Raw genomic sequence first — 115,343 nt, 5'->3', positions numbered from 1 at the left:
AAAACCGGGTTTTCCCACTCGGGATGAAGACTTAGATGACTCACGGCGTGAGCGTAGTGACATGTTAACTACCTTGCAAAAATGTAAACGAAGTGTGTTTGAAAGTTTCAGTTCTGCCCAATTTAGGCTATGATGTGCGCGCCCAAATACAGGATTGGTGAACAAGATAATAGACTATTATACCGATTTTGTTTAACTATTAAGAACAGCTCTCATGGATCTTACTTTTTAGCAAAAGAGTAAGTAAAAACAAAAGAGACAACAAATCGCTAATAAGTGAGGGGATGTATAAATAGCTTGTTAGCGGACACACATAACAAAGCCGTTCATCCGACTGGTTTTGTCAGAACTATAGGGAAATTTCATGCCTACAGAAAAACCTACTATCATTTATACCATTACTGATGAAGCGCCTGCACTAGCGACTTACTCGCTACTTCCGATTATTCAGTCGTTTACAGCTTCTTCAGGTATTGACGTTGATACCCGTGACATCTCTCTAGCTGGGCGTATTATTGCTAACTTCCCTGAGCATCTAACTGAAGAACAGCGCATTGGCGATGCACTTTCTGAGCTAGGTGACCTTGCTAAAACTCCAGAAGCAAATATCATCAAACTTCCTAACATCTCAGCTTCTATTCCTCAGCTTAAAGCGGCAATTAAAGAGCTACAAGATAAAGGCTACAACCTGCCAAACTACCCAGAAGAACCAAGCACATACGAAGAGAAAGCGATCAAAGCAACGTATGACAAAATTAAAGGTAGTGCAGTAAACCCTGTACTTCGTGAAGGTAACTCTGACCGTCGTGCGCCTCTATCTGTTAAAAACTACGCGAAGAAAAATCCACACTCGATGGGCGCGTGGTCTAAAGACTCGAAATCTCATGTTTCAAGCATGTCTGAAAAAGACTTCTTCGGTAGCGAAAAGTCTCATACCGTTGATGGTGCAACTGAAGTTAAGATCGAATTTGTTGGTCAAGACGGCAGCGTAAAAGAGCTTAAAGCGCCATTTGCACTACAAGATAAAGAGATCATTGACTCTTCAGTCATGAACAAGAAGGCGTTGGTTGAGTTCTTCGAACAAGAAATTGAATCGGCTAAACAGCAAGATGTTCTGCTTTCTCTACACATGAAAGCGACCATGATGAAAGTCTCTGACCCAGTGATTTTCGGTCACGCAGTGAAAGTTTACTACAAAGATGTATTCGCGAAGTACGGTGAACTCTTTGAAAAACTGGGCGTTGATGTAAATAACGGTATCGGCGACGTATACAGCAAGATCCAAGCACTTCCAGAAGCACAAAAAGCCGAAATCGAAGCGGCTCTTGAAGCGGTTTACGAAACTCAACCACCACTAGCAATGGTTGATTCAGACCGTGGTATTACCAACCTACACGTACCAAGTGACATTATTGTTGATGCATCTATGCCAGCAATGCTGCGTTCTTCTGGTCAAATGTGGGGTCCAGATGGTAAGCAGAAAGATGCGAAAGCGATGATCCCAGATCGTTGTTACGCAGGTATCTACCAAGCAGTTATCGACTTCTGTAAAGAACACGGCGCATTTGACCCAACAACAATGGGCAGTGTGCCTAACGTTGGTCTAATGGCGCAAAAAGCAGAAGAGTATGGTTCACACGACAAGACATTCATCCTTGATGCGGCTGGTACAGTACGTATTGTAGATGCTTCAGGTGCGGTTCTACTTGAGCAAGCAGTTGAAGAAGGCGATATCTTCCGTATGTGTCAGGTGAAAGACGCACCAATTCAAGACTGGGTTAAACTTGCCGTAACACGTGCTCGTGCAACGGGTGTTCCAGCAGTTTTCTGGTTAGATGAAAACCGTGCTCACGACGCGGAGCTTATCAAGAAAGTGAATGCTTACCTTCCAGAACACGATACGACTGGTTTAGATATCAAGATCCTTGCACCACTAGAAGCATGTATGTTCTCTCTAGAACGTATCAAAGAAGGACTAGATACTATTTCTGTAACAGGTAACGTACTACGTGATTACCTAACAGATTTGTTCCCAATCCTAGAGCTTGGTACATCTGCGAAGATGCTATCAATTGTTCCATTGATGAGTGGCGGTGGTTTATTTGAAACAGGCGCTGGTGGCTCTGCACCTAAGCATGTTCAGCAGGTTGAGAAAGAAAACCACCTACGTTGGGATTCTTTAGGCGAGTTCCTAGCACTAGCGGCATCTCTTGAGCACCTAAGCACAGTAACTGGTAACGCGAAAGCGCAAGTTCTGGCGGATGCGCTTGATAAAGCAACAGGTGAGTTCCTTGACAACAACAAGTCACCTTCACGTAAAGTAGGGGAGCTGGATAACCGTGGTTCACACTACTACCTAGCAACTTACTGGGCACAAGCTCTTGCTTCTCAGACTGAGGATGCAGACCTGGCAGCGGAATTCGCTCCAATCGCTGAAGAGCTAGCATCTAAAGAAGAGGCTATTGTTGCTGAATTGAATGGTGCGCAAGGTAATCCTGGTGATTTAGGTGGCTACTACCTACCTGTGTTTGACAAAGTTTCGACTCTGATGCGTCCAAGCTCAACGCTAAACGCGATTATCAAACGATAACACCAAGAACAAAGAAACCCGCCGAAAGGCGGGTTTTTTGTGTTTTCGTTCTAACTTTTTAGGCAGCGGATTATTTTGCTGGTTGGGCTTCCACTGGCGTTACCACACTTGCGTGATAGCCTTTTGGACCCTCTTCCACTTCAAAGGTAACTTGTTGGCCTGCTTTCAGAGTACGGTACCCATCCATCTGAATTGTTGAGTAGTGAGCGAATACATCTCCGTCTTCACCTTCCGGACAGATAAAACCAAATCCTTTGGCATTATTAAACCATTTCACTGTACCTGTAGCCATGCTATACATCCCTCATGCATTGTGTTACTGATGTTGTTTGAACGCCTACACGTGACCTCGTGTAAACAAAAAGTGAATTTTAATTCAGCCGCTGCCAAATTTTCAGTCACTATTTGACCAATTTAGCTAATGATTGAATACAGTCAATAGTAAAAAGGTATTAGGGTCTACATATTTACAAACAAATCACTTTTGAGATTTACATTTTTGTAACTAACGGTGGTGGATTTAATTGAGTATATGCACGACAAAATAATTTTCGGCTTCTTTTTAATCAATTAGATACACAAAGTTGCTCGGTAAGAGATCTTTTATTTGCAGCCACACAATTGGTGGATTAGTCTCTAAGTATGGGAAACGAAAATTTCACACTGTTTTTCCCTTAATGTAAGAACTAAATTCAAAACATCTGCTCTTTGAAGTGGTAAAATTAAAACAAAGTTATACATCAACACTGATTTATCATGAGCAAGCATTTTGAATGGGTGACTCCAGATTCCGATCTGTTGGAGTTAGAAAAAACAAAAATAAAACCGCCATCTATGTATAACGTTGTGTTGAACAACGATGATTACACCCCGATGGACTTTGTAATTGAGATCTTGGAACGTTTTTTCTCAATGAATGCAGACCAAGCAACGCAAGTGATGCTTAAAGTGCACTATGACGGTAAAGCCATTTGCGGAACGTTTACCGCAGAGGTTGCTGAAACTAAGGTAGCGCAAGTCACTATGTATTCTAGGGAGAACGAACATCCTTTGCTATGTACGATGGAACAGGCCTAGCGTTTTCTCGTGCTATTTGAGTTGTTGTTGAGGAGGTCCTTATGCTGAATAAAGAATTAGAGTCGAGCCTAAACAGCGCGTTTTCCCGCGCTCGTGATAAACGACATGAGTTCATGACTGTCGAGCACCTCCTGTTAGCATTGTTGGAAAACGATGCAGCGAGAGAGGCACTACAAGCCTGTCAAGCAGACATTGAAGCACTGCGCAATGAGCTTGATATTTTTATTGATCAAACAACACCTCTCATTCCTGAAAATGACGAATCTCGTGAAACTCAGCCGACTTTGAGTTTCCAGCGAGTACTACAGCGTGCGGTATTCCATGTTCAGTCCTCTGGACGCAGTGAAGTCACTGGCGCCAACGTCTTGGTGGCAATTTTCAGTGAACAAGAATCACACGCAGCTTACCTATTGAAAAAGAATGATATTAGTCGCTTAGATATCGTTAACTTTATTTCTCACGGTATCACTAAGGCTTCTAGCCAAGGTGATGATGCGTCTTCCTCTGACTCATTCAGCAGCGATAGCAATGTGGAAGAAGTGAATTCTGAAGAGCGACTAGAGAGTTTTGCAACGAACCTGAATCAACTCGCGCAACAAGGCCAAATTGACCCGTTGATTGGCCGCGAGAAAGAGCTAGAACGCACAATTCAAGTACTTTGCCGTCGCCGTAAAAACAACCCATTGTTGGTGGGTGAAGCGGGCGTAGGTAAAACCGCTATTGCCGAAGGTTTGGCGTGGAGAATTGTTGAAGGCCAGGTGCCTGAGATTATCAAAGACAGCGTTATTTACTCGCTAGATATTGGTTCATTGCTGGCAGGCACTAAGTATCGTGGTGACTTCGAGAAACGTTTCAAAGCTATTTTGAAGCAACTGGAGAAAGAAAGTGACGCGATCCTATTTATTGATGAAATTCACACCATCATTGGTGCTGGCGCAGCATCAGGTGGTCAAGTTGATGCGGCAAACCTTATCAAACCGTTGCTAAGTAGCGGTAAACTGCGTTGCATTGGTTCAACAACTTATCAGGAATACAACAATATTTTTGAGAAAGAGCGTGCATTGTCTCGTCGTTTCCAAAAAATTGATGTTGTTGAACCATCGGTTGATGACACAACCAAAATCTTGATGGGTCTAAAACCAAAATATGAAGCACACCACGAAGTTCGTTATACCAACAAGGCGCTTCGTGCGGCGGTAGAACTGTCCGCGAAATACATCAATGAGCGTCACTTACCCGATAAAGCCATTGACGTAATCGATGAAGCCGGTGCTCGTAGCCGTCTAGCGCCAGCCAGCCGTCGAAAGAAAACAGTGGGGGTTGCGGATATTGAGGCGATGGTTGCCAAAATGGCACGCATCCCTGAGAAATCCGTCTCGTCGTCTGACAAAGAAGTTCTTCAGAATCTTAGCAAGAAGATGAAGATGCTGGTATTCGGCCAAGACAATGCCATTGATGTACTCAGCGAAGCCATTAAGCTAACCCGTGCTGGATTGGGTGCTGATAATAAACCCGTTGGTTCGTTCTTATTTGCTGGCCCTACTGGTGTGGGTAAGACAGAGGTGACGGTTCAGTTGTCTAAATTGATGGGTATTGAGCTACTCCGATTTGATATGTCTGAATATGGCGAGCGTCATTCAGTGAGTCGACTTATCGGTGCGCCTCCTGGCTATGTTGGTTACGACCAAGGTGGTTTGTTGACCGATGCGGTAATCAAACACCCTCACGCGGTTGTGCTGCTCGATGAGATTGAGAAAGCTCACCCTGATATCTTTAACTTGTTACTTCAGGTTATGGATAACGGTACACTGACTGACAACAATGGTCGCAAGGCGGATTTCCGTAATGTCATCTTGGTCATGACCACAAACGCGGGTGTACAGGAAACCGTTAAGAAATCGATCGGCTTGATCCAGCAAGATCATAGCCACGATGCCATGGCTGAGATTAAGAAAGTCTTCACTCCTGAGTTTCGTAACCGTTTGGATAATATTATCTGGTTCAACAGCCTTGATGAGCATGTTATTCATCAGGTGGTTGATAAGTTCATTGTGGAGCTCCAGGCACAGCTTGATGTTCGTGGTGTTTCTCTGGAAGTATCCGACGATGCTCGCCATTGGTTAGCATTGAAAGGTTATGATAAAGCCATGGGTGCAAGACCAATGGGACGAGTTATTCAGGACCAGTTGAAGAAACCTCTGGCCAACGAATTGCTGTTCGGTTCCCTGATTGATGGTGGTACGGTGAAAGTCGAGCTCAAAGATGATGAACTGAAGTTTCAGTATCTGAGTGAGAAAGAAGCTGCTATACACTAGAACTGCGAACTAAATTGAAAAGCCAGATTATTCTATCTGGCTTTTTTATTACTAGATGTGACCTTAAATCAATCAAACCTGATCAAACCTGATCAAACGCGGCTTTGAGTGCTTGGTAAGATACTTCAACGTCCTCAGGGACATGCTGTTCGATTTGGAAACCAAGCGCAGGGTAAGATTTAATTCTCTCGAAATCACCAAGCATGGCTCTGATTGTCGTATCAATGTCTATCTCATCATTAAAGTAGTCATGAAACGCTATCTTGGGTGATGTCACCACAACACTCTCGAATTTAGTGGGCCACTGCTTCTTGAACGTCGCGTAGGTTCTTCTTTCCATATAAGGTTTTTGAACCAAAATAAGCCGATCGAATGTTAGTTGGCTATGTTCAAATAACTGGGCTGTGAACAAAATGTTTTCACCCGTGTTGGTTGCTTGGTTTTCGATCAGAATATCCTTACTAGGTACGCCCATATCTAGCGCAATTTGAGCAAACGTTTCTGCTTCAGTCTGTTCAAACACCCCTTCAGTTAACCTGCCGACGCCGCCCGAAAAAGCCAATTTTCCAGCCCAACCGTCAAGGTAAAGACCGGCTGCATACTCGGCGACCCGAATGTCGTTGCTACCAAGCACGAAAATACAATCCGATTTGATCAGGCTATCGTCTAGCTGCATATAGGCCCACAAGTTTTCAATATGCTGGTATAGCTTCATGATTGACCTATTCGACTAATTCAAGTGTATGCTGGTGGTGGAAACGATAGCCCAGATCCATAAGCAAATCGGCCAGAATGCGTTTGTCAGCAATATGTACAATCGGAGGTAAGTTCTCGTCAGAGCCCACACTGTTCAGTGCTGCTTGGTAAAACTCTGCTTTGCTAACGGTATTTGGCGTTGTCGCATTTACCACCACGCTTTTCTCCATAGTCGAAACAAAACTTACTGCGCCGATAGCATCGGTTAAATGCAGCATATTAGCTGGCGCGAGATCGCTGACTTGCTTCAATTTCGACGCGAATCGAGATGGATGACGATCTGGGCCCACTAAGCCACTACAACGAACAATGCCGTAAGGGATACCTGACTCCTTCACGTATTGCTCAGCTTGCAGCATAATTTTAGCGTTAGCTGAAAAAGCATCATTGTCGCTCGCTAACTCAAGTGCCGCGTCCTCTTCGGCCATCTCTTTCGCTTGATTTGGGTAGACGGTTGTTGAGCTCACCATAACGATACGTGTTGCTTTTGCATGTTGACACGCGTCTACCAGCTTTTTCCACTGCACTGCGTATTCGGCGCCTTGGCCTTTTCGAAAGCCTGGTGGAAAACAACCGATAACGATATCAGAATGTCTTTCGAGCAAAGGTTCTTTTACCAATGCCACGTCGTCGTCCAGATTAAGTTGGAATGCTCTAAGGTGCTCCCTTTCCAGTGCATTGACACCTTCTATCGACGTTTTGCTTACAAAAACTTTATGTCCGATCGTTTCAAGGTAGTGCGCAAGAGGGCGGCCAAGCCATCCTCCACCAACTATAGTTATCGTCTTCACACTTAACTCCCTGTTAATAGGTTGCGTATTTCTGCTCTCAGCATGCTGTGAATGGGTAAAGCGCTGAATGCAGGGTGCTGTATAACGTCTACATTAGCATGCCAAGTTAATTGTTTAAATTTTACTGGCACTCGGATGATTTCGCCGGACGCTAACAAGGGTTGAACCATATGGCTTGGCAGTACTCCCCAGCCAAAGCCTTTGGCAACTAAATCCATCAGAATGTAGTAGTTATCTGCGTACCACACATTTGGGCTATATGCTTTCTGGAAGCTGCTGGTTTTACTGGTTTTGGAGCGAATGAGTAATTGACGAAAGAGGGTCAGTGTCTCCAAGTTATCAGATGTGGATTGTGCAAGGGGATGCTTGCTTGAAACATAGACGTCGAATTGGATACTGCCCACGGACTCAAAGTCAATCCCAGTAGGTAAATCGACCTCTGAGAACAGCAAACCAGTAGAAGCCCGCTTCGATTCCACTAGTTCAATAATATCGACACTCGATGCAGACAATAATTCAAAGTTAACACCAGGATAGCGAGTGCTTACTTGACTGATTGCATCCGACAAGCGATTGAGAGGAATGCCCTCATCAATAGCGATACAAAGATCAGTATGCTCTTGTTTGAAAATTTGCTCTGCGCTCTGTTTTAAGCGGTTGTGCTGCTGCAACGTTGCTTGCGCGTAGGGTAACAGCTGTTTGCCTTCTTCGGTCAATACTGGGTAGCGCCCCTCTCGGTTGAAGAGAGGGAAACCGCTGTCTATTTCCAAATTGATGATGTGCTGGCTAATGGCCGATTGTACCTTATTGAGCGTACGCGCGGCGGCAGAAAATGAGCCTTGCTCAACAGTAGCGACAAAAGCTTGGAGTTGTTCGATGCTAAACATATCACTTTTACTGATGCTATCTAATTATTAAGCATCTTAAATATTGATGATAATAAGCGCAACGAAATCGGAAAAGTGAGAGTAATGATGACATCCAAAGAAAGAGTGTTTCACGCGGTATTATTTGAAGCGATTGCATTAGCGATTGTCATTCCTGTTTCGGCTATCGTGACAGGAAAAGGCGCTAGCGACATAGCGCTGGTTGGGGTTGGCCTGAGCCTGTTTACCGTGTTTTGGAACTACTACTACAACATGATGTTTGATCGCTTGTTTGGTCAAGATCGCGTGCAACGATCATTGCAAAAGAGGATCGCCCACACTTTAGGGTTTGAAGGCGGCCTGATCTTCATCACTGTGCCTGTGATTGCTTGGTTTTTGGGGATAAGTTTGATGAACGCGATGTTACTTGAAGCTGGGTTTTTAGCATTCTTCTTTTTTTACGCGCTCGCTTTTAACTGGTGGTTTGATAAATATCAGCCATATAAGCTGGTGTTGGGAATAGAAGACAAGCGGTAGTTCTGCCAGCGAGTAAGAAAGGCGTAAAAAAACATAGAGGAAAAGGTAAATAAAAATAAAGGGCCTATCTGGCCCTTTATTCTATTTTGTAGAGACAATTTAACTGGAAAGTACACGGAGTACTTTGTCTGCTTGCTCGGCAACCTCGATACCTTCGTCAGTTAGGTAGCCACCGTCTGGCAGAGTACATAGATTTTTGGCATACAGGCGCTGTACTGCGGCTTGCATTTCTTCAGAAGCGTCGTTGTGTACTTTGATTCCTGTGGCCGAACTGCTGATATCAAACTGGAGCAAAAGGTTAAGTTCTGCGAGGTGATCTGGAGTGTACTTCATTGCTAAATCCTTATTGGAACAGATATTCTCACCATAGTTCGCCCCTTGTTTTGCAGCAATTACCTTTGAATAGAAGTGTTAGCTGGGCCATGAATTTATTGAGAATAAAAACACTCGTAATACATGTTGGTAACATAACTTGTCATCAAGAATGGTGTAATAATCTTGCGTAAGGGCAGGGGCTGTTTTTAGTTAAAATAGTATTAATTGAAATGATTAAGGTTAAGTGGCGAATTAATAAGACTTATGAATAGTGTTCCGTAATTAAGTTACTGATAATTAGATTAAAATAAAATTTCTTTGATCTTTGCTTATTAATTTTAATATTGATTAAACTGTAGGTCATTGTGATAAAAATTGGAATTAAGAACTATTCTATCTAGCGCGCTATATAATGCTTGAAATTGATCACTTTTCGAGTAATTATCCGCGCCCAGTGTCCGTATGTTTCAAAATGTTTCCATAATGATGAACCTTAATCAATTCGATTCTTTGCTTCCCCCACAAATGGCTGAGCGTGCCGCAGAAGTAGGGGTGGGAAAAGCAACCAAAGATCCTGCTAAGTCTTTTTTATTGGCAATTTCTGCCGGCCTGCACATAGGCATTGCTTTTGTTTTTTATACCATCGTCACGACAGGTGCCGCTGATTTACCTTGGGGAATGACTCGTCTGATCGGTGGATTGGCCTTCAGTTTAGGCTTGATCCTTGTTGTTGTGACAGGTGGAGAGCTATTTACCAGTTCGGTGCTGACGTTGGTTGCTCGTGCGAGTGGTAAAATTACTTGGAAGATGTTGTTTAAAAACTGGGCCGTGGTCTATGGTGGCAACTTGGTTGGTGCCTCTCTACTGGTTGTATGTATGCTGCTGACGAAACAATATATGTTTGACCATGGCCAAGTAGGCTTAAACGCGATGGCTATCTCTCAGCACAAATTGCACCACACGTTTTTGTCAGCGGTTGCCCTAGGTGTTATGTGTAATGTGCTTGTGTGTATTGCGGTTTGGATGACATTCAGTGCTCGCACACTGACTGACAAAATAGCGGTGATGGTCTTGCCTGTTGCGATGTTTGTATCAGCAGGTTTCGAGCACTGTATTGCCAATATGTTCCAAGTGCCGTTGGCGATTGGGATAAAGAATTTCGCGCCCGCAGAGTTCTGGCAGATGACAGGGGCTAACATTGCCGATTACGCGGATCTCAATATGGTGGACTTCATTCTGAACAACTTAGTGCCAGTGACCTTAGGCAATATCATAGGTGGGGGCGTTTTTGTTGGGATGTGGTATTGGTTGATCTACTTGCGTGATTAATGAATATTCTTGGGAGAAGGCTATCTAGTACTTCTCCCTAATTTGATGCTTTAGTGGGTTAAACAAAGCTCTTCTGCCGTTACTAGTCCTTCTGGTTGATCTAACAGCCAGTTTCTCAGATCCTCGTCTTCTCTTTCACCGTTTTTTATTTGCTCAGTCCAGTGTAGTAGGTGCATGACATCATTCCTTATTGTTTGCCACTGACGCTCAACCTATCGAACTGAAATGACAAACATATTACGACTCTCGGCATAAAGTTTAGTTTTAGAAGCGAAATCAAGTGCGTGGTTTTTAAACAATAGATTATAGGCACTAAGTATGTATCACCACGGTTATCCACAGATTCTGTGGATAAGATCTTTGTGGCACGTTAGAGCTTATTATCTACTCCTCTTTTCTAGGAGCTATGAGTACTCTGCCGTGAGGATGGATGGCGGTTTTGATAGCCAAATTCAAAGAGATGCTGATCGACACTGACATCATGACGAAGATAGCTACCATGATCATCAGCTGATACTTAATGGCGATGATTGGGTTGGCACCACCTAATATTTGACCTGTCATCATACCGGGCAATGTGACTAGTCCACTTGTCGCCATAGATGCAAGATTTGGGGCGAGTGATTTCTGAATGGCTTCGCGCAAAAATGGTAGGGTTGCATACTTAGGGGATGCGCCGAGTGAAATGGCGGCCTCGTACTCCTGAACTCTCTCTTGCAAAGCGGTAAAAAAGTTTTGCAGTGCCACAATGTTCCCACCAATAGAGTTCCCAAGCAGCATCCCCGCCAAAGGAATGAGGTACTGGGCGCTATAAAGTGGCGTGGGTTTGACGACGACAAGGCAAATAACCGCTAGCATCGGGGCTAGGCCTATCAACAGACCAGCAGAAACGGGTACGAATAGTCGCCTTTTCGGCAGTTTCGCTTTATCGAGAATGGCGCTTGAGCCGATAGCCGTCATCACAAGCAGCCACGCAATATTGACTCCTACATTATTGAGTTCAAACAGGTACTCTAGATAAATGCCGATCAATATAAGTTGAATTGTCATTCGACTAATACTGACGAAAGTATCCTTTGCAATGCCAAGTTGATAGTACTGATTTATCAATAAAGGCACGAGAAGCGTGCTAAAGAAGACTCCGAGGATCGGCCAAGATATATCAACCACACTATTCATTATTGCTACTCCGTCTAGCGAGATATGGATTTTATCTCGCTTTCTAAATCACAGCTACTGGCCACTTTTGACAATGTGGTTTGCCTCGTTTAATACCGCATTTCTCGTATCATTTTGTTAACAAATCCAGTTGTTTTTACGCTGAAATCACGTTCTAAAGTGGAATTTTTTTCTCGGTAAATGGGCGTTAGTAAGTTGAAAATCAAACCAATTGTTAATTTTTTGTTGTTCTTTTTTGTGGGTTTTTGTTGTTCATATTTCTTAATATTTTCACATGCTCTGACATATGGTTTTTTAATCAAACACATCTCTGGATGAGCGCAAAAAAGTGTTGAATAACAAGGTATGAAAGGCAGGAAAATATTGAACCTTACAATTACTATGGTCTAACATTTTCAGTTAGAGATTGTAAAAAAATATTAGCTTTAGCAAAAAAGCTAACCTAGAACACTAAATACAAAATAGGCAAATGTATGAGTGATGTTAACAAAATCGAGGGCGGTGAAAAACGCTCTCTGGAGTGGAAGTCGTTCCTCTTCATTGCGGTTGTTCTCTTTCCGATTCTGAGTGTGGCTTTCGTTGGGGGCTACGGATTTATAGTTTGGATGCTGCAAGTATTCTTCTTTGGTCCACCGGGTGCGCATGGCATGTAAGCCAGTGAGCTCATTTCCACATTTTTGAAAAGATTTTAAGAGAGCAAACTATGAAATCATTGATCGTCAAACTGTGGCGTACTATGACGCGCCCTGCAGTCCATATCAGCCTTGGTGTGCTGACTTTGGGCGGCTTTATTGCCGGTGTTATCTTCTGGGGTGGTTTTAACACTGCATTAGAAGCAACAAACACGGAAAAATTCTGTATTAGCTGTCACACCATGCGTGACAACGTATACGTTGAACTACAAGAAACAGTGCACTGGAAAAACCACTCTGGTGTACGCGCGACTTGTCCTGACTGCCACGTTCCACACAACTGGACAGACAAAATTGCACGTAAGATGCAGGCTTCTAAAGAAGTATTTGCACAAGTTTTTGGTAACTACGACGAACCAGGTGTCTTTGAAGAGCGCCGAATTGAGTTAGCAAAACACGAATGGGATCGTTTCTCTGCCAATAAATCACTTGAATGTAAAAACTGTCACAACTACGCGTCGATGGATTTTGAGCAAATGTCTCCAACTGCTCGTATTCAAATGAAGCAAGCAGCAGAGAAAGATCAAAGCTGTGTTGACTGTCACAAAGGTATCGCGCACCAACTTCCAGCAGGTATGGATAGCATCGGTGGTATCGTGGGTGAGCTAGAGCAAATGACTTCAAGCACTGATTACTCTGCTGGTCAGGCACTAGTGAGTGTTCGTCACCTACCGGTTTACTTTGATGCTCAAGCAACTCAAGAAGCAGGCCTACTTAATCCTGCGTCTACAGTGACTGTTTTAGAAGAGCAGGGTGACATGGTTCACGTTGAGATTGACGGCTGGCGTAAAGCGAAAGGCTTTGGTCGTGTAATTCAAGAAGACTTCGGTATGAACATCGCGGTAGGTTCACTGCTTAAAGAAGCGGCATTAAGCGATGAAATCGTAACGGCTGGCGAGAAGAAAATCGACGAAATGACGGGTCTACCTTGGGAAAAAGTCGCAGCAAATGTTTGGATGAAGAAAGAAGCGATGCTTAATGACGTAACGCCTATCTGGGAAAAAGCGGAAGAAGCATACAAAACAAACTGTTCGGTTTGTCACACTCAGCCAGATGAAGCGCACTTTGACGCGAATACATGGCCAGGCATGTTCAACGGTATGCTTGCATTCGTAAACTTCGATACAGACAGTGAAGCACTTGTATTGAAGTACCTACAGAAGCACTCTTCAGATTTTGCTGAAGGTCACCACTAATAAGCGTCGGATGGAGTAATTGAAATGGCTATTACACGAAGAAGTTTTCTTAAAGGTGTAGCAACCACTAGTGCAGCGTCAGTAATCGGTCCAAGCTTATTGGCCTCAGCGTCTGCAAGCGCAGCTGAAACAACAGGAACCTGGAAAGTTTCAGGTTCTCACTGGGGCGCGTTCCGCGCCCACGTATACGCGGGTAAAGTTCAAGAGATCAAGCCGCTAGAGGCAGATACTAACCCGTCAGAGATGATTAACGGCATTAAGGGTATCATCTACAACCCTTCACGTGTTCGTTACCCAATGGTTCGCCTAGACTGGCTTAAAAAGCACAAATACAGCGCGGAAACACGTGGTGATAACCGCTTTATCCGTGTGACTTGGGATGAAGCTTTGGATCTGTTCTACCGCGAGCTAGAGCGTGTGCAAAAAGACTACGGCCCATGGGCACTGCACGCAGGCCAAACTGGTTGGCGTCAAACTGGTCAATTCCACAGCTGTACCAGCCACATGCAGCGCGCTGTGGGTATGCACGGTAATTTCATCACTAAAGTGGGTGACTACTCAACGGGTGCTGGCCAAACTATCTTGCCTTACGTACTTGGCTCAACAGAGGTTTACGCGCAAGGTACATCTTGGTCTGAGATCCTTAAGAACTCTGACAACATCGTTCTTTGGGCAAATGACCCAGTGAAGAACCTTCAGGTAGGTTGGAACTGTGAAACTCACCAGTCTTTCCCTTACCTAGAGCAGCTAAAAGAAAAAGTTGCGAAGGGCGAGATCAACGTGATCTCGGTTGACCCAGTGAAGAACAAAACACAGCGTTTCCTACAAAACGATCACATGTACATCAACCCGATGACAGACGTGGCGTTTATGCTGGCGATCGCACACGTGCTTTACAACGAAGACCTATACGATAAGAAGTTTATTGAAACTTACTGTCTTGGCTTTGCTGATTTTATTAAGTACGTTCAAGGTGAGTCGAAAGACAAAGTAGAGAAAACTCCAGAGTGGGCAGCGGAAATCTGTGGTGTTAGCGCAGACAAGATCCGTGAATTTGCTCGTATGCTTGTGAATGGCCGTACACAGATCCTGATGGGCTGGTGTATCCAACGTCAAGAACACGGTGAGCAGCCTTACTGGGCAGCAGCAGTTGTTGCCGCTATGGTTGGCCAAATTGGTCTGCCAGGTGGTGGTATCTCTTATGGTCACCACTACTCAGGTATCGGTGTTCCTTCGACTGGTTTTGCAGCGCCGGGTGGTTTCCCACGTAACCTTGACCAAGGTATGAAGCCAAAATGGGACAACAACGACTTTAACGGCTACAGCAAAACAATCCCTGTTGCACGTTGGGTAGACTGCTTGCTAGAACCGGGTAAAGAGATCCGTTACAACGGTTCTAAAGTGAAGCTTCCTGGTTACAAGATGATGGTTATCTCGGGTAACAACCCATGGAACCACCACCAAGATCGTAACCGCATGAAGAAAGCATTCAAGCAGCTACATACGGTTGTAACGATTGAATTTGCCTGGACAGCGAGCTGTCGTTTCTCTGATATCGTGCTACCAGCGTGTACTCAGTTTGAGCGTAACGATATCGACGTTTACGGTTCATACTCAGGTAAAGGCCTGCTTGCAATGCATCGCCTGGTGGATCCTTTGTTCCAGTCTAAGACTGACTTTGAGATCTTTACCGAGCTAACTCGCCGTTTCGGTCGTCATAAAGAGTACACTCGTGGCATGGATGAAATGCAATGGGTTCGTTCACTGTACGATGGTTGTCGTGATGCAAACAAAGGCAAATTCGACATGCCAGAATTCGATGAGTTCTGGGAGAAGAGTGTTCTAGACTTTGGTGAAGGTCAACCTTGGGTTCGTCATGCAGACTTCCGTAAAGACCCAGAGATCAACGCGCTAGGTACTCCGTCAGGCTTTATCGAGATTACGTCACGTAAGATTGGTCGTTACGGTTACGAGCACTGTCAAGAGCACCCAATGTGGTTCGAAAAGACAGAGCGTTCTCACGGTGGTCCGGGTTCAGATAAATACCCATTCTGGCTACAATCTTGTCACCCAGACAAGCGTCTGCACTCTCAAATGTGTGAGTCAGAAGAGTTCCGTGCGACTTATACAGTAGCGGGTCGTGAGCCTATCTACATCAACCCAATTGATGCCAAAGAAAAAGGCATTAAAGACGGTGATTTGGTACGCGTATACAACGACCGTGGTCAGCTTCTTGCTGGTGCTGTGCTGACAGATAGCTACCCACGTGGTGTTATCCGTATCGAAGAAGGTGCATGGTATGGCCCTCTAAATGAGAAAGAAGGTGCTATCTGTACTTACGGTGATCCAAATACACTGACAATGGATATCGGTACTTCTGAGCTGGCTCAGGCAACGTCTGCAAACACTTGTATTGTAGAGTTTGAGAAGTTCACAGGTAAGGTTCCGCCAGTGACATCATTTGGTGGTCCACTCGAAGTGGCATAACACTGACTCGATTTAAATTGATACCAGCCTTATGGCTGGTATTTTTTTGTCTGAATATCTGAACAATAGAATACGCTACCAAAGCGTCTGCCTGGCTCAGCCCACCATGATTTTTACCTGTTCCCTCTGGCTTATTAACTAAGACGGCGACAAAAGACTCACCTGTCAGAATGACATGCCCAAAGGCGTTAAGACGAGGCCGTTTAGCGAGCACAGTCTGCTAGTCTGGTTGATTTTTAAACTTGGTAGTGGTGACAGAACCACTTTTACCGCAGTTTGTAATTTAGCTTCGATAAGAATTGTTTATGTGATCAGAGTCGCCCTTTGATGAAGTGTTTGCGTGTTTAGTGTGCGATTTTTAGATTTATTGATAAATGTGCTGGTTAATTAAGCTTATGAATTAGAACTATTTGTATTGTTTTATTTGTTAATTATTTAGTTTGACACTATTTTGCTCCACCAGAGCGAGCAAGTGGTATTTAACGCTCTAAATAAATATTTATAGGAACAAATAAAATGAAAAAGACAGCAGTAGCAGTCGCTTTATCTCTTGTTGCAGGTTCAGCTGTAGCAGTTGAAGCGCTTTCTGGTGAACAGTTCACAGTCTCTGGTGAATTTGCTTTAGGTGGTTACACAGATTCAAACCGTGAAGGCCGTAATGCATACAACGGCGAAGTCACTGGTTTTGATATCTTTGCAAACTACGAAAATGGCAACATTGTTGGTAAGTTTGGCGGTGAGTTCGATCTAGAAGATGACTACGGCACTACTGATGCAACATTTACCATCACTGATACTTGGGTTGGTTACAAAACAAACCTAGGCACAGCGTCTGTTGGTTATGCAAATGATACAGCACTTGATGCTGTAGATGGCGCAGGCGACCTAACGATTGAATTCCTATCTTCTCCTTCAGATGCATCTGACGCTCGTCAGGTTGTAAAATTTGAAGGCGATAAAGAAGGCGTTAAATACGGTATCTCATACTACGGTGACCGTAACTACGACTCTCTAGACCGTCAGGGCGGTTTCAACGGCTACCTAGGTTATGAGAACGAAACCTTCTTGCTTAACGCGGGTTACGAAAACAACGACGAAAAAGAAGGCGAAACAGACGAGCTTTACCTAGTAAACGGTGTTCTTAAGTCTGGCGCTATGGCAATTGGTGCGACTTACGCTGAAGAAAAACTGGCTAATGGCACTAAAGTGGACCTTTACAACACATCGGTAGGTTACTCGATGGATGCACTTTACCTAGCGGCAGGTTACGCGAAAGTAGAAGACCGTCGTGAAGCAGTGAACCTTGGTGGTGCATACTCTTTCACAGAAAACTTCACGGCACTTGTGGATGTTGCTTACCACGTGTCTGACGAAGGCGAAGCACTAAAAGGCCGAGAGAAGGGTGACATTGAGTCATACTTCAAGCTTGAATACGCATTTTAAGTCGTAAGCAAAATTGTTCACGGCCTGCACGTGCGGGCCGTTTTTCATTAAAGCAGGATGCTTTGGCTTAATAATCCACTGCCTTTTTGCCCTTCGGAGTGAAGGGCCTTTTCATTTTTATTCCTCTCCTTCTGCCTAATCTTTGAACACACGTTTGTATGGGTCACATGGCTTAGTTAAAAAACGTGATAAGCCAGACTAAATGCGCTGTTGATGAAATAGACAATAGTAACCGCTGGTGCTCTAATTAAGTTAATTGGTTGCCATGAAAGGGATCCGGGTATGGCTCAAAAAATACAATTACCGAATAGTCGTATCATTCATATTCCTAATTTTGATGTTGCGGTAGAGCAAAGCGAGAATGAACTGAGTTTTTCTTACCAAGGCGTAAGCAATGACGTTTTAGGTGAGCGCTATCTGCTTTGCCAAACCATCTTCGATTTTGAACGAAGCGCTGTACTCTTGGGTGATGGCTTCCAAATGTTGGCCCAAACGACGGGTACTTTCTCTCACCCGGAAGATGTTGGTCGTTGCCCGGACAACAGCACCACTTACCGCATTTATCCCCCCTGTGATCCTAAGCGTTACTACAATTACTTAGTTATCGAAAGTTCGATGGGCTACAGTCTACTTGGTTTTACCTCGTGCCAGCGTTTTGCTGGTTACTTTGAGATCAAGCAGAAAGACGAGTGTATCTGGATCAATGCTTATCTCGATGGCGAAAACACGCACCCTCAAGATTGGTCGACAAATTCGTTTGAATCGATCGTGTTCTTGCAAGGGGCGTCTTTATCTCATTTATTTGATGAATACTGCCATTGTATTGAGTCCCATCACCCTAGGCGTAACGGGGTTACGCAGAATGCGCCGGTGGGGTGGTGTTCTTGGTACGCCTACTATGATCAGGTTAACGAACAGAATATTTTGGATAACTTGGCGTTGATGCAGACCGAGTTAACGGCACTCGACTACGTGTTGATTGATGATGGTTATCAGGCCTTTATGGGCGATTGGTTAACGCCGTCTGACAAGTTCCCTTCTGGTGTTAAAGCAGTGATCCAAACCATTCTAGACAGCGGTAAAAAGCCCGCTATTTGGTTGGCACCCTTTATTGCTCAGCCGGAATCAGAATTATTCCAGCGTCATCCTGACTGGTTTGTAAAGCATCAAGATGGCCGCTTGTTAAAAGCAGAAGAGGTGACGTACGGAGGATGGCGTTGCACCCCTTGGTACATATTGGACATGTCTAACCCAGCGGTGCAAGAACATATCTCTTCTGTTGTGAGAACAATGAGAGAGGAATGGGGGATAGAGCTGTTTAAGCTGGATGCCAATTACTGGGGGACATTGAAAGGAAAGCGTCTGCAAAGTGGCGTGACAGGTGTCCAAGCATATCGCATGGGAATGGAAGCGATTGCAGAGGGTGCCGGAGATGCGTGGATACTAGGCTGCAATGCGCCGATGTGGCCTTCTTTAGGGTTTGTTGATGCAATGCGTGTTTCTGATGATGTGGAGCGTAGTGAATCTCGTTTTAAACAGATAGCGCAAGAAACGTTTTATCGCAGTTGGCAGCATCGCAGGTTGTGGCAAATCGACCCAGACTGTGCAACCTTTGTCTCTCTGCCAAACCAAGCGACAGAGCGTCAGTACTATGAATTTCACCGCAATGTTTTATTAGCAAGCGGTGGTGTTTTATTGTCGGGAGATCCTTTACCAGAACTGACACCATTTGCCAAAAGTACGCTCGCTAAGCTGGTTCTAAGGCATAAACACAGCCAAGAAACAGCGCGTTTTACCGCGTTAAATTTGCATCATGCTTATTTGCGTGTCACCGAGCGAAATGTACTTCATTGCTTGTTCAACTATCATCAACCCGCCAGAGAGGTGACGCTGACTTCGGAACACCCTGTCTATTGGTATGATTATTGGAGCGGAGAAAGGTTGGCAGATGAACCAACCCAAGTGATCCAAGTTAGTCTAGCATCTGGGTTGTCTAGCCGAGCGATAATTACCTCGATATAGTGGCTCGTCTGATTTACCATACTCTGAGTGAATACATATGACGATCAGGTTTCAATGTCAGTAATACTCGGTATCGACCCCGGCTCTCGAATTACGGGATACGGAGTCATACGTCAAACAGGCCGCCATCTACAATATTTAGGCAGTGGCTGTATCCGAACTTCAGAAAAAGAACTCCCCGGTCGATTGAAACAGATCTATGCCGGCGTTTCAGAAATCATCACCCAGTTTCAACCAGACGTTTTCGCTATTGAACAAGTGTTTATGGCCAGAAACGCAGACTCCGCACTTAAGTTGGGTCAAGCGAGGGGAAGTGCGATTGTTGCCGCAGTGAACGCAGACTTGCCAGTTTATGAATATGCCGCTCGATTGATCAAGCAAGCCGTCGTTGGAACAGGTGCAGCGGACAAATCTCAGGTGCAGCATATGGTTCAGCACATGCTGAAACTGCCTGCCAAACCTCAAGCCGATGCAGCGGATGCGCTTGGTGTGGCTATTTGTCATGCCAACACCAATAAAACCTTGGCGGCTATGGCAGGTAAAGCAACCAGCGCCCGTCGCGGTCGTTATCGTTAAGCCTGCCCATATCTGTCAAAAATACTGCTATCAATAATAAAGAACTGGATGTCTATCCAGTTCTTTATTATTCTGTCGCAAACCTATTTCCAAAGAGAATTTACTGTGATTGGACGTTTGCGCGGCACTCTTATTGAAAAACAACCCCCTGAATTGCTCATTGAAGTCAACGGCATTGGCTACGAAGTACAAATGCCAATGAGCTGTTTCTACGAATTGCCTAATGTGGGTGAAGAAGCCATTGTTTACACCCACTTTGTTGTTCGAGAAGATGCACAGCTGTTGTACGGTTTCAACACAGTAAAAGAACGTGCGCTTTTCCGTGAAGTGATAAAAGCGAATGGTGTTGGGCCTAAATTGGGTCTAGGCATTCTCTCTGGTATGACAGCCACTCAGTTTGTGGCGTGCGTGGAACGTGAAGATGTATCAACCTTGGTAAAATTACCGGGTGTTGGTAAGAAAACCGCAGAGCGCTTAGTCGTTGAAATGAAAGATCGTCTAAAAGGGTGGGGAGCAGGCGATCTGTTTACTCCATTTACCGATGCCGCGCCAGCCGATAGTGCCCCGCAAGCTGAGCAGAACAATGCGGAAGAAGAAGCCATTAGTGCACTATTAGCATTGGGCTACAAACCAACTCAAGCTTCTAAAGTGGTCTCGCAAGTCATGACATCAGACATGAGTAGTGAAGAGCTGATCCGCGAAGCACTGAAATCAATGGTTTAATTAAAGGGTTATAAGCAATGATTGAAGCGGATCGCTTGATTGCGCCAGAAAATCCAGTTTACCGTGACGAAGATGTTATCGATCGCGCTATCCGACCGAAAAAGCTTGAAGATTACAAAGGCCAAGACCACGTTCGTGATCAGATGGAAATTTTCATCAAAGCTGCGCAGCTTCGTGAAGAGGCGTTGGATCACTTACTTATCTTTGGTCCTCCTGGCTTAGGTAAAACCACCTTGGCGAACATTGTGGCCAATGAAATGGACGTCAATATCCGCACCACGTCAGGCCCAGTACTAGAAAAAGCAGGTGACTTGGCGGCGTTATTAACCAACCTTGAAGAGAATGATGTTCTTTTCATTGATGAAATTCATCGCCTTAGCCCTGTGGTTGAAGAGGTTCTCTACCCAGCGATGGAAGACTACCAACTGGACATCATGATTGGTGAGGGGCCAGCTGCGCGTTCGATTAAGATCGATCTTCCACCTTTTACTTTGATCGGTGCGACGACCCGTGCGGGTTCATTAACGTCACCACTTCGTGACCGATTTGGTATTACGCAAAGACTGGAATACTACAAGATCCCCGATCTGCAAAACATTGTGCAGCGCAGTGCTGACTGCCTGGGTTTGTCTATGGACAGCGAAGGTGCACTGGAAGTAGCACGACGGGCTCGCGGAACACCACGTATAGCAAACCGATTACTGCGACGCGTGCGAGATTACGCCGAAGTGAAAGGCAACGGTCATATTTGTTCAGAGACAGCAGATAAAGCACTTAATATGCTTGATGTGGACGCCCTAGGCTTCGACTATATGGATAGAAAGCTATTGCTCGCAATTATGGAGAAGTTTGGTGGGGGACCTGTTGGTTTAGATAATATGGCAGCGGCCATTGGTGAAGAGAAGGATACCATTGAAGATGTCCTTGAGCCTTACCTAATTCAGCAAGGTTATTTACAAAGGACACCAAGAGGTCGAATTGCGACCGATAGAGCTTATCTTCATTTCGGAATTGAAAAATAAGATTTCAAGGCCAGCTTATCAAGCTGGCCTTATTTTTTCCTGACTGATCAAAATCACAATTCTGACAATTCATTAAGTAACCAATTTGTAGTATATGTTGCGTAATTGCGCTGCATAAATAGTTAAATAACTCTAATCTCTACGTGGCCTTAACAACTCCTCTTTATTTATGTTGATGTAGATCAAAATGTTGCTTTTTTAAGCAAAATTGACGCGTGTAATTTGATGTAAATCAACACAGACCTCTCCCATAAACCTTTTGAAACAATCTGTTTTTAGCAGTAATATTAGCGCCAGCTATATTAGCTGATGCTTAACAATTAACTAACCGTTACGGTACATTTTCGCAACAATATGTCGTCATTTGGCAACAATATTTAAGTTTGAATAACGCTTACTTATGCAGTGGAAATGTAGAGAGTGTCTTCAGCCGACACATAGGAGTAAACATGATTGACGTAGTTGATCTATCGCGGTTTCAGTTCGCACTGACAGCGATGTATCACTTCCTCTTCGTACCATTGACTCTAGGTATGGCTTTCTTACTAGCCATCATGGAATCTCTGTACGTAATGACGGATAAGCAAATCTACAAGGACATGACAAAGTTCTGGGGTAAGCTTTTTGGTATTAACTTTGCGCTTGGTGTGGCTACAGGCCTTACCATGGAGTTCCAGTTTGGTACAAACTGGTCGTACTATTCGCATTACGTAGGTGATATTTTCGGTGCACCTCTCGCGATCGAAGCCCTAGTTGCCTTTTTCTTAGAATCAACTTTTGTTGGTCTATTCTTTTTTGGTTGGGATCGTCTGACTAAGCGTCAACACCTTGTAGTAACTTGGCTTGTAGCGCTTGGCTCTAACTTCTCTGCACTTTGGATCCTAATCGCCAACGGTTGGATGCAAAACCCTGTGGGTGCTGAGTTCAACTTCGAAACCATGCGTATGGAAATGGTGAGCTTTGCTGAGGTCGTTCTAAACCCAGTTGCTCAGGTTAAATTCGTACACACGGTAGCATCGGGTTATACAACGGGTGCAATGTTTATTCTAGGCATCAGCTCATACTACCTACTGAAAGGTCGTGACGTTGCATTTGCGCGCCGTTCTTTCGCTATTGCAGCGTCTTTCGGTATGGCAGCAATCCTTTCTGTTATCGTCCTAGGTGATGAGTCTGGTTACGAGCTAGGTGAAGTTCAAAAAGTGAAACTGGCGGCAATCGAAGCTGAGTGGCACACAGAGCCAGCACCAGCGGCATTTACTGTGTTTGGTTTGCCGAACCAAGATGACATGCACACTGATTACGCAGTTAAAATCCCTTATGTAATGGGCATCATCGCGACGCGTTCATTTGACGAGCAAGTAACGGGCCTACGAGACCTTCGTGATGAGCACGTTGAACGTATCCGCACTGGTATGTACGCATACGAACTGCTAGAAAAACTTCGCGCAGGTGACAAGTCAGAAGCAAACATGGCTGCATTTGATGAAGTGAAAGGTGACCTAGGTTACGGCCTTCTACTTAAGCGCTACACAGACAACGTAGTAGATGCGACAGAAGATCAAATCCAAGCTGCAGCGGATGACTCTATCCCAACAGTATGGCCTCTATTCTGGTCGTTCCGCCTGATGGTTGCATGTGGCTTTATCATGCTATTCGTATTCGGTGCAGCGTTTGTTCAAACGTGTCGTCAGAAGATTGAACAAAAACAATGGATCCTGAAAGCAGCGCTATTGAGCATTCCACTACCTTGGATTGCGATTGAAGCTGGCTGGTTTGTTGCTGAGTTTGGTCGTCAGCCATGGGCAGTTGGTGAAATCCTGCCAGTTCACGTTGCGGCGTCAGCATTAACAGCTGGTGAGATCTGGACATCGCTATTCGCGATCATCGCGTTATATACAGCGTTCTTGATTGCAGAAGTTTACCTAATGGTGAAATTTGCTCGTAAGGGTCCTAGCAGTCTGAAGACTGGTCGTTACCACTTTGAGCAAAATGCTAACTCTGTAGAAGATAAAGTTAGCCGCCAAGTAGAAGCGTAAGGCAAGGAGACAGAATATGTTTGATTACGAAATCTTGCGACTTATCTGGTGGGTACTGATTGGTGTTCTGCTAATAGGCTTCGCAATTACTGATGGTTTCGATATGGGTGTGGGCGCGCTTGTACCTGTTATCGGTAAGAATGACAACGAGCGTCGAGTGATGATCAACACGATCGCACCGCACTGGGATGGTAACCAAGTTTGGCTTATCACGGCTGGTGGTGCTCTGTTTGCTGCTTGGCCTTTGGTTTATGCAACGTCATTCTCAGGCTTCTACCTAGCGATGATCGTGACGCTTGCTGCATTGTGGTTACGTCCGCTTGGTCTAGATTATCGTTCTAAGATTGAAGATAAAAAATGGCGTAATTCTTGGGATATCTGTATCTCAATCAGTGGCTTTGTTCCACCAATCATCTTTGGTGTTGCGTTTGGTAACTTGCTGCAAGGTGTTCCGTTCCAACTGAGTGACTTCCTGATGCCAACGTATCACGGTTCATTCTTCGGTTTGCTGAACCCATTTGCTCTACTGTGTGGTTTGGTTAGCTTGTTCATGATCCTGATGCAAGGTTCAACATGGCTACAAATGAAGACGACAGACGAAGTTCACACACGAGCACGTAACGTTGCTCAGCTAATGGGTCTGCTGACTGTGGCTGCGTTTGTTGCCGCTGGCTTTTGGATTCAAAGTATCGAAGGTTATGTTGTGACTAGCGTAATCGATGCTAACGCTGCGTCTAACCCGCTGAACAAAGAAGTAATTCGTGAAGCAGGTGCTTGGATGAACAACTTCGAGACTTATCCGATGATGTGGGCTGCACCAGTACTGGGTGTGGTAATGCCACTGCTTGCTGTGTTGGCGTCTCGCCTTGAAAAAGGTGGCATTGCATTCCTAGCGTCGAGCTTAGGTAATGCGGGTGTTATCCTAACTGCGGGCTTTGCGATGTTCCCATTCATCATGCCTTCAGATCTAATGCCAAACCACAGTCTAACGATGTGGGATGCAACGTCTTCAGAGCTAACATTGAATCTAATGACAGCCGTAGCGGCAGTCATGGTTCCTGTTATCCTAGGTTACACGTCTTGGACTTACTACAAGATGTTCGGCCGCTTGGATAACAAATACATCGAAGACAACAAAAACTCACTTTACTAAGGAGCAATTACTATGTGGTATTTCGCATGGATTCTAGGTGTACTACTTGCTTGTGCATTCGGTATCATCAACGCTCTTTGGTTAGAGCACTCAGAAATGATGGACCAAGACAGTGAGTAATCTCGCTGCGCAGGTAGCCAAGCTACATGCACCACTAGATAAGGCCCTGTTTAGGGTCTTGTCTCTCATTTTGGGTTTTTATCATGTGGCTTTGGTCATGTGGGATCCAGAAGTGTACTCCGAATCTATCGGCGGTTTTAACGCGATCATCTCACCATTAATGATCTGGGCGATATGCTCAAGTATGGTATTTGGGCTTAGCTTTAAACCACGTAACTGGTATTGGCAGGTTCTATTCAGCCCATACTTTTCATTAGCGATTCTGAGTTACTTAACGTTATTAAGATGGCTTTAACTCTTAGTACCTCCAAATGAGTAAAAATAGCGCCAACTCACTTAGTTGGCGCTATTTTTTTATCCAATTACTCATGTCACTTCATTAACTTTTGCCTAAACCGCAACGAGTTGAGTTATAGTAAAGCCCTTCAACGAGTTAAAAGGGGGACGCCGTGCAAGACAGCCAAATACATTTCGAGTGGCCAGTAACTGTGTATTATGAAGATACTGATGCTGGTGGGGTGGTTTACCATTCGAATTACCTGAAGTACTTCGAACGAGCCAGAACAGAGCTTCTTCGCAGTGTTGGCGTTTCTCAACATACTCTGTTGGAACAAAACATCGGTTTTGTAGTCCGACACATGGACATCGATTTTCTGCAAGGTGCCCGCTTAGATGACCACCTGACGGTCAAAACGGAAATTGCAGAAACGAAAAAGGCCTCGTTAACCTTCTGTCAGGAGATCGTAAATCCTGGGGGTAAAACATTGTGTAAGGCAATGGTTAAGGTAGCATGTATCGACAATGAGAAAATGAGGCCGATCGCGATCCCTCAATCAATAGTTATGGAGTTAACCCACAGTGACCGCTGATATTTCAATGCTTGACCTGTTTTTACAAGCAAGTCTACTCGTAAAAATGGTGATGTTGACCTTGCTAGGCATGTCGATTGCTTCTTGGGCCATGATCATCCAGCGCGGCAAAGTGTTGTCTAGTGCCGCAAAAGAAGCAGAGATATTTGAAGATAGATTTTGGTCAGGGACAGATCTTTCGATTCTTTATCAAAACGCAAAAAAGCGTAAAGACGAATTGGGTGGAACAGAAGAAATTTTCTACTCGGGTTTTACCGAATTTGCGCGTTTAAGAAAATCTAACTCAGAATCGCCTGACTTTATTATGGAAGGAACAGGGCGTGCGATGCGTGTTGCTGTTGCACGTGAAGTTGACGAGTTAGAAACCAGTCTACCATTTCTTGCTACCGTTGGTTCTATCAGCCCATATATCGGCCTATTTGGTACGGTTTGGGGGATCATGCACGCATTTATCGCGCTTGGTGAAGTAAAACAAGCGACCCTTGCTATGGTAGCTCCAGGTATTGCTGAGGCTTTGGTTGCAACAGCAATGGGCCTATTTGCAGCAATTCCAGCCGTTATGGCGTTTAACCGTTTAAGCAACAAAGTGGGCAAGTTAGAACATAACTACGCCACATTCTCTGAAGAGTTCCACAGTATTTTGCACCGTCAAGCCATGTCTGGGCGTGAAAGCGGCCATAAGGAATAAGCGCAATGGCGGGGTATCAACGTAAAAAGAGAAAGATGACGGCCGAGATCAACGTCGTACCGTATATCGACGTGATGTTGGTACTGTTGATCATCTTTATGGTGACTTCACCTTTTGTCACCCAAGGTGTCGACGTAGAGTTACCAAAAACCTCTACAGCGAAACCTGCGTCAGAAATGGCCGGTGATAGCGATGCCAGCTTTATCATTGTTGAAATCGATCGCGATGGAAACTTAGGGCTCAGCGTCAATGATGAGGAAGTGACTCGAGGTTTATCACTGCAAGACATTATTGTACGCGTGAAAGCAGAGCGCTCGATTAGCCCGGACTCTCCCGTAGCTGTTGGTGGCGATGCAGCGACGCCTTATGCCGAAGTCGTACTGGTTCTTGATGAGCTAAGTCGCGCAGGGATCCCTAAAGTGGGATTGCTGACAGATATCAAGGAATAACGTTTCTTAGTGTATGAAAGATAGTAAGCCTAGAAAAAAAAGCGACAGCAAGAAGCCGATAGTGATATCGGTTTCGCTTCACGCTTTACTGGTGGCTGCGTTGGTTTGGGGGGCAGATTTTACCATGTCTAAGCCTGAGCCTTCTGGTCAAATGGTTCAGGCCGTGGTTATCGATCCCGCTGTCGTTCGACAGCAAGCGCAGCAAATTCGTAGCCAACGACAAGAAGCGGCGAAAAAAGAGCAAGACAGGCTCGATAAGCTTCGCCGTGAAAGCGAACAGTTGGAGAAAAATCGCAAAGCGGAAGAAGAACGTATTCGTAAGCTGAAAGAGCAGCAAGCAAAAGAAGCGAAAGCCGCTCGTGAGGCTGAGAAGCAACGCGTTCAGAAAGAAAAAGAACGCAAAGCGGAAGAAGAGCGTGCTCGTAAAGAAAAGGAGCGAGCTGCTAAACTTGAAGCTGAGCGTAAAGCCAAGCAAGAAGAGATCAAAAAAGCGGAAAAAGAACGTATTGCGCGTGAAAAGGCCGCAAAAGAAGCCAAGGAAAAAGCTCGACTTGAACGAGAGGCCGCCGAGAAAGCCAAGAAAGCTGCGAGAGAAGCCAAAGAAAAAGCTCGCAAAGAGAAAGAACGTTTACAACGGCTAGAGCAAGAGCGTCAAGAGCAAGAAGATGCGCTCAATGACATATTTTCAGGGCTAGAAACTGAAGTAAACCAAAATAGCTCTGCGCGTAACCAATTCATCGCTGATGAGCTTGCTCGTATGTCATCCATCTATACTCAAAATATTCAGCGAAAGCTGATTAAGGATGATTACCTGTTGGGAAAGGAGTGCCGGGTTAACATCAAACTTATTCCAACAGGGTCTGATATGCTCGTTTCAGGCGTAACGATTATGGGTGGTGACTCAAGAGTATGCGCGGCAGCCAAAAGTGCAATCGCTAAGGTAGGGTCTTTCCCGAAATCTTCTGAATCCGCTGTAAACGAACAACTTAAAAACATCAACTTAACTGTTGCATTGGACTAAAAGGAATAAGCCGTGATTAAACGCTTTCTACTAGGAATGTTTGTACTGCTAAGCAGTATCACGAATGTAGCGAATGCTGCATTGGAGCTGGTGATTACCGATGGTATTGACTCAGCGCGCCCAATTGCCATTGTCCCATTTAAGTGGGAAGGTGCGAGCAAGTTACCCCATGATATGTCGGCTGTGATTGCCTCAGACCTACAAAGAAGTGGCAAATTCAGCCCAGTCCCAACCAGTAAGATGCCACAGACTCCCTACAGTGATAAAGAAATCGATTTTGATTCTTGGACTGGTCTAGGTGTCGATGCATTGCTGACGGGCAGTATCACACAACAACCAGATGGCACGTACCTGATTAATTATCAGTTAGTAGATGTGATTCGTGGACAGTTAACCCAAGGTCAAAGCAAAGCGCTTAATGCCGAAGGTGAGCTGGTTCTTTCACAAGATCATATCCTGTTCAATAAACGTGCGACAGTACCTGGTGAGCGGATGCGGGAATATGCCCACCGTATTTCCGACCTAGTTTATAAAGAGCTAACGGGTGAGCGTGGCGCGTTTCTAACCCGAATTGCATACGTCGTTGTCAATGAGAAAGACAAAACCTATCCGTACCAATTGCGTGTCGCGGATTATGATGGTTACAACGAACGTTTAGTTTTGCGTTCTAAACAGCCGCTGATGTCACCAGCGTGGTCTCCAGACGGCAAAAAGCTTGCTTACGTCAGCTTCCAAAATGGGCAAGCTGAAATTTTCATCATGGATATTTACACTGGCAAACGAGAGAAGGTGACGTCATACCCTCGTCACAATGGTGCGCCACGATTCTCTCCTGATGGTAATACGCTGGCTTTGGTGCTATCTAAGTCAGGTTCACTGCAAGTTTATACGTTGGATCTCACAACGCGTAAATTGACACAAATTACGCGCGGTAGATCGAACAATACAGAACCATTCTGGCATCCAAATGGTAAATCCTTGATCTTTACTTCGGATAGAGGTGGAAAACCACAGATTTATCAAGTAGATTTGGCGGGTGGTGCTCCAAACCGATTGACTTGGCAAGGGAGTCAAAACTTAGGCGGACAGATTACACCTGATGGCCGGTTCCTTGTTATGGTGAATCGTTCCAACTCTGGCTTTAACTTAGCGAAGCAAGATTTGGAGACAGGTTCAGTACAAGTACTGACGAAGACTCTACTTGATGAGTCACCAAGCATCGCCCCAAATGGTGGGATGGTTATTTATAGCTCTATCTACAATAAGACCAACGTTCTTTCGATGGTTTCAATTGATGGACGCTTTAAAGCTCGATTACCAGCAACAAATGGTCGAGTTCGTGCTCCTGCATGGTCACCGTTTTTGTAGCAAATAAGTTTCAATCACTAAGGAAAATATAAAAATGCAACTAAATAAAGTTCTTAAAGGGCTACTAATTGCACTACCAGTACTAGCAGTTACAGCGTGTAGTTCAAGTGACGACGCAGCTAACGCAACTGGCTCTGAAACTAACCAAACAACTTCTGGCACAGCTGGTGGTGTTGACACAACGGTTGTTTCTCCAATCGATCAAAATGGTCAGCTTTCTGAGCAAGAACTTAAAGAACAAGCTTTACGTGAATCTCAAACAATCTACTTTGCGTTCGATAACTCAACGATCGCAGCTGATTACGAAGAGATGCTAGAAGCACACGCAGCATACCTAAGCAAAAACCCATCTCTACGTGTAACTGTAGAAGGTCACGCTGATGAGCGCGGTACTCCTGAGTACAACATCGCACTAGGTGAGCGTCGTGCAACTGCAGTTGCTAAATACCTTCAAGCACTAGGTGTTCAAGCGGATCAAATCTCAATCGTGAGCTACGGTGAAGAGAAGCCTCTTCTACTAGGTCAGGCTGAAGATGTATACGCTAAGAACCGTCGTGCTGTTCTAGTATACTAATTAAGGAATATCCTTATGTTCAGTAACCTTAAGCGCGTTATTACGCTTACGTTACTGGCAAGTGCAGCGGGCTCCGTGCTCGCTGCACCAGCTCCAGTATCTGATCTAAGCGGCAGTAATGTGGCATCTACGCGTTCTAGTGAGAACGAAGTACAACGTTTAGAACGCTTGTTAGAGAACCGAAATCGCGTCCAGCTTCGTATGCAGCAGCAAGTGGACGAGATGGCCCTAGAAATCAGTGAACTACGTGGTCAGCTGGAAAAAAATAACTACGAAATGCAGCAAATGCTTAAGCGTCAACGTGAGTTGTTTATTGAATTAGATAAAGTGCGTGCCCAAGTGAGTTCTGGTGCAACACAAAGTCAAAACAACAGCAGTACCTCTCAAAAAGGTACTTATAGCACAAACGCCAATGAACAAACTGCATATCAAAATGCCGTTGATCTCATCTTAAAAAAGCGTGACTACAATGGTGCTATTGCTGCATTCCAAAAGTTCCAGAAAGATTACCCAGATTCGACCTTTACACCGAATTCACACTATTGGTTAGGACAGCTTTATTTTGCTAAGAAGCAAGACAAAGACGCCGCCAAGAGTTTTGTTGCCGTTGTGTCTCACAAAGACTCAAACAAACGGGCCGATGCCTTGGTTAAATTAGGCGATATTGCTAGTCGAAATAACAATGCGGCGCAAGCTGCGAAGTACTATCAGCAGGTGGTGAACGAATACCCAGATAGTGCATCGGCTAAGTTAGCTAAAAAGCATTTGAAATGATAAAAAGGAGCGCGATGCGCTCCTTTTTGCTATTGCTCTGTTGATCACTTGTTGCAGAATATCATTCAACTAATGTGGGGTTAAACTGGCATCTTGAATAGGGTTAGGGTTACAATACTCGGACTACTGGGAGTTGCGTAGAGCAAGAGCAATGAGCCATATACTAGATAAAATCGAAACTGTTTACCCATTTCCTCCAAAACCGACACCTCTGACAGACGACGAAAAGCAAACATATATTGCTGAAATCAAAAAGTTGTTAAAAGAGAAAGACGCGGTTTTGATCGCCCATTATTACACCGATCCAGAAATTCAAGCATTAGCTGAAGAGACTGGCGGTTTTGTCGGCGACTCACTTGAAATGGCGAAATTTGGTAACCGTCACCCGGCAAGTACGCTGATTATTGCAGGTGTTCGTTTCATGGGTGAATCAGCAAAGATTCTGACACCAGAAAAGCGTATTTTGATGCCAACTCTGGAAGCTGAGTGTTCACTTGATCTCGGTTGTCCGGCAGATAAATTTACGGAGTTCTGCGATGCACACCCAGATCATACCGTTGTCGTTTATGCGAACACTTCTGCTGCGGTAAAAGCCCGTGCAGATTGGGTGGTTACATCAAGCATTGCTCTTGAAATCGTAGAACACTTAGATTCTGAAGATAAGCCGATTATCTGGGGCCCAGACCGCCACCTAGGTTCGTACATTGCGAACAAAACAGGCGCAGATATGCTGTTGTGGCAAGGTGAATGTGTTGTGCATGATGAATTCTCATCAGACGCACTGCGTAAAATGAAGTCTGTTTACCCTGATGCTGCCATCCTTGTTCACCCAGAGTCTCCAGCGAGCGTAGTTGAACTTGCGGATGCAGTGGGTTCAACCAGCCAATTGATCAAAGCGGCAAAAGAGCTTCCTCAGCAGCAAATGATCGTGGCTACGGATAAAGGCATCTTCTTTAAGATGCAGCAGCTGGTGCCTGAAAAAGAGCTGATTGAAGCGCCTACTGCAGGAGCTGGGGCAACCTGTCGCAGTTGTGCGCATTGTCCTTGGATGGCAATGAATGGCCTTAAAGCGATTGAATCTGCGTTAAAAGAGGGTGGTAAAGAGCACGAAATCTTTGTTGATGAAGATGTTCGAGTGAAATCACTTATCCCTCTCAACCGCATGTTGGACTTTGCAGAGCAACTGAACATGCAGGTTAAAGGCAACGCTTAATCAAATATAGTGAAACCTGTCACAATCAAAAAACCAGCGAACAGTCGCTGGTTTTTTTCTGTCTGATTTATAATCTATATTCAGACACTTAAAAGAATTACAGTGGTACTTGTATGACCGTATGGTTGTTTTTCAAAAAGTGGTTTAGGTCAAATGTGTTTCAACTAAGTAACCGTAACCTGATCCTCTTGAGTATTTTTTATATTATTGCTTCTTGGGCCCTGTTTTATTGCGCAGGAGAAGAAGCATTAATCGCAGACATATCGACGTTTATCTACTACCTCATGGTGACTGCAAGCACTGTGGGCTACGGAGATTACTCTCCGCAAACAGATTTTGGAAAGTGGATCGTTGTATTGTTTGTTATACCCGGCGGTTTGAGCCTTTTTGCTGCCGTTTTAGGACGCATTGCGAGTGGCGCGATTGAATACTGGCGTGCGGGAGTGTTAGGAAAACGGAGAGTAAAAGTGGAAAATCATATACTAATTCTTGGCTGGAACGGGCAGCGTACCATTCATCTAATTCGTATGTTGCAACATGAAGAAGAAGGCAAAAGACCGATCGTGCTATGCAGCCGTTCAGATATTGAGAACCCGTTACCGGGCGAAATACAGTTCGTTAAGGTAACAAGTTATACGGACAGCCAACAAATGGCACTGGCCAATGTAGCGGATGCCAGTTGTATTGTCGTTGATAACTTAGAAGATGATATTACTCTGTCGGCCTCGTTGTATTGCGCTAACCTTAACCCTAACGCTCATTTGCTTGCCTATTTTAAAGATGAAGCGCTGGGCCATTTATTGAGTCAACATTGCCCTAAAGCTGAGTGTATTCCTGCGGTGGGCGCAGAAATGCTCGCCAAGGCTGCGGTTGACCCAGGCTCGAGTGCTTTACACCAGGAACTGTTGGCATCAACACGAGGCATGACGCAGTATTCAACGATTTACCCTAAAGACTTGCCTACAACGACTGTTGAAGCGGTATTCACGCATATCAAGAAAGCTTACCAAGCAACGTTGATCGCGATTGATTTTGGGCGTGGAATAGAGCTGAACCCCCAACTTGACCGAGAAATCCCTGCAGGGTGTAAGATTTTTTATATCGCAGATGAGCGCGTCGAAGCATTTGATTGGCGCGTTGTCGCGGCTAGATAGTTTGTTCCCTGTTTTAATATGCCCCATTTTTGTATCAATGGGGCATGGCTTTACCAGTTTTAGTTAGTGTGCATGCACATGGCCTTTCTTTTCAACGGCCATTTCCACATCTATTTTTCCTGCGTGTTTAAAAGTAAGGGTCATCGGGAATCGATCACCTGCTTTATACGCTTGTCGAGGATTAAAAATCATTAAGTGGTAGCCACCAGGCTTGAACATTTCAGCTTGTTGAGCTGCAATTTTGACGTTGTCGATTTGCTTCATTTTCATCATCCCATCAGACATTTCATGTGTATGAATTTCCACTCGGTCTGCAATAGGTGTTGTTGCTTCGATCAGGAAATCATCGACGTCAGAGTTATTCTTTAATTGGAAAAAGCCAGCGATCACAGTCGCGGTTGGCGGGGTCTCTCGGCTCCATGGGTGATCGACTTGAATGTCTCCTTTGTGGTAATCGTGAGCAATAGAAGCTGTACTAAACAGTGCGAATAGCGTTAGAGAGAATATTTGAAGGTACTTTTTCATTATTAATTTCCTAAATCTATAAACCATTTGGTGCGAATACACCAAGTATCCATCAGGCATTTTTCTTTGAGTTTTATGCCCAATGAGTGTGCTGTTATTTACATAAAAACAGACAGTGGCGGAGATTGTTTAGGAGCGATTAATAGGTATAAGTCTCTTCTACAGCCGATATGCTGATAACAAGAAATCGTTGGAGTATAACGAGCTAACCAAAGAGTGATGGTTGCCAGCAAGAATGCAGCGACAATGGCAGACAGTTTACAAACATCCAGCAGAGGGCAACTAAATTTGAGTGGCTCGTGAGCGCTATCAATAACACTTTCTGAATGGTTATTTGCGTTAATTAACTCATCAACATCGACCCACTTAAAACCTTCTGACGTACACAACAATACTTTTTCATTTTGCGCATCTGACAGCCAGCTTTGGCTATGTACCTGAGATGGATTGAGTACCATAGTGGCGAGAAGGTAAATTTGAAACAACAGAGCCGCAATGACATACAGCGCCATTACTTTTTGCATACTCTTGTTATTTCTTAAATTTCTCATCATTCGCGAGCACGGATTTAATAGGGACGCGAATACTAGCAAGGGTGAGGGGAAGATGTAACTCTACTTTTATAAAAAAGTGATGTAAGTGTGAAGTCGGGAAGGTTGAAGGGACAGCAGAATGGGGGAAGTAGCCGCCGAGTGACAGCGGCTATTTTTGTTATTCTGCGTCTGCTAGCGTTACACCGCGCATGGTTAGGCCGCATAGCATCATCGGGATAGAGTTGAAGATCTCTTCAAACTGTTCCAGCCCTTCAATACCTTGCTCTGCTAATGTCGCAATGGATGTTTCTGGGTCATAAAGCATACTCACAGAAAGTAGGACTCCACCTAGTAGTGCGCTGTCTTCACTATCTTCTGGCATGAGTGTTTCCCAATCATCACGAGCCAGCTGCCAGCCCTGAAGTAGCCCTTCACAAAAATCTCGAGTCGCTTCGCTTACAATCTCTTCTTCATCTAGTGTGCATTCAGAAGGCCACTGCCAGCGGTTTTCCAGCAGAGCAGGGCGGTACTCATTCCACATCGCAATAATATGTTCAATATACGTTTCTAGCTGCTCACCATCAGAAAAAGGCGCAACGTCTTCTCCGCCCCATAAGAAAGGCAGCCATTCTTGAGGAGCTAACACGTTTGGTGCTGCGGCCATTGCTGTAACAAAACCGCGTGTTTTTGCTTCGTTAATGAGTTTGTCTTGTAACTCTGGTTGAGAGAGAAGTTCTTGTAGAGTCAAAGTGATTACCGTCAATGTCGATGAGTTGTGAGGCGGCAATGGTAACAGGCGATGTGATTGAGAAAAAGGTTGTCGGGTTGAATTATTCACTATAATTTTGGTTAAACAATACAAATTCAGTTGGTTATGGATATCCGATACTCCCTTAAACGAAAGAGCAAGCTTGCACTGGCGTTTTACCTAGCGGTAGTCGTGACGCTTATTGGTACAGTCAGCTACTTAGTTGTTGAGCCTCCGACGCGTCAACAGCTAGAGGCAAATCTTGACTTAAGAACGGAGCTCATATCCGCTCACATTCAAGCGCCTGTAAACCACTCTTTGGGGATACTACAAAGCATTGTCAGTATTGGCAGTAGCGATGTAAAGGCAGAGAGCAAAGCTCATCATCTACACAATCTGTTTGCATTGACAGATGGTGTCGCAGTCAGCGGTGGACTGTGGCCTGCACCATTTTCGCAAGATCCTGAGGTTGCTTATGCTAGCTTATTCTTCAATCGTACCGAGGACGGGACAATTGAACGGGTTTATTCTTGGGATGATCCTGGCTCTGGCGGGTATGACCATGCGGATTGGTACCAATCTGTCATAAATGCCCCGATAGGAGAGGTTTCGTGGTCGCGCGTTTATGTTGATCCTTATACTCAGGTAAAAATGATCACGGCTTCTTCTCCTTACTACATCAATAATATCTTTTCTGGAGTGGCGACCGTCGACCTCTCGTTAGAGGGGCTGATTAACTTTATTCGTCTGCATGCTGACGAGTACGACTTAGGTATTTTCCTCACTGACGCGTATGGTGAGATCATTTTAGAACACCAATTTTCGCACTTGGATGGTGAATACATTGGGCAGAATACCTTTGGACACTTCAAATGGCGTGTTGACGTTGTGAATGCAAGACGGATTGTTGATGAGCAGGTCATCGACGTCGTAGCTAAGGTTGAAGCTGGAATCATCCCCATCATGCTTGTTTGTGTCATGCTAGGATATTTTCTGATCAGCCGTTACTTGATTGACCCCATCGTTTTGATTGCTCAAAAGGTTGCTGACTCCAAAGAAGGAGGCATCATCGATATCAATTACCATAGCAATGATGAAGTTAGACAGCTTATTGACACATTTAATCAAAAAACCGTTTATCTCGAAGCTGAGAAGAAGAAAGCACTGGCTTCCACACAGGCCAAAAGCGCGTTCCTAGCCACACTGTCCCATGAAATCCGTACGCCCATGAATGGTGTTTTGGGCACAGCGCAAATCCTTTTAAAAACCCCGCTGGATGAATCGCAACGCAAGCATTTACGGGCTCTTTATGAGTCTGGTGAGCATATGATGACGCTGCTCAATGAGATTTTAGACTTCTCAAAAATAGAGCAAGGGCGCGTAGAGTTAGACAATCAACCTTTCCCATTTGAGGCCATTATAGGAAGTATCCACAGTACGTACTTTTCTTTGTGTGCAGAGAAAGGACTAGAGTTCAAAGTGCTATCGGAAGTGCCTAAACATCGCTGGTATCGCGCAGACAAAGCACGTTTGCGTCAGATTTTATTTAACCTACTTAACAACGCGGTGAAGTTTACTTCGGTTGGGCAGGTTACGGTAAACGTTCGTGAAAAATACATCGACAACAACAATTTTCTTTGTATAGCCGTAACGGATACAGGTATTGGTATACCACAGCGTGCGCAAGAGAAGATCTTTAAACCTTTTGTTCAAGCTGAATCTTCAACGACAAGGCGCTACGGTGGTACAGGTTTAGGGCTATCTATTGTTAAGCAATTATGTGAGTCGATGGGGGGAGAGGTTCGTGTAGTCAGTACGCCAGGGGAAGGGAGTTGCTTTGAAGTTCTGGTAAGAGTAGAGCACAGTGAAACCCAGACTCCTGTAGCGACAGCGCGCTCAAAGCAAGTGTATACGGGCCTCAGAGCGTTAATTGTAGAAGACAACCGTACCAATGCCGCAATACTCAATGCGTTACTGGCCAACAAGGGGTTTACGTGTGACTGCTCAATCAATGGCGAGCAAGCTATTCAAGCCGTGATAAGCGGAGAGTATGATCTGATTTTTATGGATCACCACATGCCAGTCATGGACGGTGTTGAAGCTACAGAAGTGATTCGAACGTTAGGTACTAAGTGGTCCAGAATACTGATATTTGGCTGTACAGCCGATTTGTTTCAAGAAAGTCGACTGCATATGAAACATGCTGGCGTGGATCATATTATCGCTAAGCCTATTGATGATATCGAACTCGATGAAGCACTCTCTCTCTATTCAGACACGCTATACCAATATAAACCCGATTTGAAAAATCAAGATTTAGAAAAACGATTACACGCTTAGAGGTGTTCTTGGGTTTTGAATGCTAGCTAGCACGTGAATTTCGTGTATAAGTTACGTTATTGTTCCTATTTTGTAATTTAATTACACATATTGTATTGGTGCGGCCTACGTGCTACATGTTTTTGGAGATTAATTCTAATCTAATCACTAAGTCTGGTTGTTTATTTACCATTTTGTTTTTAATTCGAGATCAAAAACCATAGAAATGATGGTTTAATGGCTTTAAATTCTATCAATTTTGCAATTTGATAGTGTGTCATTCCATATATTTTTTATTTGTTGGTTTTTTATCGGGGTTCGAAAATGAAGTCACATGGCCCGTTTTGTATTCGTAGCGCTGCTGCGGATACGTTCGCGATGGTAATCTTCTGTTTTGTTTCGGGAATGGCCATTGAGGTATTTATCTCGGGAATGACGTTTGAGCAATCTCTGGCTTCCAGAACATTGTCTATCCCTGTGAACATTGCGATTGCTTGGCCTTACGGTTTATTCCGCGATTTTATGCTGCGCCAAGGAGCGAAGCTCTCCAGAACAAGTTTGATGAAAAACCTATCTGATCTGGTTGCTTACATGGCGTTCCAATCACCAGTCTACGCAGTCATTCTGTTTGTCGTTGGGGCATCTTCCGAACAAATTATTACAGCGGTAGCCACCAACGCGCTCATTTCTTGTGGTATGGGGGTTCTTTACGGCTACTTTTTGGATTTATGCCGAAAGCTGTTTCGTGTGCCAGGGTACTCTCAGCGGGTTTGAGTTGGTCGAATCACCGCCTAATTAGTTATATAGTGACCAAACGCGTTTATCCGACAGTATTTTTTGGTTAATGGGCTTGACCTAACCCTATAGAATCATTAAATTAGCGCCTCGTTGGTTAGCGATACCAACCACAATTTGATTCGGTGAGTTGTCCGAGTGGCTGAAGGAGCACGCCTGGAAAGTGTGTATACGGCAACGTATCGAGAGTTCGAATCTCTCACTCACCGCCACATTCTTGAAGAAAGACGTCCTAGGGCGTCTTTTTTTATGCCTGTAATATAATAAACTCAATAACTTATTGCCTATTTGATACTACTACTGGGCTTTTTTCTATCTTTGTTAATGGTCTGCGCCACTGACACCGTTAAGCTAATGGTGCTTGGAGTAACTTGAGCAACACTACTCGTTATATAATTACATATGACCTACGTTTTATCTTTTTACCAGAGCAAATGAAGATGACTCTTATCACCTTATTTAATGTAATAGAAATATTTTTCTCTATTTATTGTGACTAAACCTCGTTATTCATCAATCAATCTCTCACAGAGGCACTTGCCTGCGTTATTTCATGTTCTTTTTCCTGAGGAACAAGCACAATGTAAATAAATTGATCTATTTGTTAATAATTGTGACCCTTAAACAGAAAAAATTGATCTCTAAATTACGTCGTACTTTTAAATTCACATATTTATAACAATAAAGATCATGTAATTTATCATTAACGTGTCTAACTCACAGTTCATCATATCTACTCAAATATCTTATTGAAATTCACCTTAAGATCATTTCATCGATTCACCTTACCCCTACACATAACAAATAAAGGATTGATGAAGATGAAAAAGGTCTTACTAAAAGCGGCTGCTTTAACGCTAGCCCTTGCTGCTGCAGGCGCTCAAGCTAAAGATTATGAAATCGTAAATGTAGTCAAAGTGTCTGGTATCCCTTGGTTTAACCAAATGAATAAAGGGATCGAGCAAGCCGCTACAGATTTCGGCATTAATGCTCGTCAGCTTGGTCCTTCAACTCCAGATCCAGCACAACAAGTAAAAATTATTGAAGACTTAATCGCGAAAGGCGTAGATGCGATTACCGTTGTTCCCAATGACGTGACGGTATTAGAACCTGTATTTAAAAAAGCTCGAGATAAAGGGATTATCGTGTTAACTCATGAATCACCGGATGGACACGGTGCGGATTGGGACATCGAGACCATTGACAATCAAGCTTACGCTAAAGCGACTATGGATGAGCTTGCGAAAAATATGGACAAAAAAGGTGGTTACGCAGTTTACGTTGGCTCATTAACTGTTCCACTGCATAACAACTGGGCAAATCTAGCGATCGACTACCAAAAGAAAACCTACCCAGATATGTATGAAGTAACCAGCCGTATGCCAGTTGCAGAAAGCATCGATCAATCTTATGCAGCCACCAACGACCTGATGAAAGCACACTCTGATATGGCAGGTATCGTTTCTTACGGTTCATTAGGTGGCATCGGTGCAGGTGAAGCCATTAAGAAAAAACGCGCAAAAGACAAAATCAGCGTCGTGGGTATTATGATGCCAAGCCAAGCTGCTCCGTACTTAGCTCGTGGTGAGATTGATAAAGGCTTCTTGTGGAACCCAGCAGATGCGGGCTACGCCATGGTTGCCGTTGCTAAGCAAATGCTCGAAGGAAAGGATGTATCTCAAGGGGTCAATGTCCAAGGCCTAGGCGATGCAGAAATCGATACGCAAAACCGCGTGATCAAGTTTAACAAGATTCTAGAAGTGGATAAAACCAACGCACGTCAGCTTGGTTTCTAAGCTAAACAAACTCTGTTCGAAATTGGGCGGTGCAACGCCGCCCTACCATATTGGAAATGATCATGTCTGGAACTCCTTTTATTACCCTCAAGCAAGTATCCAAGCACTTTGGTTCCGTCAAGGCATTGGATGGGATAAACCTAACATTCAATCAGGGTGAGGTTCACTGCTTAGCCGGCAAAAATGGATGTGGGAAAAGCACATTATTTAAAGTGATATCTGGCGTTCACGCACCAGAGAAAGGTGCTGAAATCACATTAGCGGGCAAACGCTACTCTCGACTGAACCCACAGCAATCTATTGAACACGGCATTCAAGTTATCTATCAAGACTTATCCCTATTCCCAAACTTGACTGTCGCAGAGAATATTGCCATTCAGGATCACGTTGAATGGACTAAAGGGCTGGTGCAACAAAAGCGCATCCAAAGTATTGCAACTCAAGCAATGGCAAAAGTAGGTGTCAGATTACCACTGGATAAACGTGTAGAGCAGCTTTCAATTGCCGAATGTCAGCTGGTCGCCATTTGCCGAGCCATGGCATCGGATGCCAAATTAATGATCATGGATGAGCCAACCGCCTCACTCACTCGCACCGAAGTGAATCACCTTATCGAAGTGGTCGCAGACCTTAAATCCAAAGGCGTCACGGTGGTATTTGTGAGCCACAAGCTTGATGAAGTAATGGAGATCTCCGACCGAATCACTGTCATTCGTGATGGCCGCACCATCGGTACCTATCAAGCTGACGAAGTAGACAGTGACGAATTGGCTTTTCTAATGACCGGACAACGATTCGAATTCACTCCTCTTGCCGATTACAACCAGCAAGGTGCCGTCAAACTTGAAGTCGAAAAGCTGTCAAAACGTGGCCAGTTTGACGATATTTCATTTCAGGTTCGCGCGGGAGAGATCGTTTCCATCACTGGCTTACTTGGCGCAGGCCGAACCGAATTGTGCATGGCACTGTTCGGCATGACTCAACCAGACAGCGGCGTTATCCGCATAAACGCCCAACCAACTACATTTAAATCTAATCGCGACGCGATCTCTCAAGGCATCGGTTATGTCTCTGAAGACCGCATGTCGACTGGGTTGGTTATGGAACAAACGATTCAAGACAATATTACCGCCTCAGTAATGCACAGACTCAAGAAGCCCTCAGGTTTTCTTGATCATCTAAAGGCAAATAAGCTCGTCGATAGGTTGATTTCTTCATTATCCATCAAAGTCGCGGACCCAAAACTCCCTGTAACCAGTTTATCCGGTGGTAATGCGCAGCGTATCTCTATCGCAAAATGGATAGCCGCAGAGCCAGAAGTGCTCATCCTTGACTCTCCGACCGTAGGTGTCGACGTTGCCAACAAAGAAGCAATCTACATCATCGCAAAAGACCTTGCCGCAAAAGGAATGGCAATCATCATGGTCAGCGATGAAATCCCAGAAGTGTTCTACAACAGTCACCGCGTGATTGTGATGAAAGAAGGACGTTTTACTCATGACTTCCAACCCGCTCACTCTACCGAGCAACAAATCATGGAGGCAGTCAATGCTTAACCAGTTTCGTTGTTCCTTATCTTCATTCACCAAGCGTCATGAGTTCTACCTCTCATTGATGATTGTGTTGATTGTCGCAGTGCTGACTTTTACCTCTGAAGATTTCCTTACTCTTGGAAACATCTTTGATATGTCAGTCAGCTCTGCATTACTAGGCATCATGGCTTGTGGTTTGTTTGTCGTGCTTATCGCTGGCGGCATCGACATCTCATTTCCAGCGACCGCTGCGATTGCGCAGTACATCACCGCGACGTACATTTTGACGATTGGTGGTAACTTCATGATTGCGTTTGCCATTGCAATCGTCGTGGGTGTGTTACTTGGCATGATCAACGCCACACTGGTATACAAACTCAAGGTGCCAGCGATCATCATTACCATTTCAACATTGAACGTGTTCTTTGGCTTACTGATTTACTTTAGTAACGGCGAATGGTTGTACGGTTTTCCTGACTGGTTTATGGATGGTATTGAGCTGTTCACGTTTACTGGTAGCGACGGCTATGACTACGGTTTATCACTGCCAATTCTAACCTTAGTAGCAATGATTGCGGTCACCTCATTCCTGATGTCTAAGACCCGCTTAGGGCGTCAGATTTACGCGGTAGGCGGCAATGCAGACGCGGCTAGTCGTATTGGTATTAACCTGTTTGGTATTAATCTGTTCGTTTATGGCTACATGGGGGCACTTGCAGGCATTGCTTCAGTGGTTCAAACCCAAATTACCCAATCAGTCGCTCCAAACTCTCTCATGGGGTTTGAGCTTACGGTACTGGCTGCGGTTGTACTGGGTGGCACGAGTATGACAGGAGGCAAAGGTACGCTGTTTGGCGTTGTCCTTGGGGTGATATTGCTCGCCGTTGCTAAGAACGGTCTGACGTTGCTCGGTGTACCTTCATATTGGCACACGGTCGTAACTGGCTTAATCATTGTTTGCAGCATCAGTATGACGGCTATCAATGAGAAAAAACAAGCGCTACAAGAGGCATAAACCATGGAACAAGTGCTAAATAGTTTAAAGCTACCGACAGACAAGAACATTCGTTACTTACTGGTGATTTTAGTTGGCATCCTCGCTGTTATGGCGTTCTCAAGTGGGCAAGCGTTCTTCTCCACTGATAATTTACAATCGATGTCATCGCAAATGCCACTGCTCGGTCTACTCGCACTGGCAATGGCAGTATGCATGCTGACTGGTGGTATCAACCTGTCGATTATTGCAACAACCAACGCGTGTGGTTTGGTAATGGCAAGCATCATTACTCAAGCTCCTGATAGCTCAACAATGCTTGTATTGGCGCTCTTCGGCGGCCTCATTACCGCTACGGTTATCGGTTTGCTCAATGGTGCATTGATCGCGTACGTTGGCGTTTCACCAATACTCGCAACCTTAGGGACAATGACCCTGATTAACGGTCTGAACGTGCTGATCTCTGGCGGTAGTGTTATCTCTGGTTTCCCTGAAACCCTTTTGGTACTCGGCAACGGCTCTATCTTTGGCGTACCTATGCCGCTGATCCTATTCGTCGGTTTTGCAATCGGCTTATGGGCACTATTGGAGCACACCAGTTTAGGCCGAACTATCTACCTGATGGGGTCCAATGAAAAAGCCACTCGTTTCTCTGGTATCAACACACAAAAAGCGACCTTGTACGTTTATGTCATCTCTTCTGTACTTTGCTGGGTCGCAGCGATTGTGATGATGGCAAAATTCAACTCCGCGAAGGCTGGCTATGGAGAATCCTATCTTTTGACGGCCATTCTCGCTTCAGTGTTAGGTGGAATTAACCCAGACGGTGGCTTTGGACGCATTATCGGAATTGGTCTTGCACTTATCGTATTACAAACATTAGAAAGTGGCTTTAATTTGCTGGGAGTGAGCAGCTATCTCACTATGGCGCTATGGGGCGGCATCTTGATCTTATTTATCTTCTTACAAAAAAATAAGGCTTAACGGAGCAGTATATGAGTATTTATTTTATCGGCGTTGATGTAGGCAGTGGCAGCGCGCGTGCGGGTGTCTTTAACGCAGAAGGTCGTAAAGTGGGTGAAGCCAAACGCGACACCATGATGTTCAAACCTCAAGCTGACTTCGTTGAGCAATCTTCCGATGACATTTGGCAATGTGTGTGTCTTGCGGTTAAAGATGCTGTTTCCCAAGCCAACATCGACCCTATTCAAGTCAAAGGCATTGGTTTCGATGCGACTTGTTCATTAGTCGTGTTGGATAAAAGTGGTCAACCTCTAACGGTGAGTCCTACTGGGCGCAGTGAACAAAACGTCGTAATGTGGATGGACCATCGCGCAATTGCTCAAGCCGATCGGATCAACAAAACTCAGCATCCAGTATTGGCTTATGTAGGCAACCGTATCTCACCAGAGATGCAAACGCCTAAGCTGCTATGGCTAAAACAGAACATGCCAAATACATGGGCAAAAGCGGGCTACTTCTTCGACTTACCCGACTTTTTAACTTGGAAAGCAACATTCGATGCCAGTCGCTCCCTTTGCTCGACCGTATGTAAGTGGACATATCTTGGCCATGAAAATAAATGGGATCGAGGCTTTTTCGAACTGATTGGTTTGGAAGACTTACTGGAAGACAATGCGAAAACCATCGGTGACAGAATTCTCCCTATGGGCCAGCCTGTCGGTGACGGCCTAACCGTGCACGCAGCCGATGACTTAGGTTTAACCCCAGGTACCGCCGTAGGTACATCAATCATCGACGCGCATGCTGGTGGTATTGGTGTGCTTGGTGCCTCTGGGATGACGGGTGAGAAAGCCGATTTTAACAAACGCCTTGCTTTGATCGGCGGAACCTCGTCTTGCCATATGGCGGCATCCAAGACAGCTCGATTCATTGATGGGGTTTGGGGGGCGTACTATAGTGCAATGATCCCGGGTTACTGGCTCAATGAAGGGGGGCAGTCAGCCACTGGCGCTTTGATCGACCACATCATTACCTCACACCCGCTTTATGACAACGCGAAAGAGCTCGCGGATAAGCAAGCAAAAACGGTTTATGAGTTACTAAATGATCGTCTTTTGGATCTTGCTGGGAGTAAAGAAGACATCGCTTTTTTAACTAAGGATATTCATGTTTTGCCTTACTTCCATGGTAACCGTTCTCCTAGAGCTAACGCCCATTTAACTGGCACGATTACCGGGCTAAAAATGTCAAAAACGTTAGATGATATGGCGCTGCAATACCTTGCTACCATTCAAGGTATCGCGCTTGGTACGCGCCATATTATCGAAGTGATGAACGAGTCTGGTTATGACATTGATACCATTATGGCTTGTGGAGGAGGTACAAAGAACAGCGTGTTTTTGCAAGAGCATGCTAACGCAACAGGTTGTGTGATCCTATTACCTGAAGAAAGTGAAGCCGTAATCCTTGGCTCCGCAATGTTAGGTTCTGTCGCCGCTGGTTTCTATAGTGATATTCCAGATGCTATGGATGCTATGAGTAGGATCAGCAAAAGCGTGATGCCTCAGACAGAGAAGATCAAGCTCTTTTATGACGCTAAGTACCAAATCTTCCACAAGATGTATGAAGATGATGCACAATACAAACGAGTAATGAGCGCGTTTTAAAACACGGGGAGCACAGTGCTCCCCGTGTCACATTGATTACGTTCTTCTCAGAAAATGCCTAGGCTTGATTTGACGCTACCTGATATAACTCCTCTGAAAACGAAAGTATCATCAGGGACTCTTTTTGCTAGCCAGTGTGAAGAGATAGCCGTTTTCTGTGAACAGTATAGGTTCCTTTTTGCTGGTACTCTCGACAACTTTTTAACCTTCAGTTGATACCTATCGCCATATACCCTCAATCCTTATATCATGTTGTTAAATTGGTATGAGGCTTATCTATGTCTACAACTACTTCATTTTACGAACAAAATGCCACTCAACTTGCTCAGCAGTATGATTCGCTAACATTCGAGATAGTCCATAAGTCGTGGCAGAGTCATTGGCCTCAGAAAGGAGCATCAGTGCTGGATATCGGAGCTGGATCTGGCCGAGATGCAAAGTGGTTAAGAGCGCAAGGTTGTAAAATAGTTGCAGTTGAACCGTGTGATGCACTATGCGATGTTGGCAAACGCCAAACAGGGAGTAATGTCATTTGGTTAAGTGATTCGCTCCCCAATTTAAAACGTACTCGAGATCTTGGACTGTGTTTTGATCTGATCTTATTGAGTGCGGTATGGATGCACTTGTCACCAGATGAACGCCCAACTGCTTTAGATAATCTAGCTCAACTACTTACTGAAAATGGAAAGCTCGTGATTAGCTTGCGTCACGGTGAATTCAATGATGGCCGAAAAGCCTACCCCGTTTCAGTGAGCGAGCTTGAAGCATTAAGTAGAGAAATACCATTGCGAGTTAATCAGGTAGTTGATTGTTCAGACTCATTACAACGTTCACAAGTCAATTGGCAAACCGTTGTTCTAGCCAGTCCGACAACGAAATAGAGTGGAAATTAAGCTGTGGCAATAGAGTGTTATCTAGAACGTTTTCAAAACTTAAAAATGAACAGCGCGGGTGGTAAAAAAAGCCCTCATAAAGTATGTATGATTTTAGCCGTCATGGACTTAATCCAGGCTGGAAATATTGCGTCTAACCAGATCTATTTGAACCAAGCACTCAAAGATAGATTCACCCATCATTTTGATAGCTTGGCCCAGGGTAAAGACAAGAACACCCCAGAGAATCCATTTTTTCATTTAAGGAGCGAAGGCTTTTGGCATCTTTCGTATTGCTCTGGTTATGATAAATCTACCACCAGGCGTTATTCAGCGAAAGCAGTTGAATATGCGTATGTTGATGATGAGCTATTTGATTACATGAAGAGCTACATTATTGCGAATGAGCTGAAAGAAGCGTTGGTATCAAACTTGTCTGATTTGGCTAGCCTGTACTACCAATGGTTGGTAGATATTGGTAAATCGGAGAAAACCGCGAGCAACTATCTCGGTGCAATCAAAGGTTCTATCTCAAACTGGTTGATGGATTCGGGGGAGCTTGAGCAACCTCTAACTGATATTAACTCATATCGTAAGTTCATCAGTTACGAAGAGAAGGCAAGAAAGCTAGAGCAATTCCAAATCCGAGACACAAAAGGAAAAGGGATGTATAGCGCCGCTTTGTCTCATTACCATAAGTTCCTCGCTGACTTATCCCAAATAGATATAAACGCAGATATCAAACAAGTGATGACCGATAAGACTTTATCGGAAACAGAAAAAAGCATACTAGTGAAGACGAGAATGGGGCAGGGAGGTTTTAGAACCAAGCTGATCCAGATGTGGGGCGGCTGCGCTGTGACAGGATATCGTAATACTCAGCTGTTATTGGCATCACATATTAAGCCTTGGCGAGACTCTAATAATGAAGAACGTTTAGACAAATTTAATGGCCTTTTGCTGCTCGCAAACCTAGATAAAGCATTCGATCTTGGTTTTATCTCCTTTAACGATCAAGGTAAAGTAATGATCTCTAGCCAGTTAGAGTCACCAAAAGTGATAGGTTTAGATGAGAGTATGTCTTGCAATATTGCCGCAGAGCATAAGCGCTATCTAGCCTATCACCGTGCTGAGCTATTTAAAGGTTTTTGACGTTAGTTAAAATCAAAGCTGTATTTATGTTCTAGCGGGTTGTTGTCACATACACCGATCAACGGCCAATACGCCATTTCTGCGTTTTATTTAGCAGGTATTTTTCTGCCACTAGGTGTACCACTTTCACGGCGCCAGCCACCAGCATGATCATCACAGCCATTGCTGAAGCGGATGCGGTTTGTCCCGTATCGGCCATATTCAATACCGAGATACTCGCAACAATCGTGTCTGCTGAGTACAAAAATACGACCGCTGATGTTGTGGTCATAGCATTCATGAAAAGATAAATAAAGATGTCCAGCAACGCGGGTGTACACACCGGAACGGTAATCTTGATAAAGGTCTTGAATGTACTGATTTTTAGTGACTTAGCGACTGCCTCTATCTCATTCGGCAACTGTTTTAGTGCGGTTAAAGAGGTTAAATGGCCTACGGTGTACAAGTGCGTCACGGTATTCAGTACCAAGATAGCCATTGTTCCGTACATCAGTTGTAACGGGCTATTTCCCCCTTGATTGAAGAAGAATATATAGCCAAGCCCCAACGCCATGCCCGGTACAGCCATGGGTAACATTGCGATTAAGTGCATCAGCTTACTGAACAAAGGGTAAGTTTTGATTTTTTCGATATTATAAGCTGCAATAAAAGTCACAATGGTACCGATGATAGCCACCCAGAAAGAGAGCTTAAGCGAATTAAGAAACGGAGCCCAACCGTAAACGGAATTCATTTCAAAATCGTAGTGAGTGAAGGTGAGCTCTTTGTTATACGGCCAGAATGAGACAAAAGAGGCGTATATTGCGGTTCCCAAAACGGTCAGGATAGCGATCGCGATGATAGAACAAACAATAAAGGCGATCGCGTCACGCAGTGGATTCGGTTTTGGCTGATAGGGAACCGAGTTGGTTGACATCATCTGTTGTTGTTTACTTCTAATACGCTGATCGATAGCAAATGATACGACAGCAGGCAAAAGCAGCACCGCGCTGGTGACCGCACCCATCGAAAAGTTCTGCTGACCAACAACTTGTTTATAAATGTCGGTAGCCAACACATTAAATGAACCACCAATGATTTTCGCAACGCCGAAATCACAAATCACCAGCGTAAAAATCACGATAGCGGCTGAGATCAAACCGTATTTGGAGTTGGCTATTGTGACCAAAAAGAAAGTTTTCACTCTGCCGATACGTAGCACTTGCGCAGACTCATACATACGCGCATCAATGTTGCGTAATCCAGTGGTGATCAGCATCAATGCGTGTGGGAATCCCCAGAATGTCAGCCCTAAAACAATCCCAATTGGCCCATAAATCGAGTGACCGAAAAGAAGTGAGTTAGCGTAGCCTTGCTTGCCGAATAAGTAGACCAAGGCAAGCGCTGGCAGTAATGAAGGTGTCAAAATGGGTAGATAAGCGATGGTTTTGAAAAACTTTTTACCTGGCATGCAAGTACGTTGCAGTGCTAACGCATAAGTTAATGCCAAGGATATCACTAAGACCGTTACCATCACGCCAATTTGCAACGAGTTCACTACCGAATAGCTCAAGGATGGCGTTGATAGGTATTCAACATAGTTAGATAGCCCAACCCAATCGCCTTGTTGATCTTGCAGGCTTTTAATTAATAGCGAACCTAAAGGGAAAATTAACCCCAGAGCCATCAATGTCAAAATGATCGCAATCAGAAAGAAGCCCGCGTTGAACCAACGTAAACGAATCCAAGAGGCTCTATCGGGAGCTGTCGTGTTGGCTGAGATAGTCATCGGTTGGTCCATGATTAAGCGCCTGTGTGAATAAATTTGTGAGCGAGAGCCGGGTCTATTTTCAGACCAACCTGTGAGCGACTTGATTTGAACAAGGTATCGGATAAATGATTGGGGGAGTCCACTTCGAGAGTTTGTCCATTACCAATATCACAAATAAGGCGAATCGAAGCGCCAGTAAACTCTTTGTCGATGATGTCAGCGAAAATCGAGTCTTCAGAGTCTAATTCTATTTGGATGTCTTCCGGACGAATGGCGTAGTTAAAGCGTTGAAGGTCGTTTGGTCTTTGCTGGTTAAAATGGCCGTGCAGAGGATGAGCCTGATCAATAAAGTTAATATTGCCGACAAAACGTGCCACGAATTCACTTGCAGGCTTGCGGTAAATGTCGGTAGGGGTACCAATTTGTTCAATACGACTTTGGTTCATCACCACAATACGATCGGCCATCGAGAGTGCTTCTTCCTGATCGTGCGTAACCATAATGGTGGTTATACCGAGTTCTTTCTGCAGCTTACGAATTTCAGATCTCAAATGTGTGCGAACTTTTGCATCGAGCGCGGAAAGGGGCTCATCGAGTAGCAGCAGTCCTGGTGAAAGAACCAAGGCACGTGCAAGGGCGACACGTTGTTGCTGACCTCCGGAAAGCTGGGAAGGGTACTTACTATGTGAACCTTCCAGTCCGATATTGGTGAGCCATTTATACATCAAAGCTTCTGACTGTACTTTGCCCATACCGCGTTCACGCAAAGCTAGCGTTATATTGTCTGCCACCGTTAGGTTCGGGAATAACGCGTAGGATTGAAAAACAATCCCAAAATCTCGCTTTTCCGTCGGTAAGTGCGAGATGTCTTGGCTGCCTTGAGTGATTCGCCCTGAAGTTTGAGTTTCAAGGCCTGCAATGGTGCGCAATAACGTGGTTTTGCCACAACCGGATGGACCAAGAAAACAGATAAACTCCCCTTTGTTAACCGAGAGGCTGATATCTGAAAGCGCGGTAAAATCGCCGAACTGCTTGCAGATGTTTTCGACGACTAAATAATGTTGGGACATACATGTCTACCTTAGGTGTTCTTTGTTCCTGAAAGAATACTGAGCTCGTGAGAAAGCTGGATGAAGGTTAATTAAGCAATAGTGGCCGAATGGATAAGTTTTACTTAACAGTGCTAATGCGTTGCCGTTATTGAGCAGACAATGCGGAAAATAGCCACTTGCGAAACAGCTTTACCGCGAGCTGGTTGCTGCTTTCAGGCCGAGTCAACATGTAGTGGTGACTTTGGCTGGGCATGACCTCTGGGTGAACAATGCTGAGTTTCTCGTTGTCGAGAGATGTCTGGACGAGAACTCTTTTGACCAATAAAAAGCCCGCGCCAGATTCGGCCATTTGAATCGCGAGACAAGAGCTCGAAGCTTCGAGCATTGAGGGCTGAAAAGTAGCTCCAAAGTCAGACAATTCGAACCATTCTTTCCAGCCCTCTCTATATCCCAGTGTAGTGATTCGCGGATAACTTTCGAAATGATAGATCGGCGCTGGCATAGGGTAATGGGTGAGCAGCTCTTTGCTGGCAACGACCACCCACTCATCTTCGGTTATTTGCTCAACCTGCTTATCTAGCCAATTACCATAACCGTTGAGTATTTCGATATCGGGTTCATTTTCGCTCTCTTCTGGAATCGGGGTATTCGAGGGAATAATACGAACTTTGATATTCGGATATTGATGAACAAAATCTCCCAATCGTGGGCACAGCCAGTTTTGCGCGAAGCTATACGTGCTTCTGATGTGTAGGGTAGTGGTATTTTTATTGCCAAATAGTTCGTGAGTCTGGTTCGCAAGGGCATCAAATGCCGTGTTCAGAACGGGAAGATACATTCGTCCTTGATCTGTCAGAGTGACCTTACGTCCTTTCCTAACCAAAAGTTTTGCATCCAAGTACTCTTCTAACTGCTTGACCTGCTGGCTAACGGCTGCCTGCGTAACGCACAACTCTTCTGCTGCGCGGGTAATGCTTTGATGCCTTGCTGTGGCTTCAAAAGCTTTTAGCGCGTTTAAAGGCGGGATTCTTCGATTCTTTTTCACACTCAGGTCCAAGCTCTTTAGATAATGAAGGGGCAATTTTTATCGAATTTATGTGACAGTTGTGTTGCTTAGAGGGGGATTTAGGCGTGGTTTTGGTTAGAAAATCTTATGAAAAACACAATTTCTTCTCGATATTCGACCTGACGGATTATGGATAAAGTGAGCGTCAAGATAAACGACTAGGAACGCAATGATGCAAATCCGTCAGAACATAAGTCAGGCTGAGCGTAAGGCGTGGATGAAAGAGCTTTCACTCGCACCGCCTGAACAACTCTTGAAACTATGGGACGCTTTTTCAAACAAACCCACTTATAAGCACCTAAGAGCCACCGAAAGCGGGTTAGTTCAAGTACGTGGGCGATTAGGTAATACGGGCGATAAGTTCAATATGGGTGATATGACGATTACACGCGCTTCTGTTGTTTTGGACAATGGTTTAAATGGCTTCTCGTACATCCAAGGCCGTAATAAGCAACATGCTGAAATTAGCGCTGCGATAGATGCACTAATGCAAAGTGACTTAGCGCCAACCATCAATGAGTTGATTCTGACTCCACTTAATCAGGCTCGTTTGGATCGCCAACGCGCGGCAACCCGCGAAACACTCAAAACTAAGGTGGACTTCTTTACTTTGGTTCGTGGGGAGGATGAATAATGTCAGCCAGCACATTAATTTCCGGTTTTGAAAACCCTGTTTTAGATAGCTTAAGTAACTTTCGTCAACTCTCAGATGCGATTGCGCGCCCCGGAAAAATTGTCGCGTTACCTAAATTAATCGGCCCAGAAGGAATATATAAAGCGAGCTTCAGTGTTTTGCTGACCATGCTCGATGCTAAGTCATCGTTGTACTTAAGCGATGAGTATCGAATTGAATCCGTGACGAAAAATGTCATTTTCCATTGCAACTGTTCATGTGATGTTGCGACGGAAAAGGCGGACTTTGCACTTGTGAATGGTAATCAGGCACTCGATTTCGATCACTTCAATGCCGGTACTGACCATGATCCTCACCAAAGTACCACGCTGCTTATCGAAGTGGATGAGTTAGCCGCTGGCAATGTCGAAGCATTATCGACAAAGCTGGCGTTGTCTGGCCCAGGTATCAAAACTGAGCACGTGATTTCGATTGAGGGATTACACGCCAGCTTTATTGATTACTTGACGCACCGCCTGCACGCATTTCCAACCGGTCTAGATATGTTCTTTATGACGGACGACAAAGTCATGGCAATTCCACGCACGACTCACGTAGCAAAAATTGAGGAGGCTACCTCATGTATGTAGCAGTAAAAGGCGGTGAAAATGCCATTAACGCCTCACACAAACTACTGGCAACAAAACGTCGTGGCGACAGTTCGGTAGCGGAACTGACAGTTGAACAAATTCAACAGCAAATGCCTTTGGCGGTTGACCGCATTATGAATGAAGGGGGCATTTACGATCGTGAATTAGCCGCACTGGCGTTAAAGCAAGCCAGTGGCGATATGATCGAAGCCATCTTCCTGCTGCGTGCATTTCGCACCACGTTACCTCGCTTTGGTTCTGCATTGGCGGTAGATACCGAACAGATGCAAATCGAGCGCCGTGTCTCTGCGACATTTAAAGATCTACCGGGCGGTCAGATCCTTGGTCCTACGTACGACTATACGCACCGCTTGCTTGATTTTTCGCTATTAGCGGGTTGCCCCGAACACGCAGAAAAAATCCAACAGCAAAGTGAAGAGGCAGAGGCCGACCCATCAACTCCAGATTCGCTGCAATGTGCAAACGCATTTGACTGGATAGCCAAGGCTGGCTTACTGGTTGAAGAAGTGGATTCCGGTGCGGAGCCGTTTGACTTAACCGAGTCTCCACTGGAGTTTCCAGCATCGCGCAGTACGCGTTTGCAAAACTTAATTCGAGGAGATGAAGGGTTTTTAATCGGTATTTCCTATTCCGTGATTCGTGGCTACGGTGACTCACACCCATTTTGCGGTGAAATGCGCACAGGTCGCTGTGAGATCAGCTTTGTGCCAGAAGAGCTTGGCTTTGAAGTGTGTATAGGGGAAGTGCAGTTAACCGAATGTCAGATGATCAACGGTTATTCACCTTCTCAAAAGGAACCTAAGTTCACCCGTGGCTACGGACTGACATTTGGCCGGGCAGAAACGAAAGCGTTGGCCGTTGCCTTGGTAGACCGCGCACTGCAAGCAAAAGATTACGGTGAAGAGGTGTCTTCACCCGCTCAAAACGAAGAGTTCATTCTTTATCACAGCGATATCATTGATGCAGTCGGCTTTGTCTCCCATTTCAGGTTGCCTCACTACGTCGATTTTCAGTCTGAGCTACACATGTTGCGTCAAATGTACGCAAAGCAAGCGCTTAATAAGGAACACCAATCATGAGCGGAACGTATAACTACGGCTATTTGGACGAGTCAACTAAACGCATGATTCGCCGCACCATTTTAAAAGCGATTGCGATTCCTGGTTATCAAGTGCCATTCGGTGGGCGTGAAATGCCCATGCCTTACGGTTGGGGAACGGGTGGCATACAGCTTACCGCGACGTTAATTAGCCCAGAAGACACGTTAAAAGTCATTGACCAAGGGGCGGATGACACCACAAACGCGGTCAGTATTCGTCAGTTTTTCTGTAAAGTGGCCGACGCAAAAACAACGGAAGTGACCGCAGACGCGACCATTATTCAGACTCGCCACCGCATTCCGGAAACGCCGCTAACCGAAGATCAGATTCTGGTGTATCAGGTGCCAATTCCAGAGCCAATGCGTTTTATCGAACCCAGCGAAGTGGAAACCAAAACCATGCACGCGCTCGAAGAGTACGGCGTGATGCGAGTGAAGTTGTATGAAGACATCGCCCGTTTTGGCCAAATCGCGACGAGCTACGATTACCCAGTGATCGTGAACGACCGTTATTTGACTAATCCGTCACCCATTCCAAAGTTCGATAACCCGAAAATGCACATGAACCCCGCATTGCAGTTGTTTGGTGCAGGCCGCGAAAAACGCATCCATGCCATCCCACCCTACACCAAGGTGGAAAGTTTGGACTTTGACGATCATCCATTTGAAATTCAGCAGTGGGATGAGTCCTGTGCGATTTGTGGTTGTCAAGACAGCTTCTTAGATGAAGTGGTGATAGACGAAGAGGGTAACCGTACCTTTATCTGTTCAGATACGGATTACTGTCGCTTAAACCTTGAGAAACAGGGCAAAGAGAGTGTCGATTTTGTGGCATTTCAGAAACAACAGTCAGGAGTGGAATAACCATGCTGCATCTCGATGAAAAACCCATTCTTGAAGTCAAGGATGTCTCAAAATTGTACGCAGAAAACAAAGGTTGCCAAAAGGTGAGCTTTGAACTTTATGCCGGAGAAGTGCTCGGCATTGTTGGTGAGTCTGGCTCTGGAAAATCAACCTTGCTCAAGCTGCTTTCTGGTCAATTAGCGTCCGATAACGGTGAGGTCTTATATATCGACAGAGAAGCGAACCTACATTCCCTGTTTGAAATGCCAATTAGTGACCAACGTAAACTGCTGCGCACGGAGTGGGGTGTGGTACATCAACACCCGAGCGATGGCTTGCGCATGAATATTTCCGCTGGTGGCAACATTGGTGAGCGATTAATGGCGATTGGTGAGCGTCACTACGGTGATATTCGTGAAGAAAGCATCGAATGGATGGCATCGGTTGAGCTAGCGGCTGATCGAGTGGATGACAAGCCTTCTCAGTTCTCTGGTGGCATGCAGCAACGCCTGCAAATAGCGAAGAACTTAGTCACAAAACCTCGTTTAGTGTTTATGGATGAGCCAACGGGTGGGCTGGATGTGTCAGTCCAAGCGAAATTTTTAGACTTACTGCGTCGCTTGGTGATCGAGTTGAAAGTCGCGGTTATTTTCGTCACGCACGATTTGGGCGTCGCCCGATTATTGGCAGACAGACTGCTGGTCATGCGTCATAGCCAAGTTGTCGAGCAGGGGTTAACCGACCAAATTTTGGATGACCCACAACACGCGTATACACAGCTTCTTGTTTCTTCGATCGTAAGGTAATTCAAGCATGGAAATGATTTCAGCTAAGAACGTGTCTAAAACGTTTGTTCTGCATAACCAAAATGGCGTTGAGTTGCCGGTTTTGCATCGTGCCGATCTCTCGGTCAATGCGGGTGAATGTGTCATTTTGCATGGCCACTCTGGTTCGGGGAAAAGTACGTTTTTACGTTCACTGTATGGCAATTACAAAGTCGACTCAGGATCTATCTGTATTCGATACGGCGAACAAGACAATGAACGTATTGATTTGGTTAAGGCGACACCGCGTCAAGTTGTGCAGCTAAGACAACAGACATTAGGTTATGTGAGCCAATTTTTATCAGTTATTCCAAGGGTATCAGCCATTGATGTGGTGATGGAGCCACTACTCAGTAAAGGCGTTAGCTACGAAGAGTGTTACCAAAAAGCCGCCCATTTATTAACGCGTTTAAATGTGCCAGAGCACCTGTGGCAACTTGCGCCCGCGACCTTTTCTGGCGGTGAGCAACAGCGAGTAAATATTGCACGCGGTTTCATTATGGATTACCCGATTTTATTGCTGGATGAGCCAACAGCTTCGTTGGACAAAACAAACAGTGAAGTGGTCATTGACCTTATTCAACAAGCTAAAAACAAAGGCGCCGCTATCGTGGGTATTTTCCATGACTCGTACGCCCGAGAGGCGGTGGCTGATCGCCTGCATACTATGAATTCAAAGGAAGTCTAAAAATGATTCTAACTAATGCCAAGCTGGTACTGAGCAATGAAGTGGTTAACGGTACCTTATACGTTGAAGACGGCAAGATCATCAATATTAAAAATAGGTTAGATACATCACCAGAGGCGATTGACTGCCAAGGCGATTACATCATTCCGGGCTTGGTGGAATTGCACACCGACCACATGGAAAAGTATTTTTCACCTCGCCCCAATGCGGCGTGGCCAGAGCGCTCGGCGCTAACCGCGTTCGATGCCATTTGTGCGTCAAGTGGTATCACAACAGTGCTTGATGCGGTGACGGTCGGTTACGTTAACGACGGAGGAACTCGCTTAGCAAACTTATCCCGTATGGTAGAGGCAGTAAAAAACGCGAAAGATTTTCGTTGTCGAGTGGATCACATGTTGCATTTGCGCTGCGAAGTGCCGAATGAATCAACCGTTGGCTTGTTTGAAGAGCTGTTCGAGCCAGAAGTGGTCAAGCTGGTGTCGATTATGGATCACTCACCCGGTCAACGTCAGTTTCCGACTCTTGAGCAGTACCGTTCTTACTACCAACAAAAATACGGTTGGGATGACAATAAAATGGAAGAGTTTGAGGCCGAGCAAACCGAACAAGCGCGATTGTATTCAGCAGTCAATCGACGCGCCATTGTTGAGAAATGCCGAGCGGCAGGGGTTCCTTTGGCATCGCACGATGACGGTTTAGAAGAACATGTGATGGAATCGAAACGCGATGGCATGGTTGTGGCCGAATTCCCAACTACATTGACAGCCGCTAAAGCATCGCACGAGCATGGCTTAAAAGTATTAATGGGCGCGCCAAACGTTGTTCGCGGTGGTTCGCACTCGGGCAACATTGCAGCCTATAAATTGGCGGAACTTGGCGTTCTGGATATTTTGTCGTCCGATTATTATCCGGCAAGTTTACTCCAAGCCGCGTTCATGATCGCAGGTTTGGACAATGATTACGACTTACCCAAAGCCATTTCTTTAGTTACGACGAACCCTGCTGACGCGCTTGGCATGAGGGACCGAGGTCTTATCGAAGCAGGCCGAATAGCAGATTTGGTGCGAATTGAAGTAGACCGTGATTTCCCTATCGTGAAACAGGTTTATAAACATGGTCAGTTGGTTTTCTAGGTGAAACAAATGGCGAAATTGTTTTACGTTATCGGCCCCTCAGGGGCCGGTAAAGACAGTGTGATTAGCAAACTCAAGCAGGAAGGAACGCGTAATTTGGTGTTTGCCCATCGCTATATTACGCGTTGTGCTGATGCTGGGGGCGAGAACTACATCGAGCTGAGTCAGTCCGAATTTGATTTGCGTCAGTCATTGCATTTATTCGCCATGAGCTGGCAAGCCAACAGCCATTGTTATGCTATCGGCTGTGAGTTGGACTCATGGTTAGATCAAGGGGTTGATGTCGTTGTGAACGGCTCGCGTGGTTATTTGGACCATGCTCTTGCGCGTTACGGAGAACAGTTAGTGCCTGTTGTCGTTGATGTTGACAATCAAGTGCTAGAACAGCGCTTAAAACTCCGTGGACGAGAAAGTGACGTCGATATTAAGCAGCGGCTGAAAAGAGCGCAGGAGTTTCGGTCAATTGGTTTGCCGCGCAACGCCGTTGTACTGGATAACAGCGGTAGCCTTGCTGCAACCGTTGAACAATTTTTGCAAAGGATTTTAGTGACAGAATGAAACTAACCTTATTAGGGACAGGCAATGGCGCGATGTTGCCTGTCTATGGGTGCGACTGCAAAGCGTGCCGCCGCGCTATCGCAGACCCTCAATATCGTCGCAATAAAACCTCAGCCATGCTTGAGCATCAAGGAAAAACCTTGCTGATAGATGCAAACCTGCCCGACCTTTTACAGCGTTTTCCTTCCGGAACGATTGACCGCATTCTCTTGACTCATTACCACATCGATCATGTACAGAGCCTGTTTGATCTGAGTGCTGGAGTAGGATCGTCAATTCCCGTCTATGGGCCTTACGATGAGCATGGTTGCGATAACCTCTATAAATACCCCGGAATTTTAAAGTTTCAGCCGCCTTTGGGAGCTTTTCAAACGTTTGAATGGCACGGCATTGCAATAACGACTATTCCTCTTACTCACTCTAGAGCGTGCTTAGGTTACGTGTTCGAATGGTGCGGTAAACGTATCGCTTATTTAACGGATACCTATGGCCTCAGTGATGCTGTTATTCAATGGTTTCAGAGCCATCCCGTTGAATGGATGTTTATCGATTGCGGCTACACACCTCTTGATGTAAGGGGCGATATACCCACAAGAAACCACAGTACATTTGAACAAATCGAAGACATTCAGCGGCGATGCAAGCCTAAACATTTACGTTTACTGCATATCAGTCATGCCTTTGAAAGTTGGGCAATGGATGCCGCTGGCTATTTTACGGATTCGTTGGCGTTGGCGCATGATGGTCAATCGGTCGATTACTCAGCCACGAATCACAATGATTAGGAAAACCACCTTGTTTCCTAATTATTTCTAAAGCGTCGTACTCATTTAGACAATATTTACTCAGTAAAGTAATTCGAAATCGATACAGATCCTCCTCAGACAGATAATTCTCAAGGAAAGAAAATGAACAACAAAATGCGAATTGGGGCGTTGGTATTTGCTCTAGCGGCACCACTGGCAAATGCTGCAACGGAATTGACCGTGTACACTGCGCTGGAATCTGACCAACTTCGTCACTACAAGAAAGCATTTGAATCGCAATACCCAGATATTGACATCAAGTGGGTACGAGACTCTACGGGCATTATGACAGCAAAAATTCTGGCAGAAAAAGATAACCCTCAAGCGGATGTCGTCTGGGGGCTTTCCGCCACCAGTATGATGGTGTTTGACAACTTAGACATGCTGCAAGCGTATAAGCCAGAAGGCAGTGACTCACTCTATGAAAGCTTCCGTGATATGCGTGATCAGCCAACATGGGTGGGCATGGATGCTTGGATTGCCGGTATTTGTGTTAACACGATCGAGTTAGAGAAGAATAACCTAGAAATGCCGCAATCCTGGGCAGATCTTACCAAGCCCGAGTACAAAGGCCACATTGTGATGCCAAACCCAAGTTCTTCGGGCACGGGTTTCCTAGACGTTTCAGCTTGGTTGCAACTATTTGGTGAAGAGGATGGTTGGCGCTACATGGATAAACTTCATCAAAATATCGCTCGTTATACGCACTCGGGCTCTCAGCCATGCCATTTGGCGGCGACAGGTGAAGCCACAATGGGGGTTTCATTTGCTTTTCGTGGGGCCAAACTGAAGAAACAAAAAGCACCGATTGACTTAGTATTCCCAAGTGAAGGGATTGGTTGGGATATGGAAGCTGCAGCCATCGTTAAAGGGACGGAACAGTTAGAAGCTGCCAAGAAACTCATGGACTTTGCGGTGAGTAAAGAAGCAAACAAGCTCTACAATCAATCGTACGCAGTCGTCGCACTGCCGGGCGTGGCAAAGCCAATAGAGCATTACCCAGAGCAGCCTGAGTCTATGATGATTAAAAATGATTTCAAATGGGTCGCCGCAAACCGTGACTCTATCTTGCAAGAGTGGATGAATCGCTATGATAGTAAGTCAGATGCTAAGTAATAATAACAGCGAATTACGATACTGCTTAATTGAGCGTTAAGAACAATAGCAGCCTACAAGGGCCACATCTTGGATGTGGCCCTTCTTCGTAAACCGAATAGATAAGGCATGTGATCTCTTGAGTGAATCGATGGCTTTGTCTAAAATGGCGCACTTTTTACTGACACTAGGTCAACAATATGAACGACACGACTTCAAAACCAGCACTGCCAGACCGTCTTGCAGGTAACCCACGTAGCCCACATTTCGTCGCGGAGTGCTTTGAGCATCAGATCGGTATTCGCTTAAATGGTAAAGAACGCAAAGACGTTGAAGAGTACTGCATCAGTGAAGGTTGGGTTAAAATCCCTTCTCCTAAAGCGTTGGATCGCCGTGGCCAACCAATCCTTATCACGCTAAAAGGTACGGTTGAAGCGTACTACGTTTAAGTCGTTATTATTGGTTGTATGTAACCGTGATGATATAAAGCCTAAGTTTCCTTGGGCTTTATTTATATGTAGTAGGGCCTCCGCTTTTACTAGTAAGCCCAGTAAAGTTAAGCAGTTACGAAATTAAAAGGTAATTATGGCAGTTTTAGATATTCTCACCGCACCTGATCCAAGGCTTAAAATTCAAGCTGAAAAAGTACAGGATGTAGCTTCCGTTCAAACATTAATCGACGACATGCTCGATACGCTTTATGCGACCGATAACGGAATTGGCTTGGCTTCTACTCAGGTCGGACGAAAAGAAGCGGTGGTTATTATTGATCTATCAGAGGGTCGAGATGATCCGCTTATTCTGGTCAACCCAGAAGTCGTCAGCGGCTCTAATAAAGCGATGGGGCAAGAAGGGTGCTTGTCTGTTCCTGATTATTATGCAGACGTAGAACGCTATACATCGGTTGTCGTCTCTGCGCTGGACCGCGACGGTAATCCAATCACAATCGAAAGTGATGATTTTCTTGCGATTGCAATGCAGCACGAGATCGATCACTTGTCAGGTAACCTTTTTATTGATTACCTTTCGCCGTTGAAAAAACAAATGGCGATGAAGAAAGTGAAGAAGTACGTAAAAGCACACGCTAAGGCTCACGCATAACGCGTTGGATAATGTCTGCTTAGGGTATTTAAGGTGCTCGAATGAGCACCCTACGAGCAAAATCCTTAAAGCTCAAACTTCGTCTTAAGGTTTGCGTATTGTTGCTCTAGGCTTTCTCTGGCTTGTCGCTTACGAACGATGAGTGGAACGCGGTCATTCACGCTACTTGCTGTGGCATCTATGTTCATCAGTTCATTTTGATACCAAGAGTTCAGCTTCGACTCGATTTGTTCTTGGCTTAAAGTCTGCTTAATGCTGGCTACACTGAGCTGAGTAATAGCATCAGACGCAGAGACGTTTGCTGATATCATCAGAAGCGCAGCAGATACAACGATAGTCACTTTCATAATGTTCACCTTATACAGACATAATGTACACATCTGTACTTGCTTAGACTTGGTCTGACAGCGTGTTATTCTTCGACCTGCTGACAGACGAAACTTAGGCTAAATTCTTTTCTACCCAAATTTCTTCACCATCATCCCAAGATGCCCATGGCCTTTGCATTGAGGCTTACTTTTCTGATGGCTAGTATGATTGTTGTAGTAATCATTCTATTCGTCCAGTCGGTTCATAAAGGAAAGAGCTAACGTCGTAAGATTTGTACGTATGGGTTGGGCTGAAAGCGGCGAAAGCCGAGAGGCTAAACCTCCCGACTTTAGAGCATATTGAGGATTATAAACTGTCTAGAATGACTTCTGCTTTGCTGACTTCAAACTGTTTAGGTTCTTCGACATTGAGTTGTGTGACCACGCCATTTTCAATCACCATCGCGTATCTGCGCGAGCGAATACCGCCAAACCCGGCTGTATCCATCTCTAATCCTAAAGCTTTGGTGAAACTTGCGTCACCATCACCCAGCATCAGAATCTCTGAGGCATTTTGAGCTTCTCCCCACGCCTGCATTACGAAAGCATCGTTAACTGAAACACACGCGATCAAGTCGACGCCTTTTGCTTTAATTTGGTCTGCTAGGGTGACAAAACCAGGTAAGTGAGACTCTGAGCAAGTCGGGGTAAACGCGCCCGGAACAGCAAACAGCACCACTTTTTTATTGGCAAAAACCTCATCGGTTTGGTGGTTCACAACGCCATCAGGAGTCAGTTCGCTGAGAGTAGAAGAAGGTAGGGTTTGACCTTGTTGAATCATTTCGATTTTCCTTATCGGTAGTATTTGCTCTAGTGTAATTTTTATTATTTGTTTAAACCACAGAAAGAAAATAGGGTTATCCTCAACAAGGTATGTTTATAAATGCATCCTTGGTTGCCTGGCCTGCTAAGTCCATGTAATGTTAGTGAATTATTGTTTAGCCATACACAGCTTGCTCTAGAGTGAATGGAAAATAAAGGCTTGATAAAATATTTTCGGAGTGAGTTAACTCGCTCTAATTTATTTTATTTACCCCAGTTAGCTGGTCTTTTTTAAGGAAAATTATGTTTACATTGGATGTTGATCAGGAATTAGAGCTAGCGCTAGTTCACCCTAAATATGCCAAATATTACTTAGAGATAGTCACCAAAGATCGAGACTATCTTAGCCAGTGGTTAGCTTGGCCGCCGCACGCAAATGACGAGGCGTTTTTTCTTAGCTTTATTAAGCGTTCACTGAATGACTATGCTGAAGGTCGGTCGTTAACCTGTACCATCTTATGGCAAGGGAACGTTGTTGGGACAACGAGCTTTAACAAGATTGATCACAGCCTGAAAACGGTCGAAATTGGTTATTGGCTGAGTAGTGAATTCCAAAGAAAAGGCATTATGACTCGCTCGGTCGCAAAGCTAATTGAAATCGCATTTACAGAGCTTGGAATGGAGAAAGTTGCAATATCAGCGGCGGTAGGCAATCAGCCAAGCCGAAGTGTCTGTGAGCGTTTAGGGTTCAGCCTAGAAGGTATCATCACTCGCGCAGAGAACTTAAATGGTCGTATTGTTGATCACGCGGTGTATGGGCTAAACCGAGCTGAATGGGCTAAAACAAAATAGCGTATTTAAGGACGATTTTAAAAATTAAAACGGGGAAACAAATGGACTCTAACTCACTATTCTTATTCGTAGTTGCTTGCTTAACGATTAATCTCATACCAGGGCCAGATGTTATTTACATCGTGTCAAATACCATGAAAGGTAAAATGACCAGCGGCTTAAAGGCGGCTTTGGGGCTAGGTGTTGGTTATTTTGCTCATACGCTAGCTGCATGCTTGGGATTATCGGCCATTATTCTTAATTCTGCTTTGGCATTTAGTGTCGTTAAGTGGTTAGGTGCTGCCTATTTAATGTATTTAGGTGTGCAAGCACTGCTTTCAATGTGGCGTGGCGGCAATCAAATTGTGGTAAATGAAAGCGACACGGAGAATCAAAATGTCTTTGTTCATGGTGTTATCGTTAGTGTGCTAAACCCTAAAGTTGCGTTATTTTTCTTATCCTTTTTACCTCAGTTTATTAATTCCTCGTCGGGATCAGTGTCGATGCAGTTATTAATGCTTGGTCTGATATTTAGTGGCTTAGCGACACTCTGCAATGTTATTTATGCCGCCGCAGGAAGCTGGCTGTTCAATAAAGCGGACTCAAAACGTTATTCAAGAGCCCTTGAGGGGATCTCTGGCGTATTGTTGCTAGGGTTAGCAAGCAAAGTGGCGATCAGCGACCGATAAAACCTAAAATCGAGCATAGGTGTTTGTGATGTACAAAAAATTGACCTTGGTGAGCCTACTTTTGAGTTGGCCTCTTTGTAGCTATTCAGCCAATTTGACCGAAATGAACTTTCAATGGTTGATGGAAAACCAGACCAAGGTCGAGAAGATATTGTCATCCGACAATTCATCAGACGCGATTCCTGTCATTAATACATTAGGTACTCTTTGGAAATATAAAGATGGTGCTATTTGGGTTGAAGTTGCACCAAGTATCGCGACAGCTTTAATGTTCCATAACAAATCGATGCTGACTTGGTTTGGCAAACACCCACAGGCTTGGCAGGATTGGTTAAGTGACTTTCCCACCGCACTGTTTACCAACTGGTCTGGTGATAGCAGCGAAACGAAGCAGTTGGAAGCGCTTAGAGAGCAGATGCTTAGCCACTTTCAACAACATGCTCAATCTGGAACGGATCCTACGTTGGTTGAAATGAACAGAGCATTGTATCGCAGACTATTGGAATCCGAGATTCGAGAAATTGACTAAACACATTCGGCAGTATTGTGGCCAATAACAGGTTATGTAATATCTGCAACCTTCGAAAAACTAATAGTGACTTGTATCTACAATCTTTATTTCCAGTCATATTTTTTGTATCTCAACTCTTATACTGCCACTCGCGTAATACTCTTTAAATAACAATACATTAGTCATTAATTTGAGAAAAAATGAGGAGTGAGTATGAGTTACGGAATTATGCCGTATATGGTTAATTTACAAAATGTTGAAAGCTGTTTTGCAGTAGAAGATGAAAAGAAAAAATCTGAACTCATGCAAGGTGCGAAAGAGTTTATCGATGACATGATGATGCAGTTTGGCGTCCCAGTAGACGGTATAGTACAAGCCTTTTTAGATGGAAGCATAATCAATAAAAGCTCACCATTTATTCATTGGTATTTTATTGAGTCTTTAATTCAAAAATATGGAAACATGCTTGAAAATGAATACTGGTATCCAGCAAATATCGATATATTATACCAATTTAAATCATTAAAGCTCTATGACATTAATATAGAGGGTTTGGAAGCTGCTGATGATCTCCCAACAGTTTTTGTATGTAGAAACAAAGATTTAGGCGCTTTATTGAGTGACACCTTATATTACTTCGTTGATAAAGAGATGAAAGGAGAATTTATTTTTTGGATTCTACTTTGTAATAAATACGATAAAGATTTAGTTTTGTATTATTACTAATTATTTCGTTAACTAGGTTTAAGAGTTTAAGAGTTTAAGAGTTTAAGAGTTTAAGAGTTTAAGAGTTTAAGAGTTTAAGAGTTTAAGAGTTTAAGAGTTTAAGAGTTTAAGTTTACAGGTAAGGAAACATTATGAAATGTCCTAAATGCAATTCAAATTTTGAACAGTTGCAAACGCCGCTAGGGGATGTAGAAAGATGCACAGAGTGCAAAGGGCTTTGGGTTGATGCGTATGAAGTTGAAGTGATGAAGCCGCTTGCTGACGCTATTGATACTGGCGATGAAGTGATCGGCCAAGCATACAACGCCATTGATCGTATCAACTGTCCGGTTTGTCCAAACAACCAATTGCTGAGACTGGTAGACCCTAAACAACCGCATATTTGGTTTGAAAGTTGCCCGACATGTAAAGGACGTTTTTATGATGCTGGTGAGTTTAAAGATCTGGCGACCATAGACTTATCTGACTTTTTCAAAAAATTCGGCTTAACCGAACGTGTTTAAGGCTGATTCAAACAGCCTGGCAATGAGTGAATCAAATTCATTGCCAGTGTTGTGATCAAACATCAAATGCGCTGCTCTGTTGGTATCATGATGAAGTATCTCTTTCCTATTATTCTTTTTTCCGCATCCGTATTCACACCAGCGAGTGACGCCAGTGTGATTTTTTCCTGCAAGACGGATGACCAAAAACACGTCCAAATTCAAGACTCCGGCGGAAAGTTGGTCTACAAACTAGGGCATGACTTAACTCAACCTGAGTTTGAGCTTAGCGTTGACCGTTCAACAGCGTCAACTTGGCAGTGGAACGGAGTGGGGCGAGAGATGAGTTACTCTGTCACAATTCCAGATGGAGATAAGGAATACACGGCATTTTTCTCCGTTGATCGAGTGTCAGATGACCATCCTATAACCTCTGGGATCATTGAAACTACAGCACAATCGCGCGAAGTGAGTGTTTACTGCAACTCGGACACGCTATTCCAGAGCTTAGAAGGCATTGATTTGAAGCAGCAAGAATAGCGTAAAAACTGTTTAAGCGGTCTGCTTCATCTTTTCTTCGAGATCTTGGAAAGACAGTAAAAGCTGTGAGCAAATGTATGTTGCCAACAGATCCCTCTCATCATGGCAAGATAAGTGAAGATGAAGCGAGGTTTTACCTTCTTTGCCTGTTATATCCACCAGCAGGTTTTTGGGTTCTGCGTTATCGCCATGGTTTGGTATCTCAAGTAGCGACAACAATGTTTTTGCTTGTTCTTCCGCTTGATCAACGGTCAAATCATGCTGGTATTCTAAGTAAACATCTCGGTTTTTTATTTGGCATGAATAGTTTCCTTGAATGAAGTACGCACTGAGTTGGCTTTCAAATTCTGCCATGTTGTCAGCCACACGTGTGAGTCGCTGATTGAGCTGTCTTAGCATAAGTATCTCCAGTGAATTTATGGATGCCACCTATACATTAAAGCCTATAAATGAACGAATTGACGCGTTTTAAGTTATTACGTCCGTATTACTTCTTGAAAAGCATGGTGTTCTACCAGTGGGTAAAGTGTTGCTGCAAACTAATACCCATTAGATATGAGTAATCGTTGTTTTAATCATCTGGGATTGGGCAGAGACATGCATTACTATCTCAAGTGAATTTTTGAAAACATATGTATCAAGCAGATCAGCGCGGAGTTTCAAACATTGAGTGCTCAATTCACAGTCGTCATTATTGAAGACGAACCAGCAATTGCAGAAAACCTAATCCATGTACTGGAAGTGGATGGCTATAACACTGAATGGTTTTCGACCGCAGGAGAGGGGTTAACTTACCTAAAAACGCATCAACCGGCATTGCTAGTGTTGGATGTCGGGCTACCAGACGGCAACGGTTTTGAATTGTGTAAAACTATTCGGGATTTTTCTGATTTGCCGATTATTTTTCTGACCGCCAGAAACGATGAAATCGATCGGGTAGTCGGGCTAGAAATTGGTGCGGATGATTACGTGACTAAGCCGTTTAGCCCGCGAGAGATGCTTGCTCGTATCAGGTTGCGGATAAAATCCCGAGTAACCCTACCGCAAGAGCTGCCAGCGGAACCGACATGTTGTGAAGACTTGCAGCCACAGAACTTTGATTATTGCGTACAAGGTGAGATGCTCGGCTTAACGGCGGTGGAATTCAAAATCCTCAATAAGCTGATTACGGTTTCATCCAATGTGTTGAGCCGAGAGCAGTTAATGGTTGCCGCTGATATGACACCCGCCGCGGCCTATGAGCGCAATATTGATTCGCACATCAAAGCCATTCGTAACAAACTCAAACCTTTTGGTATGTCGGAACGAATTTGCACGAAACGTGGCTTTGGTTATTTCTACTGCGCTAAGGTCGAGCTATGAGTCGTTGGCCTAAGATTCCGCTTGGGTTAAGGCTCTTTTTCCTGTATTTCATTTTGGTTGGCCTAACCGCGTACATGGTCAGCACGATTGTGATTCAAGAACTCAAACCCACCGTGCGCCAAACGACAGAAGAAACATTGGTCGATATGGCCAATTTGCTCGCGGTTCTGGTTGAAGAAGATGTCGCAAGCGGGCAAATCTCGGAAAGTCGATTTTCTAAATTACTGACGGCCTATGGGCAACGAGAGCCGAAAGCCCGTATTTGGGAAATTGGTAAAAAGTCCATCAACCATCGTATTTATATTACTGACAGCCAAGGCATCGTGATTGCAGACTCTTGGCAACAAGATGTCGGTGCAGATTACTCTCAGTGGAACGATGTTTACCTGACTTTGCGTGGTCAGTATGGTGCGCGCAGTACCATTGAAGATCCCAATGATCCCCTTTCTACCGTGATGCATGTTGCAGCGCCTATATATAACGACGGCGAGATAATCGGTAGCGTGACGGTGGCGAAAGCAAACCGTTCTGTGCAGCCGTTTATCGATTTGTCCAAACGCAATGTGCTGTTTTGGATGGTGTGGATGAGTGGTTTAGTGCTGGTGGCTGGTGCTTTGTTTGCGTGGCGCATTCATGATGCCCTCAACAAGCTGGAAAACTACGCCGTCAAAATGGGTGAGGGTAAAAAAGTCGAGAAACCCACATTTCGCGTATTTTATGAATATGGCACGCTGAGCGATGCGTTAGAAAAAATGCGTAATCAGCTTGATGGTAAGCAGTACGTTGAAGAGTATGTGGAAACGTTGACTCACGAGTTGAAAAGCCCTCTATCGGCAATCAAAGGCGCGAGCGAGATTTTACAAATGCCGCTGCCTCAAGAGAAGATCGCGCGCTTTGCCAACAATATTGAGCGCGAAAGTGACCGAATGCAGTCATTAATCGACAAATTACTGGAGTTGGCGCGTGTTGAAAAACGGCCTGAGCTGGAAAGTCTGCAGTCGATAAAGACTGACGCAGTATTGGGCGAGATACGCTCTGCATCGGATGCGAAATTAAGTGCCAAAGGGTTAACGTGCTCGATAGAGGCAAGACCAAATAGCCTTATCAAAGGCGATAGTTTCTTATTTAAACAAGCGCTGTTTAATCTGATGGATAACGCACTTGATTTTGCCCAGCCTCAGAGTGAGATCGAATGGCGAGTTTGTAAACAGAACCAGAGCTTATTGATCTCCATTTACAACCGTGGTCCGCACATACCAGATTATGCCATGGCGCGAGTGACTGAGCGTTTTTACTCACTGCCGCGTGAAAATGGCATCAAAAGTACTGGATTAGGGCTGAATTTTGTCGAACAGGTTGCGAAACTGCACAAGGGATCACTGAAGGTCGAAAATGTCACCGATGGCGTTAAAGTGACGCTAATCCTGCCAACTCCATAAAAACTCCACATTCGCTACATTTATTCTCCAAATTGATGTTTTAGAGTGAAAGCATCAGTTATGGAGAATAAACAATGAAAAAAATCCTAAGTAATCATCTTGGTATCAAGTTTGGCTTGGTGCTGTTCCTATTGTTGCTTCTGCAAATTCCCGTTTCTATGGTGAGCGGGTTGATCTCCGAACGTTCGATACGTCAACAAGATGTCAGACAGGACATTGCGCGCAGCAGCAGTGGAGAGCAGAGAATTATTGGGCCGTTTATCAGTGTTGAGTACACGGAAGTGGTGACTCAGGATGACAAAGCCCAAACGATCGAGCGTCAGTCCTTCCTATTGCCAGAAACCTTTGATATGAACGCTCACTTGGAAAGCTTTGAAAAATATCGTGGTATCTACAAGGCGCGGTTGTATAAAGCTCAGAGTCATTTGGAGGGGAGCTTTGACTTGTCTGAATTGGATGAGTTGCGACAATTTGATATCAAAGAAATCAGTCTGGCGGTAGGCATTAAGGACAGTCGAGGTCTGATCCGATTGGATGATATGAAACTCAATGGTGATGCTATTGAAGTAACCCCTGGTACAAGCATCTCTCAATTATCACAAGGCTTTCATACTAAACTCGACATCAACAAGTTAGACAGCACGAAGCCGCTCACGTTTGATTTAAACTTTTTGCTGCAAGGGATGGGACAACTGCAAGTCACGCCAATAGGTAAGACGACCAGTGTGGCGCTATCTTCTGAATGGCCGCACCCAAGCTTTATTGGTGACTACTTGCCAGTTTCATCGGAGATCTCGGAATCTGGATTCCAAGCACAGTGGGCAAGCAATAATTTTTCGTCCAACATTATTCAGTTGTTTGAAAACTGCATGTATAACAATTCACATTGTTACGAACTTGACCGGCGCCAAATGGGCGTTGAGCTTATTGACCCAGTAGACCATTATTTAAAATCTCACCGTGCAGTGAATTACTCTCTACTTGTGATGACGTTAGTGTTCGCGAGTTTCTTCTTGTTGGAGTTGTTTCAAGCGCGTCCGGTACATCCTATCCAATATGGCTTTGTCGGCTTAGCACTAGCGCTGTTTTACTTGTTGCTGATCTCACTCAGCGAACACATTGGGTTTAATTGGGCGTATGTGGTTTCTGCGGTAGCATCGACTGGACTGTTGGCAACGTATGTAGGCGGCATGCTTAACAACAGCAAGCACGGTGCGATCTTTGGGGTGAGTTTGCTGTCTCTTTACGCGATGCTGTTCGGGTTATTGCAAGCAGAAAGCTACGCCTTGTTGATGGGAACGTTGCTGTGCTTCGCGATCTTGAGCTTAGTCATGTTGATCACGCGAAAAGTCGATTGGTATGAACGAAGCCGCAAGAGCCTAGAAGCTAATGCGCGCGAACAAGACGAGGAGTCAAAAGTCTCGTAGGAATCTAAGCAGGGTCGTCTTTGGCTCTGCTATTTATCTGCCTGCCTTGTTCTACTTATTCGCAAAATGCTCGTGAACTTGGTTGGTTTTGATGCTTTTCAGCAATTTGTTTTGCAGCGGTAAGTTGTTCTGGTGAGAGCTGGAAATAGGTCCCAACGCCTGCGCCATACCAGGTTTCTGCTTCTTTACAGAGACTCACCATGACAGCCTCTTGCGATAAAGTATTCGTTGAATCCAGCTCGGTATATTGAATGTAATTTAAGAGTTGCTTCTCGGTAACCCCCTGACCGCTGAGTACGCTAATTACTTTAGCGGTGATCTGCTCGGCGACCCAGCCATCTTCTTCCGTCTCGGCAAGAAGCTTCGCACTTTTTTCCTGTACTACGACCGTTAAGTCGGTTTTTGTGATCGCTGATTCTATGCCAGCGCGTAGATTTTCATCCATTTCTAATCTCTCGCTGGCCACACAAGCACTCGGGAGAAGCAGTAAAGGAAGTAATCGCTTAAAAGGTTTTTTTATTGCCATGTGACCCCTGTTATTTGAGAGCAAGAACAAACTCAGTCCGACATCGTTGGCAATGTTTGACGTCTGAATTCTTTGGGTTTGATGTTCAACTCTTTAAAGAATGCAGCGCTGAAATGGCTCACGTTGCTGTACCCTAGAATCATCGCCGTCTCTGTTACATTGTTGTCTTTTAGCAGTGTGGTTGCCTTCTTCATTCGCGCTTTTTGGAAATGAGCGTAGATGGTATCGCCGTACATTTGTTTAAAGCCTTTTTTCAATTTACCAGAATGCAAACCCACCACAGCGGCGATATTGGCAATAGTAGGGGGCTGACTCAAATCTTTTAATAGATAATCTCGCGCCAGTTCTAATTGAAACCGCTCTCTTAGGGACAAATTCTCATTTATGGCTTGTGTTTTAAAAGCTTCAAGCTGCCAGTGAATAAACTCTAACACCGCAGAGTATAGTAGGAGCTTACTGTCAGGTTTGTCGATCAACGCGGCTATGTGGTTAGCCGTTGTGCTAAGTTTTGAGGTACTGCATGCAGGCTTAATAAAAAAGCCAATTCGGGCTAAATCAATACCGAGAAAGTTGTCATGGTTTGATTCACTTTCTACGAGGTTACTCAGTAGCTGTGGGGTGATGCGTATATCCAGGTTACGATAAGGAGGCGAGTTGAGCACTTCAAACGGTTCGCCACAGGAAAAGCCCATCACAGATTCTCCTTGATTAAGATGTACCTTTGTACCGCGAACTTGAGCCTTAAATTGGCCTTTTAATAAATAGTTCAGGTGAATGTACTGATCATCACTGGGGAAGGAGGCATTTAACTGTTGTAGCCTTGAGCCATAAACCGAGACCGCTAAACCGGGCTGAATAGTGACAGTGGTTTCACTGTCCAGATCTTGAAATTCTGCTAAGCCAGTGACTTGCCCAACAACGCTGTTCGCACCCATATCTCCACTCATTCTTTATCTGCCTCCCCATCTTGTAAACAGGCAGGCGCGTTATCCAGTCTAATATTCAAATAGTAACATATGTTAATGATATTTATTATCACTTATCTTGACGCATTATTTTGATCGTTTTATTTAAAATATCAATATTTATCAGTGGCTTATGTTTTATGGTTGGTTGGGGCTATTTGTCACTAAATCCGATTGGGGCAGAACCTGACCGAATCGAGTAGTTTGTTTGCGCGGGCCTTCCTATCATCGGGTGCATTGTGATTGATGGTTAATGAAGGATGAATACCATGTCTATACCCGAAGACGAACCAGGTTGGCGTTCGCTGTGGAAAATGGCTGCGGTTGAGCGCGGGGCTTTGTATATCTCCATGACGTTTACGGCAGTAGCGGCCCTGCTCGAATTGTTGCCATTTTGGCTGCTGTTTCAGGCAATAGAGTCGGTGTTGGGGCATTATCAAGACACGCTCACCGCGACAGAACTGAAAGCCGCGCTGTATGACTCCGCGTTGTGGATGGCACTCGCTTTAGTCGCCAAAACGCTGGTTTATCTCGTCGCTTATGGGTTTAGTCATAAAGCGGCGTTTGGTGTGCTTACCCATACTCGCCGTGCTCTGGTCACCCGCCTTGCATGGGCGCCTGTAAACTGGTTGCAGGATTACCACTCTGGGCAATTAAAGCTCGCGGCTTTGCAAGATGTGGAACGAGTCGAAAACTTTATTGCCCACCATACGGTCGAAGTATCGGTTTCTGCGATTGGGCCTGTGGTTGTGACTGGCTATTTGATGTGGGTCGATTGGCGTCTCGCGCTGGCGGCTTTGGTAGTATCGCCGCTCGCCGTCCTAAGTTCGATGCTGGTGACTAGAGGAATGGGCTCACTCTTTGAGGACTACCACAAACGTTCCGTTCATTTGAATAACACCACGGTTGAATACCTACGCAATATGCCTGTGATGAAGTTGTTCCAGCAAGATAGTCGTCGATTCAAGATGATGATCGATAGCCTGAGCAATTACTATGGTGTTGTGGCCACCATCACCAAATTTACGGTGCCACGTTGGTCTTTTTATACCAGCCTGTTAGGGGCCAATCTGTTAGTGATTTTGCCAGTTGGCGCTTTTTTATATCAGTCGGGCGAAGTGCGCGTATTGGATATCCTGATGGCGGTTGTTTTGGGGGCAGGAATGCTGCGTCCACTGCTTAAAGTGAGTAATTTTTTCCACGAGATCAAACATATATTGGTCAGCGTAAAGCGACTTGAACCCATATTGACGGCGCCGAGTGTGGAAAATGATAACGCTGCTTGTGATATCGCTTCTCCCTATCAGATAGAGTTCCAAGATGTGTCGTTCAGCTATGGTGAAAGACAAGTTCTTAACGGCGTGAATCTCACCTTACAACATGGCACCACGACGGTTTTAATGGGGCGTTCGGGCGGAGGGAAATCGACCTTAGCGCAATTGCTCGCTGGCTTGTTGTTGCCCGATTCAGGAGACGTGACTCTAAACGGCACATCAGTGTCACAGCTTAGTAGCCAGCAGAGAGCGGCGTTGATAGCCGTTGCGTCGCAGGATGTGTTCCTATTCAAAGGGTCGATACGCGACAACTTGAAGCTGGCCAGGGATGGGATCTCTGACGATGACCTAAACCGAGCAGTGCAGGTGGCTCAGGCGAAAGCGCTAATCAACCGTTTGCCGCAGGGTTTAGATACTGAGCTTCAGGAACAAGGTGTACGCCTGTCTGGAGGGGAAAAACAAAGAATCGCATTGGCCAGAGCATTACTGGCAGATACGCCAATCTTGGTGCTTGATGAAGCGACCGCGTTTGCAGACAGCTTGACCCAAAAGGCCTTTTACCGTGCTTTGAAACACAGCTACCCAGAGAAAACCGTACTGGTGATCGCGCACCGAACTTACGGCTTAGAAGGTGCCGATCAAATCGCGATCATTGAAAACGGCGCGATTGAATCGCTTGGCATTCACACCAAACTACTTGAGTGCAATGAATATTATCAGCAGGTTTGGACGCTTCAGCGTGACAGTGAAAACTGGACGATCGGCGCACGTACACATACGGCAGGGAATAAGGAGGTCGCGTATGAAAACTGATAGTATTTTAAAGGTTGCGCTACGAATTATCAGGCAGAGTGAGCGATCACCTTCTCAATTCATTATTGGTGGAACATGGCGCTTGGTAGAGCGTTTGCTTGATGTGGTGCCCATGCTGGTCTGCTTCTGGTGGTTGCAATCCGTTTTGCTGGCTGGTGAAGCTATCGCTAGCCCTTCAGTCGCCGTATTGGCGGCGGTTTTAGTGTCTATATTTGTTGTGCAGCTGTTTTGCGCCATGCAAGCACACAAGAACAGCTTTTTGGGCAGCTACGCCATCATGGCGGGTTACCGAGAAAAGCTACTGGATCGGGTACACCAGTTGCCGCTGGGTACGCTTTATCGCTATCGAACAGGTCAATTGACCGATATGGCGACGGAAGATGTGGTCAAAATAGAGAACATCTTCACGCACATGATTATCGATCTGTTTACCTCGTTTTTAATACCCTTGCTGCTTCTCGTGGGACTCATGTGGATTGACTGGCGACTCGCGCTGAGCTTTTTAATCTGCCTCCCTGTTGCGTTTGTGGTACTGCAACTGACACGCAAGCTATACGTGCGAATGAGCCAAACGAAGCAAGAGGCCTCACGTGACACATCCGGTTTGATTGTGGAGTTTGTTACCGGCATAAAAACGTTGCGTTTGTACAACAAGGCCGATCTCTGGCTGACTAAATTGTATCGTCAGTTTGATGAGATGGTTCGCTTGTCGATTAAGGTCGAACAGTGGGGAGCTGGCCCTATTGTACTGTATCGTTTACTGATTGAATTTGGCTTGGTGTTTTTCTTACTTGCCTCAGCGAACGCCATCGAGTCCAGTAGCGTAAGCCCACTGACTCTACTGCTGTTTATGCTCTTGGCTTACCGAGTGATTTCGCCACTGCTTGAACTCGGAGAACACCTTTCGGTGCTAAGGTATGCCGTGCAGAGCGAGCAAAAGCTCAATACCTTGTATGAGGAAGAATTGCTGGCAGAACCTGAGCAGGCTGAAGGCGTCAATGAATATACCGTCCGCTTTGAAAACGTAGAGTTTGGCTACGATGACACCACGGTGCTGAACAATGTCAGCTTTACTGCGCCAGCAAAAACGATCACCGCGATCGTTGGGCCATCTGGTAGTGGGAAAAGTACCATCGTTAATTTATTAGCGCGCTTTTACGATCCTAATCAGGGCGATATTGTTATTGGTGATAAAAGTATTCGAGCGATCGGGAGCGAAAAACTTTACGAAAACATCAGCATGGTGTTTCAGCAGGTTCAGTTGTTTGATGGCACGATTATCGACAACGTGCGCATTGGGCGGCCAAGTGCTACCGATGAAGAGGTCTTCGAAGCGTGTCGATTGGCTTACTGTGAGGAGTTTATTCAGCAATTGCCGGATGGATACCACACATCCGTCGGAGAAAGTGGCGCGAGCCTTTCCGGTGGTGAACGTCAGAGGTTGTCGATTGCACGCGCGATACTTAAAGACTCACCGATCATCTTGTTGGATGAGGCTTCAGCCTCGGTCGACGCCATAACGCAGTACCATATTCAGCAGGCGCTAACGGAGCTCGTGAAAGACAAAACCGTCATCATGATTGCCCATCGCTTAAGTACCGTGCGAGACGCAGACCAGATTTTGGTACTGGATGACGGACACATTGTGGAACGCGGCACTCACCAACAACTGCTGAATCATGAAGGTCTTTATGCTCAGTTGTGGTATGCAGGGCAATAAGCGTCATGATAAAGCTCAGCCACGATAGCCAGCAACATCGCTATCGTGGCTTGTTTTATTTCATATACTGTGACTAAAACTGAGTAAAAACACTAAAAATCGTATTTTTGTTACCTTCAGACATGTAATTGTCATATCTGTTTCCTAAGTTATTTGCCTTGGAATAAATACTCATCGACTACGTAAAGTGCGCTGAGTGAATAAAAACAAAGGAAAATAACCATGTCTTTGTCTCGTCGAGACTTTATTAAAGCCGCAACATCAACGGCGGTGGCTACTGGCTTAATCGGTTGTAACTCTGATAGCAGCGAAGTGAGTACTTCTTTTCAACACGGGGTGGCAAGCGGTGACCCGACCCAGACTCAAGTGATCATCTGGACGCGTATTACCACCACGGCCAGCAATGCGGATGTTACTTGGCAAGTATCACCACAATCAGACTTTTCTAACATAGTGCAAAGCGGTGTATTTAACACCGATACCAGCCGTGACTTTACGGTGAAAGTGGATGTGACAAACCTTAACCCAAGCACTCAATACTTTTACCGTTTCATGGTTAGCGATGTGGTCAGCATGACAGGTGTGACCAAAACATTGGCTGAAGGTTCGCTTGACCAAGTCTCGATGGCGGTAGTGTCGTGCGCGAACTATCCGGCGGGGTACTTTAACGTGTACCGCGAGCTCGTAAAGCAGCATGAAAACGCGCCGTTTGATGTGGTATTGCATCTTGGCGATTACATATACGAGTATGGGGATGGTGGTTACGCAACCGAAGACGCTACGAGTATGGGCCGCACGCCAAGCAAAGGCACTGAGTGCGTGACGTTAGACGACTACCGAAAACGATATGCGCAATACCGACAAGATGCCGACTTGCAAGCTATGCATGCGTCGCTACCTATGATCGCTGTGTGGGATGATCACGAGCTGGCGAATGACACTTGGAAAGACGGCGCAGAGAACCATCAAGACACGGAAGGCAGTTTTTATGACAGGCGTGCAGCGGCGGCCGCTGCGTGGGTCGAATGGCTACCAGTCAGGGAAAACACGTTTTCCAATATGTTGATCTACAGACAGTTCTCGTTCGGTAATCTTATTAACTTGATGATGCTGGATACGCGCTTAGTCGGTAGAGATAAACCGCTCGACTACTTCTCGCTGTCGGCACCCACAATGGAAGCGATTGGTGGGTTGGTGGCCGAGTCCAGAAACCCAGCAAGGGAATTGCTTGGCACGGAACAACTGACATGGTTAACACAAAAAATTGCAACGAATAACGCGAAGTGGAATGTGCTTGGGCAGCAAGTGTTGATGTCAAAAATGGAGCTGCCTAGCTCGGTGATGTTGGCGTTATTTAATCTGTTTACCGCCCCCGATGAGCAAAAGCCAGCCGCATTGGCCGGAGTACAAACCGCGATTGGTCATTATCTGGCGGATCCAAGTTCGGACCCAATGTCATTACCTTATAACTTGGATGCGTGGGATGGTTACTACGCGGAAAGAGAACGGGTCTACGCCACGCTAAAACAGAGTGATGCCAACTTTGTCTGTTTAGCAGGGGATACCCACAATGCTTGGACGAGCGAGCTGAAAAACCTTAGCGGGGAGCCGATCGGAGTCGAGTTTGCCACCAATTCGGTGAGCTCGCCGGGTTTAGAAGAGTACTTAGGTTTAGATCCCGCGGTGATTGGCCAGATGGAGTTTGTCTTGCCGTCTCTGGTTCAGGAACTGCAATGGGCGGATATTAAACAGCGTGGCTTTATGCGCGTGAGCTTCACTCAAACCGAAGCGAGCTCGACGTGGTATTTGCTTGATACGGTGAAAGATCAGAATTATCAAGTAACGACAAGAAGTGCATCGACTACCGATGGTGTGACGTTGAACTTAAGCTAATCTATTCCAATTAGAATTATCGCAACAGGCCTAGCAAATAATGTTAGGCCTTTCTTGTTTTTAATCAGCACTCTTTTAATCAGCGAGAGTCAGCTTCAGTATAAAGGTCATCCCTTGCTCGGCGTTATTCTCGGCCAAAATAGTGCCTTGCATATCGCGCACATTATTCGCGGTAATCGCGAGCCCTAATCCAAGCCCTTCACCAATTTTCTTATTGGTATGGAACGGCTCGAAAATGGTGGCTAACTTATCCTCATCCACGCCACAACCGTTATCGGTGACTTGGATAATCGCTTTGTCGTTGTCGCAATGGGCTGCCACGGTGATCTTAGGTGTCGGCTGACCTTTGGTGGCATCAATCGCATTACTGATCAAATTCCCCAGCACCTGTCTCAGGCGCGCTTCTTCTCCCATCACCATCGAAACATCAGAGGCGATTCGCACTCGAATATCTACGTTGTCCAAAGCGGCTTGTTGAATGCGCAACACTTCTTGTAACGCATCAGTAAACGAAACAGGTTGCGGTTTTTCAAGCCGATTAAACGCGAACGATTTAAGCTGAGAGGTCATATTTGCCATACGATCGATCAGCGTATTGACCAGAGCCATGTTGGCTTTGAGCATTTTGGTTTCACCGCGTTCCATCAGTAATTGATTGCTGGAAAGCAGGGTGCGCAACCCCGTCAAAGGCTGGTTGAGTTCGTGGGTGATCGCACTCGACATTCTGCCCAGCGCGGCGAGCTTACTCGCTTCAATCAACTCTTTCTGTGTGCTTTCGAGTTCTTGGGTGCGCTCTTGTACCCGCTGTTGTAAGTGCTTATTGGCATCTTGTAAGGCAATTTCCGCTTTCTTACGCTTACTAATATCAATGATGGTACAGAGGTAATAGTTGGTTGAATCCCAAGGGAACAGGCTGATTGAAAACATAACCGGAAAACAACTGCCATCGCTGCGCCTTGCCATAGTTTCAACGCTGCTGATTTCTGCCAGCTCTTGGTGCTCAGCTAAGTTTTTCAGCAGTTGTAGGGTAGTGGAATTAGGATTACCCGCATCAAACAATTGCCATGCTTGAATATTGCCAATCATTGAATCAGACAGGCTGAAATAGCGTTTTGCCATCAGGTTAATGTCGTGAATGGCCCCGTTTTTATCCAGCAGTAATAAACCCACGTGGGTTTTGTTGATCATGCCAGTCAGGCGTTTCTCTGACTCTTCGATCAGACGTTGGATGCGTTGATTACCGAGCTGTTTTTGGTATCTCTGAAAGCGAATCACCAGCAGAAGCAGCACAAACAAGCAGGCCACCGCCACACTCCAACTCAGCCAGCCTACAGTCTGATAAAGGGATTGTAGCGGGGTTAGGTAAGTTAGGCGCCAGTTTAGGTCATCCAGAGTAACGGATTGAACCAGATATTTTTTACGGTTGAGTTCCCATATCTTAACGTGCGACTGATCATAAAGCGTTTGCGTACTCATCATCTCGTCAATGCTGAAATGTTCATTAAACCAGTCTGCATTGAGTGCGCGGTGGCTGGATAAAAAGAATTGCTGCTGCGCGTTTTGAAACAGGATCACTTCATCATCGGCAAACCATTGATCGGTTAACAGGCTTAGGTCAATTTGCACTACCGCAATGCCGACAATATCGAATTTCAGGTAGATGGGTGCCGCAAGGTAATAGTCTGGTGTGGCGCCTTTGCTTTTTGTTACGACGGAGATGGCTTCGCGCTGAGCATGGATACGCTGAACAATGGTTTCAATGTCTGCTTCACTTAAATTGCGACGTTCAATGCTGGAAGAAAGCACATCGCCACTCGAAGACAGCATATACCAGCCTTTGGTATTGGCGGCTTTATCTAATTGGAGCAACTGCTTTTTAATTTGCGGTTCAAGTGAACCCTCACCTTTAAAGTAGCGCAGGCTAACGTCGTCATTCGTTACCAGAAAGGGGAGGTGGTAGAAACGTTGCAGCGAGCGTCGAGCTTCGCCAATGTAGTTGAGTAAGCGATGTTCGCCTTGTCTTTGTGCTTGTTCCATTTGCCATTGAATAGCGACTTTATGGCTGGAGACTTTCGCCACGCCTATCGCAAAAATAGCGAGAATGATAAACCAGTAACGATTACTACCAACCATCGTTAAAACGTCCTTTACGCGGATAGGGCGCGCTGCTAATTGAGTGAGAAAGCAGAGAAATGAGAAGCAGAAGCTAACAAATAAATAAGAAGTTGTTAAAGGGGCGTTGTTGAGAAGTGAGAGCTAGCTCCTTTTAGAATGGCCTATTTTTACTTACCGTTGGTGACACGAAAATACAGGTCTATAGATGGAATTACATATGACTCGCAGTATTGCTTTGATTGAGGATGATGAAATTGTCCGTCAAGCAACGAGCCAGTGGCTGCAACTTGCAGGCTTTGAAGTTACCACGTTTGAAAACGGAAAAACCGCGTTGGATGAGGTGCTCACCAAAGAGTTTGATACGATCATCACCGATGTCAGACTGCCAGACATCGACGGGATAGAGATCTTAAATCAGATCAAACAGAGCCAGCCAGATTTACCCGTGATTCTGATCACTGGTCATGGCGACGTGGACATGGCTGTCAAGGCACTCCAGCAAGGCGCGTACGACTTTATTGAAAAGCCGTTTGATCCAGAGCGTTTGTCACACACCGTTTCTGAAGCCGTGGAGAAATACAGCCAGGGCCAAGAGCGCCAAAGCCGGTTATCTTATCTCGATAACATCAGTGGTATTGAGCAAGTGTTGATTGGCCGCAGTAAAGTGATGTGTGACCTGCGCGAGCAAATTGTCAAAGTAGCGTCGATTGATACCAATGTCATTATTTATGGCGAAACCGGCTGTGGTAAAGAGCTGGTGGCGACTTGTTTGCATGAGTTTAGTCAAAGACAAAAGCATCCTTTCGTGCCACTTAACTGCGGCGCAATTCCTGAAAACTTGTTTGAAAGTGAGCTGTTCGGCCATGAGGCGGGCGCGTTTACAGGTGCGGCTAAACGGCGGATCGGTAAGTTAGAGTTTGCTGACAAAGGCACCGTGTTTTTAGATGAGATAGAAAGCATGCCACTTTCGATGCAAGTAAAGGTACTGCGCACGCTACAAGATCATGTGGTAGAGCGGGTTGGCGGAAATCAGCAAGTCTCTGTTGATTTGCGTGTGATTTCTGCGGCGAAGCATGACTTACTAAACCATCCGGATTTTCGTCAGGATCTTTTCTATCGTCTTAATGTGGCACAGCTGCACTTACCACCACTCAGTGAGCGCGAAGATGACGCCTTGCTGCTGTTTGAACATTTCACCCAAGAGGCCAATCCAGAGACTCGCCAAGCAAGCGAAGCAGATAGGCATGCATTGCTGTCTTACGCTTGGCCGGGCAATGTGCGAGAGCTTCGCAATGTTGCAATTCGTTTTGCGCTGGATGAAATGCTGACAGTGGGTGAAATTCTATCTTGCCGTCCTAACACCACCACGGAAGCGTCGTCTGCCGGAGTGCCACTGGCGGTTCAGGTGCAAAGCTTTGAACGTAAAGTGATTCATGACGCGTTGGTGCGTCATCAAGGTCGTATTAATGAAGTGATGCAAGAGCTAGATTTACCACGACGCACACTGAATCAGAAAATGGTGCGTTACGCGCTGAATCGCAGTGATTACGTCAGTTAAATCTCCGCAGAGAACTAAAAATAGGCATGAGCAAAATTTTGCTCATATCAAAAACGACATTTTTATTAACATTGATCACAAATAATTCATTTGTGTGACATATCTTCCTCTTTCTCACCGTTAATACATCAATACGATGAGCCATTTTTTGCTTATAGCGAACAATGCAGATAAGCAAGAAATGGCTTGTTTTTAGATGATTAAAAGACAAGGTTCAATAAAATCAATGACTTAAAAATTGGCACCGGTTTTGCTCTATAGCGATTGTTGTTAACAAAAACATAACGTGAATAACTCTACATGGAGAGTAATGATGAAATACAACAAGTTAGTGAAAACTCTGGCTATCGCTATGGCTTCTTTTGGTCTTTCAGCTAACGTTGCTGCCGCGGACGAACGCAGCTACATTTTGGCGACGGCATCGACTGGTGGTACTTACTACCCAGTAGGTGTGGCCCTTGCCACGCTAAGCAAAGTAAAAGTTGCGCCTAAACATCATTTCTCGCTTTCTGCGATCAGCTCTGCAGGGTCAGGTGAGAACGTAAAAATGCTCAATGAAAACGAAGCACAATTTGCTATTTTGCAGGGCCTATATGGAGCTTGGGCCTGGACGGGTCAAGGTCCTTACGCAAAATCAGGCAAGCAAGAGAAACTACGTTCAGTGTCGATGCTATGGCAAAACGTCGAGCACTTTATCGTTCGTTCTGATCTCACAAAGTCTGGCACGATCAGTGATTTGACTAACTTAGAGGACAAGAAGTTCTCGATTGGTAAGAAAAACTCGGGGACAGAAAACTCGGGGCGCCAAATCATGAAAGGCGTATCGGTCGACCCAGACAAATTTAACTTGGCATACATGGGTTATGGCGGCAGCGCGAGTGCTCTGCAAAATGGCACGATTGACGGTATGAACACTCCTGCGGGCGTACCTGTTGGTGCAGTAACACAAGCGTTTGCTGCGCTAGGCAACGACATCCAAATCCTGTCATTTACCGATGAGCAAATCAAAAAAGCCAATGGTGAGTTTGATTTATGGACCAAGTATGAGATCCCAGCCAATACTTACCCAGGTGTTGATAAGCCTATTACCACCATCGCTCAACCGAACTTTTTAGCCGTTCGAGATGATATCTCGGAAGAAGATGTATACCAGCTAACGAAAACGATCTACGAAAACCTACCATTCCTGCAAGGTATCCACAAAGCAACCAAAGCAATGGCGATTGAAAAAGCGTTGTCTGGCTTACCTTTACCTCTACACCCTGGTGCAGCGCGTTATTACAAAGAAGTGGGCATTGAAGTCCCATCACAACTGGTCATCAACTAACTGATGAATCGTTACGCCCTTAACATATAAGGGCGTACCCCTCTTATTGTTGTCTTTTTATATTTCTCCGGCGTTTGTGCGGCGGGGCATTGGAGTGTGTTATGAGCGATTCGTTGCAGCAGGAACTACAAAAGTTTGAACTGCCAACTCGGACGGATTTCCCGTGGATTGGTAAAGCGATTACCGCTTTAGGTGTGGTGATCTCACTACTGCATATTTATTTTAATACCTTATCAACCTTACCAGAGCTTTGGGTTTCAGCGACTCACTTTGCTGGCTTTGCTATTATCTGTGCCCTGTGGTATCCGGCTCACATTTCATTAAAGCGAAGCAAAGTCGCACTCGCCGTGGATATCGTTATCGCGATAGGGGCGCTGGCTTGTCTTATTTATATTCCTTTCGCAGAAGATGCGTTGTACGAGCGCGGCGTGAAGTTCGTTGCCAGTGACTGGTTCTTTGCGATTCTGGCCATTGCCATTGTGATCGAGCTGATTCGTCGCACCATGGGCTGGTTTATTCCGGTACTTATCCTTGTCTGTCTGAGCTACGTAGTGCTTTGGGGGCAATGGGCGAGTGGTATTTTCCATTTTCCGGGTCTGAGCTTAGAAACTTTGCTGTATCGTAGCTTTTACTCATCTGAAGGCATGTTTGGTTCTATTTCGCGCATCAGTTGGACGTTTGTCTTCATGTTTATCCTCTTTGGTGCCTTCTTGGTACGCTCGGGTGTTGGGGATTACATCATAGATGTCGCGCGTGCTGCTGCGGGGAAAATTGTTGGTGGCCCTGGCTTTATCGCCGTGATTGGCTCAGGCCTGATGGGCTCGGTATCGGGCTCAAGTGTGGCAAACACGGTTTCAACCGGTGTAATTAGTATCCCACTAATGCAAAAAGCGGGTTTCCCTTCGCGCTTTGCTGCAGGTGTTGAAGCAGCCGCTTCTACTGGTGGTCAGTTAATGCCACCCGTGATGGGAGCAGGCGCGTTTATCATGGCCTCTTACACACAAATCCCTTACGTGGATATCATCGCGGTTTCGTTTGTGCCTGCGTTGGTGTATTTCCTATCGGTCGCGTTTTTTGTTCGTATTGAAGCAAAGCGCAGCGGCGTGCAGAAAGTCACCACGAGTACTGAGCCTTTGCTGAAGGTGCTACTTTCTGGCTGGCATAACCTGATCCCACTGGCTGTATTGGTGACATTGCTGGTACAGGGGTTCACGCCAACGTATGCGGCTGGCATTTCCATTTTGTCCGTTGTGGTGGCGTCTTGGTTCTCCAAAAATCACAAAATGGGCCCTAAAGCGATCATTGAAGCACTGTCTCAAGGCGCTAAGAATATGGCAACCACAGCCGTTCTGCTGGTTGGGATCGGTTTGGTGATCAACGTGATTAGTACCACGGGCATCGGCAATACCTTTTCGCTGATGATTGATGGCTGGGCAAATGGCGATCTGTTTATCATGATCCTGCTGATCGCACTGGCATCACTGGTGTTAGGTATGGGCTTACCAGTAACAGCAGCGTACATTGTACTGGGCACGCTGTCAGCTCCTGCACTGTATAAGCTATTGGCAGAAAGCCAACTGCTTGATCTGATGACGTCAGGCCAATTGCCAGAGCAAGCCAAAGCGATCTTTATGCTGGCGGCACCTGATCAGTTGGATCTGCTTAACGCTCCAATGGCGATCGAAACCGCAAAAGAGATGCTTGGGAAAGTGCCGGCTGACTTTATGGATACGCTACTTGAGCAAAGTTTAGGTCTAGAAGCCGTAGGTTTGGCACTGTTGTCTGCACACTTGATTATTTTCTGGTTGTCTCAAGACAGTAACGTAACACCACCAGTATGTTTAACGGCATTTGCCGCGGCGACAATTGCCAAAACGCCCCCAATGCGCACAGGCTTAATGGCTTGGAAGATAGCCAAAGGCTTGTACTTAGTGCCGTTGTTAATTGCCTACACGAACCTAGTGAGCTGGGATGTGACCTCAGTTCTTATCACAGGTGGCTTTGCCATCATTGGTACTTACGCGTTTATTGCGGCGATCGAAGGCTACTTAGAAGGCGAGATTAACTGGCTTATCCGCGTAGCGCTTGTCGCTGCGGGGCTCGCATTAGTATGGCCAGACGTAGCTATTTGGATTCGCTTGGCGTGCAGCGTATTCTTTGTTGGTGTGTTTATCTACAGTGGCCGCAGCGCCAATGTAAAAGTCGCGAACTCGGTCGCTAAACCTGTGTGATGATAGAAATGGATTTAGGAATCTTATGAACGCAATGTACGATTATATTATTGTCGGTGGTGGGATCGTGGGTGTTTCCACCGCATGGCAACTGCAACAGGCTTATCCGAATAAGTCGATTCTATTGATTGAAAAAGAATCAGGCTTTGCTAAGCACCAGACAGGACACAATAGCGGCGTGATTCATGCGGGGGTGTACTACGCGCCCGGTAGCCTCAAAGCGGATTTCTGTAAGCGCGGCGTTGAAAAAACTATCGACTTCTGCGCCAAGCACAACATTCCGGTTGAGAACTGCGGGAAACTGCTGGTGGCCACCAACAACGCGGAAATGGAACGCATGAACGCTTTGTATAAACGCTGCCATGAAAACGGTATTGATGTAGAGCTACTTGATCAGGCTCAGTTGAAGCTCGCGGAACCAAACATCACCGGGCTAGGTGCCATTTTGGTCAAATCGACCAGTATTGTGAACTATAAGAAAGTCACTGAAATGATGGCGCAAGAGTTCATCAATATTGGTGGTCAGGTAAGTTTAGGCACAGAAGTCATCGCGGCGAAAGAACTAGCTGAAGAAGTACAATTGACCTGTAAAGTGGATGGCCAAACAATGCAAATCAACGGCCGCTTTATGATCACTTGCTCGGGGTTGATGGCGGATCGCATGACTAAGATGCTGGGCATTGAGACAGATTTCCAGATTGTTCCGTATCGCGGTGAATATTACCTATTGGATGAGAAACACAATCAAGTGGTGAATCACCTTATTTATCCAATCCCGGATCCTGAATTGCCGTTCTTGGGCGTTCACCTAACGCGTATGATTGACGGTACGGTAACCGTTGGCCCAAACGCGGTACAAGGTTGGAAACGAGAAGGGTATGGCGCGGTTAACTTTAGCTTGAAAGATACCTGGCAGATGCTGAACTTTTCAGGTTTTTGGAAGGTAACCGCTAAGCATTTACAAACGGGATTGGTAGAGTTTAAAAACTCATGGTGGAAACCAGGCTACCTAAAGTTGGTCAACAAATATTGCCCGAGTATTCAAGTGAGCGATTTAAAACCTTATCCAGCTGGCATTCGTGCACAAGCTGTGATGAAAGACGGCACCTTGGTACACGATTTTCTGTTTGCTGAAAGTCCAAGAAGTTTGCATGTGTGTAACGCACCTTCACCTGCGGCGACTTCTGCGATGCCGATTGGTGAATACATCTGCGAAAAAGTGATGGAGAAAAACACCTAAGCAGTCGTTGAAGTGCGCGAACGAAAAAGCCAGCTAACACAAATAGCTGGCTTTATTGTTTTGCTTGATCATCAACGGGCGAATTAGTTTTCCGCGCTTGGCGACAGCCCGTATTTTCGCTCATAACGGGGCAGCATACTTTCATTGCCCATTAATCCGCCTTGATGCAAATAAATCAAAGTTTTGTGTGAGTTATCTGCATGCCAAGGCTTTAGGCATTGCCACATCAGAGGATCATAGAGCAGATCAAATTCGATGTGCGTCTGTGCGAGCAGTTCGGCCCACGTGACGTAATCCTGTTTGTAGATATTGCCAAAGTGATGCTTTCTAGGCAGTTCCAATATGGTTGGAAAGCTTGTCTCACCTAACTCCATAAACTGCTGCTCTAGGTAGTATTTGCCGCCTACACAAGGACAGGTGATGACTTCAATACCATGAGGGTTCAAATATTTGTGTAGATACAGCGCTGTCGTACCTGTACCAGATGGTAGGGCAACCACGAATTCAGAACGGCTTTCGAATCGAGTCCAAGTCAAAATTTCACTCGCGAGTTGCTTTATGCCTGATTCTGCGTGTCTAAAGCGTCCACCCTCTGGCACGACCAAACAGCTATCGTCTGGTTGGCGAACTTGCTCAATATACTCTCTAGGGTGCAGACCTGATTCATCCACCTTTTTAATCTTCGCCCCTAAATCCAGCGCAGCACGATAATTCCCTTTCGGATTTTCGACTAACCAACTCGGAATGTGGTCGACATAAAATTCAAATGCCCAACCTTTGATCGCAGCAAGTGCGGAAAGTGAATACATCGCATTCGACTGAACGCTGCCGTAGCTGATCAAAGTTTGGATATGGTCGAGGGGCTGTTCGAGCAAGGCCATGAACTTACGCGCTTTATTACCGCTGAAGTGGCTGTGTAGTTGGTCATCTCGTTTGAGGTAAAACAAGATGTCGTCAAATTCATGCTGGGTGGTGGGCGTATCGGTAAGTTTCATAACCGCAGTACTTTCAGGAAATAAGCCGCATATTTTACCGAAAAATGCCGACTAAGCTCAATAATGATAGTGATTTACGACAGAGAATAAAAAAAGCCCAGAGCAATCTGGCTCTGGGCGGATACAAATATAGGAGTTAATAAGAAAAAGCAGCGTAAATTCATAGCGTCAGTAAGAAAACAGTTTAGACGGCCTGTAAACTTATATCATGCTCTGCTATCTACACTTATTCAGACTGGCACTTCTTCATTCAGTTCCCTACCAAGCGAAAAAAATTCAATTTTTTTTCTTCTTAATGAAATTGACCAAAATATATTCTGGTCTGACCAATAAGTAAAAATGTGATGTTAATGACTTGTTGTTTAAATGTGTCGGTTGTATATTTTAAACAGGTGTTTAATACGAGTGATTAAGATGGCGGGCAGAAACAGTACCAAAGAAAAAATTTTAGATGTTGCCGAAGCTCTCTTCGCAGAACACGGCTTTAAAGATACTTCTCTGCGCACCATCACAAGTAAAGCAGGGGTGAACCTTGCGTCGGTGAACTACCACTTTGGTGATAAGAAAACCTTGGTTAGGGCGGTACTCAACCGGTATTTAGAGGCGTTTATGCCAGCGGTGCAGGACTCGCTGATTAACCTCAATCTAAATGACAGCTACAAGATGGAAGATGTGTTTGAGTCTATGCGCTCACCGCTTTGGTCTTTGAACGATGTGCGTCCTAACGGAACCAGTCGTTTTATGTTGTTGATTGGCAGAGGCTATACCGATGTTCAGGGCCACCTGCGCTGGTTCATTACCACACGTTATGAAGATACGTTGTCACTTTTTAACAACTCGGTGATGAAGGCTAATCCCAAATTAACGCAAGAAGAGTTGTTTTGGCGTTTGCACTTTACGTTGGGCACGTGTGTTTTCACGATGGCATCAAGCCAGGCACTACTTGAGATTGCAGAGAACGACTATGGCAAGCAAATGGATGCGAAGTCAGTTGTCGATCAATTAATACCATTTTTAGCAGCAGGCGTGGCTGCAGACTGAGTTGTAACAAGAAATACGCATAGAACAAAAATAAATTGGACCACAACGGTGAACAAAAGGATCTGACTATGAGCTCTCTAAGAAGAAAATGGGTAAGTGACCCGGCTTTCAAATTGTTTAAGAAAGTACTACCACCCTTATCCAGCACAGAGAAAGAAGCAATGGAAGCGGGCAGCGTGTGGTGGGATGGAGAGTTATTCTCGGGTCATCCTGATTTCAACAAGCTTCATCATTACCCTAAACCAGCTCTGACAGCGGAAGAGCAGTCCTTTATGGATAACGAGCTAGAAACGCTGTTGGCGATGCTGGACGATCATAAAATCGTCAAAGAGGATCGCGATTTGCCCAAAGAAGTTTGGGATTACCTGCGTAAAGAGCGTTTCTTCTCTCTGATTATTTCGAAAGAGTACGGCGGTCGTGCGTTCTCTTCACTGGCAAACTCCACCATCGTTTCTCGCATCGCAACGCGCAGTATCAGTACCGCAGTCACGGTGATGGTACCTAATTCTCTTGGCCCGGGTGAGCTGCTTTCTCATTACGGTACGCAAGAGCAGAAAGATTACTGGTTGCCTCGCTTAGCAGACGGTACCGATATCCCTTGTTTTGCACTGACGGGGCCAGAGGCAGGATCGGATGCGGGCGGTATCCCTGATGAAGGTATTGTTTGTTACGGTGAACACGAAGGCAAAGAAGTGCTTGGTGTTCGAGTGAGCTGGAACAAACGTTACATTACTTTGGCACCGGTAGCGACTGTGCTTGGTTTGGCATTCAAAATGTACGATCCAGATGGTCTGATGGGTGATAAGAAAGACATCGGGATTACTTGCGCGCTCATCCCAGCTGATCATAACGGGGTCGAGATTGGGGAGCGTCATGATCCAATTGGCCTCGCGTTTATGAACGGACCAACCCGTGGTGAAGATGTGTTTATCCCTATGGATTGGCTCATCGGTGGTCAAGAATACGCCGGTAAAGGCTGGCGTATGCTGGTGGAATGCTTATCAGCTGGTCGTGGTATTTCTTTGCCCGCTCTAGGCGCTGCGATTGGTCATTTAACCTCTCGAACCACAGGCGCATACTCTTACGTACGTAAGCAGTTTGGTATGTCGATTGGTAAGTTTGAAGGTGTCGCTGAGGCTTTGGGCCGCATTGGTGGTCTAACTTACTTGCTTGAAGCGACTCGCACACTGACCACCACTTCACTGGACCTGAAAGAGAAGCCGGGTATTGTCACCGCGATTGCTAAATATCACATGACAGAGATGGCGCGTACCATTCTTGACGATTCTATGGATATCCACTCGGGTCGTGCGATTCAAGACGGGCCGATGAACTATCTGGCGACGCACTATCTCGGTATTCCAGTCGCGATTACGGTTGAAGGCGCGAATATTTTGACCCGTAACCTGATGATCTTTGGCCAAGGTGCAACACGCTGTCACCCATACGTGTTGAAAGAGATGGAAGCCGCGGCAAACCCTGATGAAAAACAGGGTGCAAAAGAGTTTGATAAGCTGCTGTTTAAGCATATTGGTCACGCAACGAAGAATACCTTTGGTGCGTTTGGTGCGGCGCTGACGGGATCTCGCTTTATCAAAGCAGGCATGAGCGGCCCAACGCAGCCTTATTACAAAGAGATGACGCGCCTTAGTCGGGCGTTAGCGGTCAGTGCGGATATCGCAATGGCAACATTGGGTGGCGATCTGAAACGTAAAGAGATGATCTCAGCAAGGCTGGGGGACGTGCTTGCGCACCTTTACATGGCATCTGCGGCACTGAAGAAATACGAAGACGAAGGTCGTCAGCAAGAAGACTTAAACTATGTGCATTATGCCGTTCAACATTGTCTATACAGCGCGGCGAAATCACTGCAAGAAGCGTTTGCTAACTACCCGCAAAAATCGGTTGGACGTTTGCTGAAAGTGTTGATCTTCCCACTTGGTAACCATTATCAAAAACCGAGTGACAACTTAACACTTAATATTGCAGAAAGCCTAATGACACCAGGCGCGCATCGAGACCGATTAACGCATCTTTGCTACATCGGCAAAGACGAAGATGACAGTGTTGGCCTGATGGAAAATGCGTTTTTGGCAATGCACGGCATTAAGAGCCTAGAACGTAAGCTGATGACAGCCGCCAAAGAAGGCAAAGTAGCGCGTAAAGGGCTATTGAAAGATCGACTTGCTCAGGCGTTGGAAGCGAACGTATTAACGCAGGAAGAAGTGGATAAAATCCTGAAAGCGGAGGCTTTGCGTTACAAAGCAATACAAGTGGATCACTTTAGTCACGACTTTAGCGAAGTGAGGACACACGACCAAGAAGTAAAGCGCAAACTTGATAGCGTCGCTTAAATCAAACACTTTGCTATCATAAAGAACAGAAAGGCATCAATTGTGATGCCTTTCTTTGTTTTGTTCAAGGTGGCTACCTAAAAGTGATCCAACCACTTGCATTTTGGCGACATTTTTACAGAAATTAGATGCGATCTGGCGGTGAACCTTTTATCCTAGCGGGGTTTTGTAAAGGAAGTTGAATATGATCATCAAACCTAGAATTCGTGGATTTATCTGTACCACAACGCACCCAGTGGGTTGTGAAGCAAACGTAAAAGAACAAATTGCTTACACAAAAGCGCAAGGCCCAATCAAAAACGCACCTAAGCGCGTGCTTGTTGTCGGTGCTTCAAGTGGCTACGGTCTATCTTCTCGTATCGCTGCGGCATTTGGTGGCGGTGCATCAACTATCGGTGTTTTCTTTGAAAAAGAAGGTACTGAGAAGAAGCCTGGTACAGCGGGTTTCTACAACGCAGCAGCATTTGAAAAGCTAGCGCGTGAAGAAGGTCTGTACGCAAAAAGCCTAAACGGCGACGCTTTTTCAAACGAAGCGAAACAGAAAACAATCGAGCTGATCAAAGAAGACCTAGGTCAGATCGATATGGTGGTTTACTCACTGGCTTCTCCAGTACGTAAAATGCCAGAGACAGGTGAACTGGTTCGTTCATCTCTAAAACCAATCGGTGAAACTTACACATCAACAGCGGTTGATACCAACAAAGATGTGATCATCGAAGCAAGCGTAGAGCCAGCAACAGAAGAAGAGATCAAAGACACTGTAACCGTAATGGGCGGTGAAGATTGGGAACTTTGGATGAATGCTCTTTCTGAAGCAGGCGTTCTGGCTGAAGGTTGTAAGACCGTGGCGTACAGCTACATCGGTACTGAGCTTACTTGGCCAATCTACTGGGATGGCGCGCTAGGTAAAGCGAAAATGGACCTAGACCGTGCAGCAGCAGCGCTTAACGAGAAGCTTGCAGCAACTGGCGGCAGCGCAAACGTAGCAGTTCTTAAGTCTGTTGTGACTCAGGCAAGTTCTGCAATTCCAGTTATGCCTCTTTACATCGCAATGGTGTTCAAGAAGATGCGTGAAGAAGGCGTACACGAAGGTTGTATGGAACAAATCTACCGTATGTTCAGCGAGCGTCTATACAAAGAAGACGGCAGTGCAGCAGAAGTAGATGAAGTGAACCGTCTACGTTTGGATGACTGGGAACTGCGTGATGACATTCAACAGCATTGTCGTGAGCTGTGGCCACAAATTACCACTGAAAACTTAAAAGAGCTAACTGACTACGTTGAGTACAAAGAAGAGTTCTTGAAGCTATTTGGCTTTGGCGTTGACGGTGTGGATTACGAAGCAGACGTAAACCCAGCCGTAAAAGCTGATTTCATCGCTATCTAATCAGTGGTATTAGTTAGAGAATTAAAAATCCGGTGCATGCACCGGATTTTTTGTATCTAGCTGTCTAGAAAAATTACTGGAACGTTGACCAGATAGGCGCGTGATCAGATGGCTTTTCAATACCACGTAGCTCGTAGTCGATGTCAGATTCAACACACTTCGCTGCCAATTTAGGTGTTGCAAGAATCACATCAATACGCAGGCCTCGGTTATCATCAAAACCGCGAGAGCGGTAATCAAACCACGAAAAACGATCATTCACATCCGGATGGATCTGACGGAACGTATCAACAAAACCCCAATCCATTAACGTCTTTAACCATTCACGCTCAATAGGCTGGAATGAACATTTACCCGTTTTCAACCAGCGTTTGCGGTTTGGCTCGCCGATACCGATGTCTGAATCAATCGGGCTGATGTTAATGTCACCCATTACGATCAGTTGTTCTTCGCTGGTGTGGTGCTCATTCAAGTAGCCCATAAGGTCTTGGTAAAACTGACGTTTGTACGGGAATTTAGTCTCGTGGCTGATGTTGTCGCCTTGCGGGAAGTAACCATTCAGTACTGTTACTTTCTCGCCATTTTCATCTTCAAACGTTGCCATGATCATACGTTTTTGATGTTCTTCATTATCAGTAGGGAAGCCTTTCTGAATTGATATAGGCTCTTTTTTACACAGCATCGCGACGCCGTAGTGCGCTTTCTGTCCGTGGAAGTAAACCTTGTAGCCCATCGCTTCAACAGCGTCGATCGGGAAGGCCTCGTCGTGAACTTTGATCTCTTGAAGACCGATAACATCGGGCTGATGTTTATCAATTACCGCCTGCAGTTGGTGTAAGCGAGCACGCAGGCCATTGATGTTGAAAGAAATTACTTTCATCCCAAATCCTTAGTTGTTAATGATTCTAATTGGCATAGCGTGGGATTTTATCATCTTCTGACGTGACAAACATTACTCATTAAACTGCTAGTTGGACTTATTACCGCTGTACTCACGGCTTTCAATTGGTCGTTCAACCACAGTTCGGTAAGGTAGAAATAATTCTGAAAGGATGGGGGACGAATACCGCGAGCTTAAGGCTGAGTAAAGCTCGCGGTTTGTGTCTTAAATTTTTGGGGTGATACGCAACTCAATTCGGCGGTTTTCTTCGCGCCCTTGGCGTGTTGCATTATCAGAAATAGGAGCTTTCTCACCAAATCCAAATGCGCCTACACGTGCTTCATCGACGCCTTGATTGATAAAGAACAAAGCAACAGATTCAGCTCGCTGCATGGATAGCTTTTTGTTGTATTCGTCTGAGCCAGAGCTATCTGTATGACCACCGATGAACACTTGTGATTTTGGCAGGTCAACGAGTAAAGCGGAAAGTTGCTTCAATACAAGTTTACCTTCGGGCAAGACTTCAGAGCTATTGTAAGCAAAGCTATGGTCGCCTTTTAGCTGAATAACAATTTGCTGATCAATTTTTTTGACTTTACCAATTGTTTCGTCGATAACGATGGCCATGGCGCGTTCATAATTTTGGTCCAAAACTACGTTAAACTCGCTCGGGGTGACAACATTAGAGTGGCTTGGGGCCTGTTGCTGGGCGCAGCCTGCCGCTACAAAAGCAAATAAACAGGTTACGCCCAATTTTAAGTTGCGCATAAATAGTACCTTATGAATAAAATTAAAGGTTTAATCTAGCAATTTATGCGTCTGGGTGTTTATGGGTGGGAGTTTCTATGGATAGCCTTCACAACAACGCATTGTTGGTTGTCGCTACAAAACAAAAACATAAGATTTGCTTCTAAAGTTCTAGCTTTATTGAGAGTCCCAATAATTAGAAGGTGTATCCAATATGGCCGGTAGGACTCTCTAATTCCTCTAATCTAAATACCAGTAACCTTTGCTTAGCAAGGTACAAATCAACGCTAAACCATCTTCGGTTAGCGAGTGCTCTATATCCTCCAAGCCGATCTCATCCTGGTTACATAGTAGCTGAGTTAATTGAGGAGAGGCGGAGGAAAACTGTTCGCCATTTACATACAAACAGGTAGCATCTTGCTGATGGTACAAGGCCCGTATGCCGGAAACTTTTCTAATATAACCTGATTGATTGAGATGTGCATGAAGCTCTTCTGTAGGAAGAAGTTCGTCTGGTTCTACCACATCAAGATGATGACGAGATTGGCTTAACATACCACCCAAAAACCTAGAGATATCTTTCTCTGAATCGAGTGCTGATCTGAGCATCTTGGTAAGGTGCTCAAGATCAGTTGTTAGTACTTCACCATAATGAGGTTGAGTTTGCATCTCTGGATTGTGCAAATGCACGTCACCTTTGTCGTTGGCTAACACATAGTCTGCGAAGTTACTCAACAGCTCTTGCTCTTTAGGCGAACGAAAACCTAGCGAATAACTCATGCTCGGCTCAATGGTATTACCTTCGTGCGGAAAGCCTGGCGGGATATAAAGGATATCGCCGGGCAGTAATACTTCGTCAATAATCGCATCAAATCCTTCGATTTGCCTTAAAGCGCCTGCTTGAACGGATTCTTTGTACTGGCCTTTATCGATATCGCCGACACGCCAACGACGTTTGCCACTGCCTTGAACAATAAACACATCATATTGATCGATGTGCGGTCCGACGCCACCTTCTGGAGCTGAAAAACACACCATCAAGTCGTCAAATAGCCATTGTGGGAGTTGTTTAAACGGCTCAACAAGCTCCGCTGCACCCAAATGCCAGTGGTTACATGCCTGCACCACAAGTTGCCAGTGGCTCTCTTCCAAATTATCGAACAGTGACTCAGGGAGAGGACCATGCTTTGCTTGCCATTGACCGTTTTTGTTGGAGATAAATCGAGAGTCGATTTCCTCTTCCAACGCTAAGCCCGCGAGTTCATCTGGGCTGATAGGGTCTTCAAAGTTGCTGAAGCCTTGTTTAATCACGGTAGGCTTTTTATGCCAAAACTCAGACAAAAACTGGTCCATATCGAAGTTGAGCTGATACATGGTTAGTTTGTCTCCAGTTTTCGTTCTAAATCTGACTTTACAATATTGATGGCTTTTAGGGCGACTTGAGGATCTACTTCGTTACTTTCTAACAAATAGATAAGATCGACCGCGAGTTTGATTTCATCTGGCGCGTGTTCTAGATCTGATTGAGCTGATGACATTTACTGATTTCTCTCTCGGTACGTAATTTGTTTTTCAATTTTTAGCTTGGATTCTTGGCAGCGCTTTAAACGTTGCTCTGTGGCAAGCAGTGCTTGCTGAGCGGCTTGCTGTTGAAAAGGGGGGGCGTATTGTAAAGCGAGTTCTTTATCTCGAACCATTTCCATTAGACGTCGCTCCCAATCTTGATGCTGAGAAAGTTGCTGGTACAGTTCATTTATTGGCTTTTGGTAATAGCTTTTATGTTTAGGCTCGCTTTTGCGAATCTTGGTGGTGGCTAACTCACGTTGAATCGCGCTGATTTGTGAGAATAAACGTTCTGTCAGATATTCCGCGCGCAACGCGGTGAGTTTTCCCGCGTCTTCTTCTCGAACCAAGCTATCTAGTGTGCTTTGAGTCTCTTTCACACAGGGAACAAGCAGTTTAGATTTTCCATGGAACAACCGCTCGTCGAACAAAGGTAGGTGGTTTTCACCTCTTTGTCGGTCTAAAGCTGCGGCTTGATTAGCCAATTGTTCTAGTGTGCCGGACAACTCTTTAATACGACTCATAGCCTATACACCGTTCAAAATAAGTAGGGGCGCCCCGAGGCTCAATAGTTCAAGGCGCACTTGGAGTAAGTTTAGTATTCGATCACCCGCTTAAATGGCGGCAAAGAATCAAGCAAAGACTTGCCGTATCGTTTCGTAACAATACGGCGATCAAGGATGATAACTTTACCAGAGTCACGTTCTTTTCGCAGTAAACGGCCTACTGATTGGATCAGCTTCTTACTCGCTTCAGGAACCACGATTTGCATGAACGGATTCCCCCCTTTGCTTTCTATATATTCAGCATGTGCACGTTCAACTGGAGAAGTCGGGACTCCGAATGGGATTTTGGTAATAATCAGGTTCTCAAGCAGTTCACCAGGTAAATCTAAACCTTCCGAAAAGCTACCGGTGCCAAACAAGATGCTGGTTTTTTGGCACTGAACTAAGGTTTTATGTTTTTTTAGTATTTCTGACCTTGATTCTTGCCCTTGAACTTGCAGTGCCCAGCCTCTTTTTACGAAATCTGTTGATAGAGATTCCGCAACCTGATTCATCTGCCAGTATGAAGAAAACAAAACCAAGTTGGCTTTTTTGTCTTCAATTAAGTTCGGCAAAATATCGGTTAAATACTCGGTATATTGCGGTGCTTGTGGTTCGTACTTCATTTTAGGTACGGCGAGTTCAGCTTGGTTTTGGTAATCAAAAGGCGATGCCAATGCCAGAAAGCGCACTCCATCATCAGGCTTTTCACTAATGCCTGCTTGGCGACAGAAAAAACTAAACGAATTGAGTGCTCTGATCGTGGCTGACACCAACACAGCACCGATACAACGGCTCCATATTTGCTGATCCAGTTGCCAGCCAACCTCTAACGGTGACACATTAACAACAAAGTCGCCTTCGCGATCTGGGCTAACTTCTAGCCACCTGGCCAGTGGTGCACCTTTCTCTCGTGTTGGCTCTGCCATTAGGCTCCAAACTTGGGCTAGGTTGTCCATTCTTTGAATATAAAAGCCAAGTTCAGCAAGTGCAGGCTCAGCGAGTCGATTAGCTAGTTCACCATCTTTGACTCGTTCTGCAATTAAATCCGCAATTTTCGCGACCGCTTGTGCGCCTTTCTGCGACAGTTTTTTCAGTTCCTTAGATTCTTCTTCGAGCCAGGTGGGCAGCTCACCATTTTCAAATCGATAAATTTTGTCTTCAAAGTGTGCAGGGTCAAATCGAGTCGAGAGTTGCGTCAATGATGGAATCAGCTGTTGCACCGAGTCTTGTAGCTCATTTCTAAATCTGTTGACGCGCTTTTCATCCGCCATATTGGCAAATTTAGTGACGGATTGATTCAACCTTTCTAGCCAGCTAGCGGCTCCCTTTAAGCTTGCTGCCGCAGAAGAGTGGTCACGTGCAACTTGGGGTAGGTGGTGCGCTTCATCAAAGACATAAATCGTGTTTTCAGGTTCTGGAAGAATCACGCCACCGCCCAAATCAGCATCTGCCATCACAAGACTGTGGTTTGCGATAATGACGTCAGCTTTATCCATCTCTGAACGCGCTTTTTGAAAAGGGCAATGGCGATGAACGGGCATACTGCTATTGCAGCTGTGTTTATCGCTGACGATCAACTGCCATATTTCATCTTTTATCGGCTTAGGCCATGAGTCTCTATCACCATCCCATTTGTTTTCAGCAAGCTTCTTATACATGAGCTCAAGCTGTTCTATGTCTTTCTTTTTGGGTTTACTTTCAAACATAGCGAGCTGGCCGCCATCCGCGCCTGAGGCTGAAGCCAGTTTCTCAGCGCAGCAATAGCGCTGGCGACCTTTCGCCAGAAGGATAGAGAATTCGCGATCAGTGATACGTCTATATAGAGGCAAATCTTTGTTCATCAGCTGCTCTTGAAGAGCGACAGTGGCAGTTGAAATGACCACTTTGCGATTATTGAATAGTGCGACTGGGATCGCAGCCATCAAATAGGAAAGTGATTTACCGATGCCAGTCCCCGCTTCTGCAACGATCATACGGGTGGACTTGTGATATTCGCCGCAAAGCGTTTTTGCGATTTCTGCAACTAGATAATTTTGTGCTCGACGCGGTACAAAGTTATCTAGCTGAGATTGAAGATTTTGATAGCTTGAGCGGATGCTGCTCTGGATTTTACTCGCTGTCATACTGTGATCTCAATAACGGGGCGGGGATGATAGCACAGTTTACGAAAAGCTACTTAGTTCACGAATTAGCCCCTTTGATTGACAAATGTGGATCTTGTTCACAAAAAAAAACTGAACCATCAGGAACTTAGAATAATTTCTAAATGTAAAAAATATAGAACTCCAACTGGTGCGGTGTTTTGGTTTTAAATTCTAACTTTTATATTTTTTATGTTGTTTATTAGAGTTAAATTCTAAGGTGGTAACTTTCAGAAGGTGGGTGATGGTGACGCAACTTTGTACTACCTCGCTCGCAAAACAACCTATTTTTTGTGTAAGGTGATGAAATTAAAGGTTTTTATTTTTTTTTATTAAGTTTTTTTTATCCATTTGACAGGCAGGGGAATCTTTTGCAATCTAGACCGCGAAATTAGTGGCGATGATATTTGGCCAACAAGAGCCAGAATCATCATCAAAAAACATAAAGGGAACCGGATAAGGAATTCCCCGTTTAAGAAAAGGCAGTGGATTATTATGAAAAAGACTCTAGTAGCTCTTTCAGTACTTGCAGCGGCATCAGCAAGCGCAAGCAACCTATACCAAAACGAAGACACTTCTGTAAAAGTGTCTGGTGAAGTAGACGCAATCGTCACGCAACTTGAGTACAAAAACGGCGGCACTAAAGTTGTAGACAACGACCCACAAATCAAAGCTTGGGCTAACGTTCAATTTGACATCGACCACAAAGTTTCTGACACAGTAACTGCATTCGGTTCTTTTGAAGTAGAAGCTGATAACGGTGATACTGTTAAAGTGGATGATGCTAAAGTTGGTTTCAAAGGTGATTTTGGTAAAGTTTCTTTCGGCGAAACAGGCTCTTCTTACAGCGTTCTTGAGAAAGGTCAGCTAACTAATGAAGGTGCGGACATTGATACAATTAACGATGGCACTGAATCTGCAGGCCACGGTGTTCGTTACGAAATCACAGTTGCTGAGTCGCTAGCACTTTCTGCAGATCTACAAACTCAAAGTGACAAAGACACAGACAACGATTGGGCTGTTTCTGCAGATTACTCAATCGCTGACTTCACTATTGGTGCTGCTTACCTACAAGCCGATGAAAAAGGTGTTAACTTCGATCGCAATGCGTACGGTGTTTCTGCAGCATACGATGCGGACGGTGTATACGTAGCGGCTACTTTCACTGAGTACCAAGGTCAAGGCGCAGTTGATATCCGTGGTGGTGATGATTACGCTCAACTTCCACAGCATGACGGCAACACTATGTCTCTAGCTGGTGCTTACTCTTGGGATGCATACAAAGTGTACGCAGCTTACCAAGTACTATCTGCTGATGAAACAACTGGCGGTGCTAACGTAGATGCAGACCTAACTAACTGGTACATCGGTACAGAATACCAAGTTATGGGTAACCTTACTGCATTTGTTGAGTACAACGCTGCTGAACTAGACAGTTCTGATCTTGGTGACAAAGATGCAGACTTTGTAGCTGCAGGCCTATACCTAACGTTCTAACCGACGTTTAGATATTGCATAATACGAACCAGCGCTTCGGCGCTGGTTTTATTTTATTCATAGGTGACAAAATGAAGTATTTAGGTTTTTTGCTATTAATTTTCGCTGGAGGAGTACACGCAGCCTCTCTTTCTCTCGAGCGTGGCTTCGACATTCATACTATCAATGGTCAAAAAGTTAAAAGTGGTCAAGATAGCTACAAGCTTATTGAAGGCTCCAATCAGCTTGTATTGTCTTTTGATGGTCAGTTGTCCGATGGCCCTAAAACTCAGCACCTAGACACTAAGCCTTATGTAGTGGTTATTGATGTTAATAACGCAAGTAACGTACAGCTGAATACGATCAGTGGTAAGTTTAAAGTGGTTAACAAAGCCATTGAAAAGAATAGATCTTGGTTTACGTTAACGGATAACGGTACTGCGTTAGCATATACACCAGAGGTGTTGCCAGCCACTTCAAATTACTTTCCCTACGCTAACATTCCTGAACTTGTAACAGAGTACAACCGAGATAAAAAAATCTATTTCGCTGATGGTGAAATGAGAGATATCCAAGAGCTTAGTCAAACAGAAGATTCAATCGTATTTAAGCTCCAGGCTTTGTACTTGGAAGCAACTGCAGAGCAGAAAAAAGAATTTCGCAAGTGGATTGTGGACTACGACTAATATGTACTAATAGTCTTTGTGAATATATTTTTGTTTATTGGGGCCATCTAAGGCCCCGATTCAAATCTTATTGCTGATGGAAGCATTCCGGCATTTTCAGCGCTTTTTCCACTGCATCTACGAGCTTTTCAATATGTGCTTGCTCGCTGATAAACGGTGGCATCATATAGATCAACTTACCAAACGGGCGAATCCACACGCCATGTTCAACGAAATGAGCCTGGATCTTTTCCATATTGACAGGTTTGCTCGTTTCTATCACACCAATAGCGCCCAGCCAGCGTACATCTTCAACTAACTCATAACGTTCTAGTTTGGGTAACAATTCTGCAAATGCGTGTTCTATTTGTTCTGTTTGCTGTTTCCAAGCGCCAGTTTCTAGGATCGTCATACTTGCATCGGCTACTGCACAAGCCAGTGGATTACCCATAAACGTTGGGCCATGCATAAAACACCCGGCTTCCCCGCCACATACGGTATCCGCGACATTTTTTGATGCTAATGTTGCTGATAGAGTCATATAGCCGCCCGTCAGTGCTTTACCTACACACAGAATATCTGGCTGGATGTTAGCATGTTCACAAGCGAACATTTTTCCGGTTCGGCCAAAACCCGTCGCGATTTCATCCAAAATCAGAAGTACGCCGTACTTATCACAGAGTTCTCGAACTCCTTTTAAGAAGTTCGGGTGATAAATCCGCATTCCCCCTGCACCTTGAACGATGGGTTCTAAAATGACGGCAGCTATTTCATGGTGATGTTGTTCGATTTTGGTTTCGAAGTCAGCTAAGTCTGTTTCATCCCAATCATCCCAAAATCCTGTTTGGGGTGATTGAGCGAAGATGTGCTCAGGTAGAAAGCCTTTATACAGAGAATGCATGGAATTATCAGGGTCAGTGACCGACATGGCAGCGAAGGTATCGCCATGATAACCATCGCGTAAGGTTAAAAATTTAGAGCGGGCTTCTCCTTTAGCATGCCAGTATTGCAATGCCATTTTAAGGCTAACTTCAACTGCGACAGAGCCGGAGTCAGCTAAGAATACATGCTCCAAATTCTCCGGAGCCAGCGTTAGAAGCTTTTTACAAAGGTTAATCGCTGGTTCGTGAGTGATCCCGCCAAACATGACGTGAGAGACTTGGTCAATTTGATTGTGGGCAGCGGCGTTTAAATCAGGGTGATTATAGCCATGTATTGCTGACCACCAAGAGGACATCCCATCAACCAGTTTTTCACCGCTCTCAAGCTCTATAAGAACGCCCTTTGCAGAGACAACAGGGTAGCAGGTCAGAGGTGTGAGAGTCGAAGTATAAGGATGCCATATATGACGGCGGTCGAACGCAAGATCCATGTGTAATTCCCAAAGAGATTAAGATTAAAAAATATACAGATGTAAACTTTGTTGTTTTTAAGTTGTTGACAGTGTGCATACTGTCAGTAGACTAGCCAGAAATCAATCTAATAACGATCATTAAAAAGGAATGCACGTGGAAGTACGTCACAACTGGACCGTTGCAGAAGTTCGTGAGCTAATGGAAAAGCCATTTATGGACTTACTATTTGAAGCGCAAACCGTCCACCGCCAATATCAACAGCACAACCATGTACAGGTAAGCACGCTGCTTTCGATTAAAACCGGAGCTTGCCCTGAAGATTGCAAATACTGTCCACAAAGCGCTCGTTACCAGACTGATGTAGAAAAAGAACGCTTAATGGAAGTGGAACGCGTTTTAGATGCAGCGCAGAAAGCGAAAAATGCAGGTTCAACTCGCTTCTGTATGGGAGCGGCGTGGAAAAATCCAAAAGAGCGTGACATGCCTCATCTAACGCAAATGATCAAAGGCGTGAAAGATATGGGATTAGAGACCTGCATGACGCTGGGTATGTTAACTCCGGAGCAAGCTAATGAGCTTTCAGATGCTGGCTTGGACTACTACAACCACAACTTAGATACTTCCCCTGAGTTTTACGGCAACATTATTACGACTCGTACATATCAAGACCGCCTTGATACGCTTTCTCATGTACGTGATGCCGGTATGAAAATCTGCTCGGGTGGGATTATTGGTATGGGAGAAAGCACTAACGACCGTGCAGGCCTTTTTGTCGAGCTAGCAAACCTACCAACCCACCCAGAAAGTGTGCCGATCAACATGCTGGTCAAAGTGAAAGGGACACCACTGGAAGAAGTCGAAGATGTGGAGCCGTTTGACTTTATTCGTCTCATCGCGATCGCCCGTATTATGATGCCAAAATCAGCAGTGCGCCTTTCTGCTGGTCGTGAAAATATGAACGAGCAAATGCAAGCACTTTGCTTTATGGCGGGCGCGAACTCCATTTTCTACGGATGTAAACTGCTGACGACACCAAACCCATCAGAAGATAAAGATATGCTGTTGTTCAACAAGTTGGGCATCAACAGCCATGAAATTTCACAAAAACCAGATGAAATTGAAGAAAATGATCTGCTGGATCGTGTTGTAGAGCGCGTTGCAGCCCGTCCAACCAAAGATGATCTTTTCTACGATGCCAGTGTTTAAAGCACGCATACAAAACGCCCTTGATGCAAGACGGCAGCAAGGGCTAACCCGAAAGGTGCAAACAATAGATGGCGGAAACCAGCATGCCTTTGCCCGCCATGAAAACCGCTATATTAACTTCTCAAGCAATGACTACCTTGGGCTAGCCCACGACAAAGAGCTGTCAAGAGCATGGCAAAAAGGTATTGATTTATATGGTAATGGCAGTGGGGCTTCACCACTTGTCACAGGGTTTAGTTCAGCTCATAAAAACCTAGAAGCTGCACTGTGTGAGTGGCTGGGTTTTCGCCGCGCGATACTGTTTAGTTCGGGCTTTTCCGCTAACCAAGCGCTAGTGTTTAGCCTGTTAGAAAAGGGTGATTTGCTTCTTCAAGATAAGCTCAATCATGCATCTTTAATGGAAGCCGGATTGTTGTCGCCTGCGACAATGAAACGCTTTTTACACAACGATCCTCGTTCTCTGCAAAAACTACTCACCCAAGATGCGTTGGTGGTGACCGAAGGTGTGTTCAGTATGGATGGCGATCTTTCGCCTCTGGCAGCATTACGTGAAGTGACAAAAGATCGCGCCTGGCTTGTTGTCGATGATGCTCACGGTATTGGCGTGCTCGGTAAGCAAGGTCAAGGAAGCTGCGAACGCGCTGATATTAAGCCTGATATCTTAGTGGTCACGTTCGGAAAAGCCTTTGGGTTATCGGGTGCCGCGATTTTGTGTAATGAAGAGGTAGGAGACTATCTCACTCAATTCGCAAGGCATCATGTTTATTCTACGGCTATCCCCCCCTCCCAAGCTTACGCATTAACTTATGCTACTCGAATGATTCAAGAGCAGCACTGGAGACGTGAAAAGCTCGCAGAACTTCAGCAGACTTATAAAGAATGTTTTTCTTCATTTGACGGGTATGTAGAAACAGAGACGCCAATCAAGCCTCTTATTGTCGGCGAGGCATCACTTGCCATCGAGCTGGCAGATCAAATAAAAAGTCACGGACACTGGCTAACGGCAATACGTCCTCCCACGGTACCCAATGGCACAGCGAGATTGCGCATTACATTGACGGCAAATCATACCTCGGAGAACGTAATGCAATTGGCGGACAGTTTTGAAGCAGCATTGGATAGGGTAGGCTAATGGAACAAGCATTGCAGTCTGTATTCAATTCACTACCAGATAAATCAGCCATTGCGGAAGCATTTGGTAAAGCAGCAAAAACATACGATGCTCATGCTGCATTTCAGCGTGATGTTGGCCATAGGTTATTAGATAGTCTTTCAGACGATTTAAGTGGAAAAACGGTATTAGATCTCGGCTGTGGAACCGGCTATTTTTCGCAGCAATTGCTCCAACGAGGAGCCAAGGTTATCTGCTTGGATCTATCATACGACATGTTAGATGCCGCCCGTCAGCGTTGTGGCGATTGCAATGTTGAATATCAGCAAGGCGACGCAGAATGCTTGCCGTTGGACGATAACTCCGTTGATATCGTGTTTTCGAGCTTAGCTCTGCAGTGGTGTGAGGACCTATCGGTACCATTGAAAGAAATGCGTAGAGTGCTAAAACCAGATGGATTGATGTGTTTTTCGACCTTACTCGACGGCTCTCTTCACGAGTTAAAGCAGGCATGGATTAAAGTTGACTCATATCAACACGTGAATGACTTTATCAGCCTCAATCAGGTAAAAATTGCGTTAGCGCAATCTGAATGTGCAAAGCATAGTCTAGACTTGCCCACCATTACAGTCTGGTACGATACCGCTTTTTCATTGATGCGAGATTTAAAAGGCATCGGTGCGAATCATGTAAGCGGACGCGCTCAGGGCTTAACAAGTCGCAAGGCACTTATACAAGTCGAGCAAGCCTACCAGGAATTCAAAAACCACAATGGTCTTCTTCCTGCAACATATCAGGTTTGTTTAGGGGTTATACATCTATGATTAATGCTTTTTTTATTGCTGGTACGGATACCGATGTTGGAAAAACAGTTGCATCTAAAGCGATTCTAAACGCTTTGGCGGCGAAAGGGTTAAAAACAATTGGCTATAAGCCAGTGGCTGCGGGTAGTGAGAAGACGGAAGACGGGTTCAGAAACTCGGATGCGCTTCACTTGCTGAGAGTATCAACGGTCGAAGTTGCTTATGAGGATATCAACCCGTATGCATTGGAATTACCCGCTTCGCCTCATATTGCTGCGAAAAGAGAAAACGTAACAATAGAGTACCCAGTGCTAAGCGAAAAACTTGCTCAGCATAAACAAGATGCCGATGTTGTTTTGGTTGAAGGTGCGGGAGGATGGCGCGTGCCGGTGTCTGACTCTGAGTGCTTATCGAGTTGGGTGCAGCAAGAAAAGCTCCCAGTTGTGCTTGTCGTTGGCATTAAACTCGGCTGTTTAAGCCATGCCATGCTGACGCTTGACGCAATTAAAGCTGACGGCTTAGAAGTGGTAGGTTGGGTAGCAAATAGAATCAACCCGGGCACAGAGCACTACGCGGATATTATCTCGATGTTAGAAGATAAGATGAATGTACCTAAGCTGGGTGAAATTCCGTATGTTCCAAGTGTTAAACGCCAGGACCTTGCTAAGTACATCAATGTAGACCCGTTACTTGGTGTATAGATAATAGAAAACGATTAGGGCAGCCATATGGCTGCCCTAAAATATTCTAGAAAATAAAATCACTTCTCAGCTGACATGAATGCGTGTTGCATCTCCATGACATGATTTTGAACGTGCTCTTCAGGAGAGATTCCAAGCTGCTTCATTGCTTCTTCTTCTGACAGCCCTAGATGACAACATAGTAAATCAATAGCCATTTGATAGTTGCTAGTTTCAACCATGACATGTTCCCTCTGTTCACATGGATGTTTCTTGAATGCCTAAAATCTAGCACGAATCAGTGAAGGCACAATAAGACCAAAGTCTAATCCAAAGTACTTGTTACTCTAATTCACTGATATTCAGTCAGCTTTTAATATAAATTTTTTACCTGATAGAAAGCGAGCCCAAGAAAACAAATGTTTCAATTTGTCGCTTAACCTTGTAAAGAAAAGAGATAGACTATATCTAGGTAATGAAAAATCGGGCGTGTTGGCCCAAGCTGTCTACTCAAGTAAGGTATATGGCACATAATAATAAGCTTCCGTTTGGAGAGAAATAAATGAAGCGAGTAATGTTGTTCCTGGCAACCAACCTAGCCGTTGTGCTGGTGCTAAGTGTTGTTCTCAATATTGTTTATGCTGTAACGGGGATGCAGCCAGGGAGTTTGTCTGGTCTGCTAATCATGGCGGCGGTGTTTGGTTTTGGTGGTGCTTTCATTTCACTACTTATGTCGAAGGGAATGGCGTTACGTTCGGTCGGCGGTATGGTGATCGAAAGCCCACGTAATGAGACAGAACACTGGCTACTAGAAACAGTGCGTCGTCAATCTGAGCAAGTGGGCATTGGTATGCCGACAGTTGCTATTTATGACTCAGCAGATATCAATGCTTTTGCTACAGGCGCGAAACGTGATGATTCGTTGGTTGCGGTGTCTACTGGCCTATTGCATAACATGACGCGTGACGAAGCTGAAGCGGTACTTGCGCATGAAGTCAGCCATATCTCGAATGGTGACATGGTGACAATGACGCTGATGCAAGGTGTCGTGAATACTTTTGTTATCTTCTTATCTCGTTTTATTGCGAACCTAGTGTCCTCAAACGATGAAGAGGAAGGTGGCAGCAATATGATGGTTTACTTCGGTGTATCAATCGTTCTTGAGCTTGTGTTTGGTTTCTTAGCAAGTTTTATCACCATGTGGTACAGCCGTCATCGCGAATTTCATGCTGATGCTGGCGCGGCTCAATTGGTCGGTAAGCAGAAAATGATCGCAGCGCTAGAGCGCTTGAAGGTTAGCCACGAATCTCAACTTGAGGGCTCAATGATGGCGTTCGGCATCAATGGTAAACGTTCAATGACCGAGCTTTTAATGAGCCACCCTCCGCTAGATAAGCGTATTAACGCTTTGCGTAACTCATAACACTCATTTCTAATTTAAAGGCTTGGTAATCACCAAGCCTTTTTGATCGACCTTCCGACACTTTTTATACGCCCACTAATAATCTTTTACAAATATTAAAGTTGTACAACTTTGTCTAATGATCTATCTTAACTTTAATTGTACAAAAAAATTCCGTGTACAATATTGGAGAGTGAAATGGACATCAAATCAGTTGGCGATATATACCAACAACTTTCTAAAGCAAATCTACATACGCTTGAAGATGTGTATCACCCAGATGTGGTGTTTGAAGACTCAGCGCATCGGATAGAAGGGTGGCAAGCGCTCAAGCACTACTTTGAGACGCTCTACACCAACGTACACACCTGTCAGTTTGACATCAAAGAGTATCAGCAAGTTGATGATACTGGTTTTCTCACTTGGCTTATGACTCTCGAGCATCCCAAGCTGCGAAATGGTACACCAGTCCATGTCCACGGTGTTAGCCACCTCAAAATGCAAGAGGGCAAAGTGATTTATCACAGAGATTACTTCGACCTCGGGGAAATGCTCTATGAACATTTGCCTGTGCTGGGGGTGGTGATCAAAGGTATCAAACGGAGGCTAGGATCATGAACAGTGTACTGATTACGGGGGCCACATCGGGTATCGGACTCCAACTCGCAAGAGATTATGCACAAGATGGTTGGGACGTGATTGCATGTGGTCGCAATTCAGATGTGCTTACTCAACTAGAGCAAGAGTTTTCACAGATCTCTGGACTGAAGTTTGATCTTACGGATCTGCAGGACTCAAAAGAAGCCGTCTCACAGCTACCTTATCAACCTCACTTATGGATTTTTAATGCAGGGGATTGTGAGTACATCGATGAGGGCGTAATGGACGCAGAATTGGTAAAGCGGGTGTTCAACGTGAATGTGGTGGGCTTAGCGAACGCCATTGAAGCGTGCCAAACGCATTTCATTCCCGGTCACCGGATCGCAATTGTCGGTTCGATCGCCAGCGAACTTGCTCTCCCTAGAGCAGAGGCGTACGGGGCCTCAAAAGCCGCTGTAGGCTATCTTGCTCGAACCTTGCAACTGGATCTTAAAAGTAAACGCATCGATGTTTCGGTGATTTATCCAGGCTTTGTCAAAACACCGCTGACCGATAAGAACACGTTTGATATGCCAATGGTGATCCCTGTAGAGCAGGCCTCACGTGAGATTAGAGACGGGTTAAGCAAAGGCCGTGCTCATATCTACTTTCCGAAAAGATTCACTTCAATTATCCGTTTGATAGGCGCGCTGCCCTATCGTTGGCAGACCTTAATTACTGCCAAGCTGATATCAAATTAATGGGAGTACACAATGAAAATAGCAATTATCGGGACAGGAATATCCGGGCTGACATGTGCTTACCACTTAAACAAAAAGCACGATATCACGCTCTTTGAAGCCAACGACTATGTGGGTGGGCACACTGCCACTGTTACTGTTGACGTGAAAGGTAAGTCTTACAACGTTGATACTGGTTTTATCGTTTACAACGATCGCACTTATCCTAATTTCATTGAATTGATGGATCAGGTTGGGGTGAAAGGCCGGCCAACTCAGATGAGCTTTAGTGTGCGTAATGATTCAAATGGGCTTGAATATAATGGTCATACGTTAGCGACTCTATTTGCACAGCGAAAAAATTGGGTTAATCCGCGTTTTTACTCATTTATTTTTGAAATACTTCGTTTCAACAGGAAAGTGAAGAAAATTGTTGAAAAAGGCGGAGCGGATGAGCGCACGCTAGGCGGCTTTCTTTCAGATGAAAAGTTCAGCGACTATTTCTGTGAGAATTACATCCTACCTATGGGAGCCGCGATTTGGTCTTCCACTTTGGCAGACATGCGTTCATTTCCATTGAGCTTTTTTGCCCGCTTCTTTTTAAATCACGGGCTACTTGATGTCACTAATCGACCTCAATGGTACGTGATTGAAGGGGGCTCAAAGTTGTACATAGAGCCATTGACTCGTGATTTTTCCGACAAAATTAAGCTCTCAACGCCTGTCGAAAGTGTTTGGCGCGATCAGCTTGGTGTTAACTTACTTGTTGAAGGAAAGGTGCAACATTTTGATCAGGTGATTTTTGCTTGCCATAGTGACCAAGCATTGGCCTTGATGAGAGATATCAACGAGGTCGAGAAAGACATACTGTCAGGGCTGCAGTATCAAGCCAATGAAGTGGTTCTCCATACGGATGAGTCTTTGCTACCTGTAGAGAAAGCAGCATGGGCATCATGGAATTATTGGCTTAGCGGCGAGGGGGACGAAACTCAGCCTCCGATGCTGACATACAATATGAACATTTTGCAGCATATAAAGGCACCCGTCACATTCTGTGTCTCGCTAAACAGTTCTTCCAATATCGACCCAGACAAGGTTTTACGCACCTTTACTTATCATCACCCTGTTTTTTCTAAGCAATCTATAGCGTCACAAGCAAGGCGAGGTGAAATTAATGGCCTTAACCAGACTTGGTACTGCGGGGCTTATTGGTACAACGGATTTCACGAAGATGGCGTTAAGAGTGCACTAGATGTAGTACGCGCTATTGAAGAAGGGAGTGTACCTGTAGAGCAACAAGGGGCAGCCTGATGAGTGATGAACTTAAGAGTGCTTTGCTGATTGGTGATATAAGGCACCGGCGATTCACGCCAGTAAGACATGCACTCAAATATACCTTGTTTATGCCTTGTATCGATCTGGATGAATTAGAACAACTGCAATCTAACCTTTGGTGCTTTGGTACCAGGTGGTGGCACTGGGCGCGTTTTAAACGGGCAGATTACCTAGGAGAAGGTGATCTTAAACAGGCTGTACTCGATAAGGTTTGCGATCTCACTGGAGAACGAATTACTGGTACGGTAAAAGCGGTTATCCACTTGCGTTATTTGGGTATCTATTTTAGCCCGGTCAATTTTTATTACGTCTATGATTTGGACGGCACATGGAAATATCTACTGGCGGAGGTGAGTAATACGCCGTGGAATGAACGCCATTATTATGCCATTCCGGCCTCTGATAACACGCAGAACAAAAGCGCTTGGTCGCACCCTAAGGCTTTCCATGTATCACCGTTTAATCCAATAGAGCAGCAATATGTTTGGAAGCTGAAACCATTAGCTAAGCGTCTGTTTATACATCTTGAATGCCATAGAGAGCAAAAAGAATTCGACGCTACGTTAATGATGAATAAGCACCCACTTACATCTCAGGCATTGTTAACGCAGCTAATTTATGTCCCAGTAATGGCAATAAAGGTGACGACAGGTATTTATTGGCACGCCTTAAAGCTTTGGCTCAAAGGCGCCCCTTTTTACTCTCACCCGAAGTACCAACAAGAGACTCAAGACAAGCAAAAATCAAAAGATGTCAAGGAGCAAAGATAATGATTAACTCTCACGCTATACCTTACCCACAGCAGTTGTCGACAGGGCAAAAAACGGCGCGCAGTCTTGTCTTTACCTTGCTCGGGAAACTGGACTCTGGCTCACTAACGGTTGTTGAATCTTTTTCTGCCAATGAACCAAAGCAGCAAACTGTATTTGGTCATTCACAAAATAGCCATATAGCAGCGGTTATCGAAGTTAAGAACCCGGCCTTTTACTCACGAGTGTTAGCAGGTGGCAGTATTGCTGCAGCAGAGGCTTACATGGATGGCTGGTGGGATAGCCCTGATCTTACAGCTGTGATGGAATTAATGGCGATCAACTCTTCAACTCTCGATAACCTAGAAGGCAAATCGAGCATTTTCACTAAGCTGTCACATCGTATTGCTCATTGGTTAAACCGAAATACGCTAGAAAATTCCGCGAAAAATATTGAAGCACATTACGATCTTAGTAATGAGCTCTATGCAACGTTTCTTGATGAAAAGATGCTCTATTCGTCGGCTTTGTATTCAGACTCAAAAGACACGTTAGAGCAAGCTCAAGAAAATAAAATGGCGCGTTTGTGTGAGCAGTTAAAGTTAACAGAACAAGATCATGTGATTGAAATTGGTACTGGTTGGGGGGCGATGGCCATCTACATGGCAGAGCGCTATGGATGCCAAGTGACGACGACAACGATTTCTGAAGAGCAATATCAATTTGCGCTGAAAAAGATAGAAGAGAAAGGTTTAACAAACCGCATTACTTTACTGAAAGAAGACTATCGGAATTTGACGGGGACTTACGACAAATTAGTGTCGATAGAGATGATTGAAGCGGTGGGTAAAGAGTACCTCAACTCCTACATTCAAAAATGTCAGTCTTTGTTGAAACCTAGAGGACTAATGGTAATACAGGCCATTACTATCGCCGATCAAAGGTATGACTATTACAGCAATAACGTTGATTTTATTCAGAAGTATATCTTCCCTGGGGGATTTCTCCCGTCAATTACAGCATTGACGCAAGCGGCAACACAGAATAGTGATTTAGTACTCAGAGACTTATTTGACATCGGAGAAGACTATGCAAAAACCTTGAATGACTGGCGGGTAAGGTTTGATCTAGCCGAACCTATGGTTCGTCGATTGGGGTTCGATACACGATTTATTCGCATGTGGAACTACTACTTTTGCTACTGTGAAGGCGGGTTTAAAGCAAAAAGTATCAGTACCGTTCATATGACTTTTCAGCGTGCTTGATATGAATACCAAACGATTTGTCGCCTATTCCGTCTGGTTCCAATGTATTTGGTTTGCAGCAGTTATAGGTAACCAGCAGCTGCAATGGCTGACCGTCGTATTGGCTTGCTGTACGGTGCTGGTTAGCTTAAAGGTAGATCCCGTTAAGCTACAGCATATTGTCGGTCTGGCGATTTTAGGTATGTTGTTCGATTTGGCTAATATGTACTTTGGATTGTTCAAATTTGACTCAATCGGCATTCCCGTCTGGCTAGCTGCACTGTGGTTTGCATTTGTTTGGTATGCCTATTTTTTAGCGCAAAAGTTTTATTACTTGCCGCTGTGGGGAGTTTCACTGCTAGGAGGCGTTGGTGGCACATTAAGTTATACCGCGGGTGAAAAGCTGGGTGTCGTTGAGTTTCCCAATGGGATGCTTGCAACCAGCGTGATTGTGTTTGTTGAATGGATGCTCATTTTCCTAATCATATGGAGGGTTTATCAATATGAATCTTCGAAAAATCGCCTTAGCCTTTAGTGTGTTCGGCTGCACTATGTACGTTGATGTCACTTCGGCGTTAGGCGTGGATGAACGAGAAAACTGGAAAAGTTGGCAACCTGTTGGCCAAGCTCAGTTGAAAGTGCTGTTTTTTGATATTTACCAATCTACTCTTTTATCACCAGATGGGTTATATCGTCGGAGCGAAGATATAACGCCGCATCCGCTGGCTTTATCGATCCATTACCAACGGGATATTAGCCAAAAGCAACTGATAGACGCCACTGATGAGCAGTGGGAAATACTGGGCTATTCAGCGTCTGACCGATCGGCTTGGATTCGACAGCTAGAAAGCATCTTCCCAGATATAGAGCAAGGGCAGAAGCTGGCTTATGTGACAGACGGTAAAGTAGGGCATTTTTACTACGACCGCTATGGGCAGTTTGTTCCTATTGGGGCTGTGGACAATGAAACCCTAAATGATGCTTTTCTCGCTATTTGGCTCTCTCCTGAAACACAGTACCCGAACTTACGACGTCGATTAATAGGGGAAAAACAATGAAAAAGTTACTGACAACAATGCTGATGCTTTGTTTATTGCCTTTAGCTGGGTGTTCCAGCGACCTAAAAGATTATCAGTCGAGCTCACCTGATTTCGATTTGTTTGAATACTTCGATGGTGAAATACAAGCTTGGGGAATGATACAAGATTACTCAGGCAAACAAACTCGGCGGTTTGAAGTTTTGATTGTCGGAAGCATTAAGGATAATACGCTGACACTTAAGGAAGACTTCGTATTTGATGATGGAGAGCTAGATCAACGTGTGTGGGAGATCACCCGTTTGAGTGACAACCGCTACCAAGGTATGGCGGATGACATTATCGGTGTGGCGCAAGGTAGAGAAGTGGGTAATGCACTGCAATGGCAATATGACTTTGAACTGCAATTGGAAGACTCGACCATTGTCGTGACGTTCGACGACTGGCTCTATCGCCAAGACGACAAACACGTCTTCAACTTAACTAAAATTAAGAAGTTTGGTATTGAAGTAGGGCAGATTACTCTGTTTTTCCAAAAACAATAAAAAAGGCCGATGTGATACATCGGCCTTTCATTAAATCAAATTCACTCAAACTTACAGTTTGTCAGTTAGCTCGATTGCTTGACCTATGTAGTTTGCAGGTGTCATCTCTTTTAGACGTGCTTTTTCGTGCTCAGGAAGCTCTAGGCCGTCGATGAAGTTACGCATTGCTTCGCCGTCTACACGCTTACCACGAGTGAGCTCTTTTAGCTTCTCGTATGGCTTTTCAATACCGTAACGACGCATAACCGTTTGTACTGGTTCTGCAAGTACTTCCCAGTTTTGGTCTAGTTCTTTCAGTAGTGCTTCATGGTTTACTTCTAACTTGCTGATACCTTTAAGTGTTGAAGTGTACGCGATCACTGCGTAGCCAACACCTACACCTAGGTTACGTAGAACCGTTGAGTCAGTCAGGTCACGCTGCCAGCGAGAAATAGGCAGTTTTTGCGCTAGGTGGCCAAATACTGCGTTTGCCAGACCTAGGTTACCTTCCGAGTTCTCAAAGTCGATTGGGTTAACTTTGTGTGGCATGGTTGAAGAGCCGATTTCGCCAGCAATTGTTTTTTGCTTGAAGTGACCAAGAGCGATGTAGCCCCAAATGTCACGGTCAAAGTCAATAAGGATGGTGTTGAAACGTGCAACTGCGTCGAATAGCTCAGCGATGTAATCGTGTGGTTCGATCTGAGTTGTGTACGGGTTCCACGTCACGCCTAGAGATTCCGTTACAAATTCTTCGCTGAATTTGTGCCAGTCTAGTTCTGGGTACGCAGATAGGTGTGCGTTGTAGTTACCCACTGCGCCGTTGATTTTCGCTAGGATTTCAACGTTTTCAATCTGCTTGTATTGACGTTCCATACGGTACGCTACGTTCGCCATTTCTTTACCCATGGTTGATGGAGAAGCAGGCTGGCCGTGTGTACGAGATAGAAGTGGAATATCGCGGTATTCAACAGCAAGTGCTTTGATCGCGTCAATTAGGTTACGAATTTCTGGAAGAATCACTTGTTCACGTGCTTCTTTTAGCATTAACGCGTGAGAAGTGTTGTTGATGTCTTCAGAAGTACATGCAAAGTGAATGAACTCGTTTACCGCGTGAAGCTCTGGAACACCTGCTACTTTTTCTTTCAGGAAGTACTCAACCGCTTTTACATCGTGGTTAGTGGTACGTTCAATCTCTTTGATGCGAAGCGCATCTTCTTCACTGAAGTTAGCTGCTAGCTCATCTAGGAACTGGTTTGCTTCTGCACTGAATGCTGGTACTTCTTTGATCGCGTCTGTCGCTGCTAGCTTTTGAAGCCAACGGATTTCAACGATAGAGCGGTACTTTAGTAGGCCAAACTCGCTAAAGATGCTGCGTAGTGCAATTGTTTTACTTCCGTAACGGCCGTCTACTGGTGAAACAGCAGTCAATGCTGACAGTTCCATGGTGTTCTCCTGAATTGAGTTTCTAAATTTCGTGAGCTTTATACCAATAACGCTGGCAATTGTCACGAATATTGCGCAAACGTTTGCGCGAAATTTATTTTGGACTAAAGAAATCAGCTCGCGACTTAGCGCGAGCTGATAATAATACGATTACATTCTAGCTAACAGGATTTGTGCCTGTTCTACCATTTTCTTGCGGCCGAAGATTAAGTGGCGACGTTTACCACCAACCTGACGCCATAACACAGCGCTACGAATGCCAGATAACAGCAGGGCGCGCACTTTATGCTGGTTGCTGGTCTGTTGAAGCACAGACGGAGTTCCGGTCACTTGAATACGTGGCCCCACTGGGCTGATAACATCCAGATAAACGCTGGCAACATTGCTGATCATTTGATCGTCTAACAATTCATAATGGTCAAGCTGGCGCTCTAGCATCTGAATACGGTCGCTGAGTTGAGACATCGCATCGTTGCGAGAGCTAAGCTTACGTTCAAGCGCCATCAAGCTGATGATGTAGCGAGTAATTTCGCTACCAGTTGGCGTGCTATCAATCCCTTTTACCAAGCATTCTAACCCAAGTTTCAGGTCGGACTCACGGCCATATACACTGACAGTATTGCTTGGGTTAGTATTCATAATCGCTTTAAGAGATGTCTCAAACGCGTCTGAGTCACAGTAACCGTTTTTCGCAACCTGTTGAACTAAAGCTACAGCTTGGCAAATGCCTGCAAATGCGATTGTGCGGTCGTAAAGTGCGTTAGCCACGTAGTCGTTCTCCTAATATACGATTCAAAATTAAATGCGCTGCTCGATGATGCCGCCACCAAGACAAACGTCACCGCTATAAAATACTGCTGACTGACCTGGAGTTACGGCAACTTGCGGCTCGTCAAAGATAACTTTAATGTTTTCATCATCGATAGGGATGATTGTACATGGGATATCAGTCTGACGATAACGTGTTTTCACGGTACACTGCACAGGTTCTTTAATTGGTGTGCGATCCACCCAGTGAAGCTGAGAGGCAATCAAACCTTGTGATTTTAGTAACGGGTGATCCGCACCTTGCACTGCGATTAACACATTACGCTTTAGGTCTTTATCCGCAACGTACCAAGGGTCTTCGTTACCACCGCCGCCTTTGGTACCACCGATGTGCAGACCTTTGCGCTGGCCTAGTGTGTGATACATCAAGCCTTGGTGTTCACCGATCACTTTGCCTTCTGGCGTTTCAATTTTACCTGGCTGAGCTGGTAGATAGCGAGACAAGAAATCCGTAAATTTGCGTTCCCCGATAAAACAAATACCCGTTGAATCTTTCTTTTTCGCGGTGATCAGGTCTTGCTCTTCTGCGATACGACGTACTTCAGGCTTTTCAAGTTCGCCGACAGGGAACAGGCTGCGAGCCACTTGTTCACTGCTTAGTGTGTACAAGAAGTAGCTTTGGTCTTTGTTGCCATCCAAACCGCGTAGCATTTGCGGTTTTTCGCCATTTTCAGGGAAAGTGCGACGTACGTAGTGGCCCATCGCGATGTAGTCTGCATCGAGTACTTCGTCTGCAAACTCTAAAAAGGCTTTAAATTTGATTTCTTTGTTGCAAAGAATATCTGGGTTTGGTGTACGGCCTGCTTTGTATTCAGCAAGGAAGTATTCAAATACGTTGTCCCAATATTCTGCCGCAAAGTTAATGGTATGTAGGTGAATGCCAAGCTTGTCACATACTGCCTGAGCGTCGGCGAGATCTTCCGCTGCTGTACAGTATTCTTCGTTGTCATCTTCTTCCCAGTTCTTCATGAACAGGCCTTCCACTTGGTAGCCTTGTTGCTTCAGAAGATAAGCTGAAACGGATGAATCAACACCGCCAGACATGCCGACGATAACTTTCTTTTGACTGTTGTCAGTACAGTTCTCAGACATTACTAAACACCACTTAAATTAACTGGACGCAGATTTTATCAGAAAGCCTAGCGAGGGGACAGATCCGAGATCGGACTCACACTTCGAAA

At 45.1% G+C, this 115,343-nt stretch carries 113 protein-coding genes and 1 tRNA gene (1 of these 114 running past the window's edge); 82 read left to right on the top strand and 32 right to left on the bottom strand.

Annotated features, from left to right (window positions below; genetic code table 11):
- Positions 1-63, bottom strand: the start of a protein-coding gene (locus tag VNE01S_RS11000; RefSeq protein ID WP_053393807.1) for a pseudouridine synthase. The gene continues 636 nt to the left of window position 1, outside the view; the window shows 63 of its 699 coding nt (coding positions 1-63); it begins with the start codon at positions 61-63; the stop codon falls past the left edge of the window.
- A 301-nt stretch (positions 64-364) separates the two neighbouring features.
- Here VNE01S_RS11000 and VNE01S_RS10995 point away from each other — a divergent pair, with 301 nt between their 5' ends.
- Positions 365-2,590: an NADP-dependent isocitrate dehydrogenase gene (locus VNE01S_RS10995; protein ID WP_053393808.1), complete on the top strand. Its 2,226-nt coding sequence runs from the start codon at positions 365-367 to the stop codon at positions 2,588-2,590.
- 70 nt (positions 2,591-2,660) lie between these two features.
- On the opposite strand, the gene cspD is transcribed toward VNE01S_RS10995, so the two are convergent.
- Positions 2,661-2,882, bottom strand: coding sequence for a cold shock domain-containing protein CspD (gene cspD / locus VNE01S_RS10990; protein ID WP_061781642.1), 222 nt, complete (start codon positions 2,880-2,882; stop codon positions 2,661-2,663).
- A 464-nt stretch (positions 2,883-3,346) separates the two neighbouring features.
- On the opposite strand from cspD, the gene clpS reads away from it, so the two are divergent.
- Together clpS and clpA are read left to right on the top strand one after the other, a co-directional pair.
- Positions 3,347-3,667 (top strand): ATP-dependent Clp protease adapter ClpS, encoded by a 321-nt coding sequence (clpS, locus tag VNE01S_RS10985; protein WP_053393810.1) that lies wholly within the window; start codon positions 3,347-3,349, stop codon positions 3,665-3,667.
- A 41-nt stretch (positions 3,668-3,708) separates the two neighbouring features.
- The gene (clpA, locus tag VNE01S_RS10980; RefSeq protein WP_053393811.1) at positions 3,709-5,982 is read left to right on the top strand and encodes an ATP-dependent Clp protease ATP-binding subunit ClpA; all 2,274 of its coding nucleotides are present in this window, start codon (positions 3,709-3,711) and stop codon (positions 5,980-5,982) included.
- Between the two features lie 82 nt (positions 5,983-6,064).
- On the opposite strand, the gene VNE01S_RS10975 is transcribed toward clpA, so the two are convergent.
- The 3 genes from VNE01S_RS10975 to VNE01S_RS10965 are packed head-to-tail and all read right to left on the bottom strand — an operon-like array spanning position 6,065 to position 8,416.
- Entirely contained in the window at positions 6,065-6,697 is a 633-nt protein-coding gene (locus VNE01S_RS10975; RefSeq protein WP_053393812.1) for a YdcF family protein, read from the bottom strand.
- Between the two features lie 7 nt (positions 6,698-6,704).
- A complete protein-coding gene (locus tag VNE01S_RS10970; RefSeq protein WP_053393813.1) occupies positions 6,705-7,529 on the bottom strand; it encodes an NAD-dependent epimerase/dehydratase family protein in 825 nt (274 codons plus the stop codon).
- A 2-nt stretch (positions 7,530-7,531) separates the two neighbouring features.
- On the bottom strand, positions 7,532-8,416 hold the full coding sequence (locus tag VNE01S_RS10965; RefSeq protein ID WP_053393814.1) for a LysR family transcriptional regulator: 885 nt from the start codon (positions 8,414-8,416) through the stop codon (positions 7,532-7,534).
- A gap of 87 nt (positions 8,417-8,503) precedes the next feature.
- Between VNE01S_RS10965 and VNE01S_RS10960 the strand changes: the two genes are divergently transcribed.
- Positions 8,504-8,932 (top strand): PACE efflux transporter, encoded by a 429-nt coding sequence (locus tag VNE01S_RS10960; RefSeq protein WP_053394074.1) that lies wholly within the window; start codon positions 8,504-8,506, stop codon positions 8,930-8,932.
- Between the two features lie 99 nt (positions 8,933-9,031).
- Here VNE01S_RS10960 and VNE01S_RS10955 read toward each other — a convergent pair whose 3' ends face one another.
- Positions 9,032-9,265, bottom strand: coding sequence for a TIGR02647 family protein (locus tag VNE01S_RS10955; RefSeq protein WP_053393815.1), 234 nt, complete (start codon positions 9,263-9,265; stop codon positions 9,032-9,034).
- A gap of 468 nt (positions 9,266-9,733) precedes the next feature.
- Here VNE01S_RS10955 and focA point away from each other — a divergent pair, with 468 nt between their 5' ends.
- Positions 9,734-10,576 carry a formate transporter FocA gene (gene focA / locus VNE01S_RS10950; protein WP_053394075.1) on the top strand — a complete coding sequence of 281 codons (843 nt, stop codon included), beginning with the start codon at positions 9,734-9,736 and terminating at the stop codon, positions 10,574-10,576.
- Positions 10,577-10,626: 50 nt separating this feature from the next.
- Here the strand turns inward: focA and VNE01S_RS19710 are convergent, their stop codons facing one another.
- A complete protein-coding gene (locus VNE01S_RS19710; RefSeq protein WP_281178092.1) occupies positions 10,627-10,752 on the bottom strand; it encodes a hypothetical protein in 126 nt (41 codons plus the stop codon).
- Between the two features lie 208 nt (positions 10,753-10,960).
- Complete coding sequence (locus VNE01S_RS10945) at positions 10,961-11,755, bottom strand: ABC transporter permease (RefSeq protein WP_053393816.1); 795 nt, start codon at positions 11,753-11,755, stop codon at positions 10,961-10,963.
- Between the two features lie 473 nt (positions 11,756-12,228).
- Between VNE01S_RS10945 and torE the strand changes: the two genes are divergently transcribed.
- The 21 genes from torE to VNE01S_RS10840 all read left to right on the top strand — a co-directional run bounded on the left by torE (position 12,229) and on the right by VNE01S_RS10840 (position 33,335).
- The gene (gene torE, locus VNE01S_RS10940) at positions 12,229-12,408 is read left to right on the top strand and encodes a trimethylamine N-oxide reductase system protein TorE (protein WP_053393817.1); all 180 of its coding nucleotides are present in this window, start codon (positions 12,229-12,231) and stop codon (positions 12,406-12,408) included.
- Positions 12,409-12,458: 50 nt separating this feature from the next.
- Positions 12,459-13,643 carry a pentaheme c-type cytochrome TorC gene (gene torC / locus VNE01S_RS10935; RefSeq protein WP_053393818.1) on the top strand — a complete coding sequence of 395 codons (1,185 nt, stop codon included), beginning with the start codon at positions 12,459-12,461 and terminating at the stop codon, positions 13,641-13,643.
- A gap of 24 nt (positions 13,644-13,667) precedes the next feature.
- Positions 13,668-16,130 (top strand): trimethylamine-N-oxide reductase TorA, encoded by a 2,463-nt coding sequence (gene torA / locus VNE01S_RS10930; RefSeq protein WP_053393819.1) that lies wholly within the window; start codon positions 13,668-13,670, stop codon positions 16,128-16,130.
- Between the two features lie 516 nt (positions 16,131-16,646).
- Positions 16,647-17,573, top strand: a complete 927-nt coding sequence (locus tag VNE01S_RS10925; protein WP_053393820.1) for a porin — start codon at positions 16,647-16,649, stop codon at positions 17,571-17,573.
- Positions 17,574-17,855: 282 nt separating this feature from the next.
- A complete protein-coding gene (locus tag VNE01S_RS10920) occupies positions 17,856-19,595 on the top strand; it encodes a glycoside hydrolase family 36 protein (RefSeq protein WP_053393821.1) in 1,740 nt (579 codons plus the stop codon).
- 54 nt (positions 19,596-19,649) lie between these two features.
- Positions 19,650-20,171 carry a crossover junction endodeoxyribonuclease RuvC gene (gene ruvC / locus VNE01S_RS10915; RefSeq protein ID WP_053393822.1) on the top strand — a complete coding sequence of 174 codons (522 nt, stop codon included), beginning with the start codon at positions 19,650-19,652 and terminating at the stop codon, positions 20,169-20,171.
- Positions 20,172-20,276: 105 nt separating this feature from the next.
- Positions 20,277-20,894, top strand: coding sequence for a Holliday junction branch migration protein RuvA (gene ruvA, locus VNE01S_RS10910; protein ID WP_053394076.1), 618 nt, complete (start codon positions 20,277-20,279; stop codon positions 20,892-20,894).
- Between the two features lie 17 nt (positions 20,895-20,911).
- Positions 20,912-21,916, top strand: a complete 1,005-nt coding sequence (gene ruvB, locus VNE01S_RS10905; RefSeq protein WP_053393823.1) for a Holliday junction branch migration DNA helicase RuvB — start codon at positions 20,912-20,914, stop codon at positions 21,914-21,916.
- Positions 21,917-22,365: 449 nt separating this feature from the next.
- Complete coding sequence (gene cydA / locus VNE01S_RS10900; protein ID WP_053393824.1) at positions 22,366-23,952, top strand: cytochrome ubiquinol oxidase subunit I; 1,587 nt, start codon at positions 22,366-22,368, stop codon at positions 23,950-23,952.
- 16 nt (positions 23,953-23,968) lie between these two features.
- Positions 23,969-25,105 carry a cytochrome d ubiquinol oxidase subunit II gene (gene cydB, locus VNE01S_RS10895; RefSeq protein ID WP_053393825.1) on the top strand — a complete coding sequence of 379 codons (1,137 nt, stop codon included), beginning with the start codon at positions 23,969-23,971 and terminating at the stop codon, positions 25,103-25,105.
- Positions 25,106-25,117: 12 nt separating this feature from the next.
- The gene (gene cydX, locus VNE01S_RS10890) at positions 25,118-25,225 is read left to right on the top strand and encodes a cytochrome bd-I oxidase subunit CydX (protein WP_061781641.1); all 108 of its coding nucleotides are present in this window, start codon (positions 25,118-25,120) and stop codon (positions 25,223-25,225) included.
- Positions 25,218-25,520: a cyd operon protein YbgE gene (ybgE, locus tag VNE01S_RS10885; RefSeq protein WP_053393826.1), complete on the top strand. Its 303-nt coding sequence runs from the start codon at positions 25,218-25,220 to the stop codon at positions 25,518-25,520. Before cydX ends, ybgE begins: the two co-directional genes overlap by 8 nt.
- Positions 25,521-25,674: 154 nt before the next feature.
- A complete protein-coding gene (gene ybgC, locus VNE01S_RS10880; protein ID WP_053393827.1) occupies positions 25,675-26,094 on the top strand; it encodes a tol-pal system-associated acyl-CoA thioesterase in 420 nt (139 codons plus the stop codon).
- A complete protein-coding gene (tolQ, locus tag VNE01S_RS10875; protein ID WP_053393828.1) occupies positions 26,084-26,782 on the top strand; it encodes a protein TolQ in 699 nt (232 codons plus the stop codon). The genes ybgC and tolQ overlap by 11 nt, the downstream gene beginning before the upstream one ends.
- A gap of 5 nt (positions 26,783-26,787) precedes the next feature.
- Positions 26,788-27,231: a protein TolR gene (tolR, locus tag VNE01S_RS10870; RefSeq protein WP_053393829.1), complete on the top strand. Its 444-nt coding sequence runs from the start codon at positions 26,788-26,790 to the stop codon at positions 27,229-27,231.
- A gap of 13 nt (positions 27,232-27,244) precedes the next feature.
- On the top strand, positions 27,245-28,252 hold the full coding sequence (gene tolA / locus VNE01S_RS10865; protein ID WP_053393830.1) for a cell envelope integrity protein TolA: 1,008 nt from the start codon (positions 27,245-27,247) through the stop codon (positions 28,250-28,252).
- 36 nt (positions 28,253-28,288) lie between these two features.
- Positions 28,289-29,620, top strand: a complete 1,332-nt coding sequence (tolB, locus tag VNE01S_RS10860; protein WP_373278548.1) for a Tol-Pal system beta propeller repeat protein TolB — start codon at positions 28,289-28,291, stop codon at positions 29,618-29,620.
- Between the two features lie 34 nt (positions 29,621-29,654).
- Complete coding sequence (gene pal / locus VNE01S_RS10855; RefSeq protein WP_053393832.1) at positions 29,655-30,194, top strand: peptidoglycan-associated lipoprotein Pal; 540 nt, start codon at positions 29,655-29,657, stop codon at positions 30,192-30,194.
- A gap of 15 nt (positions 30,195-30,209) precedes the next feature.
- Complete coding sequence (gene ybgF, locus VNE01S_RS10850; protein ID WP_053393833.1) at positions 30,210-30,968, top strand: tol-pal system protein YbgF; 759 nt, start codon at positions 30,210-30,212, stop codon at positions 30,966-30,968.
- 151 nt (positions 30,969-31,119) lie between these two features.
- A complete protein-coding gene (gene nadA, locus VNE01S_RS10845) occupies positions 31,120-32,181 on the top strand; it encodes a quinolinate synthase NadA (protein ID WP_053393834.1) in 1,062 nt (353 codons plus the stop codon).
- Between the two features lie 113 nt (positions 32,182-32,294).
- Positions 32,295-33,335 carry a potassium channel family protein gene (locus VNE01S_RS10840; protein WP_053393835.1) on the top strand — a complete coding sequence of 347 codons (1,041 nt, stop codon included), beginning with the start codon at positions 32,295-32,297 and terminating at the stop codon, positions 33,333-33,335.
- Between the two features lie 63 nt (positions 33,336-33,398).
- Here the strand turns inward: VNE01S_RS10840 and VNE01S_RS10835 are convergent, their stop codons facing one another.
- The 3 genes from VNE01S_RS10835 to VNE01S_RS10825 all read right to left on the bottom strand — a co-directional run bounded on the left by VNE01S_RS10835 (position 33,399) and on the right by VNE01S_RS10825 (position 35,141).
- Positions 33,399-33,860 carry a copper chaperone PCu(A)C gene (locus VNE01S_RS10835; RefSeq protein WP_053393836.1) on the bottom strand — a complete coding sequence of 154 codons (462 nt, stop codon included), beginning with the start codon at positions 33,858-33,860 and terminating at the stop codon, positions 33,399-33,401.
- 98 nt (positions 33,861-33,958) lie between these two features.
- Entirely contained in the window at positions 33,959-34,384 is a 426-nt protein-coding gene (locus VNE01S_RS10830) for a hypothetical protein (protein WP_245649884.1), read from the bottom strand.
- Between the two features lie 187 nt (positions 34,385-34,571).
- Complete coding sequence (locus tag VNE01S_RS10825) at positions 34,572-35,141, bottom strand: UPF0149 family protein (RefSeq protein ID WP_053393837.1); 570 nt, start codon at positions 35,139-35,141, stop codon at positions 34,572-34,574.
- A gap of 126 nt (positions 35,142-35,267) precedes the next feature.
- Between VNE01S_RS10825 and VNE01S_RS10820 the strand changes: the two genes are divergently transcribed.
- From VNE01S_RS10820 to VNE01S_RS10775, 10 genes are all read left to right on the top strand, one after another.
- Entirely contained in the window at positions 35,268-37,481 is a 2,214-nt protein-coding gene (locus VNE01S_RS10820; protein WP_053393838.1) for a hybrid sensor histidine kinase/response regulator, read from the top strand.
- A gap of 303 nt (positions 37,482-37,784) precedes the next feature.
- The gene (locus VNE01S_RS10815) at positions 37,785-38,234 is read left to right on the top strand and encodes an L-alanine exporter AlaE (protein WP_053393839.1); all 450 of its coding nucleotides are present in this window, start codon (positions 37,785-37,787) and stop codon (positions 38,232-38,234) included.
- A 145-nt stretch (positions 38,235-38,379) separates the two neighbouring features.
- Positions 38,380-38,467 (top strand) — tRNA-Ser (locus VNE01S_RS10810).
- A gap of 609 nt (positions 38,468-39,076) precedes the next feature.
- Positions 39,077-40,051: an autoinducer 2 ABC transporter substrate-binding protein gene (locus tag VNE01S_RS10805; RefSeq protein WP_053393840.1), complete on the top strand. Its 975-nt coding sequence runs from the start codon at positions 39,077-39,079 to the stop codon at positions 40,049-40,051.
- Positions 40,052-40,113: 62 nt separating this feature from the next.
- Positions 40,114-41,607 carry a sugar ABC transporter ATP-binding protein gene (locus VNE01S_RS10800; protein ID WP_053393841.1) on the top strand — a complete coding sequence of 498 codons (1,494 nt, stop codon included), beginning with the start codon at positions 40,114-40,116 and terminating at the stop codon, positions 41,605-41,607.
- Positions 41,600-42,598, top strand: coding sequence for an ABC transporter permease (locus tag VNE01S_RS10795; RefSeq protein ID WP_053393842.1), 999 nt, complete (start codon positions 41,600-41,602; stop codon positions 42,596-42,598). The genes VNE01S_RS10800 and VNE01S_RS10795 overlap by 8 nt, the downstream gene beginning before the upstream one ends.
- Positions 42,599-42,601: 3 nt before the next feature.
- Positions 42,602-43,561 carry an ABC transporter permease gene (locus tag VNE01S_RS10790; protein WP_053393843.1) on the top strand — a complete coding sequence of 320 codons (960 nt, stop codon included), beginning with the start codon at positions 42,602-42,604 and terminating at the stop codon, positions 43,559-43,561.
- 11 nt (positions 43,562-43,572) lie between these two features.
- Positions 43,573-45,207 carry an FGGY-family carbohydrate kinase gene (locus VNE01S_RS10785; RefSeq protein ID WP_053393844.1) on the top strand — a complete coding sequence of 545 codons (1,635 nt, stop codon included), beginning with the start codon at positions 43,573-43,575 and terminating at the stop codon, positions 45,205-45,207.
- Between the two features lie 278 nt (positions 45,208-45,485).
- Positions 45,486-46,088, top strand: a complete 603-nt coding sequence (locus tag VNE01S_RS10780) for a class I SAM-dependent methyltransferase (RefSeq protein WP_053393845.1) — start codon at positions 45,486-45,488, stop codon at positions 46,086-46,088.
- 15 nt (positions 46,089-46,103) lie between these two features.
- On the top strand, positions 46,104-47,231 hold the full coding sequence (locus tag VNE01S_RS10775) for an HNH endonuclease (RefSeq protein ID WP_053393846.1): 1,128 nt from the start codon (positions 46,104-46,106) through the stop codon (positions 47,229-47,231).
- A gap of 58 nt (positions 47,232-47,289) precedes the next feature.
- Here VNE01S_RS10775 and VNE01S_RS10770 read toward each other — a convergent pair whose 3' ends face one another.
- The 3 genes from VNE01S_RS10770 to VNE01S_RS10760 form a co-directional block, all read right to left on the bottom strand.
- Positions 47,290-49,011, bottom strand: coding sequence for a putative 2-aminoethylphosphonate ABC transporter permease subunit (locus VNE01S_RS10770; protein WP_053393847.1), 1,722 nt, complete (start codon positions 49,009-49,011; stop codon positions 47,290-47,292).
- Between the two features lie 2 nt (positions 49,012-49,013).
- On the bottom strand, positions 49,014-50,051 hold the full coding sequence (locus VNE01S_RS10765; protein WP_082331625.1) for a putative 2-aminoethylphosphonate ABC transporter ATP-binding protein: 1,038 nt from the start codon (positions 50,049-50,051) through the stop codon (positions 49,014-49,016).
- A gap of 127 nt (positions 50,052-50,178) precedes the next feature.
- On the bottom strand, positions 50,179-51,078 hold the full coding sequence (locus tag VNE01S_RS10760) for a LysR substrate-binding domain-containing protein (RefSeq protein WP_053393848.1): 900 nt from the start codon (positions 51,076-51,078) through the stop codon (positions 50,179-50,181).
- A 190-nt stretch (positions 51,079-51,268) separates the two neighbouring features.
- On the opposite strand from VNE01S_RS10760, the gene phnG reads away from it, so the two are divergent.
- The 12 genes from phnG (at position 51,269) to def (ending at position 60,530) form a co-directional block, all read left to right on the top strand.
- Positions 51,269-51,733: a phosphonate C-P lyase system protein PhnG gene (phnG, locus tag VNE01S_RS10755; protein ID WP_211263087.1), complete on the top strand. Its 465-nt coding sequence runs from the start codon at positions 51,269-51,271 to the stop codon at positions 51,731-51,733.
- The gene (phnH, locus tag VNE01S_RS10750) at positions 51,733-52,362 is read left to right on the top strand and encodes a phosphonate C-P lyase system protein PhnH (RefSeq protein WP_053393850.1); all 630 of its coding nucleotides are present in this window, start codon (positions 51,733-51,735) and stop codon (positions 52,360-52,362) included. Before phnG ends, phnH begins: the two co-directional genes overlap by 1 nt.
- Positions 52,353-53,462, top strand: coding sequence for a carbon-phosphorus lyase complex subunit (locus VNE01S_RS10745; protein ID WP_053393851.1), 1,110 nt, complete (start codon positions 52,353-52,355; stop codon positions 53,460-53,462). Before phnH ends, VNE01S_RS10745 begins: the two co-directional genes overlap by 10 nt.
- Positions 53,459-54,346, top strand: a complete 888-nt coding sequence (locus VNE01S_RS10740; protein WP_053393852.1) for an alpha-D-ribose 1-methylphosphonate 5-phosphate C-P-lyase PhnJ — start codon at positions 53,459-53,461, stop codon at positions 54,344-54,346. The genes VNE01S_RS10745 and VNE01S_RS10740 overlap by 4 nt, the downstream gene beginning before the upstream one ends.
- Before the next feature lie 2 nt (positions 54,347-54,348).
- Positions 54,349-55,131 carry a phosphonate C-P lyase system protein PhnK gene (phnK, locus tag VNE01S_RS10735; protein WP_053393853.1) on the top strand — a complete coding sequence of 261 codons (783 nt, stop codon included), beginning with the start codon at positions 54,349-54,351 and terminating at the stop codon, positions 55,129-55,131.
- A gap of 13 nt (positions 55,132-55,144) precedes the next feature.
- The gene (gene phnL, locus VNE01S_RS10730; RefSeq protein ID WP_053394078.1) at positions 55,145-55,837 is read left to right on the top strand and encodes a phosphonate C-P lyase system protein PhnL; all 693 of its coding nucleotides are present in this window, start codon (positions 55,145-55,147) and stop codon (positions 55,835-55,837) included.
- 2 nt (positions 55,838-55,839) lie between these two features.
- Positions 55,840-56,970, top strand: a complete 1,131-nt coding sequence (gene phnM / locus VNE01S_RS10725) for an alpha-D-ribose 1-methylphosphonate 5-triphosphate diphosphatase (protein ID WP_053393854.1) — start codon at positions 55,840-55,842, stop codon at positions 56,968-56,970.
- Between the two features lie 9 nt (positions 56,971-56,979).
- Complete coding sequence (gene phnN, locus VNE01S_RS10720; protein WP_053393855.1) at positions 56,980-57,528, top strand: ribose 1,5-bisphosphokinase; 549 nt, start codon at positions 56,980-56,982, stop codon at positions 57,526-57,528.
- Entirely contained in the window at positions 57,525-58,313 is a 789-nt protein-coding gene (phnP, locus tag VNE01S_RS10715; protein WP_053393856.1) for a phosphonate metabolism protein PhnP, read from the top strand. Before phnN ends, phnP begins: the two co-directional genes overlap by 4 nt.
- Positions 58,314-58,436: 123 nt before the next feature.
- A complete protein-coding gene (locus tag VNE01S_RS10710; RefSeq protein WP_053393857.1) occupies positions 58,437-59,450 on the top strand; it encodes a putative 2-aminoethylphosphonate ABC transporter substrate-binding protein in 1,014 nt (337 codons plus the stop codon).
- A gap of 179 nt (positions 59,451-59,629) precedes the next feature.
- Entirely contained in the window at positions 59,630-59,878 is a 249-nt protein-coding gene (locus VNE01S_RS10705; protein ID WP_053393858.1) for a DUF3297 family protein, read from the top strand.
- Between the two features lie 136 nt (positions 59,879-60,014).
- Positions 60,015-60,530 carry a peptide deformylase gene (def, locus tag VNE01S_RS10700; RefSeq protein WP_053393859.1) on the top strand — a complete coding sequence of 172 codons (516 nt, stop codon included), beginning with the start codon at positions 60,015-60,017 and terminating at the stop codon, positions 60,528-60,530.
- Between the two features lie 65 nt (positions 60,531-60,595).
- On the opposite strand, the gene VNE01S_RS10695 is transcribed toward def, so the two are convergent.
- Positions 60,596-60,877, bottom strand: coding sequence for a hypothetical protein (locus tag VNE01S_RS10695; RefSeq protein WP_053393860.1), 282 nt, complete (start codon positions 60,875-60,877; stop codon positions 60,596-60,598).
- Positions 60,878-61,205: 328 nt separating this feature from the next.
- Positions 61,206-61,679 carry a peroxiredoxin gene (locus tag VNE01S_RS10690; protein ID WP_053393861.1) on the bottom strand — a complete coding sequence of 158 codons (474 nt, stop codon included), beginning with the start codon at positions 61,677-61,679 and terminating at the stop codon, positions 61,206-61,208.
- A gap of 284 nt (positions 61,680-61,963) precedes the next feature.
- On the opposite strand from VNE01S_RS10690, the gene VNE01S_RS10685 reads away from it, so the two are divergent.
- From VNE01S_RS10685 to VNE01S_RS10660, 6 genes are all read left to right on the top strand, one after another.
- A complete protein-coding gene (locus tag VNE01S_RS10685) occupies positions 61,964-62,512 on the top strand; it encodes a GNAT family N-acetyltransferase (RefSeq protein ID WP_053393862.1) in 549 nt (182 codons plus the stop codon).
- Between the two features lie 41 nt (positions 62,513-62,553).
- Positions 62,554-63,180, top strand: a complete 627-nt coding sequence (locus VNE01S_RS10680; RefSeq protein WP_053393863.1) for a LysE family translocator — start codon at positions 62,554-62,556, stop codon at positions 63,178-63,180.
- 28 nt (positions 63,181-63,208) lie between these two features.
- The gene (locus VNE01S_RS10675; protein ID WP_053393864.1) at positions 63,209-63,709 is read left to right on the top strand and encodes a hypothetical protein; all 501 of its coding nucleotides are present in this window, start codon (positions 63,209-63,211) and stop codon (positions 63,707-63,709) included.
- A gap of 195 nt (positions 63,710-63,904) precedes the next feature.
- Positions 63,905-64,417 carry a DUF7691 family protein gene (locus tag VNE01S_RS10670; protein ID WP_053393865.1) on the top strand — a complete coding sequence of 171 codons (513 nt, stop codon included), beginning with the start codon at positions 63,905-63,907 and terminating at the stop codon, positions 64,415-64,417.
- Positions 64,418-64,548: 131 nt separating this feature from the next.
- Positions 64,549-64,920 (top strand): TFIIB-type zinc ribbon-containing protein, encoded by a 372-nt coding sequence (locus VNE01S_RS10665; protein WP_053393866.1) that lies wholly within the window; start codon positions 64,549-64,551, stop codon positions 64,918-64,920.
- 87 nt (positions 64,921-65,007) lie between these two features.
- Positions 65,008-65,439, top strand: a complete 432-nt coding sequence (locus tag VNE01S_RS10660) for a hypothetical protein (protein ID WP_156309742.1) — start codon at positions 65,008-65,010, stop codon at positions 65,437-65,439.
- A 12-nt stretch (positions 65,440-65,451) separates the two neighbouring features.
- Here the strand turns inward: VNE01S_RS10660 and VNE01S_RS10655 are convergent, their stop codons facing one another.
- The gene (locus VNE01S_RS10655) at positions 65,452-65,838 is read right to left on the bottom strand and encodes a hypothetical protein (protein WP_053393868.1); all 387 of its coding nucleotides are present in this window, start codon (positions 65,836-65,838) and stop codon (positions 65,452-65,454) included.
- 267 nt (positions 65,839-66,105) lie between these two features.
- On the opposite strand from VNE01S_RS10655, the gene VNE01S_RS10650 reads away from it, so the two are divergent.
- The 3 genes from VNE01S_RS10650 (at position 66,106) to creD (ending at position 69,667) form a co-directional block, all read left to right on the top strand.
- On the top strand, positions 66,106-66,801 hold the full coding sequence (locus tag VNE01S_RS10650; RefSeq protein ID WP_053393869.1) for a response regulator: 696 nt from the start codon (positions 66,106-66,108) through the stop codon (positions 66,799-66,801).
- Positions 66,798-68,240 (top strand): two-component system sensor histidine kinase CreC, encoded by a 1,443-nt coding sequence (gene creC, locus VNE01S_RS10645; RefSeq protein ID WP_053393870.1) that lies wholly within the window; start codon positions 66,798-66,800, stop codon positions 68,238-68,240. The genes VNE01S_RS10650 and creC overlap by 4 nt, the downstream gene beginning before the upstream one ends.
- A gap of 74 nt (positions 68,241-68,314) precedes the next feature.
- Positions 68,315-69,667, top strand: coding sequence for a cell envelope integrity protein CreD (gene creD / locus VNE01S_RS10640; protein WP_053393871.1), 1,353 nt, complete (start codon positions 68,315-68,317; stop codon positions 69,665-69,667).
- A gap of 55 nt (positions 69,668-69,722) precedes the next feature.
- Here the strand turns inward: creD and VNE01S_RS10635 are convergent, their stop codons facing one another.
- A complete protein-coding gene (locus VNE01S_RS10635) occupies positions 69,723-70,112 on the bottom strand; it encodes a hypothetical protein (protein ID WP_053393872.1) in 390 nt (129 codons plus the stop codon).
- A gap of 113 nt (positions 70,113-70,225) precedes the next feature.
- The gene (locus VNE01S_RS10630; protein ID WP_082331627.1) at positions 70,226-71,140 is read right to left on the bottom strand and encodes a helix-turn-helix domain-containing protein; all 915 of its coding nucleotides are present in this window, start codon (positions 71,138-71,140) and stop codon (positions 70,226-70,228) included.
- A 287-nt stretch (positions 71,141-71,427) separates the two neighbouring features.
- Between VNE01S_RS10630 and VNE01S_RS10625 the strand changes: the two genes are divergently transcribed.
- From VNE01S_RS10625 to VNE01S_RS10615, 3 genes are all read left to right on the top strand, one after another.
- Positions 71,428-73,245, top strand: coding sequence for an ABC transporter ATP-binding protein (locus tag VNE01S_RS10625; protein ID WP_053393874.1), 1,818 nt, complete (start codon positions 71,428-71,430; stop codon positions 73,243-73,245).
- Complete coding sequence (locus VNE01S_RS10620) at positions 73,235-74,965, top strand: ABC transporter ATP-binding protein (RefSeq protein ID WP_053393875.1); 1,731 nt, start codon at positions 73,235-73,237, stop codon at positions 74,963-74,965. The genes VNE01S_RS10625 and VNE01S_RS10620 overlap by 11 nt, the downstream gene beginning before the upstream one ends.
- 222 nt (positions 74,966-75,187) lie before the next feature.
- Positions 75,188-76,858, top strand: coding sequence for an alkaline phosphatase D family protein (locus VNE01S_RS10615; RefSeq protein WP_053393876.1), 1,671 nt, complete (start codon positions 75,188-75,190; stop codon positions 76,856-76,858).
- 75 nt (positions 76,859-76,933) lie between these two features.
- On the opposite strand, the gene VNE01S_RS10610 is transcribed toward VNE01S_RS10615, so the two are convergent.
- Positions 76,934-78,991, bottom strand: coding sequence for a PAS domain-containing sensor histidine kinase (locus VNE01S_RS10610; RefSeq protein WP_053393877.1), 2,058 nt, complete (start codon positions 78,989-78,991; stop codon positions 76,934-76,936).
- 199 nt (positions 78,992-79,190) lie between these two features.
- Here VNE01S_RS10610 and VNE01S_RS10605 point away from each other — a divergent pair, with 199 nt between their 5' ends.
- The 4 genes from VNE01S_RS10605 (at position 79,191) to lhgD (ending at position 85,329) form a co-directional block, all read left to right on the top strand.
- Positions 79,191-80,531, top strand: a complete 1,341-nt coding sequence (locus VNE01S_RS10605; RefSeq protein ID WP_156309744.1) for a sigma-54-dependent transcriptional regulator — start codon at positions 79,191-79,193, stop codon at positions 80,529-80,531.
- Positions 80,532-80,844: 313 nt separating this feature from the next.
- Entirely contained in the window at positions 80,845-81,858 is a 1,014-nt protein-coding gene (locus VNE01S_RS10600) for a TAXI family TRAP transporter solute-binding subunit (protein ID WP_053393879.1), read from the top strand.
- Positions 81,859-81,959: 101 nt separating this feature from the next.
- Positions 81,960-84,089, top strand: coding sequence for a TRAP transporter permease (locus VNE01S_RS10595; RefSeq protein ID WP_053393880.1), 2,130 nt, complete (start codon positions 81,960-81,962; stop codon positions 84,087-84,089).
- A gap of 25 nt (positions 84,090-84,114) precedes the next feature.
- Positions 84,115-85,329 carry an L-2-hydroxyglutarate dehydrogenase gene (gene lhgD, locus VNE01S_RS10590; protein WP_053393881.1) on the top strand — a complete coding sequence of 405 codons (1,215 nt, stop codon included), beginning with the start codon at positions 84,115-84,117 and terminating at the stop codon, positions 85,327-85,329.
- 83 nt (positions 85,330-85,412) lie between these two features.
- Here the strand turns inward: lhgD and VNE01S_RS10585 are convergent, their stop codons facing one another.
- On the bottom strand, positions 85,413-86,324 hold the full coding sequence (locus VNE01S_RS10585; RefSeq protein ID WP_053393882.1) for a 1-aminocyclopropane-1-carboxylate deaminase/D-cysteine desulfhydrase: 912 nt from the start codon (positions 86,322-86,324) through the stop codon (positions 85,413-85,415).
- A 414-nt stretch (positions 86,325-86,738) separates the two neighbouring features.
- Here VNE01S_RS10585 and psrA point away from each other — a divergent pair, with 414 nt between their 5' ends.
- The 3 genes from psrA to fabV all read left to right on the top strand — a co-directional run bounded on the left by psrA (position 86,739) and on the right by fabV (position 91,106).
- Positions 86,739-87,365 (top strand): TetR family transcriptional repressor PsrA, encoded by a 627-nt coding sequence (psrA, locus tag VNE01S_RS10580; RefSeq protein ID WP_053393883.1) that lies wholly within the window; start codon positions 86,739-86,741, stop codon positions 87,363-87,365.
- A gap of 68 nt (positions 87,366-87,433) precedes the next feature.
- Complete coding sequence (locus VNE01S_RS10575) at positions 87,434-89,719, top strand: acyl-CoA dehydrogenase (protein ID WP_053393884.1); 2,286 nt, start codon at positions 87,434-87,436, stop codon at positions 89,717-89,719.
- A gap of 184 nt (positions 89,720-89,903) precedes the next feature.
- Positions 89,904-91,106 (top strand): enoyl-ACP reductase FabV, encoded by a 1,203-nt coding sequence (fabV, locus tag VNE01S_RS10570; protein ID WP_053393885.1) that lies wholly within the window; start codon positions 89,904-89,906, stop codon positions 91,104-91,106.
- Between the two features lie 73 nt (positions 91,107-91,179).
- Here the strand turns inward: fabV and xthA are convergent, their stop codons facing one another.
- The 6 genes from xthA to dinG form a co-directional block, all read right to left on the bottom strand.
- Positions 91,180-91,986: an exodeoxyribonuclease III gene (gene xthA, locus VNE01S_RS10565; RefSeq protein ID WP_053393886.1), complete on the bottom strand. Its 807-nt coding sequence runs from the start codon at positions 91,984-91,986 to the stop codon at positions 91,180-91,182.
- A gap of 225 nt (positions 91,987-92,211) precedes the next feature.
- Positions 92,212-92,754: an OmpA family protein gene (locus VNE01S_RS10560; RefSeq protein ID WP_053393887.1), complete on the bottom strand. Its 543-nt coding sequence runs from the start codon at positions 92,752-92,754 to the stop codon at positions 92,212-92,214.
- Positions 92,755-92,973: 219 nt separating this feature from the next.
- Positions 92,974-94,107 (bottom strand): cupin domain-containing protein, encoded by a 1,134-nt coding sequence (locus VNE01S_RS10555; protein ID WP_053393888.1) that lies wholly within the window; start codon positions 94,105-94,107, stop codon positions 92,974-92,976.
- Positions 94,108-94,109: 2 nt separating this feature from the next.
- Positions 94,110-94,271: a pleiotropic regulatory protein RsmS gene (gene rsmS / locus VNE01S_RS10550; protein WP_053393889.1), complete on the bottom strand. Its 162-nt coding sequence runs from the start codon at positions 94,269-94,271 to the stop codon at positions 94,110-94,112.
- Positions 94,272-94,820 carry a primosomal replication protein gene (locus tag VNE01S_RS10545; RefSeq protein WP_053393890.1) on the bottom strand — a complete coding sequence of 183 codons (549 nt, stop codon included), beginning with the start codon at positions 94,818-94,820 and terminating at the stop codon, positions 94,272-94,274.
- A 71-nt stretch (positions 94,821-94,891) separates the two neighbouring features.
- Complete coding sequence (dinG, locus tag VNE01S_RS10540) at positions 94,892-96,967, bottom strand: ATP-dependent DNA helicase DinG (RefSeq protein WP_053393891.1); 2,076 nt, start codon at positions 96,965-96,967, stop codon at positions 94,892-94,894.
- 513 nt (positions 96,968-97,480) lie between these two features.
- Here dinG and VNE01S_RS10535 point away from each other — a divergent pair.
- Both VNE01S_RS10535 and VNE01S_RS10530 read left to right on the top strand, forming a co-directional pair.
- Complete coding sequence (locus tag VNE01S_RS10535; RefSeq protein ID WP_053393892.1) at positions 97,481-98,482, top strand: porin; 1,002 nt, start codon at positions 97,481-97,483, stop codon at positions 98,480-98,482.
- A gap of 71 nt (positions 98,483-98,553) precedes the next feature.
- On the top strand, positions 98,554-99,147 hold the full coding sequence (locus tag VNE01S_RS10530; RefSeq protein WP_053393893.1) for a DUF2057 family protein: 594 nt from the start codon (positions 98,554-98,556) through the stop codon (positions 99,145-99,147).
- A 67-nt stretch (positions 99,148-99,214) separates the two neighbouring features.
- Here VNE01S_RS10530 and bioA read toward each other — a convergent pair whose 3' ends face one another.
- A complete protein-coding gene (gene bioA, locus VNE01S_RS10525; RefSeq protein ID WP_053393894.1) occupies positions 99,215-100,498 on the bottom strand; it encodes an adenosylmethionine--8-amino-7-oxononanoate transaminase in 1,284 nt (427 codons plus the stop codon).
- A gap of 136 nt (positions 100,499-100,634) precedes the next feature.
- On the opposite strand from bioA, the gene bioB reads away from it, so the two are divergent.
- From bioB to bioD, 4 genes are read left to right on the top strand one after another with little or no spacing between them, the layout of a single operon-like run.
- Complete coding sequence (bioB, locus tag VNE01S_RS10520; protein ID WP_053393895.1) at positions 100,635-101,687, top strand: biotin synthase BioB; 1,053 nt, start codon at positions 100,635-100,637, stop codon at positions 101,685-101,687.
- Positions 101,659-102,819, top strand: coding sequence for an 8-amino-7-oxononanoate synthase (gene bioF / locus VNE01S_RS10515; protein ID WP_174522334.1), 1,161 nt, complete (start codon positions 101,659-101,661; stop codon positions 102,817-102,819). The genes bioB and bioF overlap by 29 nt, the downstream gene beginning before the upstream one ends.
- Positions 102,819-103,622 (top strand): malonyl-ACP O-methyltransferase BioC, encoded by an 804-nt coding sequence (gene bioC / locus VNE01S_RS10510; protein ID WP_053393897.1) that lies wholly within the window; start codon positions 102,819-102,821, stop codon positions 103,620-103,622. Before bioF ends, bioC begins: the two co-directional genes overlap by 1 nt.
- Positions 103,619-104,302 (top strand): dethiobiotin synthase, encoded by a 684-nt coding sequence (gene bioD / locus VNE01S_RS10505; RefSeq protein WP_053393898.1) that lies wholly within the window; start codon positions 103,619-103,621, stop codon positions 104,300-104,302. Before bioC ends, bioD begins: the two co-directional genes overlap by 4 nt.
- Positions 104,303-104,361: 59 nt before the next feature.
- Here bioD and VNE01S_RS19455 read toward each other — a convergent pair whose 3' ends face one another.
- Positions 104,362-104,523, bottom strand: a complete 162-nt coding sequence (locus VNE01S_RS19455) for a hypothetical protein (RefSeq protein WP_169773935.1) — start codon at positions 104,521-104,523, stop codon at positions 104,362-104,364.
- A 320-nt stretch (positions 104,524-104,843) separates the two neighbouring features.
- On the opposite strand from VNE01S_RS19455, the gene htpX reads away from it, so the two are divergent.
- The 9 genes from htpX to VNE01S_RS10460 all read left to right on the top strand — a co-directional run bounded on the left by htpX (position 104,844) and on the right by VNE01S_RS10460 (position 111,912).
- Positions 104,844-105,704 (top strand): protease HtpX, encoded by an 861-nt coding sequence (htpX, locus tag VNE01S_RS10500; protein WP_053393899.1) that lies wholly within the window; start codon positions 104,844-104,846, stop codon positions 105,702-105,704.
- Between the two features lie 177 nt (positions 105,705-105,881).
- Positions 105,882-106,301, top strand: a complete 420-nt coding sequence (locus VNE01S_RS10495; RefSeq protein WP_053393900.1) for a nuclear transport factor 2 family protein — start codon at positions 105,882-105,884, stop codon at positions 106,299-106,301.
- The gene (locus VNE01S_RS10490; RefSeq protein ID WP_053393901.1) at positions 106,298-107,023 is read left to right on the top strand and encodes an SDR family oxidoreductase; all 726 of its coding nucleotides are present in this window, start codon (positions 106,298-106,300) and stop codon (positions 107,021-107,023) included. Before VNE01S_RS10495 ends, VNE01S_RS10490 begins: the two co-directional genes overlap by 4 nt.
- 12 nt (positions 107,024-107,035) lie before the next feature.
- Positions 107,036-108,313, top strand: coding sequence for an NAD(P)/FAD-dependent oxidoreductase (locus VNE01S_RS10485; protein WP_053393902.1), 1,278 nt, complete (start codon positions 107,036-107,038; stop codon positions 108,311-108,313).
- Entirely contained in the window at positions 108,313-109,107 is a 795-nt protein-coding gene (locus VNE01S_RS10480) for a DUF1365 domain-containing protein (protein ID WP_053393903.1), read from the top strand. Before VNE01S_RS10485 ends, VNE01S_RS10480 begins: the two co-directional genes overlap by 1 nt.
- Positions 109,107-110,351: an SAM-dependent methyltransferase gene (locus tag VNE01S_RS10475; protein WP_053393904.1), complete on the top strand. Its 1,245-nt coding sequence runs from the start codon at positions 109,107-109,109 to the stop codon at positions 110,349-110,351. The genes VNE01S_RS10480 and VNE01S_RS10475 overlap by 1 nt, the downstream gene beginning before the upstream one ends.
- Before the next feature lies 1 nt (position 110,352).
- Positions 110,353-110,865 carry a DUF2878 domain-containing protein gene (locus VNE01S_RS10470; protein ID WP_053393905.1) on the top strand — a complete coding sequence of 171 codons (513 nt, stop codon included), beginning with the start codon at positions 110,353-110,355 and terminating at the stop codon, positions 110,863-110,865.
- On the top strand, positions 110,834-111,388 hold the full coding sequence (locus VNE01S_RS10465; protein ID WP_053393906.1) for a chalcone isomerase family protein: 555 nt from the start codon (positions 110,834-110,836) through the stop codon (positions 111,386-111,388). Before VNE01S_RS10470 ends, VNE01S_RS10465 begins: the two co-directional genes overlap by 32 nt.
- Positions 111,385-111,912 (top strand): DUF3833 domain-containing protein, encoded by a 528-nt coding sequence (locus tag VNE01S_RS10460; protein ID WP_053393907.1) that lies wholly within the window; start codon positions 111,385-111,387, stop codon positions 111,910-111,912. Before VNE01S_RS10465 ends, VNE01S_RS10460 begins: the two co-directional genes overlap by 4 nt.
- 51 nt (positions 111,913-111,963) lie before the next feature.
- Here VNE01S_RS10460 and purB read toward each other — a convergent pair whose 3' ends face one another.
- The 3 genes from purB to mnmA all read right to left on the bottom strand — a co-directional run bounded on the left by purB (position 111,964) and on the right by mnmA (position 115,254).
- On the bottom strand, positions 111,964-113,334 hold the full coding sequence (gene purB, locus VNE01S_RS10455; protein WP_053393908.1) for an adenylosuccinate lyase: 1,371 nt from the start codon (positions 113,332-113,334) through the stop codon (positions 111,964-111,966).
- Between the two features lie 150 nt (positions 113,335-113,484).
- Positions 113,485-114,102 carry a high frequency lysogenization protein HflD gene (gene hflD, locus VNE01S_RS10450; protein ID WP_053393909.1) on the bottom strand — a complete coding sequence of 206 codons (618 nt, stop codon included), beginning with the start codon at positions 114,100-114,102 and terminating at the stop codon, positions 113,485-113,487.
- Positions 114,103-114,132: 30 nt separating this feature from the next.
- Positions 114,133-115,254, bottom strand: coding sequence for a tRNA 2-thiouridine(34) synthase MnmA (gene mnmA / locus VNE01S_RS10445; protein WP_053393910.1), 1,122 nt, complete (start codon positions 115,252-115,254; stop codon positions 114,133-114,135).
- Positions 115,255-115,343: the final 89 nt, after the last annotated feature.

Origin of the sequence: Vibrio nereis NBRC 15637 (assembly GCF_001591105.1) — a bacterium.
In the GTDB taxonomy this organism is placed as follows: Bacteria; Pseudomonadota; Gammaproteobacteria; order Enterobacterales; family Vibrionaceae; genus Vibrio; species Vibrio nereis.
This window is presented reverse-complemented; position numbering and strand designations above follow the sequence as displayed.

Bases quoted from the DNA above. Each gene is read 5' to 3' on its own strand.
- VNE01S_RS10995 (WP_053393808.1), top strand. From the start codon at position 365: ATGCCTACAGAAAAACCTACTATCATTTATACCATTACTGATGAAGCG.
- cspD (WP_061781642.1), bottom strand. From the start codon at position 2,882: ATGGCTACAGGTACAGTGAAATGGTTTAATAATGCCAAAGGATTTGGT.
- clpS (WP_053393810.1), top strand. From the start codon at position 3,347: ATGAGCAAGCATTTTGAATGGGTGACTCCAGATTCCGATCTGTTGGAG.
- clpA (WP_053393811.1), top strand. From the start codon at position 3,709: ATGCTGAATAAAGAATTAGAGTCGAGCCTAAACAGCGCGTTTTCCCGC.
- VNE01S_RS10975 (WP_053393812.1), bottom strand. From the start codon at position 6,697: ATGAAGCTATACCAGCATATTGAAAACTTGTGGGCCTATATGCAGCTA.
- VNE01S_RS10965 (WP_053393814.1), bottom strand. From the start codon at position 8,416: ATGTTTAGCATCGAACAACTCCAAGCTTTTGTCGCTACTGTTGAGCAA.
- VNE01S_RS10960 (WP_053394074.1), top strand. From the start codon at position 8,504: ATGACATCCAAAGAAAGAGTGTTTCACGCGGTATTATTTGAAGCGATT.
- VNE01S_RS10955 (WP_053393815.1), bottom strand. From the start codon at position 9,265: ATGAAGTACACTCCAGATCACCTCGCAGAACTTAACCTTTTGCTCCAG.
- focA (WP_053394075.1), top strand. From the start codon at position 9,734: ATGAACCTTAATCAATTCGATTCTTTGCTTCCCCCACAAATGGCTGAG.
- VNE01S_RS19710 (WP_281178092.1), bottom strand. From the start codon at position 10,752: ATGCACCTACTACACTGGACTGAGCAAATAAAAAACGGTGAAAGAGAA.
- VNE01S_RS10945 (WP_053393816.1), bottom strand. From the start codon at position 11,755: ATGAATAGTGTGGTTGATATATCTTGGCCGATCCTCGGAGTCTTCTTT.
- torE (WP_053393817.1), top strand. From the start codon at position 12,229: ATGAGTGATGTTAACAAAATCGAGGGCGGTGAAAAACGCTCTCTGGAG.
- torC (WP_053393818.1), top strand. From the start codon at position 12,459: ATGAAATCATTGATCGTCAAACTGTGGCGTACTATGACGCGCCCTGCA.
- torA (WP_053393819.1), top strand. From the start codon at position 13,668: ATGGCTATTACACGAAGAAGTTTTCTTAAAGGTGTAGCAACCACTAGT.
- VNE01S_RS10925 (WP_053393820.1), top strand. From the start codon at position 16,647: ATGAAAAAGACAGCAGTAGCAGTCGCTTTATCTCTTGTTGCAGGTTCA.
- VNE01S_RS10920 (WP_053393821.1), top strand. From the start codon at position 17,856: ATGGCTCAAAAAATACAATTACCGAATAGTCGTATCATTCATATTCCT.
- ruvC (WP_053393822.1), top strand. From the start codon at position 19,650: ATGTCAGTAATACTCGGTATCGACCCCGGCTCTCGAATTACGGGATAC.
- ruvB (WP_053393823.1), top strand. From the start codon at position 20,912: ATGATTGAAGCGGATCGCTTGATTGCGCCAGAAAATCCAGTTTACCGT.
- cydA (WP_053393824.1), top strand. From the start codon at position 22,366: ATGATTGACGTAGTTGATCTATCGCGGTTTCAGTTCGCACTGACAGCG.
- cydB (WP_053393825.1), top strand. From the start codon at position 23,969: ATGTTTGATTACGAAATCTTGCGACTTATCTGGTGGGTACTGATTGGT.
- cydX (WP_061781641.1), top strand. From the start codon at position 25,118: ATGTGGTATTTCGCATGGATTCTAGGTGTACTACTTGCTTGTGCATTC.
- tolR (WP_053393829.1), top strand. From the start codon at position 26,788: ATGGCGGGGTATCAACGTAAAAAGAGAAAGATGACGGCCGAGATCAAC.
- tolA (WP_053393830.1), top strand. From the start codon at position 27,245: ATGAAAGATAGTAAGCCTAGAAAAAAAAGCGACAGCAAGAAGCCGATA.
- tolB (WP_373278548.1), top strand. From the start codon at position 28,289: ATGTTTGTACTGCTAAGCAGTATCACGAATGTAGCGAATGCTGCATTG.
- pal (WP_053393832.1), top strand. From the start codon at position 29,655: ATGCAACTAAATAAAGTTCTTAAAGGGCTACTAATTGCACTACCAGTA.
- ybgF (WP_053393833.1), top strand. From the start codon at position 30,210: ATGTTCAGTAACCTTAAGCGCGTTATTACGCTTACGTTACTGGCAAGT.
- nadA (WP_053393834.1), top strand. From the start codon at position 31,120: ATGAGCCATATACTAGATAAAATCGAAACTGTTTACCCATTTCCTCCA.
- VNE01S_RS10840 (WP_053393835.1), top strand. From the start codon at position 32,295: ATGACCGTATGGTTGTTTTTCAAAAAGTGGTTTAGGTCAAATGTGTTT.
- VNE01S_RS10835 (WP_053393836.1), bottom strand. From the start codon at position 33,860: ATGAAAAAGTACCTTCAAATATTCTCTCTAACGCTATTCGCACTGTTT.
- VNE01S_RS10830 (WP_245649884.1), bottom strand. From the start codon at position 34,384: ATGCAAAAAGTAATGGCGCTGTATGTCATTGCGGCTCTGTTGTTTCAA.
- VNE01S_RS10820 (WP_053393838.1), top strand. From the start codon at position 35,268: ATGGATATCCGATACTCCCTTAAACGAAAGAGCAAGCTTGCACTGGCG.
- VNE01S_RS10815 (WP_053393839.1), top strand. From the start codon at position 37,785: ATGAAGTCACATGGCCCGTTTTGTATTCGTAGCGCTGCTGCGGATACG.
- VNE01S_RS10805 (WP_053393840.1), top strand. From the start codon at position 39,077: ATGAAAAAGGTCTTACTAAAAGCGGCTGCTTTAACGCTAGCCCTTGCT.
- VNE01S_RS10800 (WP_053393841.1), top strand. From the start codon at position 40,114: ATGTCTGGAACTCCTTTTATTACCCTCAAGCAAGTATCCAAGCACTTT.
- VNE01S_RS10795 (WP_053393842.1), top strand. From the start codon at position 41,600: ATGCTTAACCAGTTTCGTTGTTCCTTATCTTCATTCACCAAGCGTCAT.
- VNE01S_RS10790 (WP_053393843.1), top strand. From the start codon at position 42,602: ATGGAACAAGTGCTAAATAGTTTAAAGCTACCGACAGACAAGAACATT.
- VNE01S_RS10785 (WP_053393844.1), top strand. From the start codon at position 43,573: ATGAGTATTTATTTTATCGGCGTTGATGTAGGCAGTGGCAGCGCGCGT.
- VNE01S_RS10780 (WP_053393845.1), top strand. From the start codon at position 45,486: ATGTCTACAACTACTTCATTTTACGAACAAAATGCCACTCAACTTGCT.
- VNE01S_RS10770 (WP_053393847.1), bottom strand. From the start codon at position 49,011: ATGGACCAACCGATGACTATCTCAGCCAACACGACAGCTCCCGATAGA.
- VNE01S_RS10765 (WP_082331625.1), bottom strand. From the start codon at position 50,051: ATGTCCCAACATTATTTAGTCGTCGAAAACATCTGCAAGCAGTTCGGC.
- phnG (WP_211263087.1), top strand. From the start codon at position 51,269: ATGATGCAAATCCGTCAGAACATAAGTCAGGCTGAGCGTAAGGCGTGG.
- phnH (WP_053393850.1), top strand. From the start codon at position 51,733: ATGTCAGCCAGCACATTAATTTCCGGTTTTGAAAACCCTGTTTTAGAT.
- VNE01S_RS10745 (WP_053393851.1), top strand. From the start codon at position 52,353: ATGTATGTAGCAGTAAAAGGCGGTGAAAATGCCATTAACGCCTCACAC.
- VNE01S_RS10740 (WP_053393852.1), top strand. From the start codon at position 53,459: ATGAGCGGAACGTATAACTACGGCTATTTGGACGAGTCAACTAAACGC.
- phnK (WP_053393853.1), top strand. From the start codon at position 54,349: ATGCTGCATCTCGATGAAAAACCCATTCTTGAAGTCAAGGATGTCTCA.
- phnL (WP_053394078.1), top strand. From the start codon at position 55,145: ATGATTTCAGCTAAGAACGTGTCTAAAACGTTTGTTCTGCATAACCAA.
- phnM (WP_053393854.1), top strand. From the start codon at position 55,840: ATGATTCTAACTAATGCCAAGCTGGTACTGAGCAATGAAGTGGTTAAC.
- phnN (WP_053393855.1), top strand. From the start codon at position 56,980: ATGGCGAAATTGTTTTACGTTATCGGCCCCTCAGGGGCCGGTAAAGAC.
- phnP (WP_053393856.1), top strand. From the start codon at position 57,525: ATGAAACTAACCTTATTAGGGACAGGCAATGGCGCGATGTTGCCTGTC.
- VNE01S_RS10710 (WP_053393857.1), top strand. From the start codon at position 58,437: ATGAACAACAAAATGCGAATTGGGGCGTTGGTATTTGCTCTAGCGGCA.
- VNE01S_RS10705 (WP_053393858.1), top strand. From the start codon at position 59,630: ATGAACGACACGACTTCAAAACCAGCACTGCCAGACCGTCTTGCAGGT.
- def (WP_053393859.1), top strand. From the start codon at position 60,015: ATGGCAGTTTTAGATATTCTCACCGCACCTGATCCAAGGCTTAAAATT.
- VNE01S_RS10695 (WP_053393860.1), bottom strand. From the start codon at position 60,877: ATGAAAGTGACTATCGTTGTATCTGCTGCGCTTCTGATGATATCAGCA.
- VNE01S_RS10690 (WP_053393861.1), bottom strand. From the start codon at position 61,679: ATGATTCAACAAGGTCAAACCCTACCTTCTTCTACTCTCAGCGAACTG.
- VNE01S_RS10685 (WP_053393862.1), top strand. From the start codon at position 61,964: ATGTTTACATTGGATGTTGATCAGGAATTAGAGCTAGCGCTAGTTCAC.
- VNE01S_RS10680 (WP_053393863.1), top strand. From the start codon at position 62,554: ATGGACTCTAACTCACTATTCTTATTCGTAGTTGCTTGCTTAACGATT.
- VNE01S_RS10675 (WP_053393864.1), top strand. From the start codon at position 63,209: ATGTACAAAAAATTGACCTTGGTGAGCCTACTTTTGAGTTGGCCTCTT.
- VNE01S_RS10670 (WP_053393865.1), top strand. From the start codon at position 63,905: ATGAGTTACGGAATTATGCCGTATATGGTTAATTTACAAAATGTTGAA.
- VNE01S_RS10665 (WP_053393866.1), top strand. From the start codon at position 64,549: ATGAAATGTCCTAAATGCAATTCAAATTTTGAACAGTTGCAAACGCCG.
- VNE01S_RS10660 (WP_156309742.1), top strand. From the start codon at position 65,008: ATGATGAAGTATCTCTTTCCTATTATTCTTTTTTCCGCATCCGTATTC.
- VNE01S_RS10655 (WP_053393868.1), bottom strand. From the start codon at position 65,838: ATGCTAAGACAGCTCAATCAGCGACTCACACGTGTGGCTGACAACATG.
- creC (WP_053393870.1), top strand. From the start codon at position 66,798: ATGAGTCGTTGGCCTAAGATTCCGCTTGGGTTAAGGCTCTTTTTCCTG.
- creD (WP_053393871.1), top strand. From the start codon at position 68,315: ATGAAAAAAATCCTAAGTAATCATCTTGGTATCAAGTTTGGCTTGGTG.
- VNE01S_RS10635 (WP_053393872.1), bottom strand. From the start codon at position 70,112: ATGGATGAAAATCTACGCGCTGGCATAGAATCAGCGATCACAAAAACC.
- VNE01S_RS10630 (WP_082331627.1), bottom strand. From the start codon at position 71,140: ATGAGTGGAGATATGGGTGCGAACAGCGTTGTTGGGCAAGTCACTGGC.
- VNE01S_RS10625 (WP_053393874.1), top strand. From the start codon at position 71,428: ATGTCTATACCCGAAGACGAACCAGGTTGGCGTTCGCTGTGGAAAATG.
- VNE01S_RS10620 (WP_053393875.1), top strand. From the start codon at position 73,235: ATGAAAACTGATAGTATTTTAAAGGTTGCGCTACGAATTATCAGGCAG.
- VNE01S_RS10615 (WP_053393876.1), top strand. From the start codon at position 75,188: ATGTCTTTGTCTCGTCGAGACTTTATTAAAGCCGCAACATCAACGGCG.
- VNE01S_RS10610 (WP_053393877.1), bottom strand. From the start codon at position 78,991: ATGGTTGGTAGTAATCGTTACTGGTTTATCATTCTCGCTATTTTTGCG.
- VNE01S_RS10605 (WP_156309744.1), top strand. From the start codon at position 79,191: ATGACTCGCAGTATTGCTTTGATTGAGGATGATGAAATTGTCCGTCAA.
- VNE01S_RS10600 (WP_053393879.1), top strand. From the start codon at position 80,845: ATGAAATACAACAAGTTAGTGAAAACTCTGGCTATCGCTATGGCTTCT.
- VNE01S_RS10595 (WP_053393880.1), top strand. From the start codon at position 81,960: ATGAGCGATTCGTTGCAGCAGGAACTACAAAAGTTTGAACTGCCAACT.
- lhgD (WP_053393881.1), top strand. From the start codon at position 84,115: ATGAACGCAATGTACGATTATATTATTGTCGGTGGTGGGATCGTGGGT.
- VNE01S_RS10585 (WP_053393882.1), bottom strand. From the start codon at position 86,324: ATGAAACTTACCGATACGCCCACCACCCAGCATGAATTTGACGACATC.
- psrA (WP_053393883.1), top strand. From the start codon at position 86,739: ATGGCGGGCAGAAACAGTACCAAAGAAAAAATTTTAGATGTTGCCGAA.
- VNE01S_RS10575 (WP_053393884.1), top strand. From the start codon at position 87,434: ATGAGCTCTCTAAGAAGAAAATGGGTAAGTGACCCGGCTTTCAAATTG.
- fabV (WP_053393885.1), top strand. From the start codon at position 89,904: ATGATCATCAAACCTAGAATTCGTGGATTTATCTGTACCACAACGCAC.
- xthA (WP_053393886.1), bottom strand. From the start codon at position 91,986: ATGAAAGTAATTTCTTTCAACATCAATGGCCTGCGTGCTCGCTTACAC.
- VNE01S_RS10560 (WP_053393887.1), bottom strand. From the start codon at position 92,754: ATGCGCAACTTAAAATTGGGCGTAACCTGTTTATTTGCTTTTGTAGCG.
- VNE01S_RS10555 (WP_053393888.1), bottom strand. From the start codon at position 94,107: ATGTATCAGCTCAACTTCGATATGGACCAGTTTTTGTCTGAGTTTTGG.
- rsmS (WP_053393889.1), bottom strand. From the start codon at position 94,271: ATGTCATCAGCTCAATCAGATCTAGAACACGCGCCAGATGAAATCAAA.
- VNE01S_RS10545 (WP_053393890.1), bottom strand. From the start codon at position 94,820: ATGAGTCGTATTAAAGAGTTGTCCGGCACACTAGAACAATTGGCTAAT.
- dinG (WP_053393891.1), bottom strand. From the start codon at position 96,967: ATGACAGCGAGTAAAATCCAGAGCAGCATCCGCTCAAGCTATCAAAAT.
- VNE01S_RS10535 (WP_053393892.1), top strand. From the start codon at position 97,481: ATGAAAAAGACTCTAGTAGCTCTTTCAGTACTTGCAGCGGCATCAGCA.
- VNE01S_RS10530 (WP_053393893.1), top strand. From the start codon at position 98,554: ATGAAGTATTTAGGTTTTTTGCTATTAATTTTCGCTGGAGGAGTACAC.
- bioA (WP_053393894.1), bottom strand. From the start codon at position 100,498: ATGGATCTTGCGTTCGACCGCCGTCATATATGGCATCCTTATACTTCG.
- bioF (WP_174522334.1), top strand. From the start codon at position 101,659: ATGATCTTTTCTACGATGCCAGTGTTTAAAGCACGCATACAAAACGCC.
- bioC (WP_053393897.1), top strand. From the start codon at position 102,819: ATGGAACAAGCATTGCAGTCTGTATTCAATTCACTACCAGATAAATCA.
- bioD (WP_053393898.1), top strand. From the start codon at position 103,619: ATGATTAATGCTTTTTTTATTGCTGGTACGGATACCGATGTTGGAAAA.
- VNE01S_RS19455 (WP_169773935.1), bottom strand. From the start codon at position 104,523: ATGGTTGAAACTAGCAACTATCAAATGGCTATTGATTTACTATGTTGT.
- htpX (WP_053393899.1), top strand. From the start codon at position 104,844: ATGAAGCGAGTAATGTTGTTCCTGGCAACCAACCTAGCCGTTGTGCTG.
- VNE01S_RS10495 (WP_053393900.1), top strand. From the start codon at position 105,882: ATGGACATCAAATCAGTTGGCGATATATACCAACAACTTTCTAAAGCA.
- VNE01S_RS10490 (WP_053393901.1), top strand. From the start codon at position 106,298: ATGAACAGTGTACTGATTACGGGGGCCACATCGGGTATCGGACTCCAA.
- VNE01S_RS10485 (WP_053393902.1), top strand. From the start codon at position 107,036: ATGAAAATAGCAATTATCGGGACAGGAATATCCGGGCTGACATGTGCT.
- VNE01S_RS10480 (WP_053393903.1), top strand. From the start codon at position 108,313: ATGAGTGATGAACTTAAGAGTGCTTTGCTGATTGGTGATATAAGGCAC.
- VNE01S_RS10475 (WP_053393904.1), top strand. From the start codon at position 109,107: ATGATTAACTCTCACGCTATACCTTACCCACAGCAGTTGTCGACAGGG.
- VNE01S_RS10470 (WP_053393905.1), top strand. From the start codon at position 110,353: ATGAATACCAAACGATTTGTCGCCTATTCCGTCTGGTTCCAATGTATT.
- VNE01S_RS10465 (WP_053393906.1), top strand. From the start codon at position 110,834: ATGAATCTTCGAAAAATCGCCTTAGCCTTTAGTGTGTTCGGCTGCACT.
- VNE01S_RS10460 (WP_053393907.1), top strand. From the start codon at position 111,385: ATGAAAAAGTTACTGACAACAATGCTGATGCTTTGTTTATTGCCTTTA.
- purB (WP_053393908.1), bottom strand. From the start codon at position 113,334: ATGGAACTGTCAGCATTGACTGCTGTTTCACCAGTAGACGGCCGTTAC.
- mnmA (WP_053393910.1), bottom strand. From the start codon at position 115,254: ATGTCTGAGAACTGTACTGACAACAGTCAAAAGAAAGTTATCGTCGGC.